Here is a 109,436-nt window from a genome sequence, read left to right as displayed (position 1 = left end):
TGGCCGGTCAGCGAGTTCGGGTCGGCCGCGATCTGTGCCGGCGTGCCCTGCGACATCACCTGGCCGCCGTGGGTGCCGGCGCCCGGGCCCATGTCCACGCACCAGTCGGCCGCGCGGATCATGTCCTCGTCATGCTCCACCACCAGCACGCTGTTGCCCAGGTCGCGCAGGTGCTTCAGGGTGCCGATCAGGCGCTCGTTGTCGCGCTGGTGCAGGCCGATGCTGGGCTCGTCGAGCACATACATCACGCCCGTCAGGCCCGAGCCGATCTGGCTGGCCAGGCGGATGCGCTGGGCCTCGCCGCCGCTCAGGGTGTCGGCGCTGCGGTCCAGGCTGAGGTAGTTCAGGCCCACATCGTTGAGGAAGGTGAGCCGCGAGCGGATCTCGCGCACCACCTTGTCGGCGATCTCGGCCTTGGCGCCTTCGAGTGTCAGGCGCTCGAACCAGGCCAGCGCCTCGGCCAGGGTCATGTGCTCCACCTCGTAGATGGGCTGGCCGCGCTCGGCCGCGGTGCCGGGCAGGAAGACGTTGCGCGCCTCGCGCCGCAGCCGGGCGCCGCCGCAGTGCTGGCAGGGCTTGGCGCTCTGGTAGCGGGCCAGGTCCTCGCGCACGGCCACCGAATCCGTCTCGCGGAAACGCCGCTCGAAGTTCGGGATCACGCCCTCGAACGGGTGCTCGCGCTTGACGCTGCGCTTCTTGCCGCCGCGGCCTTCGGCCTCGTAGGTGAAGGCAATCTCGTCCTCGCCGGAGCCGTAGAGCACCACCTGGCGGAAGGCCTCGGGCAGTTCCTCGAAGGGCAGCTCGACGTCCACGCCATAGTGCGCGGCCACGCTCTCCAGCATTGAGAAGGTGTAGGCGTTGCGCCGGTCCCAGCCCTTGATGGCGCCCGAGCCCAGCGACAGGCTGGGGAAGGCCACCACCCGTTCCGGGTCGAACAAGGTCTGCAGGCCCAGGCCGTCGCAGTGCGGGCAGGCGCCCACCGGCGAGTTGAAGGAGAACAGCCGCGGCTCCAGCTCCGACAGCGAGTAGCTGCAGATGGGGCAGGCGAACTTGGCCGAGAACAGGTGCTCACGCCCACCGTCCATCTCGTAGCCGATGGCCCGGCCGTCGGCGATGCGCAGCGCGGCCTCGAAGCTCTCGGCCAGGCGCTGCTTCATGCCCTCGCTGGTCTTCAGCCGGTCCACCACCACGTCGATGTCGTGCTTCTCGGCCTTCTTGAGCGGGGGCAGGTCCAGCGCCTCGACGATCACGCCGTCGACCCGGAAGCGCACATAGCCCTGGGCCTGCATGTCCTGGAACAGTTCGACGAACTCGCCCTTGCGGTCGCGCACCACCGGCGCGAGCACCATCAGCTTGGTGCCCTCGGGCAGGGCCAGCACCGCGTCCACCATCTGGCTGACGCTCTGGGCCTGCAGCGGCAGCTTGTGGTCCGGGCAGTAGGGCGTGCCGGCGCGGGCATAGAGCAGGCGCAGGTAGTCGTGGATCTCGGTCACCGTGCCCACGGTGGAGCGCGGGTTGTGGCTGGTGGCCTTTTGCTCGATGGAGATCGCGGGCGACAGGCCCTCGATCACGTCCACATCGGGCTTGTCCATCAGCTGCAGGAACTGGCGGGCGTAGGCCGAGAGGCTCTCCACATAACGGCGCTGGCCTTCGGCATAGAGCGTGTCGAAGGCCAGGCTGGACTTGCCCGACCCCGACAGGCCGGTGATCACCACCAGCGCATGCTTGGGCAGGTCCAGGTCGATGTTCTTGAGATTGTGGGTGCGGGCACCGCGCACCGAGATGCGGGTGGCGGCGGCCACCGGGGTGCGCACGGGCGGCAGCAAAGGGGTCGTGTTCGTGGAGTCGGACGACATGGGCGGTCCTGAGGCAACCCGCCATCATACTCAGCCAGGGGTGGCAACGCAGGCCACACCCCCCGGACACGCCCGGAGGGCGGACGGAACTGTCGCCTTGGCGATGAAAGTGAGCACCAACCTTCAGCGCGGGGTGTGAGCAGATGTTGCGATCCGCCCCACCCCTGTGTCATCCTGACGGCCCCCTGCCGCGTTTGACAGCCATGACCGGTTCCAACCAGAGAACCGGCGACCACTCCCACCGACCGCCATGCAGAAATCCGCTCAGCCGCCGAAATCCCCTGCCCGTCGCCAGGACAGCTTTGAACCGCTGGCCGACAAGGCCCACAAGTCCGAACCCTTCTGGATGGCCGCGCTGGGCAACGCCCGCAGCCACGCCCGCCTGCAGAAGGCCGACCAGAAGCGCTGAGGCGCCCCGGGGCATACTCGGGGCCTGAGCCCCGAGGTGTTCCCGTGAGCCTGCCCGACGTCCTTCCTCTCCAACCGGCGTACTACAACCCGCAGGCGCGCGTCTGCGCCGAATGCCGGGTGCGTCGCTTCGCGCTGTTTGGCGCACTGGACGAGGCCGCGCTGGAACGCATCCACGGCCACATCGCCGAGTTGCGGCTGGCCCCGGGCGAATCGCTCTACCGCATGCAGGAGGCCGGCCTGGCCGCCTACACCGTGCGCGCGGGCGTGGTCCGGCTGGAACGCACCAACGAGCGCGGCGAACGCCGCATCCTGCGCCTGGCCGGGCGCAGCGACACCATCGGCATGGAGGCCATGCTGGGTCAGAGCTACGCGGCCGACGCGGTGGCCTGCACCGAGGTGCAGGTCTGCTGCCTGCCGCGCAGCCTGCTCGACGAACTGGCCAACGACCAGCCCGCGCTGATGCGCGACATGATGAAGCGCTGGCAGCGCGCGCTCGACGATGCCGACGAGTGGCTGACCGAGCTGTGCACCGGCCCGGCCCGGCGCCGTGTGCTGCGCCTGCTGCTCAAGCTGAGCGAATTCGCCGAACACGACGGCGAGCCCGTCTGGCTGCCGGCCCGCCAGGAAATGAGCGCCATGCTGGACATGACGGTGGAAACCGCCAGCCGGCTGATCTCCCAGCTCAAGCGCGAGGGCGTGCTGACCGCCCACAGCCAGCGCAGCGCCACGCTGCACATGGACGCGCTGCTGCAGGCCCTGCGCGACAGCGCGCAGGACGAGGCCTGAGCCTTCAGCGGCCCACGCCGCCCCGCAGGGCCGCCAACCGCGCCAGCAACGCCACCGGCACCTCCTGCTCGGTGCGGGCCGCGCCCCGCAGAATGCAGCCGCGGTGGCCGTCCAGCGTCAGCAGGTCGCCCTCGGCCAGCACCACCTCGCCCTGGGGCGTGGCAAAGCGCAGCTGGCGCCGGGGCAGGTCGATGTGCAGCGTGCTGCAGCCCACCAGGCAGACCTTGCCCAGCTGGCGTGCCACCACCGCCGCATGCGAGGTGCGCGCGCCGCGCTCGGTCAGCAGGCCGGCAGCCTGCTCCAGCGCCACGATGTCGGAGGTCTCGGCGTCCTGGCGCACCAGCACCACCGCGGCGCCATCGGCGGCCAGCCGGTGTGCGGCCGCCTCGTCCAGCACCACCCGGCCCACCGCCACGCCGTGCGCGGCGCTCACGGCCTCGGCCAGTGGGGCGCTGCCATCGTCGCCCACCACCCGTGCCAGGGTCAGCGCGGCCTCGTCCAGGCCGTCGGTGCGGCGCAGCGCCTCGGCGGTGTCGATCACGCCTTCGTCGCACAGGTCCAGCGCGATGCGGGCCCGCGCCTGGGCGGTGCGCTTGCCGTCGCGCGTCTGCAGCAGCCAGAGCCGGCCGTTCTCGACCGTGAACTCGAAGTCCTGCATGTCCCCCAGCGCGCGCTCCACCTGCCGGGTGGCGCGGCACAGCGCATCCCACACCTGCGGCGCGACCGCCGCCAGCTGCTCATGGCCACGGGCGCTGCGCCGGCCGGAGACCACGTCCTCGCCCTGCGCGTTGAACAGAAAGTCCACCCAGGGCTGAGGTTCGCCGGTGCTGGGGTGGCGGGTGAAGCCCACGCCCGCGCCGGAGGTGCCGCCCGCGTTGCCGAACACCATGCGCTGTACCGTCACCGCGGTGCCCAGCGTGTCGGGCAGTTCCTTCAGGCGGCGGTAGTCCACGGCCTTGGGCGCCCGCCAGCTGGCCAGCACCGCGCCGATGGCGGCCTGCAGCTGGGCCTGCGGCTCCTGCGGAAACGGCTGCCCGGCCACGCGCCGCACGCTGCCCAGGTGGGTCTGGGTCAGGGTGCGCAGCTCGGCGAAGTCCAGGTCACGCTCGTCGCGACCGCCGGCCAGGGCCCGCAGATCGGCCTCGAACACGGCCGCCGGCACGCCCAGCACGATCTCGCCGTAACCAGCCACCAGGCGCCGGTAGGCGTCCCACACCAGGCGCGGGTTGCCGGTCAGGCGCAGCAGGCCGGGCACGGTGGCATCGCACAGGCCGATGTTGAGCAGCGTCTCCATCATGCCGGGCATGGACACCGGCGCGCCCGAGCGCACCGACAGCAGCAGCGGCCGGCGCGCATCGCCAAAGCGGGCGCCGCTGGCCTGCTCCAGCGCGGCCAGTGCCGGCTGCCAGACGGCGGGACCGGGCGGTTGGGCGGCCGCGCACCAGGCGGTGCCCAGCACGAAGGCCGGCGGCACCGGCAGGCCCAGCGCAGCCATGCGGGCCAGGTTGTAGGCCTTGAAGCCCAATTGTTCGGGGCCGGGCAGCGGGCTGGCCGGCGCGTCGCCGCAGCCGATCAGCCAGGGCGCGTGGGGGTCGAAGTTGGGCATGGTCAGACAGCGGGAAGGGTTCAGGCGGTGCCGGCGTCGAGCCGCAGGAAGACCCGCTCGCGCAGGCCATAGCCCAGCGAGAGCAGCGCGTCGCTGGCCAGCTCCAGCGCGGCGGCCAGCTCGTTGCCCAGCGTCATCGCCACCGGGTCGTGGTCGGCCCGGGCGGCCTGGGCCAGGGCCCGGCGCGCGCTGCGCAGCAGCTCGTCGGCGTGGCGTTCGGCCTGCAGCACCCGCCAGGAGGCGGCCAGGAACTCGTCGCGGTCGGCGGCCTCACTGCGCTCGCCCAGGGTGCGGGCCACGGCCAGCGCCTTGATGTGGTCCTGCACCGCCCCCAGCACGCACTCGGCCAGCGCCAGCAGGGCTTCGCGCACCGGGGCGTGGCCGCCGGGGGCCTGGTCGGCGCGCAGGCTCAGCACGAAGCAGGCCTCCTCCAACGCATCGGCCACGTCGTCGCTGCGCTCCAGAAGGCGCAGCAGCGGCTGCCACTGCGGGTAGCGCTCGGCCTGGCCGCGGGCGCGCATCACCAGGTGGTCGGCCTGGCGTTCCCAGGTCTTGGCTCGGGCCGCCAGGTGAGCGGCCGCCTCGGGGTCGCGGTCGTGCCCGTGGGCCAGCGCGTCGCGCAGGCCCTGGGCCATGGCATGACACAGACCGGCGTGCTCCTGCAGCGCGTCGAAACCGCCGTGGCGCCCCTGCAGGCGCTGCGTCAGCAGGGCCCGCACCTGGTCGGCCAGCAGCGCGGGGGGCTCGGCCTCGCGGCGGGCGCGGTCGGCCAGCGCCAGCGTCTCCACCAGGAAGGCGGCCGCGGCGTCCTCACCCATCACCTCGTCGAGCCGGTCGCCCAGCCGGAAGGCGCTGGGGCCCTGGGCCGCCATCGCGTTCCAGACCAGGCGCTCGCCGCCCAGCGAGAGCCAGGCCAGGTGGCCGACGCGCTGGCGCGCGGTGGCGTCGAGCACCGCCACCGCCGCGGCCTTGTCGACGAAAGGCAACAGGCGCTTGCGGGCGCGGTTCCAGTCGATCAGAAAGACGATGCGCTCACCAATGCCTTCGAGCTGCTGCTGCAGCGCCGCCTCGTCGGCCGGGCTGAAGCGGGCCGTGGCCACGTGGTAGGCCTCGCCCGCGTTCAGGCCGGCGGTCTGGCGGCTCTGCGTCGGCCCCCACTGCGCGCCCACCTCGGCCAGCAGGCGCTGGAAGAAGGCGCAGCGCTGGCGGTGCAGGTCGGAATAGGTCAGCGTGATCGTCGGCGCGCTGGCACCGGTGTCCACCTGCAGCACCAGCACATGGGCGTCGTTGGTGCCGATGTCGTTCTGGATCATCAGCCGGGGGCCCTCGCGGGTGGCGGCCGTGTCCAGGCCGGGGTGCTCGCCCTTCAGCGCCCGGGTGCGTTCCAGCCCGCGCATGAAGGCCTCGACCCGCGGCCGATCGCTGCCGTCGGCGGCCAGGTCCCAGGCATGGGCGCCGGCCACGTTGTCGCTGGCCAGGCGCGCGGCCAGGTGGTTGAGCGCCTTGTGCAGGTCCATCACCAGCCGGTGCAGGCTGCCGCCGGCCTCGGGCTGGCCGCTGGTCAGGTCGCGCAGCGTCTGCGCATCCAGCCGCGAGCCGTCCATGCCGCGCAGCCGGCCCTGCCAGCCGGTCACCCGCTCGACGAAGGCCGGGTCGGTGTCGGGCAGGGCCAGCAGCGGCCGGGCCATCACGCCCAGGTCTTCCAGCAGGTGGCCGGCCAGACGCGGCAGCTCCGGCAGCCGGATGGCGTCGCCCTCCAGCGCGGCGGTGGCCGGCAGATCGTGCAACCAGTCGGCCTCCTCGCGCACCCCGATGCCGGCGGCGGCGATCTCGCGCGCCAGATCCAGCGGGGCCTGGTGGGGCGCCTGCGCATGGGCGGCCGCGGCCTGCAGCACGCTCAGAAAGAGCTTCAGGCGGTCGTTGGCGGACAGCGCGGCGCGCAGGCGCGCCGGCTGCAGCAGCGAGGACCAGCCCGGCGCCGAGGCGCCCAGGCTGCTCACCGCATCGTCCTTGTTCATGGTGGGGCTCCAGCAGTTGGCCGCAGCGAGTCTTGGGGGCCGGCGTGACGCAGCCGTGACAAGAGGCCCTCCCGGAGGGCCTGCTGGGAGCAGCTTGACTTGCATCAATCCAATCCCGACCGCATGCGAAGCTGAGCACCTTGTTCACAAAGCGGTTTGCCGCAGTGCAGCAAACTACGGGTTTCCGGGCCCTGATCCGGCCGACCTTGACAAGGAGTGCCTTGATGGATGCGTCGTCCCCTGAAGTGCCGCCCACCCCCCGCACGCTGGAGGGCCTGCGCGGCCTGGTGCTGGGCGTGGCCAACGAGCACAGCATCGCCTGGGGCTGCGCCCGGGTGCTGGCCGAACGCGGCGCCCGGCTGGCCCTGACCTGCCTGAACGAAAAGGCCGAGGCCCACGTGGCGCCACTGGCCGCGCAGATCGGCGCGCCCCTGCTGCGCTGCGATGTGGAACAGCCCGGAGAACTGGCCGCTGCAGTCGACGCCGCCGCCGGCGCGCTCGGCGGGCTGGATTTCGGCATCCACTCGATCGCCTGGGCCCCCAAGGACGACCTGCATGGCCGGGTGGTGGACAGCACGGCCGAAGGCTTCAACCTGGCCATCCGGGTGTCCTGCCACTCCTTTGCCGAGATGGCCCATCTGATGGAGCCCCACCTGCCCGCGGGCGGGGCACTGGTGACGATGAGCTACATCGGCGCCGATGAAGCGGTGCCCAACTATGGCCTGATGGGGCCGGTGAAGGCGGCGCTGGAATCGCTGGTGCGCTACATGGCGGTGGAGCTGGGCCCGAAGAACGTGCGGGTGCACGCCGTCTCGCCCGGGCCGGTGCCGACGCGGGCCGCCTCGGGCCTGCTCGAATTCGACACCCTGATGGCGCACAGCGCGGAGTCGGCCCCATTGCGCCGGCTGGTCACGCTCGACGAGATCGGCCGCTGCGTCGCCTTCCTGGTCAGCCCCGACGCCACCGGCATGACCGGCCAGACCCTTTACGTGGACGCGGGCGGTCATGCGGTACGCTGACCCCTGCGTCGTTCCCTGTTTCCCTTCCTCAGCCGGAATTCCCCCATGAGCGAGAGTGATCTGATCGAGAACGTGACCTATGACGAGCTGCACATCGGCCAGAGCGCCACGCTGCAGCGCACGCTGACCAATGCCGACATCCAGGCCTTCGCACTGGTCTCGGGCGATGTGAACCCGGCCCATGTGGACCCGGCCTATGCAAACGGCACCCGCTTCCACGGCGTGATCGTCCACGGCATGTTCGCCGGCGCGCTGATCTCCACCGTGCTGGGCACCGAGTTCCCCGGCCCGGGCACCATCTACATGTCGCAGAGCCTGAAGTTCGAGCGCCCGGTGCGGGTGGGCGACACGCTGACGGTGAAGGTGACGGTGCGCAGCAAGGAAGACGCCCACCGCAACGTGGTGCTGGACTGCGAGGTGAGCAACCAGGCCGGCGAGCGCGTCGTCTCCGGTGAGGCCGGGGTGCGCGCCCCCCTGGAAAAGGTGGTGCGCCCGCGCGCCCACCTGCCCACGATGCACCTGTTCGAGCCCGAGGCGCGGCTGGACGCCTGGATCGCCAGCCTGACCGGCGCCCCACCGCTGCGCTGCGCGGTGGTCCACCCCTGCGACGACGGCTCGCTGCGCGGTGCGCTGGAGGCGGCCGAGCATGGCCTGATCGTGCCGGTGCTGGTGGGGCCGCGGGCCCGGCTGGCGGCGGTGGCCGAGGCCGGGGGCCTGTCGCTGGCCGGCATCGAGCTGGTGGACACCGCGCACAGCCATGCCAGCGCGGCCCAGGCGGTGGCCCTGGCCGCCGAGGGCAAGGTGGCCATGCTGATGAAGGGCAGCCTGCACACCGACGAGCTGATGGAGGCCGTGGTCAACGAACACCGGCTGCGCACCGAGCGCCGCATGTCGCATGTCTTCCGCTTCGAGGTGCCGGCCTATGCCAAGCCGCTGCTGGTGACCGATGCGGCGCTCAACATCACGCCCGACCTGACGGCCAAGGCCGACATCCTGCGCAATGTGATCGACCTGGCCCACGCGCTGGGCGTGCCCGCGCCCAAGGTGGCCCTGCTGTCGGCGGTGGAGACCGTGTCCCCGCGCATCCCGTCCACCGTTGACGCGGCCGCGCTGTGCAAGATGGCCGACCGCGGTCAGATCACCGGTGCGGTGCTGGATGGCCCGCTGGCCTTCGACAACGCCATCTCGGCCGACGCCGCCCGCATCAAGGGCATCGTCTCGCCGGTGGCCGGCCAGGCCGACATCCTGATGGTGCCCGACCTGGAGGCCGGCAACATGCTGGCCAAGCAGCTCGAGTACCTGGCGGGCGCCTCCAGCTGCGGCGTGGTGCTGGGCGCGCGGGTGCCCATCGCGCTGACCAGCCGGGCCGACACCCCGACCTCGCGCATGGCCTCGGCCGCGCTGGCCATGATGGCCGCCCGGAGCCAGACCGCATGAACGCGCCAGACCTGCTGGCCCTGCCGCCCGGCCTGAACCGCGTGCTGCGCGGGCATGCGGCGGTGCTGTCGGTCAACTCGGGCTCGTCCTCGCTGAAGTTCGGCGTCTATGCCGAGCACGGCCCGGCCGTGTGGTCCGGTGAGTTCCAGGGCCTGGAACCCGGCGGCCAGCCCCTGCTGTGCATCGCCGGCCACGAGCGGCTGCCTCTGCCGCCGCGCGAAGGCCTGGCCAGTTTCGACCTGGCCCTGGCCCTGCTGGTGCAGGCGCTGCAGACGGCGGGCATCCGCCTGAAGGGCGTGGCCCACCGCATCGTGCACGGCGGGCGGCGCTGCACCGCGCCCTGCCGGCTGGATGAACCGACCCTGGCCTACCTGGCCACGCTCAACGCCCTGGCGCCGCTGCACCAGCCGCACAACCTGGCCGGCGTGCGCGCGCTGCAGAAGGTGCTGCCCGACCTGCCGCAGGTCGGCTGCTTCGACACCGCCTTCCATGCCGGCATGCCGGTGGTGGAGCACCGCCTGCCGATCGACCGCGCGCTCTACGACCAGGGCATCCAGCGCTATGGCTTTCACGGCCTGTCCTACCAGTTCGTGATGGGTGAGCTGCAGCGCGCCAGCCGGCGGGCCAACGGCCGCGTGCTGATGGCCCACCTGGGCAATGGCGCCAGCCTGTGCGGCGCGCTGGACGGCCACTCGGTGGCCACCACGATGGGTTTCTCGGCCCTGGACGGGCTGATGATGGGCACCCGCAGCGGCAGCGTGGACCCGGGCGTGGTGCTGCACCTGTGGCGCCAGGGCCAGACGGTGGACCAGGTGGAGAACCTGCTCTACAAGCGCTCGGGCCTGAAGGGCGTGTCCGGCATCTCGGCCGACATGCGCACGCTGCGCGCCAGCCCCGCACCGGAGGCCGCCCAGGCCATTGCGCTGTTCACCCACCGCCTGCTGCGCGAGGCCGGCGCCCTGCTGGCCGTGCTGGGCGGGGTGGATGTGATCGCCTTCACCGGCGGCATCGGCGAGCACGACGCGCAGCTGCGCGAAGACCTGCTGACCCGCCTGACCTGGCTGGGCACCCGGCCCGACGCCGCCGCCAACCGGGCCGCCGTCGGCGACCGGGTGGCGGCCATCCATGCCGCCGGCAGCCCGGTGGAGGTGTGGGTGGTGCCCACCGACGAAGGCCGGGTTGCGGCCCGCGCCGCTTTTGCGCTGTTGCGTCAGGAGAAGTTCACATGACCCCTGCCCGTCCCCCTCTGCCCGGCCTGCCCGTCAATCTGGCGCTGCAAGGCGGTGGCGCCCACGGCGCCTTCACCTGGGGCGTGCTGGACGCCCTGCTGGCCGATGGCCGCATCCGCCCGGTGGCCATCAGCGGCACCAGCGCGGGGGCGATGAACGCCGTCGCGCTGGCCCAGGGCCTGCTGGACGGTGGCGCCGACAGCGCGCGCGAATCCCTGCACCGCCTGTGGAAGGCGGTGGCCGACAGCGTGCCGGCCCTGGTCGGCGCTCTGCCCACCCAGGGCCTGAACGGCAGCACCTCGGCCTGGCTGTCGATGGCGATGGACTGGACGCGCTACCTCGGCCCGGCCAACTTCAACCCGCTGGACCTGAACCCGCTGCGCAAGGTGGTCGAGGCGCAGTTCGACTTCGAACGCCTGCGCCGCGAACAGCCGCTGCGGCTGTTCATCGCCGCCACCGAGGCCAACACCGGCCGCATGCGCCTGTTCACCGAAGCCGAGCTGAGCGCCGACGTGCTGCTGGCCTCGGGCTGCCTGCCCACGCTGTTCCACCCGGTGGTGATCGACGGCGTGGCCTACTGGGATGGCGGCTACAGCGCCAACCCGGCCGTCTTCCCGCTGCTGGCCACCAGCCGGGCCTGTGACACGCTGCTGGTGTTGCTCAACCCCTTGCACCACGAACAGACCCCGCACACCGGCGCCGAGATCCAGGCCCGCCTGACCTCGATGAGCGTGCAGAGCTGCTTTGTGCGCGAGATGCAGCTGCTGGCGCAGGCCCAGGTGCGGGCGCAGCGGCGCTGGTGGCCGGGCGACCGGCTGGACCGGCAGCTGGCCCGCAGCCGCTTTCACCTGCTCGACGGCGGCGCTGCGCTGGGCGCGCTGGCCGTCGAGAGCAAGATGGTCGTGCAGCGTGACTTCCTGCTGACCCTGTTCGAGCAGGGCCGTCAACTGGCCACCGGCTGGCTGAAGCGCCACGGTGCCGCACTGGGCCAGCAGGCCACCGTGGACCTGGCCCGCGTCTTCACCACCTGCGGCGCGGATGCCCCCGTGCCCGTCCTGCCTGCCCCTGGGAGCCCCTCATGAAAGACACCGCTGCGCTGACCCCCGAGGAACACGCCCGCCGCACCGCGACCCAGTTCGACAGCCGGCTGCATGCCGCGCTGGCGCCGCTGACCAGCGGCCTGTCACCGGTCTCGCTGGCCCTGGCCGGCATGGACTGGGCCCTGCACCTGGCCACCCAGCCGGCCCAGATGGCCCGCCTGGCCACCGTCGCGCAGCAGAGCGCGCTGCACTGGTTCTCAGACACCCTGAACAGCCGGCCGGAGGACGAGGAGGACCCGCGCTTCCAACACCCCGACTGGAAGAAGTGGCCCTGGGCCCCGGTGGTGCACGCCTACCACGAGACCGAGGCCTGGTGGGACGACGCCACCCGGTTGCGCGGCATGAGCCCGCACCACCAGGACATGACCCACTTCTATGCCCGTCAGTGGCTGGACATGCTCTCGCCCAGCAACACCGGCCTGTGGGGCAACCCGGAGGTGCGTGAACGCACCCGGCTCACGCTGGGCACCAACCTGGTCAATGGCTGGATCAACGCGCTGGACAGCTGGCGCCAGCAGCACGGCCTGGCCCCGGTGCGGCCGGCCGAGCACGAATTCCGCCCGGGCCGCGACGTGGCCGTCACCCCGGGCCGGGTGGTGCACCGCAACCACCTGAGCGAGCTGCTGCAGTTCTCGCCCACCACCCCCACGGTGCAGCGCGAGCCCGTCTTCATCGTCCCCTCGTGGATCATGAAGTACTACATCCTGGACCTCTCGCCGCACAACTCCTTCGTCAAGTGGCTGACCGACCAGGGCCACACGGTGTTCATCCTGAGCTGGCGCAACCCCGATGAATCCGACGCGCTGCTGGGCATGGAGGATTACCTGCACGAGGGCGTGTTCGACAACCTCGCCGCCATCAAGGCCCTGGTCCCGGACTGCGAGGCCGTGCACGCCTGCGGCTACTGCCTGGGCGGCACCTTGCTGGCCATCGCCTCTGCGGCGCTGGCCCGGCCGGACCAGATCGAGCGCGCCGATCTGCTGCCCGCGCTCAAGACCATCTCGCTGCTGGCCGCCGAGACCGACTTCACCGAACCCGGCGAGATGGGCGTGATGATCGACGAGTCCCAGGTCACGCTGCTGGAGGACATGATGGCCGAGCGCGGCTTCCTGAGCGGCCCGCAGATGGGCGGCGCCTTCCAGTACCTGCACTCGCGCGAGCTGGTGTGGTCCCAGGCCCAGCGGGCGCTGTGGCTGGGCGAGAGCGATCAGCCCAACGACCTGATGGCCTGGAACGGCGACACCACCCGCATGCCCGCGGTGATGCACAGCGAGTACCTGCGGCGCTGCTACCTGCGCAACGAGCTGGCCGAGGGCCGCTTCCCGGTGGAAGGCCAGGCCGTCTCGCTGGCCGACATCCGGGTGCCGATGTTCGTCGTCGGCACCGAGAAGGACCATGTCTCGCCCTGGAAGTCGGTCTACAAGATCCACCGCCTGGCCGACACCGAGATCACCTTCGTGCTGACCAGCGGCGGCCACAACGCCGGCATCGTCAGCGAGCCCGGCCACCCGCACCGCCACTACGCCATGCTGACCCGCCCCGCCGACGGCCCCTGGCTGCCCTGCGACAGCTGGCAGGCCCAGGCGCAGCCTTTCGATGGCTCGTGGTGGACCGCCTGGCACCAGTGGCTGAGCGGGCACAGCAGCGGCGGCGTGCCGGGCCGCGTGCCGGTGGAAGATCCCAGCCTGGGCCCCGCCCCGGGCCACTACGTGCACCAACGCTACCTCGACTGACCCCGGCCCACCCGTTCCATGCCGTCTTCTTCCGCCCGCCCGCGGGGCGTGTTCGCGCGCTTTCTGCACCGCCAGCATGGCAGCCACCGTTTCCGCCGCCTGCCCTGGTGGGGCCACGCGGTGGGCGGCCCGGCCCACCGCCAGGCCGCGGCCCAGGTCGGTGGCTCACTGCGGGGCGCGGCGCGGCTGGCCCCCGAGGCCGCGCTGGCGCACTGGCACAGCAGCGCCGAGGGCCTGACCGAGGCCCAGGCCCACCGGGTGCGGCACCGTTGTGGCCCCAACCAGGTCGGCACCGAAGGCCCGCTGCCCTGGCCGCTGCACCTGTGGCAGGCCTACCGCAGCCCGTTCAGCCTGCTGCTGACGGCGCTGGCCATCGTCTCCTGGCTGACGCAGGACCTGCGCTCGGCCGTGGTGATCCTGGCCATGGTGACGCTGGCCACCGGCATGCGCTTCGTGCAGGAACGGCGCAGCAACCGCGCCGCCGACGCGCTGAAAGCCATGGTGAGCAGCCAGGCCACCGTGCTGCGGCCCGGCCACGGTCCGCAGGAACTGCCGATGGCCCAGCTGGTGCCGGGCGACGTGGTGACCCTGTCGGCCGGCGACATGGTGCCCGCCGACGCCCGCGTGCTGTCGGCCAAGGACCTGTTCATCAACCAGGCCGCGATGACCGGCGAGAGCCTGCCGGTGGAAAAGCACACCGACATCCATGCCGAGGTGAGCGACCCGCTGACGCTGGACAACCTGGTCTTCATGGGCACCAACGTGGTCTCCGGCTCGGCCACGGTGCTGGTGGTGGCCACCGGGCCGCACACCTTCTTCGGCGCGCTGGCCGGCCACGCCGCCAGCACCGAACGCCCGCCGACCCAGTTCGAGGCCGGCATCAACCAGGTCAGCCGCCTGCTGCTGCGCTGGATGGCGGTGATGGTGCCCGCGGTGCTGCTGTTCAACGGCTGGGGCCATGGCAACTGGCTGGAGGCCTTTCTGTTCGCGCTCTCGGTGGCCGTCGGGCTGACGCCCGAGATGCTGCCGATGATCGTCACCAGCACGCTGGCCAAGGGCGCGGTGGCCATGGCCAAGCGCCAGGTCATCGTCAAGCGGCTGGACGCGATCCAGAACCTGGGCGCCATGGACGTGCTGTGCACCGACAAGACCGGCACACTGACGCAGGACCACATCGCGCTGTCGCACGCCACCGACGCCCGGGGCCGGCCTGACGACGGGCCGCTGCGCTGGGCCTGGCTCAACAGCCAGCACCAGACCGGCCTGCACAGCCCGATGGACCGTGCCCTGCTGGCCCGCAGCGACCTGGGCAGCGATTGCGCTGGCTGGCGCAAGCTCGACGAGGTGCCGTTCGACTTCCAGCGCCGGCGCATGTCGGTGGTGCTGCAGCCGCCCGATGGCGGGGCGGCCCGGCTGATCTGCAAGGGCGCGGTGGAAGAGATGCTGGCCTGCTGCAGCGCCGTCACCGAGGACGGCGCCCCCCAACCCCTGACACCCGAACGGCTGGACACCATCCGCGCCGCCGCCGACCACCTGAACGGCGAAGGCCTGCGGGTGGTCGCCGTGGCCTGGCGCGAGGTGCCGGCCCAGGGGGCCTACCACGTGGCCGATGAAACCGGGCTGACGCTGGCCGGCTTCGTCGCCTTCCTCGATCCGCCCAAGGACAGCACCGCCCCCGCGCTGCAGGCCCTGGCCGCGCACGGCGTCACCGTCAAGGTGCTGACCGGCGACAGCGATGCGGTGACGCGCAAGGTCTGCGCCCAGGTCGGCCTGAACGTCACCGGGGTGCTGCTGGGGCCACAGGTGGCCGCGCTGGACGACACCGCGCTGCAGGCCGCCGTGCGCGAGGCCAATGTCTTCGCCAAGCTGGCGCCGCAGGACAAGGAGCGCATCGTCCACGCCCTGCGCGCGCAGGGCCATGTGGTGGGCTTCATGGGCGACGGCATCAACGATGCGCCGGCCCTGCACGCGGCCGACGTCGGCATTTCGGTCGACACCGGGGTGGACATCGCCAAGGAGGTGGCCGACATCATCCTGCTGGAGAAGAGCCTGCTGGTGCTGGATGCCGGTGTGCTGGAAGGCCGCAAGACCTTCGCCAACATGCTCAAGTACATCAAGATGGCGGCCAGCAGCAACTTCGGCAACGTGCTGTCGGTGCTGGTGGCCAGCCTGCTGCTGCCCTTCCTGCCGATGCTGCCGATGCACCTGCTGGTGCAGAACCTGCTCTACGACTTCAGCCAGGCGGCGGTGCCCTTCGACCGGGTGGATGCCGACCTGCTGACCCAACCGCAGCGCTGGAACCCGGACGAGCTGGGTCGCTTCATGCTGACCTTCGGGCCGATCAGCTCCATCTTCGACCTGGCCACCTTCGCGCTGATGTGGTGGGGCTACGGCGCCCAAAGCCCGGCGCAGCAGACGCTGTTCCAGAGCGGCTGGTTCGTCGAAAGCCTGCTGACCCAGACCCTGGTGGTGCACCTGATCCGCAGCCCGCGCCTGCCCTTCATCGGCAGCCGGGCCGCGCCGGCTCTGCTGACCACCACCGGCGCGCTGGCCCTGCTGGGCCTGTGGCTGCCGCAAGGGTCGCTGGGGCCCTGGCTGAAGCTGCAACCCTTGCCGGCCAGCTACTTCGCGGTGCTGCCGCTGCTGCTGCTGGGCTACATGGCGCTGGTGCAGTGGGCCAAGCGCGGGTGGGTGCGCCGGCACGGCTGGCAGTGAGCGCCGGGTTCAGCCCGGCAGCTCCTCCAGCACGCGCAGGATCTGGCGGCCGTAGGCCTCCAGCTTCTTGGCCCCCACGCCGCTGACCTGGCCCAGGTCGTCGAGCGAGGCCGGCGCCTGCTCAGCCATCTGGCGCAGCGTCGCATCGGTGAAGACGATGTAGGCCGGCAGGTTGTGCTCGCGCGCCACCTCGGCCCGCCAGGCCTTGAGGGCGTTGAAGCGGACCAGCCCGTCGGCGTCCAGCGTGGCCACGGCCTGCGGCAGGCTGCGCGCCGTTCCGGCGCCACCGCGGGTACGGCGGCCGCGCGGCGTCGGCGCCTTGGGTTCACGCAGCTCAATCTTCACCTCGCCGCGCAGCACCGCGCGGGCGCTCTCGGCCAGCGCCAGCGTGTTGTACTCGCCCTCGCTGCGCACATGGCCCAGCGCGATCAGCTGGCGGATCACGCCGCGCCACTGGGCCTCGCTGAGCTCGCGCCCGATGCCCCAGGTGGAGAGCGCCTCGTGGCCACGCTGGCGGGTCTTTTCGGTGGACTGGCCGCGCAGCACGTCGATCAGGTGGGCGGTGCCGAAGCCGAAGCCCGAATGCTGGTGGCAGCGGTAGATGCACGACAGCGCCATGCGCGCCGCCTCGGTCGCATCCCAGCGGGCCGGCGGCTCCAGGCAGTTGTCGCAGTTCATGCAGCGCCAGCCCTCGGGGCGCTCCTCGCCGAAGTACTGCAGCAGGCGCACGCGCCGGCAGTCCAGGCTCTCGCACAGCGCCAGCAGGGCGTCGAGCTTGCCGCGCTGCAGGCGCTTGAAGTCGTCCTCGGCGGTGCTCTCGTCGATCATGCGGCGCTGGTTCACCACATCGGCCAGGCCATAGCTCATCCAGGCCTGGGCCGGCTCGCCATCGCGCCCGGCGCGGCCGGTCTCCTGGTAATAGCCCTCGATGTTCTTGGGCAGGTCCAGGTGGGCCACAAAGCGCACATCGGGCTTGTCGATGCCCATGCCGAAGGCCACGGTGGCCACCATCACCAGCCCGTCCTCGCGCAGGAAGCGGTCCTGGTGGCGGCGGCGCACCTCGGCGTCCAGGCCGGCATGGTAGGGCAGCGCGGTCACGCCCTGCTCGCACAGCCAGTCGGCGGTGTCCTCCACCTTCTTGCGGCTCTGGCAGTAGACGATGCCGGCCTCGCCCGGGTGCTCGTCCTGCAGGAAACGCAGCAGCTGCTGGCGGGCGTTGTCCTTCTCGACGATGGTGTAGCGGATGTTGGGCCGGTCGAAGCTGCTGAGGTAGGTGCGCGCCTCCTGCAGCGCCAGCCGGCTGACCATGTCCTCGCGGGTCAGCGCGTCGGCGGTGGCGGTGAGCGCCACGCGCGGCACGCCGGGGTAGCGCTCGGCCAGCAGGCCCAGCTGCAGGTAGTCCTCGCGGAAGTCGTGGCCCCACTGGCTCACGCAGTGCGCCTCGTCGATCGCGAACAGGCTGAGCTTGCCGCGCTCGTAGAGCGAATCCAGCATGGCCAGGAAGCGTGGGTGGGTGATGCGCTCCGGCGCGGCGTAGAGCAGCACCAGCCGGCCCGAGAGCAGCTCGCGCTCGACGTGCTGCACGCCCTCCAGGTCCAGCGAGGAATTGAGGAAGGCCGCGTGCACCCCGGCTTCTTCCAGCGCGCCGACCTGGTCCTGCATCAGCGCGATCAGCGGGCTGACCACCACCGCCACGCCCTGGCCGGCCCGGTGGCGGGCGATGGCGGGGATCTGGTAGCACAGGCTCTTGCCGCCCCCGGTGGGCATCAGCACCAGCGCGTCGCCGCCGGCGATCACCTGCTCGACGATGGCGGCCTGGTGGCCCCGGAAGGCGGTGTAGCCAAAGACTTCCTGCAGGATGTCGAGAGGTTCGGTCGAGAGCGAGGCGGGCATCGCCCGAGATGGTACCCGCCCACGGGCTATGCTGGTCGGCCTTCCCTTGCCAGGAGCCCCCATGGACGCCGCCACCCTGCGCCAGCGCCTGATCCGTTCCATCGACGACACGCTGGCCAGTCCCCAGGCGCAGACGCTGTCGCGCCCGCCGCTGTACCAGTCGCTCTTTGCCGGTCTGTCCGACGGCACGGCCGCGCAGCAGCTGGGCTGCGCCGTGGACGTGGTGCCGCCCGGCCAGCAAAGCTGCCCCTACCACCTGCACCACGCGCAGGAGGAGATGTTCGTGATCCTCGCCGGCCAGGGCACGCTGCGCGTGGCCGGCGAGCGGCTGCCGGTGAAGGCCGGTGACGTGATCTTCATCCCTGCCGGGCCGGACTACCCGCACCAGCTGCTCAACACCTCGGACGCGCCGCTGAAGTACCTGTCCATCAGCACGCAGCAGAAGCCCGAACTGTGCGAGTACCCCGATTCCGGCAAGGTGATGGCCTGGGCCCCCGGCGTGAAGCTGCTGCAGCGCCCCGCCGACGCGCTGGACTACTGGGACGGCGAGCCCTGACGGGTGGCCACCGCCCCACCCGCCACGCACTGGCCCAAGCCAAGGTCGCAATGGGCCCCGGGGTCGGGCAGCACCTGGCAGATGGACATCCGCCCGGAGGCCGCCAGCGCCGCCTTTTCCTGCGCGGTGACCTGGGCGGCCAGCGCCTGCAGTTCCGCCTCGCGGTTCACCCGCGTGGACCAGACCAGGTAGCGGGACGGCCCGCCACAGGCCCGGGCCCCGACCGGCAGGGTGCGGCACTGGCTGTCCGCGGTGCAGCGGGGCGCGGCGGTCAGCGTCTGCAGTTGCGCCAGGGGCGACAGCGGCTCGGGCGTGGCCGTGGCGCAGGCTGACAGCCCCGCCAGCAGACCCAGGATCGGCCACCCGCGGGTGGCGAAGGACGGAAGGTGCGCGGTCAGCATGGCCAGGAGGGAACGCCGTGGGTGGGCCCCCACTGTAGCGATGTCCGCCTCAGCCGCCCAGCAGCTCGACGCCCCGCGCCAGCAGCGCGCCGCCCCCCACCAGCCAGACCCACAGCAGCGTGCCCAGGGCCAGCGGGCGCAGACCCGCCGCGCGCACCCCGGCCCAGCGGGTGGCCAGACCCAGCGCCGCCATGGCCATCGCCAGCATCACCGTGCCCGCCTGGCGGGCGACCGATTCCAGCGGTGCTGGCAGCCAGCCGGTGGAATGCAGCCCCACCATGGCCAGAAAACCCCAGGCGAACCAGGGCGTGTGGCCGCCCCGGCGGGCCGCGGCCGGACCGTCGTGCCGGGCCAGCCAGCGCGAGGACAGCAGCAGCAGGAAGGGCGCCAGCAGCATCACCCGCACCATCTTCTCGATCACCGCCACGCCGGCGACGTCGGCCCCCATGGACCGCCCGGCCGCCACCACCTGGGCCACCTCGTGCACCGTGGCGCCCAGGTACAGGCCCAGGCCGGTGCCGCCCTGGGGCAGCAGGGCCCAGTGGGCCGCCACGTCGCCCAGCACCGGGTAGAGGAAGACCGACAGCGTGCCGAACAGCACCACGGTGCTGACGGCCACCGTGGCCTCGCCGTTGCGGGCCCGCACCACCGGCTCGGTGGCGATGACCGCGGCGGCGCCACAGATGGCGCTGCCTGCACCGATCAGCAGCGCGGTGGGCCGGTCCAGCCCCAGCCAGCGCGGGCCAACCCAGGCCGCCAGCGCGAAGGTGCTGCTCAGCATCCCGACCGCCAGCAGCACACCGCTGAGACCGACATGGGCCAGGTCCTGCACCGTCAAGCCCAGGCCGAACAGCATCACACCGGCCCGCAGCAGCCGCTGACGCGACAGCGCGGCGCCCTGCTCAGCCGGCGCCAGCCAGGGCTGCGGCAGCCCGTTGCCCACCCCGATGCCCAGCAGCAGCGCCAGGGTCAGGGTGCCGATGCCGTGGTGCTCGAACACCGGCCAGTGCCCCACCCGCAGCGCGACGGCGGCCAGCCCCGCGCACAGCGCCAGCCCGGCGGCGTGCTGCAGCAGCCAGCGGCGGCCATGGTGCAGGCGCCCGGGCGACAGGGGCAGGACAACAGGGGTGGACGGCATGGACAGCTCCTGACAGAACAGCGATGCGCCAGTGTTCCGGCCCCGGATCAACCCGTCCAACAGATTGTTTTCGTTATATCAATCGACGCAATCGTTATAAAGTGCCGCGATGGACGTGCTGCACCTCACCCTGCGCCAGCTGCAGATCTTCGTGGCCGTGGCCCGCAGCGGCAGCACCACCGCCGCGGCCGAGACCATCGCCCTGTCCCAGTCGGCCACCAGCGCCGCGCTGCAGGAGCTGGAGCGCCTGCTGGCGCTGCGCCTGTTCGACCGGGTGGGCAAGCGCCTGCTGCTCAACGACAACGGCCGCGCCCTGCTGCCCCGGGCCGAGGCCCTGCTGGCCGGCGCGGCCGACGTGGAGCGGCTGGCCCGCGATGCCGACGCCCAGCGGGGCGCGCTGCGCATCGGCGCCAGCCTGACCGTGGCCGACCACGCCCTGCCGCCGCTGCTGGCCGCCTTCCTGGGCGAGCGCCCGCGCACCGCCCCGCACTGGGCCACCGAGGTCGCCGTGGGCAACACCGCGCAGATCTGCGCCCAGGTGGCGGCCTTTGAACTGGACATCGGCCTGATCGAAGGCCCCAGCCACGAACCCACCTTGGTGGCCCAGCCCTGGCTGGAGGACGAACTGGTGGTGGTCGGCACCCCGGCGGTGGCCGCCACCCAGGGCGCCAGCCTGGCCGCGCTGCGCGAGGCGGTGTGGCTGCTGCGCGAGGCAGGCTCGGGCACGCGCGAGGTGAGCGACCAGGCGCTGGCGCCGCTGATCGGCCCCTACCGGCGCCGCATCACGCTGGGCAGCAACGAGGCGCTGCGCCAGGCCGCGCTGGCCGGCCTGGGCCTGGCCTGCCTGTCGCGCCACGTGGTGGCCGACGCGCTGGCGCGCGGCCAGCTGCAGACGGTGGCGGCCCCGCTGCCGCGCATCAGCCGGCAGTGGCACTGGGTCTGCCCCGCCGGGCGGCTGCCCACCCCGGCCCTGGCGGCGCTGATCGCCCTGCTGCCCTCGGTCACTCCCGTCCAAACGGGGATGGCCGAGGGGGCCGATCGGCGATAATCTCGCCCCTTCAGCGACGGGATTTCGGGGCCTCTGCTGGCCCCGCCCCCGCCCGTCCCCACAGGAGAGCCCCACCTTGGCCAGCGTCAACAAAGTCATCATCATCGGCAACCTGGGCCGCGACCCGGAAGTGCGCTACACCCCCAGCGGCGCGGCCGTCTGCAACCTGCGCCTGGCCACCACCCGCAACTGGAAGAACCGCGAATCCGGTGAACGCCAGGAAGAAACCGAGTGGCACTCGGTGGTGCTGTACGACCGCCTGGCCGAGATCGCCGGTGAATACCTCAAGAAGGGCCGCCCGGTCTACATCGAAGGCCGCCTGAAGACCCGCAAGTGGCAGGACAAGGACGGCAACGACCGCTACACCACCGAGATCGTGGCTGAAACCATGCAACTGCTGGGTGGCCGCGACAGCATGGGGGGCGGTGGCGAATCCGGCGGCATGGATGAAGACATGGGCGGCGGCAGCGGCGGTGGCGGCAATTACAGCCGCCCGGCCGCCCGCCCGGCCGCCCCGCCACGGGCCCCGGCCCCGGCCCCTGCCCCGCGCCCGGCCCCGAAGTCGTCCACCGGCTTCGACGACATGGACGACGACATTCCGTTCTGAGCGTCCTGCGCCCCCTTTTGACGGCCGGCCCCCGGACTGTCCCAATTGCGGGACAGCCGTGGCCCCGCTCTCAGGGATCGGGCTGGCTTGATCCTGCGCAGGTGTTCCGCTCCAATCGGCGGCGAGACAACTGACGGCGGGGTTCCCACCCCGCGTCTGGACCGCAGAAAGGGGGCTCGCCATGAAGCCCGATGCCAGCCCCTATGTGGGCTTCCACAAGGACTTGCGTGGCGTGCGCAGCCTGTGGGAACGCTTCCATGCCGGCACGATCTCGCTCGACGAGCACCGGCCGCCCTACCACGCCTTGCTGCTGGACGAATGGCAGCGCTGCAGCGCGCTGGGTGTGGACGTCGCGATGACCCGCGGCCGGTTGCTCACCCCCGAGGAGTTCCGCCGCCGCCAGGAGGCTGAACTCCTGCTGCTGGACACCTCGGTGCCCATCGTGCAGGAGGTCAGCAACTTCCTGGTCGACGTGCCGGGCATCATGATCCTGGCCGAGCGCACCGGCACCGTGCTGCACATCACCGGCGACCCGGCGGTGCGCGAGCGTGCGGCCACGCGCTCGGGCATCGTCGAAGGCTCGCAATGGAACGAGCTGACCGCCGGCACCAATGGCGTGGGCACCGCGCTGGCCAAACGGCAGCCGGTGCATGTCCTGGCCGCGGAACACTTCTGCGAGGGCTGGCACACCTGGTCCTGCGCGGCCACCCCGATCTTCGATGCCGATGGCCAGACGGTGCTGGGCATCGTGGACTTCACCTCGATCGAGGCGGACTTCCGCGATCAGGCCCTGGGCCTGACCGTCTCGGTGGCCAACTCCATCCAGGCCCGCATGGCCCTGCACCGCGAGCTGGAGCGCCGGCTGCTGCTGACGGCCTTCAGCGATGCCACCCGCCAGTATCCCCATGACGACCTGCTCGCGCTGGATCCCACGGGACGGCCAGTGACCCACACCCCGACAGAGCGCTGTCGGCAGCTGGCGGCGCGCTGGCCATCGCCCACGCCGGAGGTGCAGGCCCAGGTGCGCGACACCCTGCCGGTGAATGCCCCCAGCACGGGGGCGCCGATCGGCAGCGTGGTGGTGCTGGCCAAGCCGGCGGGCTACCAGAAGGTGTTCCGCACGGACCCCACGCCGCTGCACACGGCGGCCCCGACCGAGGCGGGCCAGCCGGTCACCCGCTTCGGCGACTTCGTCTCCTGCGATCCGCAGACCCGGCGCATGTTGGAGGATCTGCAACGCATCGCGTCCGCGGACGTGAACCTGCTGATCATCGGCGAGACCGGCACCGGCAAGGAGCTGCTGGCCCGCCATGTGCACGCCTGCAGCCCGCGCCGCCAGCAACCCTACCTGGCCATCAACTGCGGCGCGATCAGCGAGCACCTGATGGAGAGCACCTTCTTCGGTTACGTGAAGGGCGCGTTCTCGGGTGCCGACCCACGCGGCCGGGCGGGCTACTTTGAAGCGGCGCAAGGCGGTACGCTGTTCCTGGACGAGGTGGGCGAGCTGCCGCCGGCCATGCAGGCCGCGCTGCTGCGCGTGCTGGAGGACGGCAGCTACCAGCGGGTGGGCGCCTGCGAGCCCTGCCGGGCCCACTGCCGCATCATCGCCGCCACCCACCGCAACCTGGAACAGCTGATCGCCGAAGGTCGCTTCCGCCGCGACCTCTACTACCGGCTGAAGGTGGCGCACCGCACCATCCGCCCGCTGCGCGAGCGGCCCGGTGATCTCGCGCTGCTGATCGCGCAGTTCACGGAGGCGATGCGTCGCAAGCATGGCCTGAGCTCGGTGCAGGTGACGCCCGAGGCGATGGCCGTGCTGCAGCGCCACGCCTGGCCCGGCAACGCGCGCGAAGTGCGCAACACCATCGAGGCCGCGGTGCTCTGCTCGAACGGCACCCTCGACGTCGATTGCCTGCCGCCCGAACTGCTGACACCCACGACCTCCGCCACCGCCCCCCTGCCGTCCACCGGCGAGGGCATGGCCTCGGTGCGCGACTACGAGCGCCAGCTCATCGTCGGCATGCTGCGCCAGCACCGCAACATCAGCCAGGTGGCTCAGGCCCTGGGCCTGTCCCGCTCCACGCTGTACCGCAAGTTCACCGAACTGGGCATCCAGCAGGCCGAGTTCCTCGGCACCGACAGCCCGACGCGGCCGACCTGAGTCCGGCACGGCCCGTCCCATGCGCGGGACAGGCTGTCCGGACAGCGCGCGCCACGGGCCGTGTCACCGGCCCGCCACGCCCTCCTTCTGTGCCGTTTTCGACCAGTGCCCCCGGGGAAAACCCCGCGGCCGGCCCTGGCCCGGGGCTTGCGCTGCATGGACCTGCCGGGGCCTGGCCACCGGCACGCACCATCCCCTCAGAGGACTTGAAGGAGACAGCCATGAACGCCATCAGCGACCTTCCCGTAACCCGCCTGGACGCCGCCGTGATCGGCGCCGGCGTGGCCGGCCTGTACCAACTGCACCGCCTGCGCGAGATGGGCCTGAACGTGCGCGCCTACGAGACCGGCTCCGGCGTCGGCGGCACCTGGTACTGGAACCGCTACCCCGGTGCACGCTTCGACTCGCAGGCCGAGATCTACCAGTACTGGTTCGACGAGGCCATGTACAAGGCCTGGCAGCCCAGCGAGCGTTTTCCGGCCCAGCCCGAGACGGAGCGCTGGCTCAACTGGGTGGCCGACCGCATGGACTTGAAGAAGGACATCCAGTTCGACACCCGCATCGACAGCGCCCATTTCAACGAAGCCACCCAGCGCTGGGACCTCACCACCCGCCAGGGTGAACGCATCGACGCGCAGTACCTGGTGTGCTGCATGGGCATGCTCTCGGCCCCGCTGACGGACCGCTTCCCCGGTCAATCCAGCTTCCAGGGCCAGATCGTCCACACCGCGCTGTGGCCCCGGGAAGGGGTGGACCTGAAGGGCCAGCGCGTGGCCGTCATCGGCACCGGCGCCACCGGCATCCAGGTGATCCAGACCATCAAGGGCGAGGTCGGCGAGATGACGGTCTTCGTGCGCACGCCGCAGTACATCATCCCGATGCGCAACCCCCAGTACAGCGCCGAGGACTGGGCCGGCTGGGGCGAGCGCTTCCATGAGCTGAAGCAGCGCGTGCGCAGCACCTTCGCCGGCTTCGACTACGACTTCGACGCGCCGCCCTGGGACACGCTGACGCCGGCCGAGCGCGAGGCCGTGCTGGAGCGGTTGTGGGACGACGGCTCGCTGTCGCTCTGGCTGTCCTCCTTCCCGGAGATGTTCTTCGACGAGGCCGTCAGCGAGGTGGTCTCCGAGTTCGTGCGCCGCAAGATGCGCGACCGCCTGCGGCACGACCCGGCGCTGTGCGAGCTGCTGATCCCGACCGACTACGGTTTCGGCACCCACCGCGTGCCGCTGGAGAACGGCTACCTCGAGGCCTATCTGCAGGACAACGTGCACACGGTCAACTGCCGCCAGACGCCGATCGAGCGCATCGTGCCCGAGGGCATCCAGACGGCCGATGGCACGGTCCATCCGTTCGACGTGATCATCATGGCCGTGGGCTTTGACGCTGGCTCCGGCGCGCTGACGCGGGTGGACATCCGCGGCCGCGGCGGGCGCTCGCTGAAGGAAGAGTGGCAGCAGGAGATCCGCACCGCGATGGGGATGCAGATCCACGGCTACCCCAACCTGTTCAGCACCGCCTCGCCGCTGGCCCCCACCGCCGCGCTGTGCAACATGACCACCTGCCTGCAGGCCCAGGTGGACTGGGTGACCGACTGCATCGCCTACGCCCGCGCGCAGGGCAAGCAGGTGATCGAAGCCACCCGGGAATTCGAGGATGCGTGGGTGGCCCACCACGACGAGACTGCCAACAAGACCCTCGTCGTGAAGACGGACTCCTGGTACATGGGCTCCAACGTCGAGGGCAAACCGCGCCGGCTGCTGTCCTACATCGGTGGCGTGGGCAACTACCACCGCCAGTGCGACGAACAGGCCGCCCAGGGCTACCCCGGCTTCGCGATGCAATGACCCCAAGGAGACCGTTCCCATGACCCACCACACTCTCCAGACCGCCCTGGACGGCCTGCTGCACCAGAGCGTGCACCGCCACGGCGGTGTGCCCGGCGTCGTCGCAATGGTGACCGACCGCCTGACCGAGATCTACGCCGGCGCCGCCGGTGTGCGCGAGTGGGGCCAGGAGGCCCCGATGACGCTGGACACGGTGTTCGCGATCTTCTCCACCACCAAGGCCATGACCGCGACGCTGGCCCTGCAGCTGATCGAGGAAGGCCGGCTGAACCTGGCCGACCCGGCCGGCGACTATGTGCCGGAGATCGACGCGCTGCAGGTGCTCGACGGCTTCGATGCCGACGGCCAGCCGCGGCTGCGCCCGCCCAAGCGCCGGATCACCATCAACGACCTGCTGCTGCACACCTCGGGCCTGTGCTACGAGTTCTTCAGCGAGGACGACCTGAGGTTCCGCACCGCGCGCGAGATCCCGACCATTGTCTCCAGCACCTTCGCGTCGATCCGCACCGTGCTGCTGCATGAGCCAGGCGCCGCCTGGACCTACGGCGTCAACCTCGACTGGCTGGGGCGCGTCATCGAGCAGCTGCGCGGCGCGCGCCTGGGCGAGGTGATGCGCCAGCGCCTGTTCGACCCGCTGGGCATGGTCGACATCGGCTTCCAGATGAGCCCGTCGATGAAGACCCGGCGCGCGGTGATCCACGACCGCGCGGCCAACGGGGCGCTCACCACGCTGCCCGATCTGGTGCTGCCCGACCCGCCGCCGATGGACATGGGCGGCCACGGCCTCTATGCCACCGTCGGCGAGTACATGAAGTTCATCCGCATGGTCCTCAACGGCGGCCTGGGCCCGCACGGCCGGGTGCTGAAGGCGGAAACCGTGGACGCGATGGCGGTGGACGGGCTGCGGACGCTGGGCCTGTCGGTGGGCGGCTGGACCACCTCCATCCCTCCCCTGTCCAACAGCGGCGACTTCTTCCCTGGCACCCCCAAGGGCTGGGGCTACAGCTTCCTGATCAACCGGGAGCGCACGCCCTCCGGCCGCACACCGGGCTCACTGATGTGGGCCGGGCTGGCCAACAGCTACTTCTGGATCGACCGCACGGCCGGCATTGGCGGCTACTGGGCCACGCAGATCCTGCCCTTCCAGGACGCGGTGTCCTACCCGGGCTTCGTGGAGTTCGAGACCACGGTCTACCACCACCGCTGAGGCGCGGCGGGGCGGCCCGGGCGGTGCGCCAGGGCCGCCTGCCTCCGCTCACTCGGCCGCGCCGAGCGTCAGGGCGATGCGGCCCACGCCCTCGATCGAGCCTTCCAGCACATCGCCCGCCACCACCGGGCCCACGCCTTCGGGCGTGCCGGTGTAGATCAGGTCGCCCGGCTGCAGGTGGTAGTACTGCGACAGGTGGGCGATGATGGCCGGCACGTGGTGGATCATCAGCGAGATGTCCGAGGACTGGCGGGTCTGGCCGTTCACCCGCAGCTCGATCGCAGCCCGGAACGGATGGCCGATCACACTGGCCGGGGCGATGGCCGACAGCACGGCGGCGTTCTCGAAGTCCTTGCCCAGGTCCCAGGGACGCTGCTTGTCCTTGGCGGCGTTCTGCAGGTCGCGCCGGGTCATGTCCAGGCCGCAGGCGTAGCCGTAGACATGCGCCAGGGCCTCGCCTTCCGGGATGCGAAAGCCCGCCACGCCGATGGCCACCACCAGCTCCATCTCATGGTGCAGGTTCTTCGTGCCCGGCGGGTAGGGCACGGTGCGGCCCGAGGCCACGTAGTCCTCGGAGGCCTTGTTGAAATAGAACGGCGCCTCGCGGTCGGCCACCGAGCCCATCTCTTTGGCATGGGCCTCGTAATTGCGGCCCACGCAGAAGATGCGGCGGATCGGAAAGCCTTCTTCCAGACCCTGGATGGGGGCCACGACCGGGGCGGGAGCGGGAAAGATCAGGGATGACATGCGTGCGTTGTCCAGCAGAGGTAAACCAAGTCGGGCGCCAAGCATAGCCCGCGGGCCGAGCCCTTGCTTCAGTCCGGGTCGGCGCCGTCCGGAGCCAGGGTCTTGAGCTTGCGGTAGAGCGTGCGCACGCTGATGCCCAGCGTGGCGGCCAGGGCCTCGCGGCTGCCCGGGTGGGCCTGCAGCGCGGCGCGCAGGGCCTGCGCCTCGGCGGCCCGCAGCGAGGCCGGGGGCCGCCCGCGGTCTGCCCCGCTGCCCACCGGGGCCGGGGCGCTGAGGGCCGGCAAGGGCGGCTGCGGGGCGGAGCGGCGCAGCAGGCCCACCGAGAGGGCGCGCGCCACCGTCGCCGCGGTGATGTGGTCGCCATCGCTGAGCAGCACCGCCCGCTCCAGCACATTGCGCAGCTCGCGCACATTGCCGGGAAAGGGGTGACGGGCCAGGGCCTGCACCGCGTCCCGGTCCAGCGTCATCGCCCGCCCCGGCGCCACCCGCTCCAGCAGCGCCGTGGCCAGCAGCGGGATGTCGCCCTGGCGCTCGCGCAGCGGTGGCAGCGCGATCGGGAAGGTGCTGAGCCGGTAGTACAGGTCCTCGCGAAAGCGGCCCTGCGCCACCAGGGCCGACAGATCGCGGTGGGTGGCCGAGACCAGCCGCACGTCGGCATGGCGCAGCTCGGTGCTGCCCACCCGGCGGTAGGTGCCGCTCTCCAGCAGGCGCAGCAGCTTGACCTGCATCGCCAGCGGAATGTCGCCCACCTCGTCCAGGAACAGGGTGCCGCCGCTGGCGGCCTCGATCAGGCCCGCCCGGGCCATGTGGGCGCCGGTGAAGGCGCCTTTCTCGTGGCCGAACAGCTCGCTCTCGAACAGGCTCTCGGTCAGGCTGGCGCAGTCCACCACCACCCAGGGCTTGCTGCCGCGCGGGCTGCCTTCGTGCACCGCCCGGGCCACCAGTTCCTTGCCGGTGCCCGATTCGCCCAGCAGCAGCACGCTGGCCTCCGAGGGCGCCACCCGCGCCACCAGCGCCAGCATCTCGCGGAAGGCGGACGAGGTGCCGATCAACCCCTGGCGGGCCGGCATGCCCCGCGCCAGCGGCAAAGGCTCCATCTTCTCGATGTAGAAGACGGGCTGCCCCTGCGCATCGCGCAGCGGCACCAGCTCGATGTTGACGTAGGCCTCGCCCTGCGGCGTGTGGTGCAGGTGCAGCACGCGCTCGCGCTGGCCGCTGCGGCGCGACTGCGCCAGCGGGCAGCTCTCGCCGGCCTGGTCGCAGGGCACGCTGAAGTGGTGGGAGACCTCGTAGCAGGTGCGCCCGATCACCGAGCCGCGCGGGCTGAACTGCGCGCGGTAGGCCGCGTTGGCCGCGACGATGCGGTACTGCCGGTCGAACAGGATGTGCGGCTCGGGCAGCCCTTCGATGAAGGACACCAGCTCGGGCAGCACCTCGTGGCGGACCGCCGGCTTCACGGGCAGGGAATCGGAACTCATCGAGGGCGCCAGGTGTGACAAGAACTGCCAAAGACTATGCCACGGATGGCAGATCCGCCAGGCACGGCAGCCCTCGGGACCAGAGGGGATTCGGCAAGCCCTTGTCAGAAGAGGATTTTTTGACCGCGCCGGCCTGGGCACACATCTTGATACCCGACAGGCCATGAACGATCGTCCCCTGCTGCGTCACCTCACCGTGCTGGTGCTGGTCAAGCTCGCCGTGCTGGCCGGGCTGTGGTGGGTGTTCTTTCGTCCCGCCCAGGTGCCTGTCAATCCCGACACGGCGGCTGCGCACGTCACCTCGGTGCCGTCGCCGGCTGCCCCTCAAGGAGTCCGCCCGTGATTTCGGATCAACTCGTCGACCTGTCCCGGCTGCAGTTTGCCGTGACAGCCCTCTACCACTTTCTCTTCGTGCCGCTCACGCTGGGCATGGTCTGGCTGCTCGTCATCATGGAGGTCGTCTACGTGATGACCGGCAAGGTGGTCTGGAAGGACATGACCCGCTTCTGGGGCAAGCTCTTCGGCATCAACTTTGCGCTGGGCGTGACCACCGGCATCACGATGGAGTTCCAGTTCGGCACCAACTGGGCCTACTACTCGCACTATGTGGGCGACATCTTTGGCGCCCCGCTGGCCATCGAAGGCCTGATGGCCTTCTTCCTGGAATCGACCTTCATCGGCCTGTTCTTCTTCGGCTGGGACCGCCTGTCCAAGACCCAGCACTTGCTGGTGACCGTGCTGATGGCGGTGGGCACCAACCTGTCGGCGCTGTGGATCCTGATCGCCAACGGCTGGATGCAGAACCCGGTCGGCGCCGAGTTCAGCTGGCAGACCATGCGCATGGAGATGACCGACTTCTGGTCGGTGGTCTTCAACCCGGACGCGCAGGCCAAGTTCGTGCACACCGTGTCGGCCGGCTATGTGACCGGCTCGATGTTCGTGCTGTCGATCAGCGCCTGGTACCTGCTCAAGGGCCGCGATGTGGAGTTCGCCAAGCGCAGCTTCCGCGTGGCCGCCGCCTTCGGCCTGGCCAGCGTCTGCTCGGTGATCGTGCTGGGTGATGAATCCGGCTACACCGTGGGCGAGGCCCAGCAGACCAAGATGGCCGCGATCGAAGCCATCTGGGAAACCGAACCCGCCCCGGCCAGCCTGAAGCTGGTGGCCGGCATCAACGAGGCCGAACAGAAGAACAACTGGGAAGTCTCGGTGCCCTGGGTGATGGGCCTGATCGGCACCCGCTCGGTGACCAAGACCATCCCCGGCATCCATGAGATCAAGGCCAAGAACCGCGAACGCATCGTCAACGGCATCCAGGCCGTGATCGCGTTGGAGACCCTGCGTGCCAACCACGACGATGTGGCGGCCCGCGTCACGCTGGACCGCTTCCAGGCCGATCTGGGCTTTGGCCTGCTGCTGAAGAAGTACACGACGGATGTGCGCCAGGCCACGCCGGCCATGATCGACCAGGCCGTCAACGACACCGTGCCGCGCGTCACCCCGATGTTCTGGGCCTTCCGCCTGATGGTGGGCTTCGGCTTCGCGATGCTGGTGCTGTTCGGCCTGGCCTTCTGGAGCACGCTCAAGGGCCAGTGCGGCAAGCAGCGCTGGCTGCTGCGCGCCGCGCTGTGGATGCTGCCGATCCCCTGGCTGTCGTGTGAGCTGGGCTGGTTCGTGGCCGAGTACGGCCGCCAACCCTGGACCATCTACGGCGTGCTGCCCACCCACCTGTCGGTGTCCACGCTGAGCGTGGCGAGCCTGTACGGCTCGCTGGCCGGTTTCGTGGGCTTCTACACCGTGCTGCTGGTGGTCGAGATGTACCTGATGGTCAAGTTCGCCCGCCTGGGCCCGGGCAGCCTGGGCACCGGCCGCTACCTGTCCGATTCCGCTCACGCGCACGCTTGAACAAGAAAGTCACACCATGTTGGACTACCCCACCCTCAAGATCATCTGGTGGCTGCTGGTTGGCGTGCTGCTGGTCGGCTTCGCCATCATGGACGGCCATGACATGGGCGTCGGCACGCTGCTGCCCTTCGTCGGCAAGAGCGACACCGAACGCCGCGTCGTGATCAACACCGTCGGCCCGCACTGGGACGGCAACCAGGTCTGGTTCATCACCGGCGGCGGCGCCATCTTCGCTGCCTGGCCGCTGGTCTACGCCACCGCCTTCAGCGGCTTCTACTGGGCCATGCTGGCGGTGCTCTGGGCGCTGTTCTTCCGCCCGGTCGGCTTCGACTACCGCAGCAAGATCGACAACCCGACCTGGCGCAAGACCTGGGACTGGGGCCTGTTCGTCGGCGGTGCCGTGCCACCGCTGATCTTCGGCGTGGCCTTCGGCAACCTGCTGCAGGGCGTGCCTTTCCACTTCGACAGCTACCTGATCTCCACCTACACCGGCAGCTTCTGGGCCCTGCTCAACCCCTTCGCCCTGCTGACCGGCGTGGTGAGCAGCGCGATGATCACGCTGCACGGTGCGGTCTACCTGGCCCACCGCACCGAAGGGGCGGTGCAGGCCCGCGCCCAGAACGCCGCCCTGGGCGCGGCGGTGGTGATGGTGCTGGGCTTCATCGGCGCGGGCTTCTGGCTGCACAGCGGCGCCATCCCCGGCTATGCGATCAGCTCGGCCATCGACCCGGCCGCCCTGCCCGACCCGCTGGCCAAGACCGTGGTGCGCAGCGCCGACGCCTGGTGGGCCAACTACGCCCGCTGGCCGGCGATGTGGCTGCTGCCGGTGCTGGGCATCGTCGGCGCCCTGGGCGCGGCGCTGCTGAGCCGGGCCGGCGCCACGCTGACCGCCTTCGTGGCCTCCGCGCTGGCGATCGCCGGCGTGATCGGCACCGCGGGTGGCGCGATGTTCCCGTTCGTGATGCCCTCCTCGACCGACCTGAACTCCAGCCTGACCGTCTGGGACAGCGTCTCCAGCCACCTGACGCTGGGCCTGATGCTGGGCGCCACGCTGATCTTCATGCCGATCATCGTTCTCTACACGGGCTGGGCCTACCACGTGATGCGCGGCAAGGTGACGGAGGCCCACATCCGGGCCAACGAGCACTCGGCCTACTGACCCCCGACGAAAGGAATACACCATGTGGTACTTCGCTTGGATCCTCGGCGTCGGCTTTGCCGTGCTGCTGGCTGTGATGAACGCGATGTGGGGCGAGCACGAAGAAGGTCGCGCCGCCGCCCGCAGCGGTGACGGAGACGCGGCGTGAGCGCCGAGCCCGCGCCGCAGCGGCCGGGCCTGCACGGCCCCAGCCTGCTGCTGGCCATCGTGCTGATGCTGGGGGGCACGCTCTACCCCCCGCTGATGACCGACGGCCAGGGCCGGGCCGACCACGGCCTGGCCATGCTGCTGCTGTGGGCCATGAGCGCCGGCTTCGTGCGCGGGGTGGGCTTCGTGCCCCGCTTCTGGTTGTGGCGCTGGCTGTTCTCGGGCTGGAGCAGCGCGCTGGCCTTGCTGGCTTTCGTCTTGCTCAAGGTTTTGCGCTGAACCGCCCCTCAGAATCCTCCGCGAGGATGAGGAGAGGAGACGCCCATGCTGTTTCGCACCCTGCTGGACGAGCAGTCCGGCACGGTCTGCTACCTGCTGACCGACCCCCAGGCCGCCGAGGCGTCGGTGATCGACCCGCGCCCGGCGGACGTGCCGGTGATCAAGGCCTTGCTGGCCGAACAGGGCGCCCGGCTGCGCTGGGTGCTGCGCACCCATGAGCACGACGCCCAGCGCAGCCCGGCCGAGCGCGCGGCCCTGGCCGAGCTGCAGGCCACCTGGGTGCAGCACCGGCCGCCCCCGCAACCCATCCTGCCGGTGGGTGACGACTACATCGAGGTCATCGCCACCCCCGGCCACACCCCGGACTGCCTGAGCTTTCGCTGGCGCGACCGGCTGTTCTGCGGCGACCTGCTGATCGTCGACGCCTGCCCGGACCAGCCCCGGCCGACCCGGCCACAGTCGCTGTGGGACAGCGTGACCCACGTGGTCTTTCGCCTGCCCGACGAAACCCTGCTGTTCTCCAGCTGCGTGCGCCGTGGCCGCCTGGTGGCCACGGTGGGCGAACAGCGCCGCTGGCATCCCTGGTTCGGCAACACCAGCCGGGACGCCTTCCTGACCCGGGTGGCCGGCCTGCCCGAGCGGCGGCCCGCCGGCGCCGTGGACTGATCTGGATCGAAATCCTCAATACCCATCTGGGTATATTGGCGACTTCCAACCCAGGAGTTTTCATGAGCACCTTCGACCATGTCGGCCTGATGCAGGACATCAACGCCCAGCTCGGCCCGTTCCGCAAGTCCCAGCCCGAAGCCATGCGCGGCTTCAGCGCGATGGCCCAGGGCGCGCTGGCCGATGGCGCCCTGAGCGCCAAACACAAGGAGCTGATCGCGCTGGCCATCGGCGTGACGCAGCGCTGCTCGGGCTGCATCGGCTTCCACGCCAAGGCCCTGGTGCGCCTGGGCGCCACCCGGGCCGAGGTGGAGGAGATGCTGGCCGTCTGCGTTTACATGGGCGGCGGGCCAGCCTTGATGTACGTGGCCGAGGCCTTGAAGGCCTGGGACGTGCTGAGCGCGCCCGAACCGGCCAGCTGCTGAGTCGGTTGGGGTGCCGCCGCCGAAGCCTCGGGCTGCCAGCCGCCACCCAGCACCAGGAACAACTGCGCCTGGTCATCGGCCAGGGCCGCGTCGCTGGCGGCCAGATCGGCCTCGGCGCTGGCCAGCGAGCGCTGCGCATCCAGCGCGGGCAGGTAGCCGGTGCGGCCACGCTGGTAGAGGCGACGCGCCTGCTCGGCCACCGTGGCCTCGTGTTGGCGCGCGGCCACCAGCGCGGCATGGCGGTCCAGCTCACGCGCATAGGCGTTCAGCGCGGTCTCGGTCTCGCGCAGTGCGGTCAGCACCGTGCCGTCGAAGCGGGCCAGCGCGGCCTGGGTGCTGGCCTCGGCCTGGGCGATGCGGGCCTGGGCCGCGCCGGTGTTGGGCAGGGTCCAGGAGATCAGCGGCCCCAGGCTCCAGCCCACACTGTCCGAGCCGAGAAAATCGGTGGCCGGGCTGGCACTGTGCACCGACAGGCCCAGCCGGATGTGCGGATACAGGTCGGCCGTGGCCACCCCGATGCGGGCGGTGGCGGAGGCCAGTTGCCGCTCGGCCTGGCGCACGTCGGGCCGGCGGCGCAGCAGGGCGGCGCCATCGCCCACCGGGATCACGCCCCGCACCTGCGGCGGCGTGTCGCAGTCGCCCACCCCGGCCGGCAGGGCCTGGGGCAGCGCGCCGGTGAGCGTGGCCAGCCGGTAGAGCGCGCTCTGGCGACGGGCCTGCAGCGGCGGCAGCGCCGCGCGCAGGCGTTCAAGCAGACCTTGCGCCCGTTCCACGTCGGTCACGCCGGCCCGGCCGGCGTCGTGCAGCCGCTGCGTCAGGCCGACGGCCTCGTCCTGCAGACGCACCGAGGTCTGCGCGCTGCGCAACTGCAGCCCCAGGGCGCAGGCCTCGGCATAGGCCCGCGTGGTGCCAGCGGCCACCTGCACGCGGGCCAGGTCGGTGGCGGCCTCGGCCGCCTCGCGGCTGGCCTGGGCGGCCTCGGCGGCCCGCTGCAACTGGCCGAACCAGTCCAGCGGCACGCCCACCTGCAGCCCCGCGTCCGTCAGCCACTGGGCCTTGGGGGTGACCCCCGGTTCCAGCAGGCTCAGGCCCGACTGGTGGCCCCAGGCCGGGCCGCCGGAGACCGACACCGACGGCCGGCGATCGCCCGCCACCTCGGCCTCCAGCGCCCGCTCGCGGGCCAGGTTGGCCACCGCCTGGCGCAGGTCGGTGTTGTGCGCCAGCGCCTGCTGGACCAGACCGTCCAGGCGCGGGTCGTCGTAGAGCCGCCACCAGGCGGCCGGCAGGGCTTCGGCGCTGTAGAGCGAAGGCGCCGCCTCGGCGAACGGGGCGCTGGCGCCCGGCTGCGCGGCCAGCGCCTGGGCCGGCACCTGGTAATCCGGGCCGACCGGGGCGTGGCTGCACGCGCTCAGCAACAACGCCACCGCCACGCCCGTGGCCCCGGTACCGAAAGACAAAGCACGCATCGCGGTCACTCCACCCGCCGGGCCGCCGGGGCCTGGGCCGTGTGGGTGCGGGGCGGCTCAGCAGCGCCCTCTTCCACCTGCACCGTCACCGTCTGCCCGGCCACCAGCCGGACGCCCGCCGGCCAGGGCGTGTCCAGGTGCACCCGCACCGGCACGCGCTGCGCCAGCCGCACCCAGTTGAAGCTGGGGTTCACCGCCGGCAGCAGGTTGGCGCTGGTGCCGCGGTCGTGGTCGGCGATGGCGGCCGCCACGCTCTCCACCGTGCCGTGCAGCGAGCTGCCGCCGCCCATCGGCGTCACCCGCACCGACTGGCCCAGGTGGATGCGGGGCAGCTTGGTCTCCTCGAAATAGCCTTCGACGTAGTAGGAATGGGCGTCCACCAGCGCCAGCGCCGGCCGCCCGGCGTTGACATAGCCCCCCACCCGGATGTCCAGGTTGGTCACCGTGCCGTCGGCCGGGGCGCGCACCTCGACGCGCTGCAGGTTCAAGCGGGCCGCGTCGATCGCCACCTTGGCCTGGTCGACTGCCAGCGCCGCCTCCTCGGCCCGGGTGCGGGCCTGTTCCTGCTGCTCTTGCGACACCAGGCTGCCCAGCCCGCTGTTGCGGTCGCGCTCGCGCTTGGCCTGGGCCAGCGTGACTTGGCGCGCGGCCAGCGTGGCCTCGGCCTCGCGCAGGGCCAGCGCGTAGTGGGCCCGGTCGACCTCGAACAGCACGTCGCCGGCCCGGACGGCCTGGTTGTCATGCACCGGCACGGCCGTCACCAGGCCGGACACGTCCGGCGCCATCTGGACCACATTGACCCGCACCCGGCCGTCGCGGGTCCAGGGCGCCAGTTCGTAGTGATCCCACAGCGCGCGGCAGGCCCACAGGGCGGCCGCCACCATCACGAGGGTCGTCGCCGGGCGCAGCAGTTGCCGGGCCCGTTCACGGGTGAACAAGGAGTTCAGGTTCATCGCCATCATCTCAGAGCAGAAGTTGAGCCGTCGCCCGGTGCAGGCCGTAGAGCAGCACCAGGTAGAGCGCCATGTCGAACAAGGCCGGGTGCCAGACCCAGCGGTAGAAGCCGGTGGTCGCCAGCAGACGGCGCACCGCCCAGTTCAACACCAGGGCCAGCAGGGCCAGGGCCATCAGCCAGGGCACGTACAAGCCCTCCAGGTCGAATTCACCGGTCATGCAGCAGGCTCCTCGGTAACAGCCCCCAGCGTCAGCGGGGCCTGGGGAAACAGGTTGCGGCGCAGGCCCACCAGGGCCGTCACCAACGCCGGCTGCGGCTCGGCGCTGGGTTTGAGGGCGCGCAGCAGGGCCCGGTCCAGCGCCCGGCGCAGCGCGTCGGGCCAAGCGGACGGACCGTGCCGGGACCACTGCCGAAAGCCCCGGGCGATGCCCACCAGCAAGGGCCGCGCCCCGGGCGCCCCCCCGGCCGCCCGCTGGGCCTGCAGCACCGCGATGTCGGCCCCCACGCGCAGCTCGCGCAGGGCGGCGCGGGCGGCGTCGTCCCGCTGCTGCGGCGCCGTCTGGGCAATGCGCGGGGCCAGCAGACCGATGCGGTCCAGGCTGCGCACCGTGCGCCCCTCGTCCGGCACGCCGTGGCGGGCACCGGCCTGCGCGGCCAGCTCGCGCCAGACGGCGCGGCGCAGCCGGCGGGCCACCACGTCGCTGCCCACCGTGCGCATCAGCTGGTTCACCAGCGCGGCCACCGCGATGCCCATTAACAACGACAGGTTGCTGTTGAAGAAGTAAGGAAAGTCCAGCGTGGCGATGTCGCCCAGCGCCAGCGAACCCGCCACCCCCATGATCATCGGGAAGGCCAGACCCGCCGTGGCCGGCCGCGCCGCCAGGCAGCCCAGGAGGAGGAAGGCTGGCGAACAGAACAGCACCAGGCTGCCGAAATCGTGCGCCAGCGGCAGCAGCACCAGCACGTACAACGCCGCAATGGGCATGGACCAGGCCGTCGCCTTGAGAGCCCCCGAGATGGCCGGCACCGGGTTGTCCATCACGGCAAAGAAGCTGCAGAAGATGGCCGCCATCATCGCGGCGACCGATCCCAGCGGCCAGGCGGTCTGGATCCACACCAGACTGCAGAACGAGATGGCCACCACCGCCGCGGCGGCCGACAGCAGGGCCAGGCCCGGGTCGCGGTGCAACACGCGCGTGCCCACCGTGGGCCGGCGCGCCGGGACGGGCCCGGCGCCGGTCAGGCCGGTGTCGATCTCCGCGCGCAGCGCGCCGCAGGCCTGCCAGCCCAGCAGCAGCTCACCCAGCCGGGTGGCCAGGCTGATGCGCAGCGCGCGCGACCAGTCCGGCAGCACCGGGTCCTGCCCCAGGCTGTCGAGCTGGCCCTGCAGCCAGGGCAGCGCCGCGGCCTGGTCCGGCGGCGGCAGCTTCAGCCAGTCGCCCAGCGCGTCCAGCACCGCCACCACGTCCGGCGCCAGCCGGCCTTCTGCCTCTTCCAGCGCCTGCAGCCGGTCCTCGGCGGCAGACAAGGCCGGGGTCAGCCCCGCCAGCCGGTCCTGCATCTCCTGCAAGGCCCCCTCGGTCCAACGCAGGTGGCCGGTGTCGAAAGGCACATGGGTCGAGAGGATGCGCAGCTGGGTGATGTCGGCGGCCAGACGCTGGCGATCCGCAGCCAGCGTGGCCCCCTCTGCATCGGCACGGTGGGCACGCGCCGCCAGGTCCGCCAGCCAGGTGCGGGCATGGCCCTGGCTGCGTTCCAGCAGGCCCAGCAGCGGCGTGCTCAGGCTGGTGGGCATCACCAGGCTGTGGACCAGCGTCGCGCAGAGGATGCCGATGCCGATCTCCTCGACCCGGGCCAGCGCGTTGTCGAACAGCTGCTCCGGCTGGTCCACCGAGGGGAAGCTCACCAGGGCCGCGGTGTAGCCCGCCAGCATGAACACATAGGAGCGCGGCGTGCGGTCCTGCAGCGAGATGTACAGGCAGCCGCCCACCCACAGGGCCAGGGCCAGGGTCAGCAACAGCGGCGCATTGGCCAGGTTGGGCACCAGCAGCACCGAGGCCGCCGCGCCCAGGAAGGTGCCGCCGAAGCGGTACACCGCCTTGGAACGCACCGCGCCGGCCAACGGGTTGGCCACCACGTAGGCGGTCATCATCGACCAGAAGGGACGCGGCAGGCCGGCCTTCAGTGCCACGTAGAGCGCCAGCATCGCCGCGGCATAGCATTTGAGCGAGTACAGCCACTCGCTGCGGGTGGGCCAGGTCATGGCCGTGTCAGCGGCGTGGCCTTGGGCAGTTCGGCCACGCCGGCCTCCAGCCGCAGCAGCACCCGCAGGCAGGCCTGCAGGTCCGCGTCGGACAGGCCCTGCAGCAGCTGCCGGCGCATCCCGTTGAGCGCCTGCTCCACCCGCGCCACCTGGTCCTGGCCCAGCGGGGTCAGGCTCAGCACCTTGGCGCGGCGGTCGTGCGGGTCTTCATGGCGCACCACCACGCCGGCCGCCACCAGCTGGTCGATCACCCGCACCAGCGAGGCCGGCTCCAGCCCGACCGCCTCGGCCAGCGCACTCAGCCGGGCGTTCTCCCCCATGCGACCGATCATCACCGCGGGCCAGGCCATCGCATGCGACAGGCCGAAGGTGTTGCTGACCTCGTCGGCCGCCGCCCGGTAGCTGCGGGCCACGCGCGTGAGCGTGGTGGTGAGGTGCATCAGCGCGGGGTCGTCGAGCATGGGGGCCAATCATTTAGTTGGCTAACTAATAGTTAGCTGACTCAATTATTAGCTCAGCCAAATACCTGGACAACGGCAGGGACATGCCGCTGTCGCGCCCGCACCACTCGTCCCCCGGTCAGTGGCCGGCGTCAGGCCCCAGCGCGGAGGTGAGGATCTCCAGCTCGTTGGTGATGTCGGACTGGCGCAGGCTGGCCCACCGGCGGCGCAGGTCGGCCGCCAGTTCGTCGAGATGGTCCTGGGCCCGCTGCATCTGTGCCAGGCGGGCGTGGTTCTCCTGCACCAGCGAGGTCTCCAGCGCGGCCCGCAGCTGCACCCGCACGGCCTGGTGCAGCACCGCGGCCAGCAGCACCGGCCGGGGCAGGCCCAGGCGCACCGGCCGGCTGGCGCCGGGCGTGCTCGCCCGCCCCTCCGCAGGCGGGGCCAGGGGGGCCGGGTCGTCGCCTGCGGCGTCGGTGCGGCCCCCCCAGGGCTGGGGCACGCCAGGCGCCGGCAGCAGACGCTGGCGGCGCAAACCCTCGGCCCCGGTGGACAGCAGCCAGACCTCCTGCCCCGCCCGGGCGGTGGCCGCATCGGTGGCCGCCGCCAGCCAGGCATCCAGCACCGGCTCGGCCTCGTCCAGCGTCGCGCAGCCGGGCAGCACGCGCAGGGCCGTCGCGTCCTGCCCGGCCCCGGCCTGCCAGGCGTCGGCCAGGCGGCGGCTGGCCAGCCAAACGGTCTGCCCCGGCCGGGCCGCCAGCGCCGCCACGGCGTCCGCCAGGTGGGCGTTGAAGGCACCGCAGAAACCGCGCTCGGCCCCGATCACCAGCCAGCAGCGTGCCGTCGCCGCAGCCATGCCGGCGTCCGCGTCTGCCCCTGCCAGCCGGGCCCAGGCGGCGTCCAGTGTCTGCTGGGCCTCGGCCAGCGCGGGCTGCGAGCGCTGCAAGCGCTGCAGCTCGGCCATCGCCAGGTTCTTCATGGCCTGGACGATCTGGCGCAGGTCGGCCAGCAGCGTGGCCCGCTCGCGCAGCTGCAGTTGGGCACTCATGCCGGTTCAGCCCCCCAGCGCCGCCTGCACCGCGGCCACCCAGTCGGCCCGGGGAGCGTCCAGTGCCGGGGCACTGGCGGCCATCACGGTCAGCGCGTCCAGCGCCCGCTGCAGGGCCTCGCCCTGCAAGCCCTCCAGCCGCCCTTCGTTGAGGGCCACCAGCCAGGCCATCGTGACGGCGGCCGAGCGGGTCGCCAGCCGGCCCTGGCGGAACAGGGCCTGCAGCAGGTGACCGCGCGCCACGCGGGCCTGCATGCCCTCGTCCAACCGGGTGCCGAAGCGGGTGAACAGCTCCAGCTCCAGGAACTGCAGGTAGTCCAGCCGCAGGCGCTTGCACTCGTGGGCGATGGCCGGGTGCTGGGCCTTGCCGCCGATGCGCGAGACCGAGGTGCCCACGTCGATGGCCGGGAACATGCCGGCGGCGGTCAGCTTGGTGCTGAGGTAGACCTGGCCGTCGGTGATGGAGATCAGGTTGGTCGGGATGTAGCTGGCCACCTCGCCCAGCTGGGTCGGCACGAGGGGCAGGGCCGTCATGCTGCCGCCGCCCAGCGCGGCGCTGAGCTGGGTGGAGCGCTCCAGCAGGCGCGAGTGCAGGTAGAAGATGTCGCCGGGATAGGCCTCGCGCCCGGGCGGGCGACGCAGCAGCAGCGAAAGTTCGCGGTAGGCCTGGGCGTGCTTGCCCAGGTCGTCGTAGACGATCAGCGTGTCATGGCCCGCGTGCATCCAGTGCTCGGCCACGGCACAGCCGGCAAAGGGGGCCAGGTACTGCAGGCCGGGCAGCGTGCCCGCCTCGGCCACCACCACGGTGGTGTGGGCCAGCGCATCGTGCGCGGCCAGCACGCGCAGGGTTTCGGCCACCTCGGCGCGGCGCTGGCCGATCAGCACCAGCACGCAGCGCACGCCCTGGTCGCGCTGGTGGATCACCGCGTCCAGCGCCAGCGCGCTCTTGCCGGTGCCGTCGTCGCCGATCAGCAGCTCGCGCTGGCCGCGGCCAATGGGCAGCAGCGTGTCAATCACCGTGTTGCCGGTGTAGAGCGGGCGGCTGACCGGATCGCGCTGGATGATGGCCGGCGAGCGTCCCTCCAGCGCCTGCTGGGCATCGGTCTGCGGCGCCGGCAGGCCGTCCAGCGGGCGGCCCAGCGGGTCGACCACCCGGCCCAGCAGCGCGTCACCGCAGCCGATGGCCAGGCCCTGGCCGCAGCGGCGCATGCGCTGCCCGGCGCCCAGGCTCTCGGTCTGGTCGAGCAAGATGCAGCCGGCCAGCGTCTCGTCGAGCTGGAAGACCCAGGCGCGGCTGCCATCGGCCGAGCGCAGCACCTCGCCCACCGGCACCGAGGGCAGGCCCTCGACCCAGGCGATGCCATCGGCCACCCCCAGGATGGTGCCGACCTCCTCGACCGAGAGACCGACTTGCGGCGCGATCGCGAGCGGCGGGACGCCCATCTCAGGCCCCCCCGTTCACCGCCGGTGCCGGCAAGGCGACCGCCGGGTCCAGCGTCTGGAAGGCATCCACACCGCGGCGCAGGCTGGCCTCCAGCTGGTGGCCGGGCAGGTGCACGCTCAGGCCGGCCAGCAGCGTCGGGTCCTGGGTCCAGCGCAGGGTCAGGCCGTCGCCCAGCACGGCCTGCAGGCCGGCGGCCACCCGGGCCTGCAGGGCCTCGGACACGGGAAAGGCGGTGAACAGCCCCACCGGCTCGGTGGCCGAGGCCCCGGCCAGCGCGCGCAGCTGGGGCCGCAGCGCCTCGGCCTGGCCCGCCAGATCGGTCAGGAACAGCTCGATCAGCGCCGCCTCGACCGCCGGGTTGGCCAGGCGCGTCAGGTAATCGGCCACGAAGCCGGCCGCGCGGGCCTGCAGCTGGCGGTCGACCTGTTCCTGGCGGGCCGCGGCCTCGCGCTGCAGCCGGGCCTGGGCCTTCTCGCGCTCGTCGTGCAGCTCGGTGTCCAGTGCCGCCAGACGCTGGCTGCGCAGCGTGGCGATCTCCTGCGCCAGGGCCTGGCGGGCGCTCTCACGCTGGGCCGCCTGGCCGGCCTCCCGGACGGCCAGGGCCTGGGCGCGGGCATCCAGCCCCTGCTGCTGGGTGACCAGGGCGTCGCGCTGCTGCTGTTCGGCCTGGGTGCGGGCCGCCAGCGCGGCCTGCACCGGGCGGAACAGGAAGCGGCGCAGCAACCACAGCAGCACTGCGAAGTTCAGGATCTCCAGCGCGAAGGTGGTGGCATCAAGGTTCATGAGGGCTCCCGTCGGCGGCGGCCGGCGCTCACTTCAGCAGGTATTCGAGCAGCGGGTTGCGGAACAAGATGATCAGCGCCACCACCAGGCAGTAGATGGCCAGCGACTCGATCATCGCCAGGCCGATGAACAGGGTGCGGCTGATCTCCTTCTCGGCCTCGGGCTGGCGGGCCAGCGCGTCCAGCGCGGCCGAGATGGCCTTGCCCATGGCCAGCGCGGGGAAGAACACGCCCAGGGCGATGGCCAGCGCGGCCACCACGGTCGAGACAATGGCGAACAGGTGCAGATCGGTCATGGCGACTCCGAAGCAGAAGAGGAAGACGAGGGGGAAGCAGCGGCAGGCGATGGTCGGCCCGCGGGCGGTTGCCCATCCGGCAGGCTGACCTCCAGCGCGGAGCCGACGTAGATCAGCGCCAGCATGCCGAAGATATAGGCCTGCACCAGGGCTTCGATGACGTGCAGCACCAGCAGCGGCACCGGCACCAGGAGGCCGGCGACCAGCAGCACCAGCAGCGCGGCCATCTCCAGGCTCATCATGTTGCCGAACAGGCGGATGGCCAGGGCCAGGGTGCGGGTGATCTCGCTGATCACCGTGAAGGGCAGCAGGATGGGGCTGGGCTGCACATAGTGGCGCAGGTAGGCCCGCCAGCCGGCAGCCCGCAGGCCGTAGAGGTGGACGGCGAAGAAGACGATCACCGCCAGCGCCGCGGTGACCGACAGGTCGCGCGTGGGCGAAGTGAGCCCGGGCACCAGGCCCAGCAGGTTGGACACGCCGATGAACAGCCAGAGGCTGCCGATGAAGGGCAGCACCCGGTCCACATGCACCGGGGCCACCACCTCGGCCACCGCGTCGTGCATCAGCTGCCAGGCCACCTCCAGCCCGATGGCCGGGGGCCGGCCCTGGCGCGGGCCCCAGAACCAGGCCACGGCGGTCAGGCCGAGCGTGACCACGAAGGACAGGCACAGCGTCTCGCTCAGCGCGAGCCCGCCCAGGTGCAGCGAGAAACCTTCATCCATGTTCAGCGCCCATGTGTGCGGAAGAACCAGATCACGTTGCCGATGCCCACCGCCAGGCCCAGCAGGATCATGTTGACCGTCCAGCGCACGGTGTAGCCGGCCGACAGGCTGTCCAGCCAGCGGCCCAGGTAGGCGCCGCCCACCAGCGGCACGCACAACAGCAGCCCGGCCGTGCCGCCGGTCACCAGCAGGCCCAGAAAGCCCGCCTTGCGCGCCCGGGCCAGCCGGCCGAGCTGGCGCTCGGCGTTCTGGCGCATCGGCGCGTCGCCCGCCGCCGGCGGGGTCGGCGGCCAATCCGAAGGTTCGCTCATGCCCTTCCTCCCGGCGCCGTCTGGGCCAGTTGCTGCAGGCGGCGCATCAAGGCCATGTCCAGCTGCAGGTGCTCGTCACGGGTGCTCAGGCGCAGGCGCTGGTCGCCGGCCAGCAGGGCGTCCAGCCGGGCCAGCAGGGTGTCGGGCGCGGCATCCACCAGGAAGCGGCTGCTGACGATGCGCACCGTCTGCGCCCCGCCCTCGCGGCCACTGACCAGCAGGCCGCCCGCGCAAGCGCCAAAGCGCCAGTCGGCGTCGGCCGCGCGCCGGTAGCGGAACAGGCCGGGCTCGAGCACGGTCATCAGCGGCTCGTGGTGCGGCCAGAGCGCGAACGCGCCGCGGGCGTCCTCGGCCACCAGCCGGGTCACGCCGTCCAGGCGGGTGACCTGCTGCGCATCGAGCAGGCAGACGCTGAAGCCGGTGTCGTCCATGGGTCCACGCCCCCGTTGTCGCTCAGCCCGCCGGGGCCGGCATGGCCCCCTGCATGTAACAGGCGTCTTCGGTCACGCTGTCGTAGGCGCCGTCCAGAAAGCGCTCGCAATCGGCCAGCGTGGTGTCCAACGGCACCGTGACGCCGGGCATGCCGGTGTGGTCGGCCACCACCTGGAAGGGCTGGGTCAGGTAGCGCTGCAGGCGCCGGGCCCGGCGCACGATGCGCTGGTCCTCGGGCGAAAGCTCCTCCAGACCCAGCATGGCGATGATGTCCTCCAGCGCCTTGTAGCGCGCCAGGTGCTCACGCACCGCGCCGGCCACCCGGTGGTGGCGCTCACCGACGATGTGCACGTCCAGCATGCGGCTGTTCGACGCCAGTGGGTCCACCGCCGGGTAGATGCCGCGGGCGGCCTGCTCGCGCGCGAGCACGACGATCGAATCCAGGTGGGCCTGGATGGCGGCGATCGAGGGGTCGCTCATGTCGTCGGCCGGCACGTAGACCGCCTGCACCGAGGTGATCGCTCCTTGCCGGGTGGACAGGATGCGCTCCTCCAGGCTGGCGACTTCGGTCAGCAGGGTCGGCTGGTAGCCCACGCTGGACGGCATGCGGCCCAGCAGGCCGGAGATCTCGGAGCCGGCCTGGACGAAGCGAAACAGGTTGTCCATCAGGAACAGCACCTCGCCGTGGCCAGCATCGCGCAGGGCCTCGGCACAGGCCAGGGCGGTGAAGCCGGTGTAGTAACGCACGCCGGGGGTCTCGTCCATCTGGCCGAAGACCATCACGGTGCGCTGCATCACGCCGGCATCGCTCATCTCGTGCCAAAGCTCATGGCCCTCTCGGATGCGCTCGCCCACGCCGGCAAACACCGAGGCGCCCTGGTAGAGCGTGCTGACCGCGTGCATGAACTCCATCATCAGCACCGTCTTGCCCACGCCAGCGCCACCGAACAGCCCGGTCTTGCCGCCGCGCACGAAGGGGCACAGCAGGTCGATCACCTTGATGCCGGTGGGCAGAATCTGCTGGCCGGGCAAGGTGTCGGACAAGAGGGGCGGCGGGGTCATCACCGGGCGGTTGAGGGCCAGGTCCAGCGGCGGCCCGCCATCGAGCGGCCGGCCCTGCACGTCCAGCAGGCGGCCCAGGCAGGCCTCGCCGGCCGGCACGGTCAACGGGGCGCCGGTGTCATGCGCCGGCAGACCACGGGCCAGGCCCTCGGTGCTCTCCAGCGCAATGGTGCGCACCACGCACTCGGAGACATGCTGCACCACCACCAGCGTGACGCGGAGCGTGCCCACCGGCACGGTCAGCACATGGCCCAGTTGGGGCAGCGGACGCCCCCGGACAGCCACCACGGGCCCATGCACTGCCACGACCTGGTGCGCCGCCACCAGCCCCGAGGGAGAGGGAAAGCCTTCAGTCATCCGCATCCATGGAGTGAGGGGTCTGTCTGACGCACTGCAGCATACCCCGCTTTTCATTTGCATCAAGACAATGCCATGCCGCGCTCGCCAAACGGGGCTGGGAATCGGATCATGGCGAAATCCCCAGCTTGATGCAGGTTCCCTGCCTCTGCTAGGATACCCACATGGGTATCAAGACATTTCACCTCCTGGGAGGCCGGCCCGTGCTGTGGACGGCGTTGTGGCTGGGCTGCACCGCGGCCGTGGCGGGCACGGTGCCGACCGTGACGGTGGGGAATGTCCCGACCAGCGCCGGCTTCGAGCTTGATGGCACGGTGGAGGCCCTGCGGCAGGCCACCGTGGCGGCCCAGGTGAGCGGCAACGTGACCGCACTGGCCGTCAAGGCGGGCGACAAGGTCCGTGCCGGCCAGTTGCTGGCCCGCATCGACGCCCGCGACACCAGCGCCGGCCTGCTGCAGAGCAATGCCGCGCTCGCCCAGGCCCAGGCCCAGCTGGAAAACGCCCGGCTCAACGCCGACCGTCAGCGCGAATTGCGCCGGCAGGGCTTTGTCAGCCAATCGGTGGTGGACCAGGCCGACACCACGCTGAAGGCCGCTCAGGCGAGCGTCGACCAGGCCCGCGGCGCCCGCAGCCAGGCGGCGCTGGCCCGCGGCTTTGCCGACGTGGTGGCCCCGTTTGATGGCGTGGTGCAGTCCACGCTGGTGGACACCGGCGACCTGGCCTCGGCCGGCCGCAGCCTGCTGACGATGTATGCCCCGGGCGCGCTGCGCGCGGTGGTGCAGGTGCCGTCCACCCGGGCGGCGCTGGCCCGCGCCGCCAGCCACCCGCAGGTGCGGCTGCCCGATGGGCAATGGGTGACGCCGGTGCGCCGCACCGAGCTGCCCGCCACCGACCCGGTGGCGCAGACGATCGAATGGCGCCTGGACCTGCCAACCGGCACCGCGCTGACGCCGGGCCAGAGCCTGCGCGTGCGCTTCGATGCGCCGGCCGCAGCGGTGGCCAACGCGCCGGCCGCCCTGAGCGTGCCCGCCAGCGCCGTGCTGCGCCGCGGCGAGCTGGAAGCCGTCTACGTGGTCAGCCAGGGCCAGTTCGTGCTGCGCTCGGTGCGCCTGGGCACGCCGACGGCCGGCCTGCAGGTGCCGGTGCTGGCCGGCCTGAAGACGGGCGACCAGGTGGCGGTGGATGCGGTGCAGGCCGGTCTGGCCGGCGCCACCCCGGCCAAGCGCTGAGCGGACGGGAGCAACGATGAGCGATCTGCACGCCCCCGCTGGCGAAGCGCGCCCGCTGGGCATCTCCGGCCGCCTGGCCCGCACCTTCCAGGACAACGCGATCACCCCGCTGCTGGCCCTGGTGGCCCTGCTGCTGGGCCTGTTCGCGGTGTTGGTCACCCCACGCGAGGAAGAGCCCCAGATCAACGTCACCATGGCCAATGTGCTGATCCCCTTCCCGGGGGCCAGCAGCGCCGACGTGCAGAGCATGGTCGCGCGCCCGGCCGAACAGGTGCTGTCGCAGATCGCCGACATCGACCACACCTTCTCCGTCTCCCAGCCAGGCATGGCGGTGCTGACGGTGCAGTTCAAGGTGGGCGTGCCGCGCACCGAGGCGCTGGTGCGCCTCTATGACGTGCTGCATGCCAACTCCGACTGGCTGCCCAGCGGCCTGGGCGCCCAGTCGCCGATCGTCAAGCCCAAGGGCATCGACGATGTGCCGGTGCTGGGCGTGACGCTGTGGGCCCAGGACGGCCGCAGCGGCACCGAGCTGGAGCGCGTGGCCCACACGCTGGAGACCGAACTCAAGCGCGTGCCGGGCAGCCGCGAGGTGCAGACCATCGGGGGGCCGGGCCGCGTCGTGACCGTGGCGCTGGACCCGTCCCGCCTGCGCGAGCGCGGCGTCGACGTGATGTCGCTGAAGTCCAGCCTGGCCGCCGCCAACCAGGGCATGCCGGCTGGCGCGGTGATGCAGCCGCAGGGCGGCCAGCTGCTGTCGGTGGAAACCGGCGAATTCCTGCGCAACGCCGACGAGGTCGGCGACATCGTGGTCGGCGTGCACGACGGCAAGCCGGTCTACCTGCGCGAAGTGGCCCAGGTCAGCCCGGCCTCGGCCCAGCCCAGCCACCTGGTCTGGTACAGCCCGGGCAGCGCACCGCAGTCACCCGAGGAATCGGCCTCCGCACCGGCCGGCCAGGTCTATCCGGCGGTGACGATCACCGTCACCAAGAAGCCCGGCCAGAACGCGGTGGACGTGGCCCGCGCCGCCCGCGCCCGGGTGGACGAGCTGCGCAACAGCGTGATCCCGGAAGGCGTGCAGGTCAGCATCAGCCGCGACTACGGCGAAACCGCCGCCGAGAAGGCCAACAAGCTGATCCAGAAGCTGGCCTTCGCCACCGGCTCGGTCATCCTGCTGGTGGGCATCGCGCTGGGCCGGCGTGAGGCCATCATCGTCGGCTCGGCGGTGATCCTGACCCTGACGGTGACGCTGTTCGCCTCCTGGGCCTGGGGCTTCACCCTCAACCGAGTGTCGCTGTTCGCGCTGATCTTCTCGATCGGCATCCTGGTGGACGACGCGATCGTGGTGGTCGAGAACATCCACCGCCACCAGATGCTGGAGCCGGGCAAACCGCTGCGCGAGATCATCCCGGTCGCCGTCGATGAGGTGGGCGGCCCCACCATCCTGGCCACGATGACCGTGATCGGCGCGCTGCTGCCGATGGCCTTTGTGACCGGCCTGATGGGCCCGTACATGAGCCCGATCCCGATCAACTCCAGCCTGGGCATGGCGCTGTCGCTGGCCATCGCCTTCACGGTCACGCCCTGGCTGGCCCTGAAGCTGATGAAGTCCCACGGCGCGGCGGGCGACGGTCATGCACCGGCCACCGGCGCAGCCGGCGTGGGCGCCAGGCTGGGCAATTTCTTCGCGGCCCTGCTGGCCCCGCTGCTGGCCAGCGCCAAGAAGCGCTGGCTGCTGCTGGGCGGCATCCTGGTCGCGCTGCTGCTGTCGGTGGGCATGACGCTGGTCGAGTGGGTGGTGCTGAAGATGCTGCCCTTTGACAACAAGTCGGAGTTCCAGGTCATCGTCAACATGCCGGCCGGCACGCCGCTGGAGGACACCGCCGCCACGCTGCAGGACCTGGGCGCCTTCCTGGCCCGCCAGCCCGAGGTGCGCGACCTGCAGGGTTATGCCGGCACCGCCAGCCCGATCACCTTCAACGGCCTGGTGCGCCAGTACTACATGCGCTCCGAGGCCGACCAGGGCGACCTGCAGGTGAACCTGGTGGACAAGCACCACCGCTCGGAAAAGAGCCACGCCATCGCGCAGCGCCTGCGCCCCGACCTGGAGAAGATCGCCGTCGCCCACGGCGCGCGCATCCAGGTGGTGGAAGTGCCGCCCGGCCCGCCGGTGATGAGCCCGCTGGTGGCCGAGGTCTACGGCCCCGACGAGGCCGGCCGCCAGGCCCTGGCCGGCAAGATCGCGCAGGCCTTCCACGCCACGCCCGACATCGTCGCGATCGACACCACCCTCAAGGAGAACGCCCCGCGTGCCTTCCTGCGGGTGAACCATCAGCGCGCCGAATCGGCCGGCATCGCCGTCAGCACCATCGCGCAGACGGTGCAGGCCGCCCTCTCGGGCGCCGACGCCGCCTGGTTGCACACCGGCCACGACAAGTACCCGGTGCCGGTGCGGCTGCAGCTGCCGCGCGACAGCCAGATCGGCCTGGACGCGCTGCTGGCCCTGCCGCTGAAGGCCGCCAACGGCCAGTTGGTGCCGCTGTCGGAGCTGGTGCGGGTGGAACAGGGCGTGATCGACAAGCCGCTCTACACCAAGGACCTGCACCAAGTCAGCTACGTCTTCGGCGACATGGCCGGCCAGCTCGATTCGCCGCTGTACGGCCTGTTCGCGATCCGTCCGCACCTGAAGGACGCCCTGCCGGCCGGCCACGGCACGCTGGGCGAGTACTGGATCCACCAGCCCTCCGACCCCTTCACGCAGTACGCGATCAAGTGGGACGGCGAGTGGCAAATCACCTACGAGACCTTCCGCGACATGGGCGCGGCCTATGCGGTGGGCCTGATCCTGATCTATCTGCTGGTGGTGGCACAGTTCAAGAGCTACGGCACGCCGCTGATCATCATGGCGCCCATTCCGCTGACCCTCATCGGCGTGATGCCCGGCCACGCGCTGCTGGGCGCGCAGTTCACCGCCACCAGCATGATCGGCATGATCGCGCTGGCCGGCATCATCGTGCGCAACTCCATCCTGCTGGTGGACTTCATCGAGCTGCAGCTGGCGCACGGCGTGCCCTTCCGCACCGCGGTGATCGAATCCGCCCGCGTGCGGGCCCAGCCGATCGCGCTGACCGCGCTGGCCGCCATGATCGGTGCCCTGTTCATCCTGGACGACCCGATCTTCAATGGTCTGGCCATCTCGCTGATCTTCGGCATCCTCGTCTCCACCCTGCTCACGCTGGTGGTGATCCCCGTCCTCTACTACGCGATGCTGCGGCACCGCCACGAAGAGGCTTGACCGCCGTCGACAGAGCGGCACTAGGAGACAACGACCATGGCCCACATCGTCATCCTCGGCGCCGGCATCGGCGGCATGCCCTGCGCGTACGAACTGCGCGAAATGCTCCCCAAGGAGCACAAGATCACCGTGGTCAGCGCGGTGGACTACTTCCAGTTCGTGCCCTCCAACCCCTGGATCGCGGTGGGCTGGCGCCAGCGCGACGAGATCGTGCTGAAGGTCGGCCCGCTGCTGGAGAAGAAGGGCATCGGCTTCATCCCCTCGGCGGTGACAGCCATCGATGCCCCGGGCAACCAGGTCACGCTGGCCGACGGCCAGGTGCTGGTCTATGACTACCTGGTCATCACCACCGGCCCCAAGCTGGCCTTTGACGAGGTGCCCGGCGCCGGCCCGGCTGCCCATGGCGGTGGCGGCCACACCCACTCGGTGTGCTCGGTGGACCATGCCGAGGCCTTCTGGGCCGATTACCAGGAATTCCTGAAGAACCCGGTCGGCCCGATCATCGTCGGTGCCATGCCCGGCGCCAGCTGCTTCGGCCCGGCCTACGAGTTCGCCTTCATCGTCGACGCCGACCTGCGCAAGCGCAAGCTGCGCCACAAGGTGCCGATGCACTACGTGACCAGCGAGCCCTACATCGGCCACCTGGGCCTGGGCGGCGTGGGCGACAGCAAGTCCATGCTGGAAAGCGAGCTGCGCAACCACGACATCAAGTGGATCACCAACGCCAAGACCACCAAGGTCGAGGCCGGCAAGCTGTTCACCACCCAGCTCGACGAGCACGGCAATGTGGTCAAGGAGCATGAGCTGCCCTTCAAGCTGGCCATGATGCTGCCGGCCTTCAAGGGCGTCGACCCGGTCGCTGCGGTGCCCCATCTGTGCAACCCGCGCGGCTTTGTGCTGATCGACGAGTTCCAGCGCAGCAAGGCCTACAAGAACATCTTCTCGGCCGGCGTGTGCGTGGCCATCCCACCGGTGGAAGTGACCCCGGTGCCCACCGGCGCGCCCAAGACGGGCTACATGATCGAGACCATGACCTCGGCCATCGCCCACAACATCGCCGACGAGCTGGCCGGCAAGCCCGCCACCGCCCAGGGCACCTGGAACGCCATCTGCCTGGCCGACATGGGCGACACCGGCGCCGCCTTCGTGGCGCTGCCGCAGATCCCGCCGCGCAACGTCAACTGGTTCAAGAAGGGCAAGTGGGTGCACCTGGCCAAGGTCGCCTTCGAAAAATACTTCCTCTCGAAGATGAAATCCGGCAACTCCGAACCCATCTACGAGAAGTACGTGCTGAAGGCCCTGGGCATCGTGCGCCTGACCGACCGCTGATCCACCCACCGTTTCCTCATGTCCACAGGGAGTTCCTCCATGACCGTCACCCGCCTGCTGCGCATCATTCCCGGCCTGTTCATCCTGCTGTCCCTGGCCCTGGGCGTGGAGGGCAGCCCCCTCTTCGTCAGCAAGTGGTGGCTGGCCTTCACCGCCTTCGTCGGCCTGAACCTGCTGCAGTTCGGTTTCACCAACGTCTGCCCGATGGCCTTCTTCCTGAAGAAGCTGGGCGTGCCGGAAGGCGAGGGCGGCAGCTGCTGCCGCTGAGGGCCTCGACGGGAAATCTCCCTCCAGTCAGAAAAACCTGAAGGAAGACAGGACAATGGCAGCTTCCCCAACGAAACCCGCTCCCGACGGGGAGCCCTGTGCCATGTCGATGTTGACCGACGATAAGACCCGCACCGACCTGCTCAACCGCCTCAAGAGGGCGGAAGGGCAGTTGCGCGGCATCCAGCGCATGATCGAGGAAGGCCAGCCCTGCCAGGACGTGGCCAGCCAGATGGCCGCCGTGCGCAAGGCCCTGGACAGCACCTATGTGCGCATGACCGTGTGCTACATGGAACAGGAGCTGGGCGCCCATGTGGGCACCACGCCCAAGGGCCGCAAGCAGCTCACCGAAGTCCTGGGCGAGGTGCAGACCCTGCTCGGCAAGGTCCGCTGACCACCCGCCCCCCGGAGATCGCGATGAGCCAAGACCTTGTCACCGTCCACCTGACCCAGGCCCAGGACTACCAGTTCGATGTGGCGTTCGGCGCCGGCATCCCGGCGCTGCGCTGCGACGAGCCGCCGCCGCTGGGCCAGAACCAGGGCCCGTCGCCCATGCACCTGCTGGCCGCGGCAGTGGGCAACTGCCTGTCCGACTCGCTGCTGTTCGCGCTGCGCAAGTTCAAGCAGCAGCCCGAGCCGCTGCGCACCGAGGTGCAGGCCGAGGTGGGCCGCAACGCCGAGAACCGCCTGCGCGTGCTGCGCATGCGCGCCACGCTGACGCTGGGCGTGCCGGCGGCCTCGCTGGAGCACCTGGACCGGGTGCTGGCCAGCTTCGAGCAGTACTGCACCGTCACCCAGAGCGTTGCCCAGGGCTTCCCCGTGGAAGTCCAGGTGGTCGACGCCACCGGAGCCCGATTGAAATGACCTCTCCCGAACCCCTGTTGATCGATGTCCGCTCACCGGGCGAATATGCCGGTGGCTACCTGGATGGCGCCGTGAACCTGCCGCTGGACCAGCTGCAGGCCGGCATCGGCCGGGTCGCTCCCGACCTGGCCGCCCCCCTCGTGCTGTACTGCGCCTCCGGGGCCCGTTCCGGCATGGCCTGCATGCTGCTGCAGCAGATGGGCTACCGCCAGGTCAGCAACGGCGGCGGCATCGGCGTGCTGGCCATGACCAGCGGCCGCCCGGTGCGGCGCGGCTGAACGCCGGTCCAGAGTCTCCTGTTCTGCTCGGGCTTCAGCAAACCCTAAGGGTTGCCCCCTAGGGTGGTGCCGGGCCCCGCCGCGCCCTCGCTGGGGTGTGGGCCTGGGGTGAATCGCCACGGTCCCCGGCCGGCGCGGCCCCTCCTGCAGCGAGGATCAGGGAGACTCCATGAAAAAACCATTCCCGCGGCGCATCCACGCGCTCGTGCTCGGCGCCCTGTGGGCGGCGGCCCAGATCGGCCACGCCGCCACGGCCCCCCGTGAACCGATCCAGCCCGTTCCCCCGGCCAAGGCGGCCAACCCCGCCCTGGTGGCCCTGGGGCAGAAGCTGTTCTTCGACCCCCGGCTGTCGCGCTCGGGCGCGATTTCCTGCAATTCCTGCCACAACCTGAGCATGGGCGGCAGCGACAACCTGCGCAGCTCCATCGGCCACGGTTGGCAGCAGGGGCCGATCAACTCGCCGACGGTGCTGAACGCCCGCTACAACCTGGCCCAGTTCTGGGATGGCCGCGCCAGCGATCTGAAGGCGCAGGCCGGCGGCCCCATCGCCAACCCGGGCGAGATGGCGTCCACCCATGCGCTGGCGGTGGAGGTGCTGGGGTCCATCCCGGGCTACCGGCGTGAGTTCCGCCAGGTGTTCCAGCGGGATGCGATCACGATCGACGAGGTGACCCAGGCCCTGGCCGCCTTCGAGGAGACCCTGGTCACCCCGAACGCCCGCTTCGACCGCTGGCTGCAGGGCGACGCCAAGGCCCTCAACGCCAATGAGCTGGCCGGCTACCAGCTGTTCAAGAGCAGCGGCTGCACCGCCTGCCACAACGGCGTGGCGGTGGGTGGCGGCCTGTTCCAGAAGATGGGCCTGGTCAAGCCCTTCGAGACGCGCAACCCCGCCCAGGGCCGCTACGGCGTGACGCACCAGGAAGGCGACCGCATGGTGTTCAAGGTGCCCACGCTGCGCAATGTGGAGCTGACCTATCCCTACTTCCACGATGGCAGCGCCGCGACGCTGACCCAGGCCGTGGACGTGATGGGGCGGGTGCAGCTGGGCCGCCAGTTCACGTCCGATGAGAACGCCCAGCTCGTGGCCTTCCTGAAGACGCTGACCGGCACCCAACCGACGCTGGCCCTGCCGGTGCTGCCGCCGTCGACCGACGCCACCCCGGCGCCGCATCCGTTCGACTGAACGGGACCGGCCGGGGGCGCGCGCTCAGTCGATCGCGCCCGGCCGGTCGAACTGCCAAAGCACCCAGACCAGGCCCAGGCTGGCCGGCGGCATCAGCCACGGGTTGACGATGCCCGCCACCAGCGGGGCCACCATCAGGAAGCTGCGCAGCCCCCAGCCGTACAGGTAACCGGCCCGGGTCAAATAATCGGTGGCCAGCGGCACCAGGGCCTCACGCTGCGGCGTGGCCGCGGGCATGGACAGCGCAAAGCCGGCGTGGTTGTAGTAGCGCATTGACAGCGCCGAACACACGAACGAACCGAACAGCACCCCCATCAGCGCCAGCCCCAGCACCTCCAGCGGTGTGATGGCGCTGGCCCGCAGGCTGTGCAGGCCAGCCGCCAGCTGCGAGCCGGCCAGGCTGACAGCGCCCATCATGCACAGGGCGGCGGTGGAGGCCGAGATCGTCGCCGACATCAGCGAGTTGCGCAGCGTCTGCACCGCCACGATCTCGAAGCCCGGTTTTTCGGCCAGCGCGCGCACCCAGTCGGCGCGCATGCGCGCATGGGCCGCCCGGGCAACCCGGTGGGGCGTGCGCCGCCCCCGCACCAGCACCTGCAGCTCATAGGCCAGCACGATCAGGCTGCCCAGCACCAGGCCGGCCCAGGTGCTCCAGAGGTCCGTGCCGCTCACGGGCGCAGGCCGATGTAGCGGGTCACCCGGGCCAGCCCCTGGTGGCCCGGCCCTTCGTCCAGCACGGCCGAGACCTCCTCGCCCAGCTGTTCCGTCAGCAGGCCATCGAAGTCGTGGCGCAGGTCGGCCAGCGTCATCAGCATGTCCGGGTCCTTCGGGCCCCCGCTGTGGTGGCGCAGCTGCTCGGGGTGAAAGCCCTCCAGCAGCAGGCGGCCGCCCGGCTTGAGCGCCTGCGCCAGACGGCGGTGCAGGTCGGTGCGCCAGGCCGAGGGCAGGTGCACATAGACCAGCACCACCGCGTCGAAGGCCGCCTGCGGCGGCACCCAGGTGCTCAGGTCGGCCTGCTGGCTGGACCAACGGTCCGCCACACCCTGCTCACGGGCCAGCGCCTGCCCCTTGGCCAGGCCGACGGCCGAGCTGTCCACCGCCAGCACCGTGTGGCCCTGCAGGGCCAGCCAGACGCTGTTGCGCCCCTCGCCATCGCCCGGCAGCAGCACCTGGCCCGGCACCCAGGCCGCCGCCTGGTGCTTCAGAAAGGCATTGGGCTGCAGGCCATACTTGAAGCCCGGCTCGGCGAAACGTTCATCCCAGAATTGACTCATTGCAGAAACGGTTGTTGGCGTCGGGCTAATATACCCATCACCGTATATTCACGAGGGAGCAGACCACGATGACCACACGGGCCCAGATTGAATCCTTCCACGATCCGGTGACCGGCACTTTCAGCCATCTGGTGCTGGACCCGGCCACGCGCCGCTGCGCGCTGGTCGATACGGTACTCGATTACGACCCGGCGGCGGGCCGCACCCGCAGCACCAGCGCGGAGAAGCTGCTCGCCCGGGTGCAGGCGCTGGGCGCCCAGGTGGACTGGCTGCTGGAGACCCATGTGCATGCCGACCACCTCTCGGCCGCCGCCTGGCTACAGGACCGCGTGGGGGGCCGCATCGCGGTGGGCGAGCACATCGTCACCGTGCAGCAGACCTTTGGCCGGCTGTTCAACGCCGAGCCCGGCTTCGTGCCCGATGGCCGCGCCTTCGACCACCGCTTCGCCGATGGCGAGGTGTTCCACATCGGCGAGCTGCGCCTGCGCGCCCTGCACACCCCCGGCCACACCCCCGCCTGCATGACCTACCTGCTGGAGGACGACGCCACGCCCGCGGCCTTCGTCGGCGACACGCTGTTCAGGCCGGACTACGGCAGCGCCCGCTGCGACTTCCCGGGCGGTGACGCCGCGCTGCTGTACCGCTCGGTGCGCAAGCTGCTCGCGCTGCCGCCGCAGACCCGGCTGTACTTCTGCCACGACTACCCCGCCGCCGGCCAGGCGCCGCAGATCACCGCCACCGTGGCCGAGGAGCGGGCGGCCAACATCCACCTGCATGACGGCGTGGAGGAGGCCGAATTCGTCGCGATGCGCCGCCAGCGCGACGCCACGCTGGCCATGCCCACGCTGCTGCTGCCCTCGGTGCAGGTCAACATGCGCGCCGGCCACCTGCCGCCTGCCGAAGACAATGGCACGCGCTACCTGAAGATCCCCCTCAACCAGCTCTGATTCGACCCACCCCATGGCGTCCTCCCCCACTCCGCTCAAGCACCTGGCCCCCGGCTGGTTCTCCCTTCCGATGGGCCTGGCCGGCCTGTCGCTGGCCTGGTGGCGGGCCGGCCCGCTGATGGGTGACACGGCCACCGGCATCGCGCTGGTCTGCGGCGGGGTGGCCGCCCTCGCGTTCCTGGCCCTGCTGGCCGCCAGCCTGCTGCGCTGGCAGCGCTACCCGCAAGCCTGGGCCGACGATCTGAAGCACCCGGTGCGCCACACCTTCGTCGCCACGCTGCCGGTCGCCACGCTGCTGCTGGCCACCCTGGGCGTGAGCTTCTTCGGCCCGCACCCCCTCGTGCGGGCGCTGTGGTGGCTGGGCTCGCTGGGGCAGTTCGGCGTCACGCTGTGGGTGCTGGCCCGCTGGTGGCGGCCCAAGGAACAAGGCGGCCTGAACTGGGCCAGCATCACGCCGGCGCTGCTGATCCCGGTGGTCGGCAATGTGGTGGCGCCGTTGGGCGGCGTGGCCCTGGGCCAGGGCGACTGGGCCATGGCCCAGTTCGGCATCGGCCTGCTGTTCTGGCCGGTGGTGCTGGCCCTGCTGGCCGCCCGCATGCTGGTGCAGGGCAGCTTTCCGGAACGCCTGCTGCCCACCGCCTTCATCCTGATCGCGCCGCCCGCGGTCAGCGGCCATGCGGTGCTGCAACTGGGCGCGCCCGACAGCCTGGGCTGGCTGTTCTGGGGCATGGCGCTGTTCGCCTTCGCCTGGGCCGCCACGCTGGCGCGGCGGCTGCAACCGCTGGGCTTCTCGCTGACGCACTGGGCCCTGTCCTTCCCGCTGGCCTCGCTGGCCAGCCTGACGCTGCGCCTGGCCCAGCCCGGCGGCCTGCTGGCGGTGCTGGGGCCGGTGCTGCTGGCCCTGGCCTCGCTGATCATCCTGGGGCTGCTGATGGCCACCTGGCGCGGGCTGCGCGACGGCAGTCTGCTGGCCCCGGAGCCGGTGGCCCAGATCATCCCCGCCGGCCCTTGAACCGACCGGCGGTGGCACACTGACCGCCATGTCCACCGCCGCGTCCCCTGCTTCCCCGTCCCTGCTGCTGGCCTGTCTGTGCGCCGCCTGGTGCCCCACCTGCGTGGGCTACCAGAGCACCTTCAACGCCCTGGCGCGCCAACACCCCGAGGCCCGGCTGGTCTGGATCGACATCGAAGACCATGCCGACGCGCTGGAAGACGGCGACGAGGCCATCCCCGACATCGAGAACTTCCCGACCCTGCTGCTGCTGCGCGACGGGCAGCCGGTGTTCCACGGCACGGTGCTGCCGCACGCCCAGGTGGCCGAGCGCCTGCTGCAGCAGGCGGACGCATTGCGCCCCATCACCGCGCCCACCGTGCAGGCCCTGGCCCGGGCGGTGGCGGCGCTGGCGCGGGACGACGCGCTGCGCGCGGGCTGAGCCCCCGCGCGCTTCCCCGCTTATGCAGCCGGCAGGGCTGCATGCGCGAAAGCCTTCGTTGACCCCCGGCCCCGGGACCCCGGACCATCGGTGTGACCGATGCCCAAGGAGCCCCCGATGCGGCCTGCCCCGACGCCCCTGCCCACGGCCACACTGGCCCTCGCCCTGGACCCCACCACCGAGGCCGGCCCCTGGCTGCAGGCCCATCCCGACCTGCTGCTCTCGCTGGGCCGGCAGCTGCGGGTGGCCGGCTACCAGCTGGACCCAGCCCGCCTGGCGGCCGAGCTGCTGACGCGCGGCCAGGCCGGCGCCACCGATGCCTGCGGTCAGCGCGTTGCGGTGCGCATGCGCCTGGCGCTGCAGTTCGACGTCCGCCAGGCGGCCTGAGCGCCGACGCCCGGGGCAAGAGCGGCATGTTCAGACAGCGCATAAGGAAGCGCGATTTGATTCGTTCCGCGTTGCAGGCGCGCTTCCTAGCATGGCTTCCATCGCATTCCACCCGCTGCAAAGGAACCTCATGCCGTCCCGCCGTACCGCCCTGTCCCGCCTGAGCCAGCTGGCCCTGGCCACCGCGCTGGCCGCCACCGGCCTGCCCAGCTTCGCCAAGGACGTCACGCTGCTGAACGTCTCCTACGACCCGACGCGCGAGCTCTACCAGGACTACAACAAGGCCTTCGCCGCGCACTGGAAGGCCAAGACCGGCGACACGGTGACGGTCAAGCAGTCGCACGGCGGCTCGGGCAAGCAGGCCCGCTCGGTGATCGACGGGCTGGAGGCCGACGTGGTGACGCTGGCCCTGGGCTACGACATCGACGAGCTGCACAGCGTGGCCAAGCTGATCCCGGCCGACTGGCAGAAGCGCCTGCCGCACAACAGCTCGCCCTACACCTCGACCATCGTGTTCCTGGTGCGCAAGGGCAACCCCAAGGGCATCAAGGACTGGGATGACTTGGTCAAGCCGGGCATCAGCATCATCACCCCCAACCCCAAGACCTCCGGCGGCGCCCGCTGGAACTACCTGGCAGCCTGGGGCTACGCGCTGAAGAAGCCGGGCGGCAGCGAGGCCAAGGCCCAGGCCTTCGTCTCGGCCCTCTACAAGAACGTGCCGGTGCTGGATTCGGGCGCCCGTGGCGCCACCACCACCTTCGTCGAGCGCGGCATCGGCGATGTGCTGATCGCCTGGGAGAACGAGGCCTTCCTGGCGGTCAAGGAGCTGGGCCCGGACAAGTTCCAGATCGTCGTGCCCTCGGTCAGCATCCTGGCCGAGCCGCCGGTGGCGGTGGTGGACAAGGTGGTCGACAAGCGCGGCACCCGCGCGGTGGCCCAGGCTTATCTGGAATACCTGTACTCGCCGGAAGGCCAGAAGATCGCGGGCGAGAACTACTACCGGCCGATCGACCCCAAGGTGGGGGCCCAGTTCGACAAGCTGTTCCCGAAGCTGAAGCTGTTCACGATCAACGACACCTTCGGCGGCTGGGCCAAGGCGCAGGCCACCCACTTCAAGGATGGCGGCGTGTTCGACCAGATCTACGCCAAGCACTGACCCGCGCTCAGCGCGGCAGCACCGCCTCGATGTCCGCCGCCAGGCCCGCAGGCTTGTCCAGCGGCGCGTAGCGGTGCACCACGCGACCGGCGGGATCGACCAGGAACTTGGTGAAGTTCCACTTGATGCCCTCGGTGCCCAACAGCCCGGGGGCTTCGCGCTTGAGCCAGCGGTAGAGCGGATGGGCGTTGGCTCCGTTCACCTCGGTCTTGGCGAACAGCGGGAAGCTGACCGCGTAGCGCAGGCTGCAGAACTGGCGGATGGCCTCGGCATCGCCGGGCTCCTGGTGGCCGAACTGGTCACAGGGAAAGCCCAGCACCGAGAAGCCACGCGCCTGGTAGCGGCGCTGCAGCGCCTCCAACCCCTCGTACTGCGGGGTGAAGCCGCAGCGGCTGGCCACGTTGACCACCAGCAGGGCCTGACCGGCGAAGTCGCGCAGCGCCCGGGGCTGGCCGTCCAGCGTCGTCAGCGCGATCTCGGGCAGGCCGCTCACGCCAGGGCCTCCAGCGTGGCGCGGGCCTGTTGCACCGCCGGCCGGGCCCGCATGCGCTCGCGGTGTTCCAGCAGCCAGGGGAAGGCCGCCGTGTCCACGCCATCGCCTTCCAGCCATTCACCGATCGTGTAGAGGTAGGGATCGGCCACCGTGTACTGTTCGCCGAAGACCCAGGGGCCCTGCCACCAGTCGCGGCCGATCAGCGCGAAGGCCTCGCGCATGTTCGCGCCGACCTTGGCCTTCATCGCCTCCCAGCTGGCCGGGTCGTCCGACCAGCGGACCCCGCGGTGCTTGTGGGCATGGGCCACATGCACCGTGCTGGCCAGGTAGCTGTTGAAAGCCTGCACCCGGGCCCAGGCGAAGGCGTCGTCCACCGGCCCCAGCCGGGCAGCCGGACAGGATTGGGCCACGAAGGCCAGCAGAGCCGGGGTCTCGACCAGCGTGCCCTGCGAGGTGACCAAGGCCGGCACGCGGCCCAGCGGGTTCAGGGCCAGGTACTCGGGGGTGTGCTGCTGCCCCCCGGCCAGGTTGAGCTTGATGAGCCGCAGCGGCACCGCCGCCTCGCACAACGCAATGTGCACCGCCTGCGCGCAGGTGCCGGGGGCCAGGTAAAGGGTCCAGGGAGTGTCGGTGTCCATCGCAGCCAGCCTGTCACACAGGGGTCAGTGGAAAGGCTGCCATTGTGCGTTGGCGGCCCATATGACGCTTTGGCATATCGATGAGCGTTTTGAGTTGTTCCTCGATCCAGCCCGGCTGCCTAACATGACTTCACGCATTTTCTTCCGCGCGAACCGCATGAGCGCCACGCGCCCGCTGCCATGACCACTTGCCAACCCTCGCTCGGTGCCGCCGACGCCGCTGTGGCGCCGCCCCAGGCCCGCTCGCGCGGGCCGGCCGCCGGACCGCTGTCACGCCTGCTGCTGCGCCAGCGCAGCGTGCTGCCCGGCTTCGACCTGTCATTGGGCCTGACCCTGCTGTACCTGGGCCTGATCGTGCTGGTGCCGCTGAGCGCGGTCTTCCTGAAGACCTTCACGCTGAGCTGGCCCGACTTCTGGGCCGCGGTCGCCTCGCCGCGGGTGCTGGCGTCCTACCGGCTGACCTTCGGCGCCTCGCTGGCCGCGGCCCTGCTCAATGCCGGCGCCGGCCTGCTGGTGGCCTGGGTGCTGGTGCGTTATGACTTTCCCCTCAAGCGCATCGTCGATGCGCTGGTGGACCTGCCGTTCGCCCTGCCCACCGCGGTCGCTGGCATTGCCCTCACGGCCTTGTACGCCCCGAATGGCTGGATCGGCCAGGCGCTGCCGTTCCAGGTGGCCTTCACGCCGCTGGGCGTGTTCGTGGCGCTGACCTTCATCGGCCTGCCGTTTGTCGTGCGCACGGTGCAGCCGGTGCTGGAGGATCTGTCGCAGGAGCTGGAAGAGGCCGCCGCCACACTGGGCGCCAGCCGCGGCCAGACCTTCTGGCATGTGATCCTGCCGACCCTGGCGCCGGCCCTGCTGACTGGCTTCGCGCTGGCCTTTGCCCGGGCCCTGGGCGAGTACGGCTCGGTGATCTTCATCGCCGGCAACATGCCGATGGTCTCCGAGATCACCCCGCTGCTGATCATCACCAAGCTGGAACAGTACGACTACGCCGGCGCCACCGCGATCGCGGTGGTGATGCTGGTGATCGCCTTCGTGCTGCTGCTGCTGATCAACCTGATCCAGGCCTGGGCGCGCCAGCGCCAGGGCCGCTGAACGGAGCCCTGCCCGATGTCCTCTGCTGCCTCCACCGCGCAGCCGGCCCGTTCGGCCCTGCAGGCCACGGCCGAACCCGGCTGGGTGCGCTGGTCACTGATTGCCGGCGCGTTGCTGTTCCTGTCCTTCTTCCTGTTCGTGCCGCTGCTGGCGGTGTTCGTCGAGGCCTTCAAGAAGGGCTGGGACGTCTACCTGGCCGCGATCGTCGAACCCGATGCGGTGGCCGCCATCGAGCTCACGCTGATCGCCGCCGCCATCTCGGTGCCGCTGAACCTGGTGTTCGGGGTCTGCGCCGCCTGGGCCGTCGCCAAGTTCGACTTCCGCGGCAAGAACCTGCTGCTGACGCTGATCGACCTGCCCTTCTCGGTCAGCCCGGTGATCGCCGGTCTGATGTACGTGCTGGTGTTCGGGCTGCAGGGCTGGTTTGGCGAGTGGCTGCGTGACCATGATCTGAAGATCATCTTCGCGGTGCCGGGCATCGTGCTGGCCACGGTGTTCGTGACCTTCCCTTTTATCGCCCGCGAGCTGATCCCGCTGATGCAGGCCCAGGGCAGCGAACAGGAAGAGGCGGCCCGCGTGCTGGGCGCCAACGGCTGGCAGATCTTCTGGAAGGTCACGCTGCCCAATGTGAAGTGGGCCCTGCTGTACGGCGTGATCCTGTGCAATGCCCGCGCCATGGGCGAGTTCGGCGCCGTCTCGGTCGTCTCCGGCCACATCCGCGGCAGCACCAACACCTTGCCGCTGCACATCGAGATTCTCTACAACGAATACCAGTTCGCCGCCGCCTTCGCGGTGGCCTCGCTGCTGGCCGGCCTGGCGCTGGTGACGCTGGTCATCAAGTACGGCGTCGAGCAGCGCATGAAGCATCAACTGGCCGCCCATTCCACGGCCGCCTGAGGACCCCCCCATGAGCATCGAAGTCCGCCAACTGGTCAAGCGCTTTGGCAACCTCACCGTCTGCGACCACCTCAACCTGGACATCCCGTCCGGCGAACTGGTGGCCCTGCTGGGCCCCTCGGGCTCGGGCAAGACCACGCTGCTGCGCATGATCGCCGGGCTGGAACAGCCCGACGAGGGCAGCGTGCTGTTCCACGGCGAGGACGCCACCGGCGTCTCGGTGCGCGAACGCAACGTCGGCTTCGTGTTCCAGCACTACGCGCTGTTCGGCCACATGAAGGTGGCCGACAACATCGCCTTCGGGCTGCGGGTGCGCCCGCGCGCCACCCGCCCCAGCGAGGCCCAGATCCGCGAGAAGGTCCGGGAACTGCTGCACCTGGTGCAGCTCGACACCCTGGCCGACCGCTTCCCGCACCAGCTCTCCGGCGGCCAGCGCCAGCGCGTGGCCCTGGCCCGAGCGCTGGCGGTGGAACCCAAGGTGCTGCTGCTGGACGAGCCCTTTGGCGCGCTGGACGCCAAGGTGCGCAAGGAGCTGCGCCGCTGGCTGCGCCGCCTGCACGACGAAATGCATGTGACCAGCGTCTTCGTGACCCACGACCAGGAAGAGGCCATGGAGGTGGCTGACCGCATCGTGGTGATGAACCAGGGCCGCATCGAGCAGGAGGGCTCGCCCGACGAGGTCTACGACCGGCCGGCCACGCCCTTCGTGCTGAAGTTCCTGGGCGACGTGAACCTGTTCCACCGCCGCACCGAGGCCGGCGAGGCCGTCAGCTATGTGCGCCCGCATGAGCTGGACATCGTCACCACGCCGCAGAGCGACACCTGGTCCGTCACGCTGGCGCAGACCCTCACCGTGGGCCCCAACACCCGCATCGAGTTCCTGCGCGAGGACGACGGCAGCCTGGTGGATGTGGAGCTTTCACGCGAGGCCTGGCGCACGCTGCAGCGCGACCTGAGCCTGACGCAGGGCAGCCGCGTGCACCTGAAGCCGCGCCGCGTGACCGAGTTCGACCCGCTCACACCGTGAGCCTGTGAACACGGTCCCGCGCTGCAGTCGCATATGCGGGACCCGGCTGTGCTCAGGCGCAAAGCTTCGTTCGCAGGCCGCCCCGCGCTGCCCAGAATCGTTCCCATCGTGATCGATTCGCCGAGGAGCACGTCATGAATTTCCAGCAACTTCGCTCGGTGCGGGAGACCGCCCGCCAGGGCTTCAACCTGACCACGGTGGCCCAGGTGCTGCACACCTCGCAGCCCGGCGTGAGCCGGCAGATCCGCGAACTGGAGGAGGAGCTGGGCCTGACCCTGTTCACTCGCCTGGGCAAGCGCCTGACCGGTCTGACGGCTCCGGGCGAGCGGATGCTGCCCATCGTCGAGCGCATGCTCGCCCATGCCGAGGCCCTGCGCCGCGCCGGCCGGGACCACGTCAAGGCCATGTCCGGCCAGCTCACTCTGGCAGCCACCCACTCGCAGGCCCGTTATGCCCTGCCCGGCGCGGTGATGGCCTTTCGGGCCCAGCACCCGCACGTCACGCTGCGGCTGCAGCAGGGCTCGCCCGAGCAGATCGCCCGCCTGCTGCGCGACCGCGAGGCCGACATCGGCATTGCCACCGAGGCCCTGGCGCGCCACCCCGACCTGGTCACGCTGGCCTGCTACACCTGGACCCACCTGGTGCTGGTCCCGGCCGGGCATGCGCTGGCCGACGGCCGGCCGCTCACGCTGCAGCGGCTGGCCGAGTTCCCGTTGATCACCTACGAGGCGGGCTACACCGGGCGTGGCCACATCGACCAGGCCTTTTCCCAGGCCGACGTGACGCCGCAGATGGCCATCGAGGCCACCGATGCCGACGTCATCAAGACCTACGTGGGCCTGGGCCTGGGGGTGGGCATCGTGGCCGCGATCGCCTACCAGCCCGAGCGCGACACCGGCCTGGTGGCGCTCGACGCCCGGCACCTGTTCCCGTCCAACGTGACCCGCCTGGCCGTGCGCCGGGGCGAGCCGCTGCGCGACGTGGTCTATGAATTCATCCGGGCCTTTGCCCCGCCGCTGACCCGCGACGTGGTGCAGGCCGAGCTGGAACGGGCCGGTCAGCCCCAGGACGCGACGGCCCTCACCGAGGAGTCTTTGGCATGAGCACGCTGTTGGACGAGGCCCCAGCCGCACGGACCGATCCCCTGGAGACCCTGGTCGCGCAACTGCGCGAGGTGCGCCTGGCCTGGCGCGAAGCCCAGGGCCGCACGCGCGAACCCGCGGCCCGGGAGCTGCCGTCGCCCGACACCCTGGCCCATGTGCTGGAGGACCTGGGCGGCGTGCTGTTCCCGATGCGGCTGGGCCCGCCCGAGCTGCGGTCCGCGACGGAGGACCGCTATGTGCGCCAGACGCTGGGCCAGACGCTGCTGTTCCTGGAGGGGCTGGTGCGGCTGGAACTGCAGCACGACGCCCGGGTGCGGGGGCAGGAACTGAGTGAGGGCCCCGGCATTGCCGAACAGGCCCACCAGACGGTGCAGGCCTTTGCGGCCACGCTGCCCACGGTGCGGGCCGAACTCGATGCCGACCTGGCGGCCTCGTTCGCGCATGAGCCCGATGCCCGCAGCCAGGACGAACTGCTGCTGTGGCACCGCGGCCTGCGGGCCCTGCGGATCCACCGCCTGGCCCACCGCTGGCATCAGGCCGGCCTGCCGCTGCTGGCCCGCATGGCGGCCGACCGGGCGCACCGCCAGACCGGGATCGACATCCACCCGGGCGCGCGCATCGGCGCCGGCTGCGCGCTGCGTCGCGCCACCGGGCTGGTGATTCCGGACGGCGCGGTGGTGCCGGCGGGCACGCTGATCGACGGCCAGCACGCCCTCGGCGGCTGAGGCCGCCGAGGGCCTCAGGCGGCCGCGTCCAGCGCTTCCGCCTGACGCTCCGCCTGAGCCTCGGCCCGCCGGGCCAGCAGACTGCGGGCCGCCTGCTGGGCGTGCAGCCGCAGCTCGGGGATGGCGATGGCCTCCCAGTGCTGGGCCTTGAGCATGGGCCCCACGTAATAGAGGTCTTCCACCGCCACGCCGCAGCAGTCCAGCGGCCGGTGCTCGGCATCGACCAGCAGGCCCAGGTCCAGCGCATCGGCACTGAGCAGACCCTGGTCCCGTAACGAGGCCAGCAGCGGGTCCTGGGCATCGCGCAGGCGGCCGGAGGGCCCGGTGCAGTTGACGACCGCGGCCACCGAGAGCGTCTGGGCCGGTCGACCATCCCGCGGCTGCAGTGTGACCTGCCACTGGCCGGGTTCACCGGGCACGGGCTGCACCCCGGCCAGGCGACCGGTCCAGGCGGTCAGCCGCCCCGCCGCGCGGTCCGCCTCCAACCGCTGCCACAGCGCCGGCGCCATGCGGTGGCGGTGGCTGTCCCACCAGGGCTGCAGATGGCGCAGGAACTGCCGCCGGTCGCGCAGCGACAGGCGCTGCCACAGCCGCGGCGTGCCAGCCCGCAGGCTGGCCATCACGTCGCGCCAGTCCAGGCCCTCGGCCTCGGCGTCGCGCACCCAGGCCCGCACCGCAGCCAAGGCGCTGCGCGGGTGCAGGGCCGCGCCCAGGTGGGCCACCGGCTGCAACCCCGGGCGGGGCCGGGCTTCGGCCACACGGTGGGGCTGCGGCAGACAGCCGCGCCGTGACACCAGGTGGATGGGACCCCGATGGCCCCGGTCGCGCAGCTCGATCACCAGGTCCACCGCCGTCAACCCACTGCCCACCAACAGCACGCCCGCGTCGACCGGGGGCCGCCAGTCGTCCGGGCGGCGCCAGGGATCAGGCCAGAGGCCGGGCGCCTCCCAGTCGCCCCCCGGCCCCAGGGACGGGGCCCGCGGCGGCAGGTGGCCGGTGGCCAGCAGCACCTGGGCGGCCCGCCCCACCCGGCCATCGGTCGTTTCCAGCCGCCAGCCCTGGTGGGCGCGCTGCAGCGCGTGCAGACCGGGCAGGCCCGTCTGCACCCGCAACCCCCGCGTGCGCGCGGCCGCCAGGCCCTGGGCCCACATCGCGCCGAGGTAGTCGGCCATCCAGCGGCGCGGCACGAAGTCGGCCGCCCCCCCGGGCCGCCCCTCGGCCACCAGCCAGCGCGCGAAGCCGCCTTCGTCGACCGGGTCCCACCCCAAGCGGCCGGACGGCACGTTGAGCAGGTGGCTGTCGCAGCCGGTGCCATAGGCCAGCCCGCGCCCCGGCTGGGCCTCCTGTCCGAGCACGCACAGCGTGGCACCTGCGGGCAGTTCCCGCATCAGCTGCAGCGCGGTCGCCACGCCGCTGAACCCAGTTCCCACGATCGCGATCGCGTCTTCGGCACCCCATTGCATCGGCAAGCTCCTGTGATCCATGCGGCCCGCGCACGGGACGCCCGGGCCTGCCCAGCATGCTGGCGGGATTCAGCGGGCTTGAGAACGCAGGACGCGGCATAAGCTCAGATCACCACGTCATAAGGCCGGCCCGAGGCGGGGCCGTCGATTGATGTGTGTCAATATTGTGACGATCCGTATCCTCAGCCTTGCCGATGGCGTCGGCAGCCCCTGTACAGTGCCGGCTGGTAGCGCGTCAACGAGGATGCCGCTGCTGTCCGTCCTCCATGTGCGCCCAGATTTCGCTGCTTTCCGTGTGCCCGTCGCCACCCTCTCCCCAGGTCACCCAGGCCCCCCAGCCTGACAGTGCCCATGTGGGCCGCGGCCTGAGCGACACCATCGACGAATGGAGTCCGGAGGCCGAGGCCTTGCTGGGCTACACCGCCGACGAGGTGCTGGGACGGCCAGTGCAGATGCTGCTGCCCGAACACCGGCAGCATGAATACGCCTGGATCAGCCGCCAGCTGGAGCAGGGCGAGGCGGTCTACGACCTCCACACCCAGCGGCGGCACAAGGCCGGCCACCTGCTGCCGGTCAGCCTGACAGTGGTGGCCCGCCGCGACCGTCACGGGAAACTGGTGGGGGCGGAGAAGCAGCTGCGCGAATGCGCCGGCGAGGCCGAGCTGGTCCGCCAGATGACCCAGGAGGCGTCCAACTTCGCCCACCTGTTCGCCCGCACGCCGATGCCGCTGTGCATCACCCGGCTGACCGATGGCACTGTGCTGGCGGTCAACCCCAGCTTCCGCGAATTCACCGGCCAGCCCGAGGCGGCACTGGTCGGCCACCGCACGGTGGAGATCGGCCTCTGGCGCGACGATGCCGAACGCACGGCGCTGCTGAGCCGCCTGCACCGCCAGGGCCGGGTGCAGAACACCCCGCTGACGGTGACGCTGGCCGATGGCAGCCTGCGCGACCTGCTGGTGAACATCGAACCGATGGACATCGGCGGGCAGCCCTGCCTGTACGTGCTGCTCAACGACATCACGACGCTGCGCGATGCCGAGCGGCGCCTGCAGCGCCGCGACCGGGAGTTCGCCGAGCTGGTCGACAGCGCGAGCGACGCGATCATCAGCATCGACCACCAGCAGCGCATCTGCCTGTTCAACCGCGCAGCCGAGGCGATGTTCCAGGTGCCGGCCGAGGAGGCCATCGGCCAGCCGCTGGACCGCTTTCTGCCGGGTGAGTGGCGCAGCCGCCATGCCGCGCTGGTGCGCCAGTTCGTTGATGGTGGCGCCACCGCCCGGCGCATGGGCAGCGGCCGCGTGGTGCATGGCTGCCGTGCTGACGGCACGGTGTTCCCGATCGAAGCGTCCATCTCGCGCGTGGGCCAGGGCGAGAGCCTGCGGCTCACCGTGGTGGCGCGGGATGTGTCGCAGGCGCGGGCGGCCGAGCAGGACCACCTGGCCCGCATCGCCGCCGAAACCGCCAACGAGGCCAAGACCGCCTTCCTCTCGCGCATGAGCCACGAGCTGCGCACACCGCTCAACGCGGTGCTGGGCTTCACCCAGCTGCTGCTGTCGGGCCGGGAGGACCCGCTCTCGGGCGGACAGCGGCGCCAGGTCGCGCTGGTGCAGCAAGCGGGTTGGCACCTGCTGGCCCTGATCAACGACGTGCTGGACCTGTCCCGCATCGAAGGGGGCCAGCTGCGGGTCGAGGCCACCGAGGTCGACCCGGGCCGCTGCCTGCAGGAGGCCCTGGCCATGGCCGCACCGCAGGCCCAGGCCCGGCACATCACGCTGAAGAGCCCGCCGCCCGACACCACCCTGCCGATCGTGCATGCCGACCCGCTGCGCTTGCGGCAGGTGCTGCTCAACCTGCTGAGCAACGCGATCAAGTACAACCACCCCGGCGGCTGTGTCGAGGTCGAGGCCTGGGCCGACGCGCCAGGTGACCGGCTGTGCCTGCGCGTGACCGACACCGGCATGGGCATGTCACCCGAGCAACTGGCCCACCTCTACGAACCCTTCAACCGGCTGGGCCGCGAGTTCTCGCACGAGGAAGGCACAGGCATCGGCCTGGTGCTCTCACGCGAGCTGATGCGGCTGATGGGCGGCCAGTTGCGGCTGCGCAGCCACATGGGCGAGGGCACCCAGGTGGACCTGTGCCTGCCCACCGTCACCGAGGCGCCCCGTCCCGCCCCGCCGGCACCACCTCCCGCCCCCGATGCCGCCGCCGGCAGCCCGCCCGATGCCGACTGGGGCGGCCGCGTGCTCTACATCGAAGACAACCCGGTCAACCAGCTGCTGATGCAGCAGCTGCTGGCGCGCTGCCCCACCGTGGAGCTGCGCTGCGTCGAGACCGGTGAGGAAGGCCAGCAAGCCGTAGCCCAGTGGCAACCCGACCTGGTGCTGCTGGACATGCAGCTGCCCGACATGAGCGGGCTGGAATGGCTGCAACGCGAGGCTGGCCCGGTGGGCGACGGTCGCCTGCGCGTGATCGCCGTGTCGGCCAGCGCGATGACCGGCGACGTGGCCGCGGCCCGCGCCGCCGGGGCCATGGACTACTGGACCAAGCCCCTGCGCCTGGACCAGGTGGTGCACGACCTGGCCCGCTGGCTGGGGCCGCGCCCGGCCGCGGACGCGCAGCCGCCGGCCGATCCGGCCTGAGGCGCCCGCGTCACAGCGGCGCGGAGGGCGTTCCCACCGGCGCAGCCTGGGCCTGGCGCACCACGTCAGGCAACAGGTGGGGCGCGAAGATCTGGATGAAGTCGTAGGCATAGCTGCGCAGCAGGGCCCCCCGCCGCACCGCCACGGTCGTCGTGTTGACAGGAAACAGCTGGCGCGCATCCACCGCGCGCAAGGTGGTGTCGCGCTCCTCATCGAAGGCAATGGCCGCGATGATGCCCACCCCCATCCCCAGCTCCACATAGGTCTTGATCACGTCGGCGTCCATGGCCGACAGCACCACCTGGGGCTTCAGCCCGGCCCGGGCGAAGGCGTCGTCGATGCTGCCCCGGCCGGTCACACCGGTGTCGTAGGTGATGACGGGATGCTCGGCCAGCCGCTGCAGCGAGATCGGCCCGATCAGCAGCGGATGCCCCGGCGGCACGATGACCACGTGGGTCCAGCGGTAGCAGGGCAAGGCCACCAGCTCGGGCTGGTCCTCCAGCGTGTGGGTGGCGATGCCGATGTCGGCCACGCCTTCCCGCAGCATGCGGGCGATCTGCGCCGCCGAGCCCTGGTGCATCTGCAGCTGCACATTGGGATGGGTGGCACAGAAGTCATGCACCGCGTCGGGCAGTGCATAGCGGGCCTGCGAGTGGGTGGCGGCAATGCTGAGCGTACCCACTTCGCCGTGGCGGAAGTCCTCGCCCGCGCGGTGCAGGTTCTCGGCATCCAGCAACAGGCGCTCCACCCAGGGCAGCACGCGCTCGCCGGCGGGCGTCAAGCCGGTCAGCCGCTTGCCCGAGCGCACGAAGATCTCCACCCCCAGCTCGTCCTCCAGCTCGCGGATCTGCCGGCTGATGCCCGGCTGCGAGGTGTGCAGGGCCTCGGCCACATCGGTCAGGTTGAAGCCCCGTCGCACGGCTTCGCGCACGGAGCGCAATTGCTGGAAATTCATGGTGAGGACGCGAACCGCAGAACGGCCACAGGTGGTTCTTCGTTTTCTGCATTATCAAAACCGCCGTGCCGCCGTCCAAGCACTGAAAACGCGCTAGCTTCTGCCTGGAAGACATAAGGCGCCCCGCCCGTCGGGCTGGTAACACTCGCATCCAAGTGTTGCCGCAGCAGGGGAATCCCCCCCGTTTGGGGACGAGAAAGGAAGGCGACTCCGGGACACTCAAGGGTTCCGGCCAGCTGGCCGATGCGATGCCCCTCCGATGTCCTTGCCTGCCGCCGCCCTCTCCTCCCTGGCCGATGCCACCGCCGCCGGTCTGAATGCCGCCCTCAGCGCCTTCACCTGGCTGGAAGAGACCGAGCGCCTGATCACGCTGCGCACCGCGCTGCCGGCGCTGAACCTGGTGGCCACGCGGCTGGTGATGCGTGAGGCCGAGGGGCAGGGCTTCGAGCTGATCCTCGACGCCGTCTCCACCTCGGCCTACCTGCCGCTCAAGCGCCTGATCGGCGAGCAGATGACCGTGGGCCTGCGCCAGGCCGATGGCACCTATGCCCCCTGGCACGGCTATGTGACCGAGGCGGCTCAGCTGGGCAGCGACGGCGGCCTGGCCCGCTACCGCCTGGTGATGGCGCCCTGGCTGGCCGTGCTGCAGCTGCGCCGCGACAGCTTCGTCTTCCAGGACAAGACGGTCCCCCAGATCCTGGACGACATCTTTGCCGACTATCCCCAAGCCCAGTGGCGCTGGGAGTTGGCCGACGCTTCGGCCCTGCGCACCCGCTCCCTGTGCATCCAGTACCGCGAGAGCGACTGGGCTTTTGTGCAGCGCCTGCTGGCCAGCGAGGGCCTGAGCTGGCACATCGAACACCTGGGCGACGAAGACGCCGCCACCGCGGACGAGCAGGGCAAGGCCCGGCACGTGATGGTCATCACCGACGCCGGGGCCGAGCGGGCCGACCTGGGCCCCATCCGCTTTGCCAGCCTGCACCCCACCGCGGTGGTGGCCGGGTTGGAAGACCCGATCACCGGCTTTGCCGCCCAACGCAGCCTGCCACCCAACGCCGTGGCCCTGGGCAGCTGGAACTACCGCAGCCTGGCCGGGGCCAGCGCCGAGCTGGCCAGCGCGCTGGACCTGGGCGAGGTGCCCTGGCTGGAACAGTACGACGGCAGCGGGGCGTATCGCTTTGCGGACACCCAGGCCGCCGAGCGCGCCGCCCGCCTGGCCCTGGGCGCCCTGGAACTGCAGGCCAAGCGCTTTGCCGGCCAGGGCGGGGCCCGGGTGCTGCGTGCGGGCGCGCAGTTCCAGCTGATCGACCATCCGCTGTACGGCGCCAACACCACCGCCCCGAGCTATGCGGCGGCCCTCACCGCCAGCCACCCGCGGCCCGACAACGCCTTCACCGTGCTGGCGGTGGAACACCATGTGGCCAACAACCTGGGCGACCAGGCCGCCGAGCTGCTCAAGCAGACGGCCCTGGCCAAGGGCGGCTACCGCAACCAGTTCCAGGCCGTGCCAGCCGCCGCCCCGGTGCTGCCCCAGCCCCAGCGTGCGCCCACCGCACCCTATCTTCTCACCGCCCGGGTGGTGGGCCTGCAGGACGAAGCCCTGACCACCGAGCGCGACCACCGCGTCAAGGTGCAATTCCACTTCCAGCGCGGCGCCAGCCCCAACCCGGGCGGCCTGCCGCATGCCTACAGTGCCGACGAGACTGGCAACGCCCCGGGCAACGACCAGAGCGGCACCTGGGTGCGGGTGGCCACCCCAGCCGCCGGTGCCAACTGGGGCGCCGTCTGGGCGCCGCGCATCGGCTCGGAAGTGGTGGCGCAGTTCATCGAAGGCGACATCGACCGCCCCATCATCGCCGGCGGCCTGCCCAACGGCGACCAGCCCCCGCCCTTTGCGGCGGGCGTGGATGCCGGGGTCAACCACCCCGGCGTGCTGGCCGGCCTGCACAGCCGCACGCTGGATGGGCAGCACACGCAGCAATGGGTGGTGGACGACGCCCCCGGCCAGCTGCGCACCCGGCTGGCCACCACGCACACCGGCAGCGAGCTGAGCCTGGGCCACCTGATCAACCAGAGCCCGACCAGCGCCCAGCGCGGGGCCTGGCGCGGCAGCGGCTTCGAGGCCAACACCCAGGGCTGGGCCAGCCTGCGCGCCGGCCAGGGCCTGCTGGTGAGCACCCAGGCGCGCAGCGGCACCTACGGCTCGGCCCAGGGCACGCAGATGGACGCGGCCGAGGCCCTGGCCCAGTTGCAATCGGCCACCGAGCTGGGCCAGCGCCTGTCACAAGCCGCCCAGGCCATCGGCGCCCAGGCCCTCTCCAGCACCGAAGAGGGCCAGGACCTCAGCAAGCTGCACCAGGCTCTGGACCCGAGCCAGGACGGGCGCCACCCGGACCAGGTCAACGGGCAGGATGCCAAGATCCCCGCCAATGGCCGGGACCCCAGCCAGGGTGAGCCTGTCCCCGCCTTCGCCCAGCCCGCCGTGGTGCTGGACAGCGCCGCCGCCCAGCTGCTGGCCACCCCGGCCAGCGTGCAGCAGTTCAGCGGCCAGCGCCTGAGCCAGATCGTGCAGCAGGACCTGCAAACCACGGCTGCCCACACCGCCTCCATCGCCGCCGGGCAGACCGCCAGCCTCTACGCCCACCAGGGCGGGCTGCAGGTCAAGGCGGCCAATGGCCCGGTGTCCCTGCGGGCCCACACCGATGAGTTGAAGCTGCGGGCCGACCAGAGTGTCACGATCACCAGCGTCAACGACGAGATCCGCATCAGCGCCCACAGCAAGATCGAACTCATCGCCGGCCAGTCGGGCATCACCCTGGAAGGCGGCAACATCACCGTCACCACCCCGGGCAGCTTCGCGGTCAAGGGGGCCACGCATGGGTTCTTGGGCGGGGGGAGTCAGGCGGCGAGCTTGCCGGCGTTGCCCCGAGGAGAGGCCGAGGTTCCCCCTGGGGCACTGGTCATTCAGCATCAGTACCACGATGACGAAGGGGTACAACAAGCCCGCTTCACCGCCGTGATGGGCGATGGCAGTCAACGCAACGGCGTGACGGATGCGAGCGGACAAATTCGGATCGACAACGCCCCACCCGGTTCGGTGCAGATCATGTTCGAGCCGGATGGTCGGGCCTGGGAGCAACTGAACGCCCAGGACAACCCAGATCACATCTCAGGCAACCCCAGCAGCTCAGACATCGATCGGTTGATCGACCGCCAAACCGGGGCTGCGGCATGAGCACCGAATCCAAAAGCATTGCGTTGGACGTGATGGACTGGATGTGGGGAACCGTCCAGGGGGCCTTCAATGACAAGATGAACCTCAGCCAGATCATCACCGATGCGGTCATCGGGATGATTCCGGTCGTTGGGGATGTGACCGCTGCGCGGGACCTCATTGCCATCAGTCTCGGATTGGCTGGCGACGAAAAGAAGCGCGAAGACAAAATGCAGTGGATGCTGCTGGTGATCTTTGTCTTTGCGTTGATTCCGGTCTTCGGAGGCGTGGTCAAGGGCGTGGGCCGCCTGGCCCTCAACGTCACCGAAGATGCAGCCAAGAACGCCAAGGTGCTTCAGGACGTCATCGCATTTCTAAACCGCGTAGGCCATGGCAATGCTGTGCAATGGCTCAAAGGGTTGAATGTGATGGCCTACGAGTCCAAGGTGATGGCGTCGTTCAACAGCTTGATGGACACGCTGATCCAGACCCCCCAGAGGATCAAAGCCAAGCTGGGCGGCGTGCTGTCCAAGTCATTGCTCGCGAAGCTGGATGGCTGGACGAAGGGCTTCCAGGCGGTGAAGGACAAGGGCGTCAAGATGATCCCCGAAGGCCTCAAGGAACTGAATGCCAAGCTGTTGCGACTGCAGCAGTTGGTGTACCGGGGCGAATGGCACCACGTGATGCCAGGCGCGCGCAACGTCACGCGTGAGGCCGAAGGCCGGCTCATCGAGCAAAGCGAAGTCGCCGCTGAACGCTCGGCGCATGGGGGGTGGCGGCAGAATGTGGCGAAGGCGACCGGCAAGGCCGAAGACGAAGCCGCCATTGCCAAGGTCTACCAGCCCAAGGACGGCTGGCCGGACTTGATGCATTCGACCGGACCCACGGCGCTTGAGGAGGACGTTTACACAGGCATCGCTGCGTTCTCCGGCCCCATCAAGGCAGCCGAGGCAACGGGCGGTGAATACCTGCTTCGCATCCACACGTCGGTGGCAAAGACGAAAACCGGGCCCTGGTGGGTGCGGCTGCCTCCCGGCGTGAACGACAAGAGTTGGCGCGAATTCATGCAAGGTGGCACGCAGTGGCGCGAGGTGCTGGCCGTGCTGGACGAATTCAGCACGAACGGCGCATACAGCATCGTCAGGGTCAAGCCCGGTCATTCACTGAACGTCTGGGAAGGTCGGGCCGCCGAGCAGTTCGGCATGACCAACCCTGGGCAATACCTGCCCGGCGGACGGAGCCAGATCTTCATCGCCGCTTGGGAACAGAAGTTCGCTGAGTCTGTTGAATGGGTGGCCGATTCGCTGGCGACCGGCTGGAAGGACCTGGACGGTGTGGGCTATGCGGCCGGCAACGTCAAGGCTGCGGGCGCTGCGCGTCTGCAACGGCTGGAGCAATATGAAGACCAAAGCAAGCGGCCAGCCGCTGCAGGAGCGCACTGATGGGTTTACTGCCTTCATTGTTCGGCGGCAAAGCGCCGCTGCGGCCGAATGGGCACGCGCCGTTCTCGCAACCCAGCGACCGTGACCGTCGGGCGCTGTTCTGGTGGCTCAAGCGCAATACCTCCGTCACGGCCATCGAGCACAACGCAAACCTCTGGACGGCGTTTGCGAAGGAGTGGGAGAAGTGGCTGCGCAGCCAAGACGATCCGCCCGAAGAGGACGTCACAAGCTACAAATACATCGTCAACGATCAGTTGAACTACGAGCGGGGCTTGCAGAGCCTGCGACGAGGCGATCGCAGTGTCTGGCTTCGGAGATCGTCAGAGGGCTGGCTGGGCAAGATCAACACCGGCCTGATTCAACGGCGCCTTGAATTGACGCCGGCTGAAGAACACATCCAACACTTGGCATCGTATGGTGTGCCCTTGTCGCTGCTGCGCGCGTACTACGCCGCGCACGATGCAGCGATGGCCGTGGGGCACGAAATCGCGTATTCGGCCTTAGATCGACCTCGGCGCGCCGGCGCTCGCCCATTGCTGGCGTATCTCCCGTTCGACACGTCACTCCCCGAACCCCGCTGGGACATCAGTTTCAAGCCCGGCGCGAGTGCCCCCAAAGACGGAATCTACGAACAAGTCGACGCACAGGGAAACATCGTCGGAGGCATGGCGTATTTCGTCAAAAGCGAGAAGGCTGAAGGTGAAACCGGCCTTGAATTCGGTCCGCAAAGCTGGGATGTAACGCAGAAGGCGACTTCCGACTTCCTCTGGCGCCTGCTCTGGGAAGACACCCGCTACAAGGACGGCAAGATTCCCGACGAAGAGCGGCACTATCAAACGCCGAGCGAATCGGTGGCTATCGAGCATGCGGTACGCGACGGCGCCAAGGTCGCGCCGCAGAACCTGCGCTGCGAAGCCAACCATCCCTGCCCCAAGACTGGCTTCTGGTTCACCCCTGCCCGCGCCGGCAGCCGCCAGCGCTTCGAGGCAGGGCAGGTGATGCCCGAAGTCGGCGGCGACTACGGCGCCACGATCTGGCAGTGGGACGACGAGCAAGGTTGAGCTTGCTTCACCCGTGGGCAGGCGGGCCGCGCCACGCGCTTCACGGGTTCAGGGTGGCCTGTTCTGGCCACCGCATCAGCGCCTGCCCCATCCGCACCCGCGTCCCCACCTCGATGCCCTCGGCCAACGCAAAGCCCCGGGGCGCGAACACGATGATGGTGGAGCCGTGCTGGAACCAGCCCAGGTCCTGGCCCCTGCTCACATGCGCATCGCAAGGCAGTTCGTCCGGCCCGCGGTAGCGGGTGTGCAGCAGCAGGTCCATGAACTTCAGGCGCAGGCTGGCCACCAGCACCGCCGCCACCGGCACCAGGGCCAGCAGGTGGCCGCCGCGGTCCAGTCTCAGGTGGATGGCCGCGCGCTCGTTCTTGCAGAACAGGCGCTCCACCCGCTTGAGCGCGATGGGGTTGACGTTCCAGGTGTCGCCCGCGATGTGGGTCACATGCTGCACCGTGCCGTCGGCCGGCGCGTGGAAGTGGTGGTACATCGCTGACGTCAACCGCAGCGTGACGAACACGCCGTCGCGGTAGGGCGCCGCGCGCTCGGCATGGCCGAACAGATCGGCCACCGTGTACGGAAAGCCCTTGGCCTGCCAGACCTGGCCGTCCTGCACCGCGCCGCAGGCGCCCACGATGGCGTCGCAGGGGCTGGCCAGCACGGCCGGGTCCGCATCCACCGTGCGGGCGCCGTCCTTGAGCTCCCGCACAAAGCAGTCGTGCAGGCTCTCGAAGCGCTGCTGCTTCGCTTCGCTCAGGTCCAGCTCGGTGAACAGCCGCCACACGCCGATGGACAGGCGCGCCAGCAGCGGGCTGCGGATCTGGCTGAACCAGCCCATGGCATGGGTGGCCGCCAGACGGGGGATGCGGTTGGTCAGCAGGAAGTTCAGATCTTCTTGTTGCAGCAGGCGGTCACGCCAGGTACGCAGCACTTTCATGGGGATGTCAACAGCAGCGGGTACAGATACGCCTTTGGGAGCAGTCTCCCAGGACGATGTGACAAATGAACGAGACCCTGACCCTGAGCGCCGTGGCTGCGGCCGCCCTGCTGACCCTCGCACCGAAGGCGGTTCGCCGCCTGCAGCTGTCGATGGCCAAGCACCCCTCGCTGACCGGCCACTCGCGCATGGCGCAGCGGGTGGCCCGGCTGCTGCCCGGCTATGCCTATGACGCCGAGCAGTTCTTCGGCTGCGACGGCGCCCCCGCTGAGGTGCAGGCCCAGCGCCGCCAGGGCTTCGCCGCCCTGGCCCAGCGGCTGGGCGAGCAGCATGCCCGCTCCATCGCCTGGACGGACGCGCTGCGCCCGGGCCTGTCGGACCTGCAGTTCACCAGCCAGTACCGCGTGCCTTTCCAGTTCAGCCCCTACCTGCGCCAGCACCTCAAGCTGGGCAATGTGGGCGTGGCCACGCAGGGCATCACGCTGACCGACCTGGACGGCCAGGTCTACGACGACCTCACCGGCTCCTACGGCGTCAACCTCTTCGGCCATGACGTCTACAAGCGCCTGATCGCCCAGGGCAGCGCCCAGGTGGCGGACTACGGCCCGGTGCTGGGCACCCTGCACCCCTGCGTGGCCGGCAATGTGGAGAAGCTCCAGCGCCTGTCGGGCCTGGACGAGGTGAGCTTCCACATGTCCGGCACCGAGGCGGTGATGCAGGCCGTGCGTCTGGCCCGCTACCACACCAAGAAGCGCCACCTGGTGCGCTTCTGCGGCGCGTACCACGGCTGGTGGGAGGACGTGCAGCCCGGCCCCGGCAACCCCCTGCCCCCGCGCGAGACCTACACCCTGCGCGACCACGATGACCGCAGCATCGAGGTGCTGCGCACCCGCAACGACATCGCCTGCGTGCTGATCAACCCGCTGCAGGCCCTGCACCCGAACAAGGCCGCGCCGGGCGACTCGTCCCTGGTGGACAGCTCGCGCCGCGCCCACTACGACCGCGCCGCCACCACCGCCTGGCTGAAGAAGGTGCGCGAGGTGTGCACCGAACGCGGCATCGTGCTGATCTTCGACGAGGTCTTCATGGGCTTCCGCCTGGGCCGCGGCGGCGCGCAGGAATACTTCGGCGTGCAGGCCGACATGGTCACCTACGGCAAGACCCTGGGCGGCGGCCTGCCGGTGGGCGTGGTCTGCGGCCGCCGTGAGCTGATGCGCCGCTTCAACGACGCCCACCCGGCCGACATCTGCTTCGCCCGCGGCACCTTCAATTCGCACCCCTATGTGATGGCGTCGATGGCGGCCTTCCTGGACTATCTCGACACGCCGGAAGCGACCGAGATGTACGCCCGCTTCGACACGCTGCAGGACCAGCGCGCCGAGCAGCTCAACCACCGGCTGGAAGTGGCCGGCCTGCCGGTGCGGGTGGCCAACATGACCAGCGTCTGGACCGTCACCTACACCCAACCGTCGCGCTACAACTGGATGCTGCAGTTCTACCTGCGCGACCAGGGCCTGCTGCTGAGCTGGGTGGGCACCGGCCGACTGATCTTCAGCCTGGCCACCACCGACGAGGACTTCGAGCGCATCGCCAGCCGCTTCGTCGCCGCCTGCCAGGCCATGCAGGCCGATGGCTGGTGGTGGCAGGCCCCGGGCCAGAGCGACAAGGGCATCCGCCGCGGCATTCTGCGGGAAGTTCTCGCGCACTGGCGCAAGCGCTGATCCACCTGGGCCCGGAACAGGGCCCCGCAAGCACAAAGGCCCGCCGGCTTGCGCCGACGGGCCTTCCTCAAGGAACAGCCACCGAGATCAGGTCAGCGAGACATCCTCGGCCTCGTGATCATGGTGGTGCTCGGCCACATGCGCCATCGGGTCCAGGCGTTGGCCGCGCAGCAGGTAGAACGGCGACTTCCAGTACAGCATCACGTCGTGCACCGGGTCGGTCAGGATCTTGCTCATCCAGCACAGGCCGGCCAGGACGCCCTGCAGGAAGAACAGGTGCACGGTGCGGAACAGCAGGCCGCCCACGCCCAGTGCCAGCCAGAAGATGCCCACGTCGTGCCAGTAGCCCGACACCAGGCCACCGGTCTCGCCGGCCGGCTCGATCAGACCGAACAGGCTGGGCGAGAGGGCCAGCAGCAGCGGCACCGCCACCCAGATGCCCATCAGCACCACCTTGCGGCGCAGGTTGTAGCCCACCTTGACGTCCTCCTTGTACTGGAAACTGACGTCGTTGACGCGGTCATAGCCACGCGGCTCGAAGAAGAAGTGGCCGGCCTGGCGGCTCACCATCGACACGCCCCAGCCCAGCAGGCCGGCAGCCGCCGGGTCGATGAACAGCAGGGCATAGGCCACCAGGAAGCTGAGCGCGCTCAGCAGGTGCAGGGACTGGTTGATGCGGCACTGGTGATAAAAGCGATGGTCATCCCAACGCTGCTCCTGCAGCAGCTTCATGAACTCGTTCACCGGGTCGGCTCCAAGAAAAATGAGTGACCGGAGCATGACGAGGCTTCATGAAGCTGCCGTGACGATCCCCTGTCGTGTGGCGGGTCTGCACCGTCATCGGATTGTTGCGAAGCCTGCTCACCATCGGCGCATGGACACCTCCGCAGCCGCCGACATCCTCGTGGACGACTACCCCGCCCAGCGGCGCTCGCTGCGCATCGCGGTGGTCACCGAGACCTACCCCCCCGAAGTCAATGGCGTGGCGCGCACCATCGCCAGCGTCGTGGAGGGGCTGCGAGCCCACAACCACGATCTGCAGCTGATCCGCCCGGGCCAGACGAAGGGTGAACGCGCGATCGACGGCGAGAGCTTCCACGAGGTGCTGATGCGCGGCCTGCCCATCCCGCGCTACCCGCAGCTGCGCATGGGGCTGACCTCCAAGCGCACCCTGGTCAAGCTCTGGTCCACCCAGCGGCCCGACATCGTGCACATCGCCACCGAAGGGCCGATGGGCTGGTGCGCGCTGCAGGCCGCCGTGCACCTGAAGATTCCGCTGTGCTCGGACTTCCGCACCAACTTCCATGCCTACAGCAAGCACTACGGCGTGGGCTGGCTGCACAAGCCCATCATGGCCTACCTGCGCAAGTTCCATAACCTGACGCAGTGCACGATGACGCCCGACGAAGGCCTGCGCCGCCAGCTGGCCGACTACGGCTTCCGCAACGTGATGGTGGTCTCGCGCGGGGTGGACACGGTGCTGTTCAATCCACTGCGCCGCAGCGCTGCGCTGCGCGAGCAGTGGGGCGTGGCGCCGAACGACCTGGTCGTGCTGCACGTGGGCCGCATGGCCGCCGAGAAGAACCTGGGCACGCTGGTCGAGGCCTACGAGGCGATGCGCCAGGCCCAGCCCCGCGCCCGTCTGGTGCTGGTGGGCGACGGCCCGGCCCGCAAGGAGATCCAGCAGCGCCTGCCCGAGGCCATCTTCGCCGGCATGCGCCATGGCGAAGATCTGGCGGCCCACTACGCCAGCGCCGACCTGCTGCTCTTCCCCAGCCTGACCGAGACCTTCGGCAACGTCACGCCCGAGGCCATGGCCAGCGGCCTGCCGGTGCTGGCCTTCGACTACGCGGCCGCCGGCCAGCTGGTGCGGCCACAGCACTCGGGCATGCTGGCCCCGTTCGGCAACATGGCCGCCTTCCAGCGCATGGCGGTGGACCTGGCGCGCGACCCCGAAGGCCTGCGGGTGATGGGCCAGAACGCCCGTCTCACCGCCGAGACCCTGGGCTGGGAACGCATCATCGACCAGATCGAACGCCTCTACGCCGACCTGATCGCCGGCCGGCCGGTCGCCGCCGCGCCCCAACGGGCTCCGGCCGCCTCACCGCTGGCCCGCGCCTGAGGCCAGGGCGCGCCGGCGCGCCCCGCGGCGCACCATCAGCGCCACCATGAAGACGGCGATCAGGCCGCCAAAGCCCATCATCAGGGGCACCAGCGGCAGCGCCAGCGCATGCAGACCGGCGTAGACGGCCAGCATGCCCAGCACGCTCAGGTTCTCGTTGAAGCCCTGCACCGCGATCGAACGGCCCGCCGTCAGCAGCTGGTGGCCGCGGTGCTGCAGCAGCGCGTTCATCGGCACCACCAGGATGCCGCCCACCGCGCCGGTCAGCACCAGCAGCGGCAGGGCCGGACCCAGCGTGCTCAGGGGCGCCACCGCCGCGATCAGGCCGCCCAGCGCAATGCCCGCCGGCAGCACCCGCATGGCCCGCCGCAAGGGCACAAAGCGCCCCGCCCCGGCCGCCCCAGCCACCACGCCCAGCGCCACCACCGCCTGCAGGTAGGCGGCCTGGTCCAACCCCAGGCCCACCCGCTCGGTGGCCCAGCGCAACACCGCGAACTGCAGCACCGCGCCGACGCCCCAGAACAGCGTCGTGACGGACAGGGACAGGCCGCCGGCCGCATCCCGCCACAGCCGCCGGTGCGCGCGCCAGAAGTCGCGTGACAGCGCCAGCGGGTGCCAGGCGGCCTGGGGGTAGCGCGCGCCGCTGTCGGGCACGCCCCACTGCAGCAACGCCGCCAGCCCATACAGCGCCAGCAGCCCCACCAGCGAGACATTCAACCCCAGCGCCTGCATCGGCGCCGACACCAGCCCGCCGCCCACCACCGTGCCCAGCAGGGCCGCGCAGACGATCGAAACCTCGATCCAGCCGTTCGCGGCCACCAGCCGCTGCGGCGGCACCAGCTCGGTCACCAGGCCGTACTTGGCCGGCGCATAACCCGCCGCGCCCAGGCCCACCACCGCATAGGCCAGCACCGGGTGCAGCGGCAGCAGCATGCCGCCCAGGCCCAGCATCTTCAGCCCGTTCATCCAGGCCATCAGCCGGGCCTTGGGCACGGCATCGGCCAGCGGCCCCACCACCGGCGCCAGCAGCACATAGGACAGCGTGAAGGAGAACTTCAGCAGCGGCGCCCACCAGCCGGGCAGGCCCTGTTGCTGCAACAGCGCGATGGCCACGATGAGCAGCGCGTTGTCGGCCAGCGCCGACGTGAACTGCGCCGCGATCAGAAGGAGGAAACCCCGTGGCATGCCGCTGCCTGCACCCCTGGGCCGCGGCCCGAGAACCTGAAGCCCCACAGTAGAGCCGCCCCGCGTGCCAGCGTGATGACAGCCGCGCGACACCCCCGAGGGACGGATGGCACGCCGGCGCGCCACTGCTAGAGTGCCCGCCATGTCTCGCCCGCGCCTCCGGTCCCTCCTGCCCTGGCTGGCCGGGGCCGGTCTGGTGCTCGGCCTGGGGCTGCGCAGCAGCAGCGGTCCGGCGCCCGCGCCGCACGCCGGCCTGGCCGCGCTGCCGCCGCGCCTGCTGTGGGCCTGGGAACGGCCCGAGGACCTGCGCGGCCTGCCGCCCGGCACCGGCGTGGCCTGGCTGGCCACCTCGGTGCGCCTGCGCGGCGAGGGCGTCGAGCTGCACCCCCGCGCCCAGCCGCTGCAGGTGTCGCCGGGCACGGTGCTGCTGCCGGTGCTGCATGTGGACGCCGACCCGCGCGACCTCCCCGCCCTCAACGCCGTGCAGCAGGATGCCATCGTCGCCGCCGCGCTGCGCCTGGTGCACGGGCAGCAGCCGCCCGCGCTGCAGCTGGATTTCGAGGTGCGCCGCTCGCAGCGGCCCTTCCTGGCCGAGGTGGTGCGCGCGCTGCGCGCGCGCCTGCCGCCCCGCGTGGCCCTGTCGATGACGGCGCTGGCCTCCTGGTGCGCCGGCGACGCCTGGCTGGACGGCCTGCCCGCCGACGAGATCGTGCCGATGGCCTTTCGCATGGACCGCGACGACCATGCGCTGCGCGCGCTGCTGGCGCGCGACGGCCGCTTTCCCCGCCCGCGCTGCCAGCAGGCCGCCGGCACCGCCACCGACGAACCCGCGGTGGTGGGCCTGCGCGTGGCGCGGCGCTACCACTTCTCCCCCCAGCCCTGGACCCGCGACCAATGGACCGCCCTGCCGCCCGCCTCACCCTGACCGCCCTTGGCCTGGCCCTGGCCAGCCTGTTCACGCTGCCCGCCCAGGCCAGCGGCGGTGACGGCTACGAGGAAAACAGCTTCGCCCCCGAACACCATGTGCCCACCCGCGATCTGGTCGGCTACGCCGCCGGCCGGCTGGGCGTGCTGCCCGGCAGCTACTGGCGGGTCTTTCTGGCCCTGGCCTGGCGCGCCGGCAACGGTCACCCGCTGAGCGCGGACGAAACCGCGGCGCTGCGGCTGGACCAGTGGCGCGTCGGCCCCACCGGGACGGACTGGACGGCCCGCCACGACGATGCGCAGAACGGGGTGGCCGGCTGGCTGGCTGCGCGCGAGCAGGCCGGTGGCCGCCCGGTGAAGATCGAGGTCGAGCGCGCCACGCCGGACTACAGCTTCTTCCTCAACTGCCCGGTCGATGCTTTCAACCGCGCCCGCCAGACCCTGGCCGAACGCCAGCGCCAAAGTGCGAGCACCCCGCCATGGACCGCCCGCTGGCTGGCCCAGCAGGACGCGGTGTTCGCCAACTGCTCGCCCGAGGGCCTGCGCTTTGGTGACGTGAGCCAGCCGCCCGCCGTGCTGCCGCCGGCCGTGCCGGCCGATGCGCCGGCCTGGCTGCGCGCCGACCACGCCTACCAGACCGCCGCCGCGCTGTTCTACGCCGGCCAGTACGAGGCCGCACGGCAGCGCTTCCTGGCCATCGCACTGGACGGCAGCTCGCCCTGGCAGCCGCTGGGCGCCTACCTGGCCGCCCGCTGCCTGCTGCGCCAGGCCACGCTGGCCACCGGCCCGGACCGCCAGCCCGAGCGCAGCGCCCGCACCCGCCAGTGGCTGGAAACGGCCCGGCAGGAGCTGCAGGCCCAGGCGCCGCACGACGCCCCGGCCGGTGCGCTGCTGACCTGGGTGGACGCCCGGCTGCGGCCGGCCGAACGCGCCGGTGAACTCGGCCGCACGCTGGACCACGCGCCGCTGGATGCGGCGGCCGTGCGCGCGCTGAGCGACTACCTGGTGCTGCTCGACGGCCTGGAACAAAGCCCCGGCCTGATGCAGGCGGCCGACCCGATGACGCGCTGGATCGGCGCGATGCAGGCCGGCGACGACACGGCCCTGGCCGCCGCCATGGCCCTGGCCCGGCGCGAAGGCAGCCACGCCCCCGCCGGCAGCGCCCTGGCCACGCTGTGGCTGGCCCCGTTGCTGAGCCACGCCCAGCCGGCCGGCGCGGCCCCGGCGGCCCGTCAGCTCAGCCCGGTCGAACGCCGCGCCGCCGAGGCCGTGCCGCCCAGCGCCCCGCTGTACCTGCACCTGCGCTACCACCTGCTGCGGCTGCAGAGCCAGGCCGGCCAGGCCGCCGCGGCCGATGCCGAGGTCAGCCGCCTGCTGGCCCACCCGCCGCAGCCGATGGACCGCGCCACCCGCAACCGCTGGCTGGCCCTGAAGCTGGTGACGGCGCCCACGCTGGAGGGCTTCCTGGCCGCCGCGCCGCGCCAGCTGGCCGAACCCGAGGCCGGCACCCCGATCGCCCGCGCCGATGCCGCCAGCGCCCCGGCTTCTTCCGCCGCCGCCGCCACGCCCCCGGACACCGGGCTGGCCGAGGACTTCCCGCGCCGGCTCTACCGCGCCCTGCCGCTGTCGGTGCTCAAGACCCTGCCCGGCCGGGCCGACCTGCCGCCCGCACTGAAGACCGAGCTGATCGAGGCCGTCTGGACCCGCGCCGTGCTGCTGGGCGACTGGGCCACCGCCGACACCTGGGCGCCCACGCTGGCCCAGGGCCACGCCACCACCGCCGCGCTCTACACCCGCTTCGTGCAGGCCCGCACGCCCGAGGCCAAGCGCCTGGCCGCCACCGTCATCTTCGTCAACACGCCGGAGCTGCACCCACACCGCATCAACCCGCAGGGCAACCCGACCGAATGGGGCTGCGCCGGCTGGGGCAACGGCGAGCAGGACCCGCTCAACGCCGTGCTGCCGGCCTTCCTCAGCCCGGCCCAACAGGCCGAGGCCCGGCGCGAGCAGGCCGTGCTGGACGCCCTGCCCAACCGCAACGCCTACCTGGCGCCCACGCTGCTGGCCTGGGCCCAGGGCAAGCCGGCCGACCCGGAGGCCCCCAAGGCGCTGCATTTCTTCGTCGCCAGCACCCGCAACGAATGCCGGCCCCCGCTGCCGGTCAACGGCCAGCCGCTGCCCGAGCCCACCTACTCGCGCGAGGCCTTCCGCACCCTGCACCGGCTCTGGCCGGACAGCGGCTGGGCGCGCAGCACCAAGTACTACTACGGCGGCCGCTGAGGGCCGCTCCCTGGCCGGTTCAGCGCGCTGCCGGCGCCATCGCCACCGGAACCCCCTCGGCCTGCGGCCAGGGGGCCGGCGCGCGCGCCGGCGCCTGTTCCAGCAGGCCGGCCACCAGGTCGGCCACCTCGAACACCGCCTGGTTGTGCACCCGACGCACCCGCGCCTGGGCCGCCGGCAGGTCGGCCAGCAGCCGCGCCACGCCGCCGGCGATGGCCCTGACCGAGGGCACCACCTCGCCCAGCCCCAGCTCGCGCACCCACTGGGCGTTGTAGCGCTCCTGCGGCATGGTCCAGCGGTTCTCGAAGGTGATGACCGGCAGGCCCATCTGCACCGCCTCGCTGAGCGAGCCCGGCCCCGGCTTGCCGACGAAGAAGTCGGCCAGCTGCATGTAGTGCACCACGTCGGCGGTGAAGCCCAGCACCGCCCGCGCGGCGCCGCCGTCCGGCTGCGGCAGCGCGCGCAGGCGCTCGGCCAGTGCCGCGTTGTGGCCGCAGACCAGGATCAGCTGCACCTGCGGCAGGCTGCGGGCAATGCGCAGCATCTGCATCGAGCCCTGGCCGCCGAACATCACCAGCCCGGTGGGGCGGCCCGGCTGCAGGCCCAGGGCGCGCAGCGCCTCGGCCCGCGCCACCTCGGCCAGCGGCGTCACCGCGTGGAAGGCCGGGCGCAGGATCATGCCCGAGACGCGGTGCACGTTGTGCGGTGCCACGCCCTGGGCCAGCGCCTGCTGCACCGCGCGCTCGGTGCCGCAGACGATGTGCTGGTCCTGCCCCGGCTCGATCCAGAAGTGCGGTGGGTGGTCGGCCAGGTCGGTCAGCACCGTGGCGCAGGGCGTGCCCGGCCGCGCGGCCTGCACCGACTCGTACAGGGCGCGGTTGAAGTTCGGGATCAGCGAGACCACCGCGTCGGGCCGGGTCTCGGCCCAGTGGGCCTGCAGCGTGCGCAGCAGCCAGGGGTGGGCCAGGCGCAGCGTGGCCTGCAGCAGCTTGAGCTCCTGCGCCAGGCCCAGGGTCCAGCCACGCGCCAGCCGGCGGTTGTAGACGTCCTCGGGCGCCATGCCGGTCAGGCGGCGGAAGCGGTCCTGCGCGTCCAGCACCTCCATCAGGTTGACCAGCCGCACCCGCAGCGGCCGCCCGGCCCGCTGGGGCAGCACGGCCTGCAGGGCCTGGGCGGCAGCACGGTGGCCGCCGCCGGCATTGAAATACACCAGGTCGAGCGTCGGGATCATCCGGCCGAGGTTGCGGGCCGGGCATGACGCGCTTGTGACGCCCGCTTGACCTGACGGCAGGGGTCAGGTGGAAGCTGGGTGTCTTGACACCGCTCGGCAAGACCATGACCGCCCCCGACCCCCTCCCCAACCTGCCCCCGCACGACGACGACGCCCGCTGGCTGGCCGCCTTCCTGGCCGCCGAGCTGCCGGCCAGCGCCTTCGACCACGCCGGCCACCTGCGCGCCGCCGGCCTGCTGCTGAGCCAGCATCCGCTCGCCGAGGCCCGGCCGCTGTACCTGGCCAGCCTGCGCCGGCTGGCCACCCGGCTGGGCGTGCCCGCCAAGGTGAACGCCACCGTCACCGAGGCCCTGCTGCTGCTGATGGCGGCCGCCGGCGCCGGCACCCCCGGCGAACCCTGGGAGCGCTGCCTGCAGCGCGAACCGGCCCTGCGCAGCGATGCCTGGGGCCTGTTGACGCGCCACTACTCGCCCGACCGGCTGCGTTCGGACGCCGCGCGCCAGCACTTCGTGGCGCCCGACCGGCTACCCTTGCCACCATGTCCCGTCCCCCCGCCTCCCCGCCCTTGACCCTGGGCCGGCTGGCGCGGGCCAGCGGCCTGGCGCGCAGCTCGGTGCTGCACTACGAGGCGCTGGGCCTGCTGCCCGCCGCCGGCCGCAGCGCCGCCGGCTACCGCCTCTATGGGCCGGCCCAGGTGCAGCGACTGCAGCAGATCCGGCGGCTGCGGGACGCCGGCCTGCCCCTGGCGGCGATCGCGGCCCTGCTGGCGGCCCCGCCGGCGCCGGACCAGCCCACGCCGCCGCGCCCGGCCCATGCGCTGCTGCAGGACCGGCTGCTGGAGCTGGCCCAGGAGATGACCCGCTTGCGCCACCAGCAGCGCCTGCTGGCCCGCCTGCTGACCGACCCCGCCCTCGGCCAGGTGCCGGCCTGCCAGAGCAAGACCGACTGGGTGGCCCTGCTGCAGCGCGCCGGTTTCAGCCCGCCCGACATGCAGCTCTGGCATGCCGAGTTCGAGCAGCAGGACCCCGACGGCCATGCGCGCTTCCTGCGCGCGCTGGGCCTGCCGGCGGCGCAGGCCCGCGCCATCCGGGCCCAGGCGCGCCGCCCCCCACCGCGAGGGACGGCCCCGCGTTGACAGCGCCGCCCGGCCGTGCACACTGGGGGTCTGTCCCATCCCCGCTCGGATCAGGAGGCCTCCATGTTCGACCACATTGGTTTCGGTGCCAGCGACCTGCCCGCCAGCCGGTCCTTCTTCCTGCAGGCCCTGGCCCCGCTCGGGGTGGGGGTGGTGATGGAGGGCGACTACGGCGTCGGCCTGGGGCTGCCGGGCAAGCCCTCGCTGTGGCTGCACCAGGATGACGTGCCGCCCACCCCCATCCATCTGGCCTTCACCGCGGCCGACCGCCCCACGGTGGACGCCTTCTACCGGGCGGCCCTGGCCGCCGGCGGGCAGGACAACGGCCCGCCGGGCCTGCGCCCGCACTACCACCCGAACTATTACGCCGCCTTCGTCATCGGCCCGGACGGGCACAACGTCGAGGCGGTCTGTCACCAACCGTAAACCGGCGCGGCGGGTGGCATCCATCCTGCTTGCGTGGGGGCGTCGTCCTCACGCTGTCTTGCCATGCCCACCCTTGCCCTGCCGTTTCCCCTGTGGTCCCGCCTGGGTGGGCTGTCGCTGCTGTGGGCCCTGGGCCTGATGCCCGCGGCCCACGCCCAGGACGCGGTGCAGACCAACCCCGGCGAGCGCGCCTGCAAGACCGAGGTCTCCAAGTTCGAGGAGACCATCGGCTTTCTGCGCAACGCCCAGGGCACCGAGGCCGCGGCCAAGCTCAAGGAAGAGCTGCTGCCGGCCCAGACGGAGCACGAGATCCTGATGACCCAGGGCTACTGCGGGCTGGTCAAGCACCTCAAGCGCAAGCACCTGCTCTGAGCGCCGTCTGGCGCCACCCGGCCGTTCAGAATGGATAGGGCCCGGGCCAGTCGCCCGTCACCGCGCCCAGCGTGACCAGGCCTTCGCCCGCGGTCCAGCGGTGCAGCAGGTAACCCGGCGGCTCCAGGTTGAACATCGCCGGCTGCCCCGGCCGCAGGTCCAGCGCGATCTGGTGACCGGTGGCCGGCGCCACGATCACCGGCACCCCGGCCAGTTGGCCGTGGATGTGGCGGTGCAGGTGGCCGCACAGCAGCGCCTGCACCTGCTGGTGGCGCGCCAGCAGGCCGGCCAGCGCCTCGCGCCCTTCCGCCAGGGCCATGCCGTCCATCTCTTCCAGCCCGGTGCGCAGCGGCGGGTGGTGCAGCGCCAGCAGCGTGGGGCGCTGCGGGGCCTGGGCCAGCGTGTCGGCCAGCCAGGCCAGGCGGTCGCGGCACAGCGCGCCGCCCGGGGCGCCGGGGATGACGGTGTCCAGCCCGATCAGGCGCAGCGTGCCGGCCGGGTCGGGCAGGTCCGTCACCCACTGGGCAAAGGGTTGCCCGGCCGCCCAGGGCTGCTCGGGGAAGGCCTCGCGCAGCGCGGCCCGCGCGTCGTGGTTGCCCGGCAGCAGCCGCCACGGCGGGCGCAAGGGCGCCAGCAGCGCGCGCAGCCGGGCGTATTCGGCGGGGTCGCCGCCGTCCACCAGATCGCCGGTCAGCAGCACCAGGTCGGGCGCCGGGTCCAGCGCCTGCACGCTGGCCACCGCCTGCCGCAGCAGCGCGGCGGTGTCCACCCGGCCGCTGGCCAGCGTGCCGGGGCGGGTGATGTGGCAGTCGCTCAGCTGGGCGATCAGCATGGCATCAGCACCTCGTTGACCCACTCGGCAAAGCCCAGCCCGCCGGGTGCCTGGGTGATGTGGGCCGGCGCCACCGGCAGGGACGGCAGGTGGGCCCGGATGTTGGCCACACCGACGCTGCGCGGGAAGGTCTCGAACATCTGGGCATCGTTCTGCGAGTCGCCCACGAAGGCCACGTAGCCCGGCTGCTCGCCCGGCGTCCAGCCGTGGTGGCGGCGCAGCCAGGCCAGCGAGGCGGCCCTCTTGCTGAAGTCGCCCAGCCAGAGGTTGATGTGGATGGAGCTGGCCGTGGCCTGCACGCCCAGCGCGCGGGCATCGATGACCGCCTGGCGCACCGTGTCGGCCGGCACCGGCGGCACCTCCTGCGCATGGTCCAGCGCCAGGTCGCAGCGGCGGTAGGCGTTGTCCAGCGCCAGGCCCAGGCCGACGTAGGTGCGCAGCAGCGTGTCGGCCACCTTCTGCAGCCAGGCCTGGTGGCGCCGGCGGGTGCCTTCGTCCTGCCAGTCGCGGTAGCGCAGGTGGCGGCCTTCACGCTCGATGGTGAAGGCGCCGTTCTCGCCGATCACCGCGGCCACCGGCCAGGTGCGGGCGATCTGGTCGCACCAGCCGGCGCAGGCGCCGGTGACGGGCACCAGCGCCACGCCGGCCGCGGCCAGACGCTCCATCGCCACCAGGGTGGCCGACGGCAGCCGCCCCTCCCAGGTCAGGGTGTCGTCGACGTCGGTCAGCACGACGCGGGGCAGCGGGTGATCGGGGTGCAGGTTCGGGCGCACGGAGGTCATTTCAAGCCAGCATGCATGAAGGATTGCATGAACTGGCGCTGGAACACCAGAAAACCTCCCAGCAACGGGGCCACCGACAACAGCGTGCCGGCCGACAGCACGCCCCAGTCCACCCCGGTCTCGGGCGCAGCAAAGAGCGCCATGCCCACCGTCAGCGGCCGGCTGGCCACGGTGTTGGTGGCCACCAGCGGCCAGAGGAAGTTGTTCCAGTGGTAGGCCACCGAGACCAGCGCATAGGCCAGGTAGGTCGGCCGCGCCAGCGGCACGTAGACGCGCCAGAGGATGGCCAGGCGGCCCAGGCCCTCGATGCGGGCCGCGTCCTCCAGCTCCTGCGGCACGGTCATGAAGCTCTGGCGCAGCAGGAAGATGCCGAAGGCGCTGGCCACGTAGGGCAGGGCCACACCCAGCCAGCGGTCCACCAGGCCCAGGCGGGCGATGGCGGCGTAGTTCTCGGCGATCAGCACCTCGGGCATCACCATCAGCTGCAGCAGCACCAGCGCGAACACCAGCCCGCGCCCGGCAAAGGGCAGCCGCGCCAGCGCATAGGCCGCCAGCGTGCAGACCGTGAGCTGCAGCGCCAGCAGCAGGCTGACGATGGCCGCGGTGTTGAGCAGGTAGCGGCCAAACGGCGCCACCTGCCAGGCGGCGCGGAAGTTGTCCAGGCCCCAGGGGCCGGCCAGGTCGAACTGCAGCGCGCCGGCACCGGGCCGGAAGGCGGCCCAGACCAGCAGCAGCAGCGGCAGGATCCAGAGCGCGCCCAGGAGCCAGCCCAGGCCGCGCGCGGGGGCGGACAGCGGCGCAACAGCGGTGGAAGAAGCCATGTCAGCGGTAATGGATGCGACGCGAGAGCAGGAACTGCACGGCCGAGACCCCGCCCAGCAGGGCCAGCAGCAGCAGCGTCAGCGCGGCGGCCTGGTTCAGGTCCTGGAACTTGAAGGCGATCTCGTAGAGCTCGTAGAGCAGCAGCATGCTGGCGTTGTTGGGGCCGCCGTGGGTCAGCACGAACAGGTGGTCCACCAGCTTGAAGGCGTTGATCAGCGCGTTGACGCCGACGAACAGCGTGGTGGGCGCCAGCAGCGGCAGCGTGACGCGGCGCAGCCGGGTCCAGGCGGAGGGCGCCTCCAGCCGGGCCGCGTCCATCAGCTCGGGCGGCAGCGACTGCAGCGCCGCCAGGTAGAAGACCATGAAGAAGCCGGCCTCCTTCCAGACGGTGACCACCATCAGCGCCCACAGCACCGTGCTGTCCTGCCCCAGCCAGTTGGGCCCGTGCAGCCCGGCCCAGGCCAGCGCCCGGTTGAGCAGGCCGATGTCGGGCGCGTAGAAGATCAGCCACAGGTTAGCCGCCGCCACCATGGGCAGCACGGTGGGCGTGAAGAAGGCCAGGCGCAGCAGGCCGCGGCCGGCGAAGCGGCCCTGCACCCACAGCGCCATCGCCAGCGCCAGGCCCACCGACAGCGGCACGGTGACCGCCGCGTAGAGCGCGTTGTTGGCCAGCGCGCGGCGGAACACCGGGTCCTCGATCAGGTAGCGGAACTGGTCCAGCCCGGTGAAGGCCGGGGCCAGGCCCGGCGCCTCGGTGTGCAGCGCGGTCCAGACACTGGCCAGCGTGGGGCCGTAGGTGAAGCCGGCCAGCAGCAGCAGCGCCGGTGCCAGCAGGGCCCAGGCCAGGCCCGCCGGGCGCCGCGCGGAGAACGCGGAGAAGGTCGGCTGCATCGTCCGGGCCCCCGTGGCCTCAGCGCTGGTAGGGCCGCAGCACGCGGTCGGCCTGGGCCTGGGCGGCGTCCAGCGCCGGCTTGGCCGCCTGCTGGCCGGTGATGACGGACTGGATCGCGTCGTCCAGCAGCTTGCGCACGCGGCCAGCCTGGTGGGTGGACAGCTCGGCGGTGGCCACCTTGAGCTGGTCACGCGCCACCAGCGCCTGCGGCACCTTGGCGGCATAGGTCTTCAGCGTGGCGGTGTCGTAGCTGGCCGGGCTGACGCCCACATAGCCGGTGGCCACGCTCCATTCGGCCGAACGCTCCGGCGCGGTCAGGAACTTGACCAGCCGGTAGGCGGCCTGCTGCTCGGCCTCCGTGCCGCTCTTGAACAGGTAGAAGTTGCCGCCGCCGGTGGGCGAGCCGGGCTCGGTGTGGGCGGGCAGCGGGGCCACGCCGACGTCGAACTTGGCCTCCTTCATCACCGCGGTCAGGTTGCCGGTGGAGTGCCACATGATGGCCGTCTTGCCCTCGACGAAGTTCTGGCGCAGCGTGCCCCATTCGATCAGGCCCTTCGGGCTCAGGCCGTCGGCCGACAGCGCGGCCCAGTAGTTCAGCGCCTCGACCGACTTGGGGCTGTTGAAGAAGGTCTTGGTGCCGGCCGGGTTCATCAGCGGCTGGCTGTTCTGCTTGGTCAGCGCGCCGAACATCCAGTAGGCGTAGCCGGTGGAGGGGATCATCACGCCCCAGCGGTTCGTCGTGGCGCCGTCCTTCTGCACCAGCTTGGCGGCGTCGGCGCGCAGCTCGGCCCAGGTGCGCGGCGGCTTCTCCGGGTCCAGCCCGGCGGCGCGGAAGGCGTCCTTGTTGTAGTACATGACGATGGTCGAGCGCTGGAACGGGATGCCCCAGGTCTTGCCCTCAACACGGCCGTTTTCCATCAGCGCCGGGTAGAAGCTCTTGAGCCAGGCGCGGTCTTCCGGCGTCTTGGCGAAGTCGTCGAAGGGGCGGATCACGCCCTGGTCCTTGAGCTCATGCAGGTCGATCGAGAACAGCACCGAGGTCTGCACCTGGGTGCCAGCCTTCAGCGCGGCCAGGGCCTTGGTGCGGGCGTCGTCGTAGTTGCCGGCGTAGATGGCCTCGACCTTGACGTCGGGGTTGCGCTTCTCGAACTCGCCCACCAGCTTGTCCACCACCTGGGTGAGCGGGCCGCCCACCGAGATCGGGTAGTACATGGTGACGTGGGTCGGCTCGGCGGCGGCCACGCCCAGCGTGGTCATCGCGCCCAGCGCCAGGGCCAGGCATCGGGTCTGGAAGGACATCGCAAACTCCTTGGGTTCAGTCGGTGAGACCGGGGACATCGGTCGGGAGGGACGGGAAGTGACGGGTGTGCTCGGCGGCCCAGCCCAGGCGCACGCTCTGGCCCACCGGCCAGGTCTGGCGGCCGGGGTGGCGCACCTTCAGCGTCTGGCCGTGCAGGCGCACGGTCAGCAGGCTGTCGGCGCCGTGGTACTCGGCCGCCTCGACGACGGCCTGCCAGGGGCCCTGGCCCAGCTGCACGTGTTCGGGGCGGATGCCGCAGCAGCCTGGCTCGCCCGGCAGTTCGATCAGGTTCATCGGCGGCTGGCCGATGAAGCGCGCCACCACCGGGCTGGCCGGCTGCTCGTACAGCTCGGCGGGCGTGCCCACCTGGGCGATGCGGCCCTGGTGCAGCAGCACGATGCGGTCGGCCATGCTCATGGCCTCGACCTGGTCGTGGGTCACGTAGACCAGCGTCAGGCCCAGGGTCTGCTGCAGGCGGCGCAGCTCCACCCGCATCTCGGCGCGCAGCTGCGCGTCCAGGTTGCTGAGCGGCTCGTCCATCAGGCACAGCGGGTGCTGGGACACCACGGCCCGCGCCAGCGCCACCCGCTGCCGCTGGCCGCCGGAGAGCTGGCCGGGCTTGCGCGACAGCAGGGCCGACAGGCCCAGCATCTGCACCGCCTGGTCGAGCCGGCGGGCCTGCTCGGCGCGCGGCACGCGGCGGGCCTGCAGGCCGAACAGGATGTTCTGCGCCACGCTCAGGTGCGGGAACAGCGCGTAGGACTGGAACACCAGGCTGAGCTGGCGTTGCGCCGGCTCCAGTTCGGTCACGTCGCGCCCGCCGATCCAGATGTGGCCGGCGCTGGGCCGGTCCAGCCCGGCGATCAGGCGCAGCAGCGTGGTCTTGCCGCAGCCGGAGGCGCCCAGCAGCGCGACGAATTCGCCGCGCGCCACCGCCAGGTCGATGCCACGCAGCACGGCCTGGCCGTCAAAGCGCTGCTCGATGCCGTCGAGTCGCAGGTCGCTCATGGTTGCTGGGCCTCGCCACAGCGGTGAAAGGCCACCCCGGCGCGGGCGCACAGCGTCTGCAGCGCCTCGGGGGCCTCCTCGTCGGTGAACACATGGTCCAGCTCGGCCAGCGTGGCCACGCGGCAGGGCGCGGCACGCCGGTACTTGCTGCCGTCGACCAGCAGCAGCTGGCTCTGGCTGTGCGCCAGCAGCACGCGGCTGAGCTCGGCCTCCTCGGGCTGGAACTCACACAGCACGCCGTCGGCGGTGATGCCGCCGGCCCCCAGCACCGCCAGGTGGGCCTCGAAGCGCTGCAGGAACTCCAGCGTGGCAAAGCCCATCAGGTCGCGGTCGGCCGGGCGCAGCCGGCCCCCGGCCAGCCAGGTCTCCACCGCCGGCTTGTCGGCCAGCGCCAGCGCGGCGTCCAGGTTGTTGGTCACCACGCGCAGCGGTTTGTCCGGTGGCAGCGCGCGGGCGAATGCGGCCACCGTGGTGCCGTAGCCCAGGAAGACGGTGGCCTCGTCCTGCAGCAGCCCCACCGCGGCCTGGGCGATGCGGCGCTTGCGCTCGCTGTGCGCGCTGCTGCGCTGGGCAAAGCTGCGGTTGTGCTGGGCCGCCAGCAGCGCCAGCCCGCCGTGCTGACGCCGGGCCAGGCCCTGCTCGCACAGCCCATGGATGTCGCGCCGGATGGTCTGCGGGCTGACCTGGAAGCGCTCGGCCAGCTGCTCGGTGCCCAGTTGGTGGGACGCGTGCAGCCAGCTCAGGATGTCACGTTGACGGGGGCTGAGGTTCATTCGCTCGTCGTTCACTTTCAAATGAAAGTGTCGACAGCGGGCGTGTCAGCGGCATGACAGGGTCGTGGACCTGGGCCAGCAGGTCCGCCAGCCGCATGGGCCGGGCAAACCAGTAGCCCTGCGCGCCGCGGATGTGGGTGTGGCGGCGCAGATAGGCCAGTTCCTCGGCCGTCTCCACCCCCTCGGCCACCACGGCGATGCCCAGCGCGCCGCACAGCGACTCGATCGCGCGCAGGATGCTCTGGCTGCGCGGCCGCTGGTGCACCTGGCAGATGAAGGCGCGGTCGATCTTGACCTCGTCGGCGATCTCGTCGCTGAGCATGGCCAGCGAGGAATAGCCGGTGCCGAAGTCGTCGATCGACACCCGCAGGCCCCGCGCGCGCAGCAGCGGCAGCACCCGGCGCTGGAAGCGCTCGGCCGCCACCAGCGCGTCCTCGGTCAGCTCCAGCATCAGGCCGCGGGCCTGGTCGGGCGTGATGTCGCGCGTCAGCCCATCCATGAAGGCCACGTCGCTGGCCTGCCGGGCCGCGATGTTGAGGCTCACCGTCACCGCCTCGCCAAAGCGGGCCCGCAGCTGCGGCAGCGCCTGCAGCACGTCGTCACGCACGAGGGCGGTGATCTGGTCCAGCAACCCCAGCTCGACCGCCAGGTCGATGAACTCCGCCGGCAGGGTCAGCGTGCCATCGGGCTGCACCCCGCGCACCAGGGCCTCGAAGCCGACCAGGCGGCCGCCGTCCAGCTCCACCTTGGGCTGGTACAGGGCGATGAAGCGGCGGTCGCGCAGCGCGGCGCGCAGGCGCTGCTCCATCGCCATGCGCGCGGTCAGGGCCTCGCCCATCGCGGCGGTGAAGTACTGCGCACTGCCCTTGCGGTCCAGCTTGGCGCGGTACATCGCGTTGTCGGCCGAGCGGCGCAGCGCCTCGTAGCTGCGGCCGTGCAGCGGGTAGATGCAGACCCCGACCGAGGCCGAGGTCAGCACCTCCAGCCCCTCGATGTGGAAAGGTTGCTTGAGGCTGTCCACCACCTGCTCGATCTGCGCCGGCAGCGCCTCCAGGCCGGGCAGCGGGTCGATCAGCAGCAGGAACTCGTCGCCGCTGATGCGGGCCAGCGTGTCGCTGGGGCGGATCTGGCCGCACACCCGCTGGGCCGCCGCGCGCAGCAGCGCGTCGCCCACCGCATGGCTGTAGAAGTCGTTGACCTGCTTGAAGTTGTCCAGGTCGATGAAGGCCAGCGCCACCGGCGCGTCATCGGGACGGCCCTCCAGCGCGCGGGCCACGATGGCCTGCATCCGCACCCGGTTGGGCAGGCCGGTCAGCTCGTCGTAATAGGCCCGCTGCGCCAGCTCCCGCTCGTAGTGCTTGCGCTCGGAGATGTCGTTGAGCAGCGTGAGCCGCATCGCCTCGTCAAAGACCTGCACCGGCTTGCTGGTGATCAGCAGGGTGCGGCCACCATCGAGCTGCACCTCGCGCTCCAGCACGTCGGCCCGGCGGCGGCGCCCGGTCGGGCCGGGGCCAGGCTCCAGCAGGCGGCGCGCGGCCTCGTCCAGCGGCTCGCCCGGCCGCAGCGGCAGCATCTGGTCGGCCACGGCGTTGCTCAGCAGCAGCTGCTGCCGGCCGTTCTGCACCACCAGCCCGACCGGCAGGTTGCCGACGATGTGGTGCAGCAGTTCGGCGTTGCGCTGGGCCTGCTGCTCGCTGTGGCGCAGGCGCTCGGCCAGCTCGTGCAGCTCGCGGCTGCGCACCGCCGACTGGTGGGCGAAACGGGTGGCCAGCGCATGCGACACCAGCAGCGCAAAGCGCCGGCCCAGCTCCACCTGGTCGCGGCTGAAGCCGAGCTCGCCGGGGCCACGGCGCAGGGCCAGGATGCCGCGGTGCTCGCGCACCCGCACCGGCAGGTACAGCCAGGACGGCGTGGCCTGGCCGGCCGCCAGATCCGCCGCGGTGGGCACGGTGGCCACCGCCCGGCCGGCCAGCACCTTGCGCAGCAGGGGCGTCAACGGCCACTGGCAGCCCACCTCGGTCTCGGGCTCGGCCACGGTGCAGGACAGGGTGTCGGCCTCGGCCTCGCGGCCCTGGCTCAGCATCAGCGCCTGCGAGAAGGTGAACACCCGCCGCAGCGAGGCGAACACCCGCGGGAAGGGGTCGGCCTCGGCGTCCAGGGTCAGCAGGGATTCGAGCGCATCGAGCAGCTTCTGCGTCTGCACGCTGGCGGCCTTGAGCCCCTCGTGGTGGCGCTGCAGGCTCTGCAGCATGTCGCGCAGGGCCTCGGTGCTCTGCAGGTCGGGCTCGTGGTCGGTCATCGGGGCACCTCCGGCGCGCCCAGCACCACGGCGGCGATCATCAGGTTGCCGTGCACATTGCGGTTGAGCAGCCAGCCCTGCTCGCCAAAGGTGAAGCAGCCCAGAAAGGGCACCGGCCCCAGGCGCTGACGCACCGACTGCATCACCGCGTCCAGCTCATCGCCCACCGCCAGGCGGCAGCCGCCGCAGTAGACGATCAGCGCGCCGGCCGCATGCTGGCCCGCCGGCAGCGAGGCGCGCGCCTGCGCCGCGACACGGCCGGCGCGGGCGATCAGGCGCGCGCGGTCGCCGCGCATCGCGTGCAGCCGGTCGCCCACCCGCAGGTCGCAGAAGGTGCGCAGGCTGCCCGCCGGCGTGACCGCCGAGGGGTGCACCAGCAGGTAGTGCGACAGGCCATGCGTCTGCCCCACCTTCACCGCCAGGGGCTGCAGCGCGGTCTCGGCCAGAACGGCGCCGCCGCCGAGCTGGGCGTCAAGGGCGCCGTCCAGCCAGCCGTTGTAGACGGCGGCAGCCGGGCGGCCGTCGATGGTGAGCAACTCGCGGCCCTGCATGGGTGGCCCCCCCGGCTGGCCGGCGCGGCGTCCAGCCGTGCCGCCCACGCCGGTCACCACCCCCGTCGGGCCACTGGGCTCGTAGCCGCCCTGGAACACCACCCGCACTGCGCCAGCCGGGTAGAGCACCGCCACCGACAGGCCGTTGGGCAGCGGGCCTTCCGGCCCCAGCTGGCGCCAGTGGCCGGCCACCGCGTCATCGGCCGCGCTGCCGCCCATGATCGGGCAGCGGTCACCCACCACCCGGCGCAGGCCGGTCAGCACCGCCTCCTCGCTGCCGGGCGCCTGGTAGACCCAGACCATCGCGGGCAGCTCGCCCTCGCAGCCGGCGCGGGCCACGGCCTGCAGCAACAGGGCCGTGGCACGGGCCTCGGGGTCGGGGCCCAGCGGCCCGGCCGCCACGCCGAAGTTGCCTTCGGGGTCGTCCACCGCCATCAGGCCGATCCCCCGGGGGCCGCTCAGGCCATCCTGGGTCATCACCCCACCGGCCGAGGTGCCGCCCACCACCGGGACCTGCGGCCAGCGCTCGGCCAGCAGGCGGTGCAGCAGCGCGTCGTCCACCCCCTCGCCATAGAAGGCGAAGATCAACTGCGGGGCGTCTGCGGCGGCACGCTGCTGCGCCAACCGGGCCACGGCCGTGGCCGGCTCGGCGGCGGAAACGACGTGGGTTTTCATGGTGTTGTTGTGTGAAACCCGGCCTCCCCGGCCGGTGCTCAGCCGGACTTCATGGCGCCGGCCTCCCCCGGTTTTCGGCGCTCCACCGGCAGCCGCCCCAGGCTCGGGCCGCCCGCCAGCAGGGCCAGGAACACGTCGCGCGGCAGGCCCTTGCCGCCGGTGGTCCAGACCAGCGGCATCACCGGCTCGGGCCGCCAGGCGGCCACCGTGGCCGCGCAGGGGCCGGCCATCATCTCGTGCGCCACGAAGCCGGCCGCCGCCGAGGGCTCCAGCTTCAGGCCGTGCTCGTTCCATTGGTAGCGCAGCATGCGCAGCAGGTCGCCGTCGGCCACCGTGACCACCGCGTCCACCAGCGGGGCCACCAGGCCGGCCACCCTCGCCGAGGCGCGCGGCACCGCCAGGCCATCGGCCACGGTCTGGTTGTTCAGGCCGATGTCGTAGACGCTCAGCGTGTCATCCCCGCTGGCCAGGCGCAGCAGGAAGCAGGGCGAGGCCACCGGCTCGACGAACACGCACTGCACCGCGTCGCCGAACAGGCACTTGAGCCCGAAGGCCACGCCGCCCGGCGCACCACCGACGCCACAGGGCAGGTAGACCCGCAGCGGGCGCTCCGGCGTGGGCACGAGGCCCTGGGCCGTCAGCTGCGGCGCCAGATCCCAGGCCGCCGCGGCATAGCCGAAGAACAGCAGCAGCGAGGCCTCGTCGTCGATGAAATAGGCCTGCGGGTCGTCGCGGGCGATGGCGCGCGCCGCAGCCACCGCCTGGGCATAGTCGCCGGCGTGTTCCACCACGGTGGCCCCCACCGCGCGCAGCCGGTCCTTCTTCCAGGCCTTGGCGTCGCGCGACATGTGCACGTCCACCCCCAGGCCCAGCGCCCGGGCCATCACGCCCACGCTGTAGCCCAGGTTGCCGGTGCTGCCCACCAGCACCCGGTGCTGCGCGAACAGGGCGCGGGCCGGCGCGTCGGCCAGCACCGCGGTGTCACCGCCCTCGGTCAGCAGGCCGGCCGCCAGCGCCAGCTGCTCGGCATGACAGAGCACCTCGTAGACGCCACCGCGGGCCTTGATGCAGGCGGTGATGGGCAGGGCGTGGTCGGCCTTGACCCACAGCGCCCGGCCGTGGTCGTCGCCCTGGCGCAGCAGCGGGGAGTCGATGCGCCCGCCCGGCCCCACGCTGCCGGGAAAGCAGCGCGCCAGCAGAGGCCCGAAGCGCTGCCAGCGGGCCACGGCGGCCTCGACATCGGCACGGCCGTAAGGGCAGGCCGCCAGGGCCTGGGCGGCCGGCAGGCGGTGCGGGTTGGGCCAGAAGAAAGGCTGGCCGGCCCGCAGGGGGGCAGGCAGGGTGACGAGCGGGTCGGCAGCGGGCATGCGCGTGCGGCTCCGGAGGACTGCAATGGCCCGAGCTTACCCCCGGATACAGGCAGGGTCTCTCCCCTGCGTCAGGCCTTGGGCGCGACCGCCGCGTCGGTGTGGCGCTGCCGCTGTTGCAGCACCTCCCCCAGCCGGGTCTCGATCCAGTCGGCCAGATGGCGCACCCGCTCGGCCGCCTCCTGGCCCAGCGGCGTCAGGCTGTATTCCACATGCGGCGGCACCACATCGAAGGCCTGGCGCCGCACCAGCCCATCGCCCTCCAGCCATTGCAGCGTCTGCGCCAGCATGCGCTCGCTCACCCCGCCCACGGCGCGGCGCAGCTCGGCAAAGCGGTGGGTGCGCGTTTCCAGCACCAGCAGCACCAGCACGCCCCAGCGGCTGGTGACGTGCTTGAGCACCTCGCGCGAGGGGCAGTCCACCGCCAGCAGGTTGCCGCGGCGCACGGCTTCGGACAGCGGGAGCCGGGTACTTCCCTTCATGTGCGTACTTCCGAAAAGTAAGTGTCCATCGTACAGTGCTTTCACACCTTCTGAGGAGTCTGACCATGACCACCATCGCCATCACCGGCGCCACCGGCCAACTGGGCCGCCTGGTGCTGCAGAGCCTGAAGACCCGTGCCCCCGGCGCCACCGTGATCGCTCTGGCCCGCACCCCGGCCAAGGCGGCCGACCTGGGCGTGACCGTGCGCCCCGCCGACTACACCCAGGACGCCCCCACCCTGGCGGCCGCCCTGGCCGGCGTGGACACGCTGCTGCTGATCTCCAGCAGCGAGATCGGCCAGCGCGAGGCCCAGCACCGCCACGTCATCGACGCGGCCAAGCTGGCCGGTGTGAAGCACTTGGTCTACACCAGCCTGCTGCATGCCGAACGCTCGCCGCTGTCACTGGCGCCCGAGCACCTGGCCACCGAGGCGATGATCCGCGCCAGCGGCATCCCGGCCACCGTGCTGCGCAACGGCTGGTACGCCGAGAACTACAGCGCCGGCTTCCCGGCCGCGGTGGCCCACGGCGCGCTGCTGGGCAGCGCGGGCGAAGGCCGTCTGGCCCTGGCCCCCCGTGCCGACTACGCCGAAGCCGCCGCCACCGTGCTGGCCGACCCCGCCGCCCATGCCGGCCAGGTCTACGAACTGGCCGGCGACACCGCGCCGACCCTGGCCGAGCTGGCCGCCGAAATCAGCCGCCAGGCCGGCAAGCCGGTGCCCTACAAGAACCTGCCGGCCGACGAGTACACCGCCGTGCTGCGCAGCGCCGGCCTGCCCGAAGGGTGGGCGGTGGCCCTGCCGCAGTTCGACCTGGGTGCGGCCCAGGGCGCGCTGTTCGACGACGGCCATCAGCTCTCGACGCTGATCGGCCGGCCCACCACGCCGCCCGCCGCCTACGTGGCCGCGGCGCTGAAGGCGGCCTGACGCCGCCGCGACGAGCTCAGGCCTTGGGCCCGTCGATCACCTCGGCCGCGGCGCGGAAGCCCTCCACCGCCGCCGGCACGCCGCAGTAGATGCTGGCGTGCAGCAGCACCTCCTGGATCTCCTGCAGGGTGGCGCCGTTGTTGAGCGCGCCGCGCACATGGCCTTTCAGCTCATGCGACTTGCCCAGCGCGGTCAGCATGGCGACGGTGATGAGGCTGCGGGTCTTCAGGTCCAGGCCTTCGCGCTGCCAGGTGTCGCCCCAGGCGTTGCGGGTGATGTATTCCTGCAGCGGCGCGGTGAACTCGGTCAGGCCGCTGAAGGCCTTCTCGACGAAAGCCTCGCCCATCACCTGCTTGCGCATGGCCAGGCCGTTGTCGAAATCCTTGTTGGGGGCGGTGGTCATCGTGAGACTCCTGGCGGGTTGGTGGTGCAATCGTCCGGGATTCTAGAAACAGCCCGTGTCCGGGCCTGACCTCGAGGAGACCGCCATGGCCGAACGCACCATCACCCTGCACCGCGTGCTCAAGGCACCGCCCGAGCGGGTCTACCGCGCCTTCCTGGACCCGGAGGCGATGTGCAAGTGGCTGCCGCCCAAGGGCTTCGTGGCCCAGGTGCAGGAGATGGACGCCCGCGAGGGCGGGCGCTACCGCATGTCCTTCCGCAACTTCGGCAACGGCCAGACGCACGCCTTCGGCGGCACCTACCTGCGCCTGGTGCCCGACGAGACGATCCGCTACAGCGACCATTTCGACGACCCCAATCTGACGGGCGAGATGATCACCACGGTGACGCTGCGCACCGTGTCCTGTGGCACCGACCTGACCGTCACGCAGGAAGGCATCCCCGCGCTGGTCCCGCTGGAGATGTGCCACCTGGGTTGGCAGGAATCGCTGGACCAGCTGGCGGCGTTGGTGAAGCCCACCCTGCCCGCCGAAAACTTCTGAGCCCTGGGCCCAACCCGGTTGACGCGGCGGGCCGGACTCTGGCATCACTCCCGCATGCGCGCCAGCCCGGCGCCGGGAGCATGACCATGGCCCTCAAACACGCCTGCCACGACGAAGTCATCGACCTGTACGCCGGTGTGGACCAGCCCAACGCCGAGCGCAGCACCAGCCTGCTGCGCACGCCGCACCTGCAACTGATCCGCCTGGTGCTGAAAGCCGGCACCACCTTGCGTGAGCACCAGGTGCGCGGCGAGATCACCGTGCAATGCCTGCGCGGCGAGGCCGAAGTCTCCACCCCCGACAGCGACTGCCCGCTGCGCCCCGGCCAACTGGTGGCCGTGCCCGCCGGCGAGCCGCATGCGGTGACGGCCCACACCGACTGCCTGCTGCTGCTGACGGTGCTGCACCGGGGACCGGAGCCGGACCAGGCGGCGCCCGCCATCCCGATCTGAATTTGTTAGGCTGCCGGCTGACCATGACCGTCTCCACCCGTTTTCGCTGCCCGGCCTGTGGCTTCACGGTGTTCAACCGCCGGCTGGCACATTGCGAGGCCTGCCAGGCCCCGCTGCCCGAGAGCCTGCGCTTTGACGCGGCGACCCTGGCCCGCCTGGAACGGGACGCCGCCGAGATCGACCGCCAGCGGGCCGAGCTGGCCCGCGAGGCCGAAGCCCAGGAGGCCCAGCGGCAGCGCCGCCGGGGTGACGGGGGCTGACAGCGCGGAGCGCGCAGTTCCCGTTCAGCCCACCGGAAGATCCGCCAGGAAACCCGCCACAGCGTCCAGCACCTGCTGCGGGTGCTGGCGGTGCGGCACATGGCCGCAGCCGGGCAGCAGGGCCAGCGTGGCGGGGCCGCCGGCCAGCGCCATGAAGCGCTGGGGCTGGGCGGGTGAGCCGTATTCATCCTGCTCGCCGTGCAGCACCAGCAGCGGGCAGCGCAAGCCGGGCAGCAGGGCGTCCAGGTTCCAGTCGGCAAAGTCTTTGGACAGCCAGGTGTCCACCCAGGCGCGCAGCACCCAAGGTGCCTTGTCGCCGTGGTGCGCCGCCAGCCGGGCCATGGCGGGCGAGGCGCCGTCCGGCCCTGCGGCGGCGAACTGCGCTTCGGCCGCGCGGATGCCGGCCAGCGTCAGCGGCTCCACAAAGGCCTGGGCCGATTCGAGCACCAGGGCCTCGCAGTCGTCCGGCCAGGCGTGGGCGCAGCCCAGGGCCATGCCGCCGCCCACGCTGTGGCCCAGGGCCACGAAGCGGCCGATGCCCAGCTGCGCGCGCAGCGCCGCAAAGCCCTCGCGGGCCTCGTCCTGCACAAAGCTCAGCGCCAGGGCGCCGGGGTGCGGGTCCGAGCGGCCAAAGCCCAGCCGGTCGTAGGCGATCACCTCGCGCCCGGTGGCGCGCGCCAGCCGGGCGGGGAAATCCCGCCAGACCGAGACGCTGCCCAGCGATTCGTGCAGCAGCACGATGGGGCTGCGGGCCTCGCCCTCGGCCTGCGGCGGCGTCCAGCGGCGGGCGAACAGCCGGCCCTGCGGCGTGGGGATCCAGTGGTCGTGGGTGGGAATGGGCGGCAGCGTCATGCCCCGATGCTAGGCGCTGTGGCCGCGCCCCGCCCCGGGCTGCGCAGCAGGCTGATGCCCGCCGCCGCCAGCGCCAGCACGGCCGATGCCGCCAGGCCCCAGCGGGCCGCGGGCCCGGCCGGCAGGACGTGGAAGAGCAGGCCCATCATCAGGCTGCCCAGCGTCTGGCCGGTGAGGCGGGCGGTGCCCTGGGCGCCCCCGGCCGCGCCGCTGCGTTCGGGCGGGGCGTTGAGCAGCATGTTGCGGTTGTTGGGCGTCTGGAAGAAGCCGAAACCCGCGCCAGCCAGCGCGGTGAACACGCTCACGCCCAGCCAGGGGTGGCCCTGCAGCGGCACCGCCGCGCACAGGGCCAGGCCCAGGGCCAGCACCGCACCGCCGCCCGCGCACAGCCAGGCGGTGGGCAGCCGGTCCGACAGGCGGCCGGCCAGCGGGGCGGCCAGCATCACCGCCAGCGGCCAGGGCGTCATCAGCAGGCCGGTGGCCAGGGTGCTCTGGCCCAGGCCGTGCAGCAGGTAGAAGGGCGTGGCCACGGTGGCGCCCATCTGCCCCGTGAAGCAGCAGACCGAGGCCAGGATGGAGATGCGAAACGGGTGGCTGCGCAGCAGATCCAGCGGAATGAGCGGCGCGGCGCGCGGCAGCTCGCGCCGCACCAGGCCCACGCCGCACACCGCCGCCAGCGCCAGCAGCGCGGCGCCCTGGGCGGGCTGGTCCATCAGCCGGTCGGTGCCCAGCACGAAGGCGGCGAACAGCCCGGCGTTCAGGGCGATGCTGCCCACATCCAGCGGCCGGTGCGAGCCCGCCACCCGCGGCAGCCCGGCGCAGGCCGCCAGCACCAGCGCGCCGATGGGCAGGTTGATGGCGAACAGCCAGGGCCAGTTGGCCACCGACAGCAGCGCCGCCCCCGCCGCCGGGCCGGCGGCCGACGCGGCGGCCACCGTCAGCGCGTTCCAGGCGATGGCCTGGCCCAGCAGCCGGCGCGGGTAGGTGAAGCGCAGCAGCGCCAGCCCCACCGGCATGACGGCCCCGCTGCCCAGGCCCTGCAGGCAGCGCCCGGCCACCAGCCAGGGCAGCGAAGGTGCCGCCGCGCACAAGGCCGAGGCCGCGATGAACAACAGCAGCCCGCCGGTGAACACCCGGTGGTAGCCCACCCGTTCACCCAGGGCCGCGGCCGGCAGCAGGCACATCACCACCGCCAGCTGGTAGGCCGTGGCCACCCACACCGCCTGGGCCGGCGTGGCCTGCAGGGCTTGGGCGATGGCGGGCAGCGCCACGTTGGCGATGGTCATGTCCAGCACCACCAGCACGATGCCGCCCAGCAGCGCGGCCATGGCCACCCAGCGTCGCGGCGTGGGCAGGCCATCGGCCACGGCCGGGGCGGCAGAGGGAGCGGGCGGCAGGGCGGGCGAGGCCGCGGCAACAGGTGAGGACATGGTGGCAAGGCTCAGCAGCAGAGGTCGGCAACAAGGCACCGCCAGCTTAGGCAGGCGCCGCCCGCCTGCCCAGCGCGTGGCGTGCAGGTCATTCATGCGCGTCACGCCAGGGTTCAAACCCACCCCCGGCGCGCCACGCCATGCTAGCTTTGCGCCCATGCCCATGGCCCCCGACCTGAACCTGCTGCCCGCGCTGGATGCGCTGCTCTCCGAAGCCAGCGTGACCCGCGCCGCCGAGCGCCTGCAGCTGAGCGAATCGGCCATGAGCCGCACCCTGGCCCGCCTGCGCGCCGCCACCGGCGACCCGCTGCTGGTGCGCGCCGGCCGCGCCATGGTGCTCACCCCGCACGCCCTGGCCCTGCGCGAACAGGTGCAGGCCCTGGCCCGCGACGCCAGCGCCGTGCTGCAGCCCGCGGGCGAGGACTGGAACCTGGCCACGCTGGAACGCACCTTCACCCTGCGCGCCAACGACGGCTTCATCGAAGCCTTCGCCCCCGCCCTGGTGGCCCGCGCCGCCCGCGAGGCACCCGGCGTGCGCCTGCGCTTTGCGCCCAAGCCCGACAAGGACGTGCGCCCCCTGCGCGAAGGCCTGATCGACCTGGACCTGGGCGTGCTGGGCCCTGCCACCGGGCCCGAGGTGCGGGTGCAGGCCATCTACCGCGACCACTTCGTGGGTGCCGTGCGACCGGGCCACCCGCTGCTGCAAAACGGCCCCCTCACCCCCGAGCGCTACGCCGCCTGCGGCCACATCGTGGCCTCGCGCCGGGGCCATGGCGCCGGGCCGGTGGACGACGCCCTGGCCGAACGCGGCCTGCGCCGCACCGTGGCGACCATGGTGCCCAGCTTCCGGGCCGCGCTGTCCATTGCCGCAGAGACGGACCTGGTGGCCCTGGTGCCCGCATCCTTCTTCACCCGGCAAGAGGCCCTGGTGGCCTTTGCCCTGCCGGTGAGCACCGAGCCCATCGTCATCTCCCAGATGTGGCACCCCCGGCTGGAGCGAGACCCGGGCCACCGCTGGCTGCGCGGCCTGGTGCTGGCGGTGTGCCGGGAAGCGCTGCCCCCCTCGAACTGCTGATGGCGTGAGCGCTGGCGTCATGCACGATGGCGGACAGCGCCCACGCCCGTGGGCCCCAGCCCGGGAGCAGCACCATGGCAACAGCCACCACGCAGCAGGCCTCTTCCAAACACAGCCCCAAGACCTTGGCCGACCTGGGCGATGCCTGGCTGGCCTGGCAGATTGCGCTGCTGAAAGGAAACCGCTGGCCCCTGTCGGGCGACGTCACCCAATGGATCAGGACCTGGGGCGAGATCGTCGGGCAGGTGGGGCTGGTCAACTACAACATCGTGGGGACCAAGGACCCCATGGCCGAGAAGCGCATTGGCAGCGAATACAGCTATGGCCGCCAATTGGGGCGGATCCTGGACGTGCTTGTGCCGGTCGTGAAGGCCCATGAAGCGGACTTCCAAGCTGACTCGAGCAAAGAGAAGGCGCTGAAGGACTTTGACGAGATGGTCGAGGACATCGCCAAGCTCAAAGCCAAGCGGTACACCGCGGATGAGGTGGTGGCCATGGTGAAGAAGTGGAAAGACGACGGAGACTTCGAGGCCAACATCCAGAAGCTGCGTGAAGCACTGGACGAAATGGACGGAGACTGAGCGCCTCACCCGCAACATCAAACCCATGCAGATCCGCCCCATCCTGCCCGAGGAAATCGAACCGGCCCGCCTGCTCCTGGCTGCCAATGGCTGGGGGCCGCGTGTGGAGGACCCCGCTGTCTTCCGCGAGCTGGTGGATCGCTCGCAAGTGGCCCTGGTGGCGGTTGAGCAAGCACGGGTCATCGGCTTCCTCAGAGCCATCAGCGATGGGCTGTTCAATGGCTACATCTCGATGGTCGTGGTGGACGGCGAACACCGTGGCCGCGGCATCGGCTCGGCCCTGGTGCAGACGGCGATGGGTGACAACGAGCGCATGACCTGGGTGCTGCGCGCCGGCCGCACGGGCGTGTCGGCCTTCTACGAGAAGCTGGGGTTCAAGACGTCCGAGGTCGCCATGGAGCGGCCCGGAAAGCGCCGGTAGGTCCGGCGCGCTGCAAGGCGCTCACGGCTCTGCCAGAAGCGGCAGCCGCTGGGCCCACGCTCAGTTCCCCACCGATGGCCAGCACCGGCATGGGCAGGCTCCACCGAGTTGCAGGTTGGACGCTGCAAGCGAGAGGTGGCTGAGCATGGATGATCAAACCTGTTCACACAGGCCGAGCCTGCCACCATGACCACGCGCTGGCCAGCGCCATGGTCAGAAAGCCCGCAGCGGCCAGGAAGTGATGCGGGCTGCACCACGCCAATGCCAGGAGCAAAGCCAGCAAGGTGGCGAACACGGCAAAGGCGCTGCCGACAAGCCGCCAGACGCGTCCTCGTCGAGGCAGCGAAACAGCCACCCCCACCGCCAACAGCGCCACGAAGGAGCCGCCGATGGCGCTCATCATTGGGATGCCAATGGAATCAGCTTCGGGCGGATAGATGCCCTCATCCAGATTGGCGGACAGCACATGCCACAGCAAGCCGTTGGCCAACAGAAGCGAGGCCAGCATGGCCCCGAACGCGCGCAAACCTTGCATGATTGGCGTCACCTCATCTTGCCGGGCCGGATACATACCAGCGCCCGAATCTTGCCGATGGCAAGCTGCCTCGCACTGTAACGGGCCGGCCCACTTTCATCCGCATTGACCAACGTCCTCTTCATCTGCAGCCGCAACCAGTGGCGCAGCCCCACCGCCGAGGCGGTGTTTGCCGACGCGCCGGGCGTGGAATGCCTGTCGGCCGGCCTGAACCATGACGCCGAAAACCCGCTGACGGCGGAACTGGTGGATTGGGCCGACCTGATCTTCGTGATGGAGCGCGACCACCAGGCACGGCTGAAGGCGCGCTTTCGCCCGCAGTTGACCGGCAAGACGGTGGTGTGCCTGGGCATTCCAGACCGCTACCGCTACATGGACCCGGCGCTGGTGGCGCTGCTGCGCGCCAGGGTGACGCGGCATTTGTCGAAGGGCTGACGAAGCTGCGGCCGTTGGCCGCATTCACCCATCGTCCGGCGCTGCCAAAAGGAGACCCTGACAGCCCCTGGGTGATTCATCCTCCCGAGGGAGGATGCGCCCCCTCGTTTGCAATTCGATACACGCGCAAACTCAGCCCGATGGAAATCTAGGCATGACAACATAAGAAAACTCTTCGACCACCCATCGCCGCTGCCGCCGCATGAAAACCATGTCATGTTCGACCAGGATCTTGATGATGAGATGAGACTGATCACGGAGAAAGCCAAATGCACTGATCGTGAGTCACTCGAACACATCTATGAACCAAGCAGATTTCTTCGCAGGCAAGGTGGAGTCTAGCCTTTGAGGCAAGCTGACATACAGCATCCGCTTGCACAGACTGAGACGTTGAACTTCAGAAAGCCACACCGGCCATAGCAGGAAGATAAAATGAAGAAGATATTTCTAGTAGCAGTTTCCATCGCACTATCTGCAGTGGCATATTTTTCATATTCAAAGTATGAGCAGAGGCAGTTCATGGAAGCTCTTTTGCCGCACGTCAAAAACGTATCTTTACGAGTTGCAAACTCCGCGCGGTATGAGACAGAGGCAGATACAAAAATAACTTTCAAAGAGCTCTTCGAGAAGCTTGAGCTAGATATCTCAGAGGTCGACAAGCATCTTATTGAAGTTCAAACAATTTCGTCCCCCAAGACCGCCCCCGTATCCGATCCCGTAGTTACTTATTTAAAGGCCAGCCAGGAATACCTTCGCGCCATGCTTCAAAAGTATCGAAAGACTTTAGCATTTAGCAGCGCAAACGATTTTGCAGAGAAGTCTCTTGACGATCTCAGAACATCATCGGGCTATGGTTTCGACTTCGCCAAACGAAGCGCAGACCAAGCCATAAAGGAGCTTGGCAAAGCTGAAGAGGAGTTGAGTGCCGCCGTACCTGAGTTGCGCGCAACGACTGAAAAATTGAAGGCTGCTCGCGCAACCTTAGCCGCGACGTTCCCCGCTGACGCACTCATTCCGGTCGAGCAACTTGACGCAGTGATTGGAAAAAACTCTGCGAAACCGGGGGTTGCTGCTAGTGCTACCCATTAACGCTCGCCCTCGGAAGGCATGCCCTGTATGAGTAATACTATCGAAGACCGGGCTACGTCAGTGGGCACATAATCGCCACCAGATGCAAAGTTCAGATGGCGCGACAAAATGCCGTAGTGTGCTCGACGGCGTGAGTTATCCGGCACCTATGCTGAGCATGGAGGCCGGAGTGGGACTCATAGCCGGTTCGCAGCATACTTAATCCGCTTGAGTCGAGGCACGCGCCACCCAGCCGCGAAACGCCAAGCCGATATAGAAGGTGCTGATTTCGTTGAAACCAGCCTCTCGCATGAGCGCTTCGTCTTCTTTGGGCGAAAGGATCGGCAGTTGTTGACCGATCAACTCTGCCGATGTTCTCGCCTGATTCCGATCCACTCCTGACGAGATGGCGAACTCCGCGCACCTGGACAACCACAACTCACGCTCCTCAGGATTGTGAGGGATGCTGTAGTGCATTGCGACGAAGACGCCTCCGGGCTTCAGCCGCGAATGAATTTCACGCAATGTTCTGAGCCGGTCAGCTTCGGTGGTGAAGTGCAGCGTCAGAAGACAGGACGCTGCATCGAACGGCCCCATGGGCGCCGCTTCGACGTAGCCATTGTGCAGTTGAACTCGGGAAGCCAGGGGCCCGAGAGAGGTTCTCGCCAAATCCAGGGCGTTCTCAAATCCGAAGTGCAACACCTTGCCCCTCCGGTAAGGTGTGAAGATGAAGATGAGATACAGGCAGCTGCAAGCTGAAGACCGCGTGACGCTGGCGGCGCTGCGCCAGCAGGGCTACAG

At 71.0% G+C, this 109,436-nt stretch carries 107 protein-coding genes (1 of these 107 running past the window's edge); 60 read left to right on the top strand and 47 right to left on the bottom strand.

Annotation, left to right across the window (positions count from 1 at the left end):
- Window positions 1–1,856, bottom strand: the 5' portion of a protein-coding gene (uvrA, locus tag KGA65_RS01400) for an excinuclease ABC subunit UvrA (RefSeq protein ID WP_225861353.1). The gene continues 1,090 nt to the left of window position 1, outside the view; 1,856 of the gene's 2,946 nt are visible here — the first part of the coding sequence; it begins with the start codon at window positions 1,854–1,856; its stop codon lies beyond the left edge, outside the window.
- Window positions 1,857–2,106: 250 nt separating this feature from the next.
- Here uvrA and KGA65_RS01395 point away from each other — a divergent pair, with 250 nt between their 5' ends.
- Together KGA65_RS01395 and KGA65_RS01390 are read left to right on the top strand one after the other, a co-directional pair.
- Window positions 2,107–2,265: a hypothetical protein gene (locus KGA65_RS01395; RefSeq protein ID WP_225861352.1), complete on the top strand. Its 159-nt coding sequence runs from the start codon at window positions 2,107–2,109 to the stop codon at window positions 2,263–2,265.
- A gap of 44 nt (window positions 2,266–2,309) precedes the next feature.
- On the top strand, window positions 2,310–3,053 hold the full coding sequence (locus KGA65_RS01390; RefSeq protein WP_225861351.1) for a Crp/Fnr family transcriptional regulator: 744 nt from the start codon (window positions 2,310–2,312) through the stop codon (window positions 3,051–3,053).
- 4 nt (window positions 3,054–3,057) lie between these two features.
- On the opposite strand, the gene KGA65_RS01385 is transcribed toward KGA65_RS01390, so the two are convergent.
- Together KGA65_RS01385 and KGA65_RS01380 are read right to left on the bottom strand one after the other, a co-directional pair.
- A complete protein-coding gene (locus KGA65_RS01385) occupies window positions 3,058–4,659 on the bottom strand; it encodes a PEP/pyruvate-binding domain-containing protein (RefSeq protein WP_225861350.1) in 1,602 nt (533 codons plus the stop codon).
- 20 nt (window positions 4,660–4,679) lie between these two features.
- Window positions 4,680–6,677, bottom strand: a complete 1,998-nt coding sequence (locus KGA65_RS01380; protein ID WP_225861349.1) for a phosphate transport regulator — start codon at window positions 6,675–6,677, stop codon at window positions 4,680–4,682.
- 224 nt (window positions 6,678–6,901) lie between these two features.
- Here KGA65_RS01380 and fabI point away from each other — a divergent pair, with 224 nt between their 5' ends.
- The 6 genes from fabI to mgtA are packed head-to-tail and all read left to right on the top strand — an operon-like array spanning window position 6,902 to window position 15,910.
- The gene (gene fabI, locus KGA65_RS01375; RefSeq protein ID WP_225861348.1) at window positions 6,902–7,696 is read left to right on the top strand and encodes an enoyl-ACP reductase FabI; all 795 of its coding nucleotides are present in this window, start codon (window positions 6,902–6,904) and stop codon (window positions 7,694–7,696) included.
- Between the two features lie 45 nt (window positions 7,697–7,741).
- Complete coding sequence (locus KGA65_RS01370; RefSeq protein ID WP_225861347.1) at window positions 7,742–9,133, top strand: bifunctional enoyl-CoA hydratase/phosphate acetyltransferase; 1,392 nt, start codon at window positions 7,742–7,744, stop codon at window positions 9,131–9,133.
- Window positions 9,130–10,362 (top strand): acetate/propionate family kinase, encoded by a 1,233-nt coding sequence (locus tag KGA65_RS01365; protein WP_225861346.1) that lies wholly within the window; start codon window positions 9,130–9,132, stop codon window positions 10,360–10,362. Before KGA65_RS01370 ends, KGA65_RS01365 begins: the two co-directional genes overlap by 4 nt.
- On the top strand, window positions 10,359–11,444 hold the full coding sequence (locus KGA65_RS01360) for a patatin-like phospholipase family protein (protein ID WP_225861345.1): 1,086 nt from the start codon (window positions 10,359–10,361) through the stop codon (window positions 11,442–11,444). Before KGA65_RS01365 ends, KGA65_RS01360 begins: the two co-directional genes overlap by 4 nt.
- Complete coding sequence (locus KGA65_RS01355) at window positions 11,441–13,195, top strand: PHA/PHB synthase family protein (RefSeq protein WP_225861344.1); 1,755 nt, start codon at window positions 11,441–11,443, stop codon at window positions 13,193–13,195. Before KGA65_RS01360 ends, KGA65_RS01355 begins: the two co-directional genes overlap by 4 nt.
- A gap of 18 nt (window positions 13,196–13,213) precedes the next feature.
- A complete protein-coding gene (gene mgtA, locus KGA65_RS01350) occupies window positions 13,214–15,910 on the top strand; it encodes a magnesium-translocating P-type ATPase (RefSeq protein ID WP_225861343.1) in 2,697 nt (898 codons plus the stop codon).
- Window positions 15,911–15,919: 9 nt separating this feature from the next.
- On the opposite strand, the gene recQ is transcribed toward mgtA, so the two are convergent.
- Window positions 15,920–17,803 carry a DNA helicase RecQ gene (gene recQ, locus KGA65_RS01345; RefSeq protein ID WP_225861342.1) on the bottom strand — a complete coding sequence of 628 codons (1,884 nt, stop codon included), beginning with the start codon at window positions 17,801–17,803 and terminating at the stop codon, window positions 15,920–15,922.
- Between the two features lie 61 nt (window positions 17,804–17,864).
- On the opposite strand from recQ, the gene KGA65_RS01340 reads away from it, so the two are divergent.
- Window positions 17,865–18,359 carry a cupin domain-containing protein gene (locus KGA65_RS01340; RefSeq protein WP_225861341.1) on the top strand — a complete coding sequence of 165 codons (495 nt, stop codon included), beginning with the start codon at window positions 17,865–17,867 and terminating at the stop codon, window positions 18,357–18,359.
- Here the strand turns inward: KGA65_RS01340 and KGA65_RS01335 are convergent.
- Entirely contained in the window at window positions 18,338–18,760 is a 423-nt protein-coding gene (locus tag KGA65_RS01335; RefSeq protein ID WP_225861340.1) for a hypothetical protein, read from the bottom strand. The two genes, KGA65_RS01340 and KGA65_RS01335, sit on opposite strands and share 22 nt — an antisense overlap.
- 49 nt (window positions 18,761–18,809) lie before the next feature.
- The gene (locus tag KGA65_RS01330) at window positions 18,810–19,898 is read right to left on the bottom strand and encodes a YeiH family protein (protein WP_225861339.1); all 1,089 of its coding nucleotides are present in this window, start codon (window positions 19,896–19,898) and stop codon (window positions 18,810–18,812) included.
- A 109-nt stretch (window positions 19,899–20,007) separates the two neighbouring features.
- Here KGA65_RS01330 and KGA65_RS01325 point away from each other — a divergent pair, with 109 nt between their 5' ends.
- The 5 genes from KGA65_RS01325 (at window position 20,008) to KGA65_RS01305 (ending at window position 26,768) form a co-directional block, all read left to right on the top strand.
- Window positions 20,008–20,946, top strand: coding sequence for a LysR substrate-binding domain-containing protein (locus KGA65_RS01325; protein WP_225861338.1), 939 nt, complete (start codon window positions 20,008–20,010; stop codon window positions 20,944–20,946).
- A 76-nt stretch (window positions 20,947–21,022) separates the two neighbouring features.
- The gene (gene ssb / locus KGA65_RS01320) at window positions 21,023–21,553 is read left to right on the top strand and encodes a single-stranded DNA-binding protein (protein ID WP_225861337.1); all 531 of its coding nucleotides are present in this window, start codon (window positions 21,023–21,025) and stop codon (window positions 21,551–21,553) included.
- A gap of 181 nt (window positions 21,554–21,734) precedes the next feature.
- The gene (locus tag KGA65_RS01315) at window positions 21,735–23,714 is read left to right on the top strand and encodes a sigma-54-dependent Fis family transcriptional regulator (protein ID WP_225861336.1); all 1,980 of its coding nucleotides are present in this window, start codon (window positions 21,735–21,737) and stop codon (window positions 23,712–23,714) included.
- Window positions 23,715–23,935: 221 nt separating this feature from the next.
- Window positions 23,936–25,561, top strand: coding sequence for a flavin-containing monooxygenase (locus KGA65_RS01310; RefSeq protein WP_225861335.1), 1,626 nt, complete (start codon window positions 23,936–23,938; stop codon window positions 25,559–25,561).
- 19 nt (window positions 25,562–25,580) lie between these two features.
- A complete protein-coding gene (locus KGA65_RS01305; protein WP_225861334.1) occupies window positions 25,581–26,768 on the top strand; it encodes a serine hydrolase domain-containing protein in 1,188 nt (395 codons plus the stop codon).
- Window positions 26,769–26,816: 48 nt separating this feature from the next.
- Here the strand turns inward: KGA65_RS01305 and KGA65_RS01300 are convergent, their stop codons facing one another.
- Both KGA65_RS01300 and KGA65_RS01295 read right to left on the bottom strand, forming a co-directional pair.
- On the bottom strand, window positions 26,817–27,515 hold the full coding sequence (locus KGA65_RS01300) for a fumarylacetoacetate hydrolase family protein (protein ID WP_225861333.1): 699 nt from the start codon (window positions 27,513–27,515) through the stop codon (window positions 26,817–26,819).
- Window positions 27,516–27,583: 68 nt separating this feature from the next.
- Window positions 27,584–28,993 carry a sigma-54 interaction domain-containing protein gene (locus KGA65_RS01295; RefSeq protein ID WP_225861332.1) on the bottom strand — a complete coding sequence of 470 codons (1,410 nt, stop codon included), beginning with the start codon at window positions 28,991–28,993 and terminating at the stop codon, window positions 27,584–27,586.
- Between the two features lie 163 nt (window positions 28,994–29,156).
- On the opposite strand from KGA65_RS01295, the gene cydP reads away from it, so the two are divergent.
- The 7 genes from cydP (at window position 29,157) to KGA65_RS01260 (ending at window position 33,571) form a co-directional block, all read left to right on the top strand.
- On the top strand, window positions 29,157–29,336 hold the full coding sequence (gene cydP / locus KGA65_RS01290; protein WP_225861331.1) for a cytochrome oxidase putative small subunit CydP: 180 nt from the start codon (window positions 29,157–29,159) through the stop codon (window positions 29,334–29,336).
- Window positions 29,333–30,895: a cytochrome ubiquinol oxidase subunit I gene (locus KGA65_RS01285; protein WP_225861330.1), complete on the top strand. Its 1,563-nt coding sequence runs from the start codon at window positions 29,333–29,335 to the stop codon at window positions 30,893–30,895. Before cydP ends, KGA65_RS01285 begins: the two co-directional genes overlap by 4 nt.
- Window positions 30,896–30,911: 16 nt before the next feature.
- Complete coding sequence (cydB, locus tag KGA65_RS01280; protein ID WP_225861329.1) at window positions 30,912–32,054, top strand: cytochrome d ubiquinol oxidase subunit II; 1,143 nt, start codon at window positions 30,912–30,914, stop codon at window positions 32,052–32,054.
- 22 nt (window positions 32,055–32,076) lie between these two features.
- Complete coding sequence (gene cydX, locus KGA65_RS01275; protein WP_225861328.1) at window positions 32,077–32,202, top strand: cytochrome bd-I oxidase subunit CydX; 126 nt, start codon at window positions 32,077–32,079, stop codon at window positions 32,200–32,202.
- Window positions 32,199–32,480, top strand: coding sequence for a cyd operon YbgE family protein (locus KGA65_RS01270; RefSeq protein WP_225861327.1), 282 nt, complete (start codon window positions 32,199–32,201; stop codon window positions 32,478–32,480). The genes cydX and KGA65_RS01270 overlap by 4 nt, the downstream gene beginning before the upstream one ends.
- A gap of 45 nt (window positions 32,481–32,525) precedes the next feature.
- Window positions 32,526–33,146: an MBL fold metallo-hydrolase gene (locus KGA65_RS01265; protein ID WP_225861326.1), complete on the top strand. Its 621-nt coding sequence runs from the start codon at window positions 32,526–32,528 to the stop codon at window positions 33,144–33,146.
- A 62-nt stretch (window positions 33,147–33,208) separates the two neighbouring features.
- Window positions 33,209–33,571 (top strand): carboxymuconolactone decarboxylase family protein, encoded by a 363-nt coding sequence (locus KGA65_RS01260; protein ID WP_225861325.1) that lies wholly within the window; start codon window positions 33,209–33,211, stop codon window positions 33,569–33,571.
- Here the strand turns inward: KGA65_RS01260 and KGA65_RS01255 are convergent.
- From KGA65_RS01255 to atpD, 13 genes are all read right to left on the bottom strand, one after another.
- The gene (locus KGA65_RS01255; RefSeq protein ID WP_225861324.1) at window positions 33,481–35,037 is read right to left on the bottom strand and encodes an efflux transporter outer membrane subunit; all 1,557 of its coding nucleotides are present in this window, start codon (window positions 35,035–35,037) and stop codon (window positions 33,481–33,483) included. The two genes, KGA65_RS01260 and KGA65_RS01255, sit on opposite strands and share 91 nt — an antisense overlap.
- 5 nt (window positions 35,038–35,042) lie before the next feature.
- Window positions 35,043–35,990: an efflux RND transporter periplasmic adaptor subunit gene (locus tag KGA65_RS01250; protein WP_225861323.1), complete on the bottom strand. Its 948-nt coding sequence runs from the start codon at window positions 35,988–35,990 to the stop codon at window positions 35,043–35,045.
- A 10-nt stretch (window positions 35,991–36,000) separates the two neighbouring features.
- Window positions 36,001–36,210 carry a DUF1656 domain-containing protein gene (locus tag KGA65_RS01245; protein WP_225861322.1) on the bottom strand — a complete coding sequence of 70 codons (210 nt, stop codon included), beginning with the start codon at window positions 36,208–36,210 and terminating at the stop codon, window positions 36,001–36,003.
- Entirely contained in the window at window positions 36,207–38,255 is a 2,049-nt protein-coding gene (locus KGA65_RS01240) for an FUSC family protein (RefSeq protein WP_225861321.1), read from the bottom strand. The genes KGA65_RS01245 and KGA65_RS01240 overlap by 4 nt, the downstream gene beginning before the upstream one ends.
- Window positions 38,252–38,716: a MarR family winged helix-turn-helix transcriptional regulator gene (locus KGA65_RS01235; RefSeq protein WP_225861320.1), complete on the bottom strand. Its 465-nt coding sequence runs from the start codon at window positions 38,714–38,716 to the stop codon at window positions 38,252–38,254. Before KGA65_RS01235 ends, KGA65_RS01240 begins: the two co-directional genes overlap by 4 nt.
- 118 nt (window positions 38,717–38,834) lie before the next feature.
- Window positions 38,835–39,743: a F0F1 ATP synthase subunit gamma gene (locus tag KGA65_RS01230; protein WP_225861319.1), complete on the bottom strand. Its 909-nt coding sequence runs from the start codon at window positions 39,741–39,743 to the stop codon at window positions 38,835–38,837.
- A 6-nt stretch (window positions 39,744–39,749) separates the two neighbouring features.
- Window positions 39,750–41,186 carry a F0F1 ATP synthase subunit alpha gene (locus KGA65_RS01225; protein WP_225861318.1) on the bottom strand — a complete coding sequence of 479 codons (1,437 nt, stop codon included), beginning with the start codon at window positions 41,184–41,186 and terminating at the stop codon, window positions 39,750–39,752.
- 1 nt (window position 41,187) lies between these two features.
- Window positions 41,188–41,970 carry a hypothetical protein gene (locus KGA65_RS01220; RefSeq protein WP_225861684.1) on the bottom strand — a complete coding sequence of 261 codons (783 nt, stop codon included), beginning with the start codon at window positions 41,968–41,970 and terminating at the stop codon, window positions 41,188–41,190.
- A 28-nt stretch (window positions 41,971–41,998) separates the two neighbouring features.
- Window positions 41,999–42,265, bottom strand: coding sequence for a F0F1 ATP synthase subunit C (locus KGA65_RS01215; RefSeq protein WP_225861317.1), 267 nt, complete (start codon window positions 42,263–42,265; stop codon window positions 41,999–42,001).
- The gene (locus KGA65_RS01210) at window positions 42,262–42,987 is read right to left on the bottom strand and encodes a F0F1 ATP synthase subunit A (protein ID WP_225861316.1); all 726 of its coding nucleotides are present in this window, start codon (window positions 42,985–42,987) and stop codon (window positions 42,262–42,264) included. Before KGA65_RS01210 ends, KGA65_RS01215 begins: the two co-directional genes overlap by 4 nt.
- A 2-nt stretch (window positions 42,988–42,989) precedes the next feature.
- On the bottom strand, window positions 42,990–43,298 hold the full coding sequence (locus tag KGA65_RS01205) for an AtpZ/AtpI family protein (protein WP_225861315.1): 309 nt from the start codon (window positions 43,296–43,298) through the stop codon (window positions 42,990–42,992).
- On the bottom strand, window positions 43,295–43,729 hold the full coding sequence (locus tag KGA65_RS01200) for an ATP synthase subunit epsilon domain-containing protein (protein WP_225861314.1): 435 nt from the start codon (window positions 43,727–43,729) through the stop codon (window positions 43,295–43,297). Before KGA65_RS01200 ends, KGA65_RS01205 begins: the two co-directional genes overlap by 4 nt.
- Before the next feature lie 22 nt (window positions 43,730–43,751).
- Complete coding sequence (gene atpD, locus KGA65_RS01195; RefSeq protein ID WP_225861313.1) at window positions 43,752–45,149, bottom strand: F0F1 ATP synthase subunit beta; 1,398 nt, start codon at window positions 45,147–45,149, stop codon at window positions 43,752–43,754.
- 164 nt (window positions 45,150–45,313) lie between these two features.
- On the opposite strand from atpD, the gene KGA65_RS01190 reads away from it, so the two are divergent.
- The 8 genes from KGA65_RS01190 (at window position 45,314) to KGA65_RS01155 (ending at window position 53,591) form a co-directional block, all read left to right on the top strand.
- Window positions 45,314–46,378, top strand: coding sequence for an efflux RND transporter periplasmic adaptor subunit (locus tag KGA65_RS01190; RefSeq protein ID WP_225861312.1), 1,065 nt, complete (start codon window positions 45,314–45,316; stop codon window positions 46,376–46,378).
- Window positions 46,379–46,394: 16 nt separating this feature from the next.
- Window positions 46,395–49,670 carry an efflux RND transporter permease subunit gene (locus tag KGA65_RS01185; protein WP_225861311.1) on the top strand — a complete coding sequence of 1,092 codons (3,276 nt, stop codon included), beginning with the start codon at window positions 46,395–46,397 and terminating at the stop codon, window positions 49,668–49,670.
- 36 nt (window positions 49,671–49,706) lie between these two features.
- Window positions 49,707–50,999 carry an NAD(P)/FAD-dependent oxidoreductase gene (locus KGA65_RS01180; protein ID WP_225861310.1) on the top strand — a complete coding sequence of 431 codons (1,293 nt, stop codon included), beginning with the start codon at window positions 49,707–49,709 and terminating at the stop codon, window positions 50,997–50,999.
- 39 nt (window positions 51,000–51,038) lie between these two features.
- Window positions 51,039–51,266 (top strand): YgaP family membrane protein, encoded by a 228-nt coding sequence (locus KGA65_RS01175; protein ID WP_225861309.1) that lies wholly within the window; start codon window positions 51,039–51,041, stop codon window positions 51,264–51,266.
- Between the two features lie 109 nt (window positions 51,267–51,375).
- The gene (locus KGA65_RS01170) at window positions 51,376–51,660 is read left to right on the top strand and encodes a metal-sensing transcriptional repressor (protein WP_375142595.1); all 285 of its coding nucleotides are present in this window, start codon (window positions 51,376–51,378) and stop codon (window positions 51,658–51,660) included.
- Between the two features lie 23 nt (window positions 51,661–51,683).
- Window positions 51,684–52,130 (top strand): OsmC family protein, encoded by a 447-nt coding sequence (locus tag KGA65_RS01165; RefSeq protein ID WP_225861307.1) that lies wholly within the window; start codon window positions 51,684–51,686, stop codon window positions 52,128–52,130.
- Entirely contained in the window at window positions 52,127–52,408 is a 282-nt protein-coding gene (locus tag KGA65_RS01160; protein ID WP_225861306.1) for a rhodanese-like domain-containing protein, read from the top strand. Before KGA65_RS01165 ends, KGA65_RS01160 begins: the two co-directional genes overlap by 4 nt.
- Before the next feature lie 169 nt (window positions 52,409–52,577).
- Window positions 52,578–53,591 carry a cytochrome-c peroxidase gene (locus KGA65_RS01155; RefSeq protein WP_225861305.1) on the top strand — a complete coding sequence of 338 codons (1,014 nt, stop codon included), beginning with the start codon at window positions 52,578–52,580 and terminating at the stop codon, window positions 53,589–53,591.
- Window positions 53,592–53,615: 24 nt separating this feature from the next.
- Here KGA65_RS01155 and KGA65_RS01150 read toward each other — a convergent pair whose 3' ends face one another.
- The gene (locus tag KGA65_RS01150) at window positions 53,616–54,263 is read right to left on the bottom strand and encodes a DUF599 domain-containing protein (protein ID WP_225861304.1); all 648 of its coding nucleotides are present in this window, start codon (window positions 54,261–54,263) and stop codon (window positions 53,616–53,618) included.
- Window positions 54,260–54,865 carry an SAM-dependent methyltransferase gene (locus tag KGA65_RS01145; RefSeq protein WP_225861303.1) on the bottom strand — a complete coding sequence of 202 codons (606 nt, stop codon included), beginning with the start codon at window positions 54,863–54,865 and terminating at the stop codon, window positions 54,260–54,262. The genes KGA65_RS01150 and KGA65_RS01145 overlap by 4 nt, the downstream gene beginning before the upstream one ends.
- A 68-nt stretch (window positions 54,866–54,933) precedes the next feature.
- On the opposite strand from KGA65_RS01145, the gene KGA65_RS01140 reads away from it, so the two are divergent.
- From KGA65_RS01140 to KGA65_RS01120, 5 genes are all read left to right on the top strand, one after another.
- Window positions 54,934–55,812 carry an MBL fold metallo-hydrolase gene (locus KGA65_RS01140; protein WP_225861302.1) on the top strand — a complete coding sequence of 293 codons (879 nt, stop codon included), beginning with the start codon at window positions 54,934–54,936 and terminating at the stop codon, window positions 55,810–55,812.
- A 13-nt stretch (window positions 55,813–55,825) separates the two neighbouring features.
- Entirely contained in the window at window positions 55,826–56,824 is a 999-nt protein-coding gene (locus KGA65_RS01135; RefSeq protein ID WP_225861301.1) for an SLAC1 anion channel family protein, read from the top strand.
- Between the two features lie 28 nt (window positions 56,825–56,852).
- The gene (locus tag KGA65_RS01130) at window positions 56,853–57,245 is read left to right on the top strand and encodes a thioredoxin family protein (RefSeq protein ID WP_225861300.1); all 393 of its coding nucleotides are present in this window, start codon (window positions 56,853–56,855) and stop codon (window positions 57,243–57,245) included.
- A 117-nt stretch (window positions 57,246–57,362) separates the two neighbouring features.
- Complete coding sequence (locus tag KGA65_RS01125; RefSeq protein ID WP_225861299.1) at window positions 57,363–57,632, top strand: hypothetical protein; 270 nt, start codon at window positions 57,363–57,365, stop codon at window positions 57,630–57,632.
- 130 nt (window positions 57,633–57,762) lie between these two features.
- Window positions 57,763–58,788 carry a sulfate ABC transporter substrate-binding protein gene (locus KGA65_RS01120; protein ID WP_225861298.1) on the top strand — a complete coding sequence of 342 codons (1,026 nt, stop codon included), beginning with the start codon at window positions 57,763–57,765 and terminating at the stop codon, window positions 58,786–58,788.
- 7 nt (window positions 58,789–58,795) lie between these two features.
- Here KGA65_RS01120 and KGA65_RS01115 read toward each other — a convergent pair whose 3' ends face one another.
- Window positions 58,796–59,281, bottom strand: a complete 486-nt coding sequence (locus tag KGA65_RS01115; RefSeq protein ID WP_375142594.1) for a glutathione peroxidase — start codon at window positions 59,279–59,281, stop codon at window positions 58,796–58,798.
- Window positions 59,278–59,919 carry a glutathione S-transferase family protein gene (locus KGA65_RS01110; RefSeq protein ID WP_225861297.1) on the bottom strand — a complete coding sequence of 214 codons (642 nt, stop codon included), beginning with the start codon at window positions 59,917–59,919 and terminating at the stop codon, window positions 59,278–59,280. The genes KGA65_RS01115 and KGA65_RS01110 overlap by 4 nt, the downstream gene beginning before the upstream one ends.
- Before the next feature lie 180 nt (window positions 59,920–60,099).
- Here KGA65_RS01110 and cysT point away from each other — a divergent pair, with 180 nt between their 5' ends.
- From cysT to KGA65_RS01085, 5 genes are all read left to right on the top strand, one after another.
- A complete protein-coding gene (cysT, locus tag KGA65_RS01105; RefSeq protein WP_225861296.1) occupies window positions 60,100–61,014 on the top strand; it encodes a sulfate ABC transporter permease subunit CysT in 915 nt (304 codons plus the stop codon).
- A 15-nt stretch (window positions 61,015–61,029) separates the two neighbouring features.
- Window positions 61,030–61,911 (top strand): sulfate ABC transporter permease subunit CysW, encoded by an 882-nt coding sequence (gene cysW, locus KGA65_RS01100; protein ID WP_225861295.1) that lies wholly within the window; start codon window positions 61,030–61,032, stop codon window positions 61,909–61,911.
- 10 nt (window positions 61,912–61,921) lie between these two features.
- On the top strand, window positions 61,922–62,938 hold the full coding sequence (locus KGA65_RS01095) for a sulfate/molybdate ABC transporter ATP-binding protein (RefSeq protein ID WP_225861294.1): 1,017 nt from the start codon (window positions 61,922–61,924) through the stop codon (window positions 62,936–62,938).
- Between the two features lie 134 nt (window positions 62,939–63,072).
- On the top strand, window positions 63,073–64,041 hold the full coding sequence (locus KGA65_RS01090) for a CysB family HTH-type transcriptional regulator (RefSeq protein WP_225861293.1): 969 nt from the start codon (window positions 63,073–63,075) through the stop codon (window positions 64,039–64,041).
- Window positions 64,038–64,766: a serine O-acetyltransferase gene (locus KGA65_RS01085; RefSeq protein WP_225861292.1), complete on the top strand. Its 729-nt coding sequence runs from the start codon at window positions 64,038–64,040 to the stop codon at window positions 64,764–64,766. Before KGA65_RS01090 ends, KGA65_RS01085 begins: the two co-directional genes overlap by 4 nt.
- Before the next feature lie 14 nt (window positions 64,767–64,780).
- On the opposite strand, the gene KGA65_RS01080 is transcribed toward KGA65_RS01085, so the two are convergent.
- Window positions 64,781–66,229: an FAD/NAD(P)-binding protein gene (locus tag KGA65_RS01080; protein WP_225861291.1), complete on the bottom strand. Its 1,449-nt coding sequence runs from the start codon at window positions 66,227–66,229 to the stop codon at window positions 64,781–64,783.
- Between the two features lie 266 nt (window positions 66,230–66,495).
- Here KGA65_RS01080 and KGA65_RS01075 point away from each other — a divergent pair, with 266 nt between their 5' ends.
- Complete coding sequence (locus tag KGA65_RS01075) at window positions 66,496–68,874, top strand: PAS domain S-box protein (RefSeq protein WP_225861290.1); 2,379 nt, start codon at window positions 66,496–66,498, stop codon at window positions 68,872–68,874.
- Window positions 68,875–68,884: 10 nt separating this feature from the next.
- Here the strand turns inward: KGA65_RS01075 and KGA65_RS01070 are convergent, their stop codons facing one another.
- The gene (locus KGA65_RS01070; protein ID WP_225861289.1) at window positions 68,885–69,829 is read right to left on the bottom strand and encodes a CysB family HTH-type transcriptional regulator; all 945 of its coding nucleotides are present in this window, start codon (window positions 69,827–69,829) and stop codon (window positions 68,885–68,887) included.
- Between the two features lie 259 nt (window positions 69,830–70,088).
- Here KGA65_RS01070 and KGA65_RS01065 point away from each other — a divergent pair, with 259 nt between their 5' ends.
- The 3 genes from KGA65_RS01065 to KGA65_RS01055 are packed head-to-tail and all read left to right on the top strand — an operon-like array spanning window position 70,089 to window position 75,546.
- Window positions 70,089–73,064, top strand: a complete 2,976-nt coding sequence (locus KGA65_RS01065) for a type VI secretion system Vgr family protein (protein ID WP_225861288.1) — start codon at window positions 70,089–70,091, stop codon at window positions 73,062–73,064.
- The gene (locus KGA65_RS01060; RefSeq protein WP_225861287.1) at window positions 73,061–74,485 is read left to right on the top strand and encodes a hypothetical protein; all 1,425 of its coding nucleotides are present in this window, start codon (window positions 73,061–73,063) and stop codon (window positions 74,483–74,485) included. Before KGA65_RS01065 ends, KGA65_RS01060 begins: the two co-directional genes overlap by 4 nt.
- Window positions 74,485–75,546, top strand: a complete 1,062-nt coding sequence (locus tag KGA65_RS01055) for an Imm71 family immunity protein (RefSeq protein WP_225861286.1) — start codon at window positions 74,485–74,487, stop codon at window positions 75,544–75,546. Before KGA65_RS01060 ends, KGA65_RS01055 begins: the two co-directional genes overlap by 1 nt.
- A 40-nt stretch (window positions 75,547–75,586) precedes the next feature.
- Here the strand turns inward: KGA65_RS01055 and asd are convergent, their stop codons facing one another.
- A complete protein-coding gene (gene asd / locus KGA65_RS01050; protein WP_225861285.1) occupies window positions 75,587–76,477 on the bottom strand; it encodes an archaetidylserine decarboxylase in 891 nt (296 codons plus the stop codon).
- A gap of 65 nt (window positions 76,478–76,542) precedes the next feature.
- On the opposite strand from asd, the gene KGA65_RS01045 reads away from it, so the two are divergent.
- Entirely contained in the window at window positions 76,543–78,198 is a 1,656-nt protein-coding gene (locus tag KGA65_RS01045; RefSeq protein ID WP_225861284.1) for an aminotransferase class III-fold pyridoxal phosphate-dependent enzyme, read from the top strand.
- An 87-nt stretch (window positions 78,199–78,285) separates the two neighbouring features.
- On the opposite strand, the gene KGA65_RS01040 is transcribed toward KGA65_RS01045, so the two are convergent.
- A complete protein-coding gene (locus KGA65_RS01040) occupies window positions 78,286–78,942 on the bottom strand; it encodes a hypothetical protein (RefSeq protein WP_225861283.1) in 657 nt (218 codons plus the stop codon).
- 130 nt (window positions 78,943–79,072) lie between these two features.
- Between KGA65_RS01040 and KGA65_RS01035 the strand changes: the two genes are divergently transcribed.
- Window positions 79,073–80,320, top strand: a complete 1,248-nt coding sequence (locus KGA65_RS01035; RefSeq protein ID WP_225861282.1) for a glycosyltransferase family 4 protein — start codon at window positions 79,073–79,075, stop codon at window positions 80,318–80,320.
- On the opposite strand, the gene lplT is transcribed toward KGA65_RS01035, so the two are convergent.
- A complete protein-coding gene (gene lplT / locus KGA65_RS01030) occupies window positions 80,300–81,505 on the bottom strand; it encodes a lysophospholipid transporter LplT (protein WP_225861281.1) in 1,206 nt (401 codons plus the stop codon). The genes KGA65_RS01035 and lplT overlap by 21 nt on opposite strands.
- A 142-nt stretch (window positions 81,506–81,647) precedes the next feature.
- Here lplT and KGA65_RS01025 point away from each other — a divergent pair, with 142 nt between their 5' ends.
- Together KGA65_RS01025 and KGA65_RS01020 are read left to right on the top strand one after the other, a co-directional pair.
- Window positions 81,648–82,430, top strand: a complete 783-nt coding sequence (locus KGA65_RS01025; RefSeq protein WP_225861280.1) for a hypothetical protein — start codon at window positions 81,648–81,650, stop codon at window positions 82,428–82,430.
- Window positions 82,400–84,709, top strand: a complete 2,310-nt coding sequence (locus KGA65_RS01020) for a hypothetical protein (RefSeq protein WP_225861279.1) — start codon at window positions 82,400–82,402, stop codon at window positions 84,707–84,709. The genes KGA65_RS01025 and KGA65_RS01020 overlap by 31 nt, the downstream gene beginning before the upstream one ends.
- Window positions 84,710–84,728: 19 nt before the next feature.
- Here KGA65_RS01020 and KGA65_RS01015 read toward each other — a convergent pair whose 3' ends face one another.
- Complete coding sequence (locus tag KGA65_RS01015) at window positions 84,729–85,940, bottom strand: MGDG synthase family glycosyltransferase (RefSeq protein WP_255650394.1); 1,212 nt, start codon at window positions 85,938–85,940, stop codon at window positions 84,729–84,731.
- A gap of 104 nt (window positions 85,941–86,044) precedes the next feature.
- On the opposite strand from KGA65_RS01015, the gene KGA65_RS01010 reads away from it, so the two are divergent.
- From KGA65_RS01010 to KGA65_RS00995, 4 genes are all read left to right on the top strand, one after another.
- The gene (locus KGA65_RS01010; protein WP_225861278.1) at window positions 86,045–86,509 is read left to right on the top strand and encodes a hypothetical protein; all 465 of its coding nucleotides are present in this window, start codon (window positions 86,045–86,047) and stop codon (window positions 86,507–86,509) included.
- The gene (locus KGA65_RS01005; protein ID WP_225861277.1) at window positions 86,479–87,075 is read left to right on the top strand and encodes a MerR family transcriptional regulator; all 597 of its coding nucleotides are present in this window, start codon (window positions 86,479–86,481) and stop codon (window positions 87,073–87,075) included. Before KGA65_RS01010 ends, KGA65_RS01005 begins: the two co-directional genes overlap by 31 nt.
- Window positions 87,076–87,138: 63 nt before the next feature.
- Complete coding sequence (locus tag KGA65_RS01000; RefSeq protein WP_225861276.1) at window positions 87,139–87,501, top strand: VOC family protein; 363 nt, start codon at window positions 87,139–87,141, stop codon at window positions 87,499–87,501.
- Between the two features lie 63 nt (window positions 87,502–87,564).
- Entirely contained in the window at window positions 87,565–87,873 is a 309-nt protein-coding gene (locus KGA65_RS00995; RefSeq protein WP_225861275.1) for a hypothetical protein, read from the top strand.
- A 25-nt stretch (window positions 87,874–87,898) separates the two neighbouring features.
- Here the strand turns inward: KGA65_RS00995 and KGA65_RS00990 are convergent, their stop codons facing one another.
- From KGA65_RS00990 to KGA65_RS00940, 11 genes are all read right to left on the bottom strand, one after another.
- Window positions 87,899–88,705 carry a phosphodiesterase gene (locus tag KGA65_RS00990; protein WP_225861274.1) on the bottom strand — a complete coding sequence of 269 codons (807 nt, stop codon included), beginning with the start codon at window positions 88,703–88,705 and terminating at the stop codon, window positions 87,899–87,901.
- Window positions 88,699–89,487: an HAD family hydrolase gene (locus tag KGA65_RS00985; protein ID WP_225861273.1), complete on the bottom strand. Its 789-nt coding sequence runs from the start codon at window positions 89,485–89,487 to the stop codon at window positions 88,699–88,701. The genes KGA65_RS00990 and KGA65_RS00985 overlap by 7 nt, the downstream gene beginning before the upstream one ends.
- Window positions 89,484–90,308: a carbohydrate ABC transporter permease gene (locus tag KGA65_RS00980; RefSeq protein ID WP_225861272.1), complete on the bottom strand. Its 825-nt coding sequence runs from the start codon at window positions 90,306–90,308 to the stop codon at window positions 89,484–89,486. Before KGA65_RS00980 ends, KGA65_RS00985 begins: the two co-directional genes overlap by 4 nt.
- Before the next feature lies 1 nt (window position 90,309).
- A complete protein-coding gene (locus KGA65_RS00975; protein WP_225861271.1) occupies window positions 90,310–91,200 on the bottom strand; it encodes a carbohydrate ABC transporter permease in 891 nt (296 codons plus the stop codon).
- A gap of 19 nt (window positions 91,201–91,219) precedes the next feature.
- Window positions 91,220–92,500: an ABC transporter substrate-binding protein gene (locus tag KGA65_RS00970; RefSeq protein ID WP_225861270.1), complete on the bottom strand. Its 1,281-nt coding sequence runs from the start codon at window positions 92,498–92,500 to the stop codon at window positions 91,220–91,222.
- Between the two features lie 16 nt (window positions 92,501–92,516).
- Window positions 92,517–93,509 (bottom strand): ABC transporter ATP-binding protein, encoded by a 993-nt coding sequence (locus KGA65_RS00965; RefSeq protein WP_225861269.1) that lies wholly within the window; start codon window positions 93,507–93,509, stop codon window positions 92,517–92,519.
- Window positions 93,506–94,282 (bottom strand): DeoR/GlpR family DNA-binding transcription regulator, encoded by a 777-nt coding sequence (locus tag KGA65_RS00960; protein WP_225861268.1) that lies wholly within the window; start codon window positions 94,280–94,282, stop codon window positions 93,506–93,508. The genes KGA65_RS00965 and KGA65_RS00960 overlap by 4 nt, the downstream gene beginning before the upstream one ends.
- Window positions 94,257–96,581 carry a putative bifunctional diguanylate cyclase/phosphodiesterase gene (locus tag KGA65_RS00955; protein WP_225861267.1) on the bottom strand — a complete coding sequence of 775 codons (2,325 nt, stop codon included), beginning with the start codon at window positions 96,579–96,581 and terminating at the stop codon, window positions 94,257–94,259. Before KGA65_RS00955 ends, KGA65_RS00960 begins: the two co-directional genes overlap by 26 nt.
- Window positions 96,578–97,807, bottom strand: a complete 1,230-nt coding sequence (locus tag KGA65_RS00950; protein WP_225861266.1) for an FIST signal transduction protein — start codon at window positions 97,805–97,807, stop codon at window positions 96,578–96,580. The genes KGA65_RS00955 and KGA65_RS00950 overlap by 4 nt, the downstream gene beginning before the upstream one ends.
- Before the next feature lie 38 nt (window positions 97,808–97,845).
- The gene (gene dsdA / locus KGA65_RS00945) at window positions 97,846–99,174 is read right to left on the bottom strand and encodes a D-serine ammonia-lyase (RefSeq protein ID WP_225861265.1); all 1,329 of its coding nucleotides are present in this window, start codon (window positions 99,172–99,174) and stop codon (window positions 97,846–97,848) included.
- A gap of 71 nt (window positions 99,175–99,245) precedes the next feature.
- Window positions 99,246–99,656, bottom strand: a complete 411-nt coding sequence (locus KGA65_RS00940) for a winged helix-turn-helix transcriptional regulator (protein WP_225861264.1) — start codon at window positions 99,654–99,656, stop codon at window positions 99,246–99,248.
- A 65-nt stretch (window positions 99,657–99,721) separates the two neighbouring features.
- Between KGA65_RS00940 and KGA65_RS00935 the strand changes: the two genes are divergently transcribed.
- A complete protein-coding gene (locus tag KGA65_RS00935) occupies window positions 99,722–100,582 on the top strand; it encodes an SDR family oxidoreductase (protein ID WP_225861263.1) in 861 nt (286 codons plus the stop codon).
- Window positions 100,583–100,598: 16 nt separating this feature from the next.
- Here the strand turns inward: KGA65_RS00935 and KGA65_RS00930 are convergent, their stop codons facing one another.
- Window positions 100,599–100,985: a carboxymuconolactone decarboxylase family protein gene (locus KGA65_RS00930; RefSeq protein WP_225861262.1), complete on the bottom strand. Its 387-nt coding sequence runs from the start codon at window positions 100,983–100,985 to the stop codon at window positions 100,599–100,601.
- 85 nt (window positions 100,986–101,070) lie between these two features.
- Here KGA65_RS00930 and KGA65_RS00925 point away from each other — a divergent pair, with 85 nt between their 5' ends.
- The 3 genes from KGA65_RS00925 (at window position 101,071) to KGA65_RS00915 (ending at window position 102,238) form a co-directional block, all read left to right on the top strand.
- Window positions 101,071–101,526: an SRPBCC family protein gene (locus tag KGA65_RS00925; RefSeq protein WP_225861261.1), complete on the top strand. Its 456-nt coding sequence runs from the start codon at window positions 101,071–101,073 to the stop codon at window positions 101,524–101,526.
- Between the two features lie 86 nt (window positions 101,527–101,612).
- Entirely contained in the window at window positions 101,613–101,978 is a 366-nt protein-coding gene (locus tag KGA65_RS00920; RefSeq protein ID WP_225861260.1) for a cupin domain-containing protein, read from the top strand.
- 23 nt (window positions 101,979–102,001) lie between these two features.
- A complete protein-coding gene (locus KGA65_RS00915; RefSeq protein ID WP_225861259.1) occupies window positions 102,002–102,238 on the top strand; it encodes a class III extradiol ring-cleavage dioxygenase family protein in 237 nt (78 codons plus the stop codon).
- Between the two features lie 24 nt (window positions 102,239–102,262).
- Here the strand turns inward: KGA65_RS00915 and KGA65_RS00910 are convergent, their stop codons facing one another.
- Window positions 102,263–103,090, bottom strand: coding sequence for an alpha/beta fold hydrolase (locus KGA65_RS00910; protein WP_225861258.1), 828 nt, complete (start codon window positions 103,088–103,090; stop codon window positions 102,263–102,265).
- Window positions 103,087–104,520 carry an MFS transporter gene (locus tag KGA65_RS00905; protein ID WP_225861257.1) on the bottom strand — a complete coding sequence of 478 codons (1,434 nt, stop codon included), beginning with the start codon at window positions 104,518–104,520 and terminating at the stop codon, window positions 103,087–103,089. Before KGA65_RS00905 ends, KGA65_RS00910 begins: the two co-directional genes overlap by 4 nt.
- A 157-nt stretch (window positions 104,521–104,677) precedes the next feature.
- Between KGA65_RS00905 and KGA65_RS00900 the strand changes: the two genes are divergently transcribed.
- The 3 genes from KGA65_RS00900 to KGA65_RS00890 all read left to right on the top strand — a co-directional run bounded on the left by KGA65_RS00900 (window position 104,678) and on the right by KGA65_RS00890 (window position 106,597).
- Window positions 104,678–105,595, top strand: coding sequence for a LysR family transcriptional regulator (locus tag KGA65_RS00900; RefSeq protein ID WP_225861256.1), 918 nt, complete (start codon window positions 104,678–104,680; stop codon window positions 105,593–105,595).
- Window positions 105,596–105,669: 74 nt separating this feature from the next.
- On the top strand, window positions 105,670–106,176 hold the full coding sequence (locus KGA65_RS00895; protein WP_225861255.1) for a hypothetical protein: 507 nt from the start codon (window positions 105,670–105,672) through the stop codon (window positions 106,174–106,176).
- A gap of 25 nt (window positions 106,177–106,201) precedes the next feature.
- The gene (locus KGA65_RS00890; RefSeq protein WP_225861254.1) at window positions 106,202–106,597 is read left to right on the top strand and encodes a GNAT family N-acetyltransferase; all 396 of its coding nucleotides are present in this window, start codon (window positions 106,202–106,204) and stop codon (window positions 106,595–106,597) included.
- A gap of 163 nt (window positions 106,598–106,760) precedes the next feature.
- On the opposite strand, the gene KGA65_RS00885 is transcribed toward KGA65_RS00890, so the two are convergent.
- A complete protein-coding gene (locus KGA65_RS00885; protein ID WP_225861253.1) occupies window positions 106,761–107,132 on the bottom strand; it encodes a hypothetical protein in 372 nt (123 codons plus the stop codon).
- 105 nt (window positions 107,133–107,237) lie between these two features.
- Between KGA65_RS00885 and KGA65_RS00880 the strand changes: the two genes are divergently transcribed.
- Window positions 107,238–107,567, top strand: a complete 330-nt coding sequence (locus KGA65_RS00880; protein ID WP_225861252.1) for a low molecular weight protein tyrosine phosphatase family protein — start codon at window positions 107,238–107,240, stop codon at window positions 107,565–107,567.
- A gap of 432 nt (window positions 107,568–107,999) precedes the next feature.
- A complete protein-coding gene (locus KGA65_RS00875; RefSeq protein WP_225861251.1) occupies window positions 108,000–108,656 on the top strand; it encodes a hypothetical protein in 657 nt (218 codons plus the stop codon).
- 198 nt (window positions 108,657–108,854) lie between these two features.
- Here the strand turns inward: KGA65_RS00875 and KGA65_RS00870 are convergent, their stop codons facing one another.
- Window positions 108,855–109,337 carry a class I SAM-dependent methyltransferase gene (locus tag KGA65_RS00870; protein ID WP_225861250.1) on the bottom strand — a complete coding sequence of 161 codons (483 nt, stop codon included), beginning with the start codon at window positions 109,335–109,337 and terminating at the stop codon, window positions 108,855–108,857.
- Window positions 109,338–109,436 lie beyond the last annotated feature (99 nt).

The organism is Ideonella benzenivorans, from assembly GCF_020387415.1.
GTDB lineage: Bacteria > Pseudomonadota > Gammaproteobacteria > Burkholderiales > Burkholderiaceae_C > Ideonella > Ideonella benzenivorans.
The sequence above is the reverse complement of the archived record's forward strand: the minus strand, read 5'-3'. Positions and strand labels throughout refer to the sequence as shown.

What these genes read in the sequence shown, in the direction of transcription:
- KGA65_RS01080 (WP_225861291.1), bottom strand. Translation starts at nt 66,229, where the DNA reads ATGCAATGGGGTGCCGAAGACGCGATCGCGATCGTGGGAACTGGGTTC.
- KGA65_RS01060 (WP_225861287.1), top strand. Translation starts at nt 73,061, where the DNA reads ATGAGCACCGAATCCAAAAGCATTGCGTTGGACGTGATGGACTGGATG.
- KGA65_RS01245 (WP_225861322.1), bottom strand. Translation starts at nt 36,210, where the DNA reads ATGACCGGTGAATTCGACCTGGAGGGCTTGTACGTGCCCTGGCTGATG.
- KGA65_RS00875 (WP_225861251.1), top strand. Translation starts at nt 108,000, where the DNA reads ATGAAGAAGATATTTCTAGTAGCAGTTTCCATCGCACTATCTGCAGTG.
- KGA65_RS01130 (WP_225861300.1), top strand. Translation starts at nt 56,853, where the DNA reads ATGTCCACCGCCGCGTCCCCTGCTTCCCCGTCCCTGCTGCTGGCCTGT.
- KGA65_RS00985 (WP_225861273.1), bottom strand. Translation starts at nt 89,487, where the DNA reads ATGACCTCCGTGCGCCCGAACCTGCACCCCGATCACCCGCTGCCCCGC.
- KGA65_RS01160 (WP_225861306.1), top strand. Translation starts at nt 52,127, where the DNA reads ATGACCTCTCCCGAACCCCTGTTGATCGATGTCCGCTCACCGGGCGAA.
- KGA65_RS01085 (WP_225861292.1), top strand. Translation starts at nt 64,038, where the DNA reads ATGAGCACGCTGTTGGACGAGGCCCCAGCCGCACGGACCGATCCCCTG.
- KGA65_RS00935 (WP_225861263.1), top strand. Translation starts at nt 99,722, where the DNA reads ATGACCACCATCGCCATCACCGGCGCCACCGGCCAACTGGGCCGCCTG.
- KGA65_RS00900 (WP_225861256.1), top strand. Translation starts at nt 104,678, where the DNA reads ATGCCCATGGCCCCCGACCTGAACCTGCTGCCCGCGCTGGATGCGCTG.
- cydX (WP_225861328.1), top strand. Translation starts at nt 32,077, where the DNA reads ATGTGGTACTTCGCTTGGATCCTCGGCGTCGGCTTTGCCGTGCTGCTG.
- lplT (WP_225861281.1), bottom strand. Translation starts at nt 81,505, where the DNA reads ATGCCACGGGGTTTCCTCCTTCTGATCGCGGCGCAGTTCACGTCGGCG.
- KGA65_RS00995 (WP_225861275.1), top strand. Translation starts at nt 87,565, where the DNA reads ATGCCCACCCTTGCCCTGCCGTTTCCCCTGTGGTCCCGCCTGGGTGGG.
- KGA65_RS01240 (WP_225861321.1), bottom strand. Translation starts at nt 38,255, where the DNA reads ATGACCTGGCCCACCCGCAGCGAGTGGCTGTACTCGCTCAAATGCTAT.
- atpD (WP_225861313.1), bottom strand. Translation starts at nt 45,149, where the DNA reads ATGACTGAAGGCTTTCCCTCTCCCTCGGGGCTGGTGGCGGCGCACCAG.
- KGA65_RS01095 (WP_225861294.1), top strand. Translation starts at nt 61,922, where the DNA reads ATGAGCATCGAAGTCCGCCAACTGGTCAAGCGCTTTGGCAACCTCACC.
- KGA65_RS01180 (WP_225861310.1), top strand. Translation starts at nt 49,707, where the DNA reads ATGGCCCACATCGTCATCCTCGGCGCCGGCATCGGCGGCATGCCCTGC.
- KGA65_RS01315 (WP_225861336.1), top strand. Translation starts at nt 21,735, where the DNA reads ATGAAGCCCGATGCCAGCCCCTATGTGGGCTTCCACAAGGACTTGCGT.
- cysT (WP_225861296.1), top strand. Translation starts at nt 60,100, where the DNA reads ATGACCACTTGCCAACCCTCGCTCGGTGCCGCCGACGCCGCTGTGGCG.
- KGA65_RS00965 (WP_225861269.1), bottom strand. Translation starts at nt 93,509, where the DNA reads ATGAGCGACCTGCGACTCGACGGCATCGAGCAGCGCTTTGACGGCCAG.
- KGA65_RS00960 (WP_225861268.1), bottom strand. Translation starts at nt 94,282, where the DNA reads ATGAACCTCAGCCCCCGTCAACGTGACATCCTGAGCTGGCTGCACGCG.
- KGA65_RS00930 (WP_225861262.1), bottom strand. Translation starts at nt 100,985, where the DNA reads ATGACCACCGCCCCCAACAAGGATTTCGACAACGGCCTGGCCATGCGC.
- mgtA (WP_225861343.1), top strand. Translation starts at nt 13,214, where the DNA reads ATGCCGTCTTCTTCCGCCCGCCCGCGGGGCGTGTTCGCGCGCTTTCTG.
- KGA65_RS01360 (WP_225861345.1), top strand. Translation starts at nt 10,359, where the DNA reads ATGACCCCTGCCCGTCCCCCTCTGCCCGGCCTGCCCGTCAATCTGGCG.
- KGA65_RS01165 (WP_225861307.1), top strand. Translation starts at nt 51,684, where the DNA reads ATGAGCCAAGACCTTGTCACCGTCCACCTGACCCAGGCCCAGGACTAC.
- dsdA (WP_225861265.1), bottom strand. Translation starts at nt 99,174, where the DNA reads ATGCCCGCTGCCGACCCGCTCGTCACCCTGCCTGCCCCCCTGCGGGCC.
- KGA65_RS01215 (WP_225861317.1), bottom strand. Translation starts at nt 42,265, where the DNA reads ATGACCGATCTGCACCTGTTCGCCATTGTCTCGACCGTGGTGGCCGCG.
- KGA65_RS01055 (WP_225861286.1), top strand. Translation starts at nt 74,485, where the DNA reads ATGGGTTTACTGCCTTCATTGTTCGGCGGCAAAGCGCCGCTGCGGCCG.
- KGA65_RS01250 (WP_225861323.1), bottom strand. Translation starts at nt 35,990, where the DNA reads ATGAACCTGAACTCCTTGTTCACCCGTGAACGGGCCCGGCAACTGCTG.
- KGA65_RS01045 (WP_225861284.1), top strand. Translation starts at nt 76,543, where the DNA reads ATGAACGAGACCCTGACCCTGAGCGCCGTGGCTGCGGCCGCCCTGCTG.
- KGA65_RS01335 (WP_225861340.1), bottom strand. Translation starts at nt 18,760, where the DNA reads ATGCTGACCGCGCACCTTCCGTCCTTCGCCACCCGCGGGTGGCCGATC.
- KGA65_RS01035 (WP_225861282.1), top strand. Translation starts at nt 79,073, where the DNA reads ATGGACACCTCCGCAGCCGCCGACATCCTCGTGGACGACTACCCCGCC.
- KGA65_RS01020 (WP_225861279.1), top strand. Translation starts at nt 82,400, where the DNA reads ATGGACCGCCCTGCCGCCCGCCTCACCCTGACCGCCCTTGGCCTGGCC.
- KGA65_RS01175 (WP_225861309.1), top strand. Translation starts at nt 51,039, where the DNA reads ATGACCGTCACCCGCCTGCTGCGCATCATTCCCGGCCTGTTCATCCTG.
- fabI (WP_225861348.1), top strand. Translation starts at nt 6,902, where the DNA reads ATGGATGCGTCGTCCCCTGAAGTGCCGCCCACCCCCCGCACGCTGGAG.
- KGA65_RS01235 (WP_225861320.1), bottom strand. Translation starts at nt 38,716, where the DNA reads ATGCTCGACGACCCCGCGCTGATGCACCTCACCACCACGCTCACGCGC.
- KGA65_RS01170 (WP_375142595.1), top strand. Translation starts at nt 51,376, where the DNA reads ATGTTGACCGACGATAAGACCCGCACCGACCTGCTCAACCGCCTCAAG.
- KGA65_RS01110 (WP_225861297.1), bottom strand. Translation starts at nt 59,919, where the DNA reads ATGGACACCGACACTCCCTGGACCCTTTACCTGGCCCCCGGCACCTGC.
- KGA65_RS01135 (WP_225861301.1), top strand. Translation starts at nt 55,826, where the DNA reads ATGGCGTCCTCCCCCACTCCGCTCAAGCACCTGGCCCCCGGCTGGTTC.
- KGA65_RS01015 (WP_255650394.1), bottom strand. Translation starts at nt 85,940, where the DNA reads ATGATCCCGACGCTCGACCTGGTGTATTTCAATGCCGGCGGCGGCCAC.
- KGA65_RS00915 (WP_225861259.1), top strand. Translation starts at nt 102,002, where the DNA reads ATGACCGTCTCCACCCGTTTTCGCTGCCCGGCCTGTGGCTTCACGGTG.
- KGA65_RS01190 (WP_225861312.1), top strand. Translation starts at nt 45,314, where the DNA reads ATGGGTATCAAGACATTTCACCTCCTGGGAGGCCGGCCCGTGCTGTGG.
- KGA65_RS01155 (WP_225861305.1), top strand. Translation starts at nt 52,578, where the DNA reads ATGAAAAAACCATTCCCGCGGCGCATCCACGCGCTCGTGCTCGGCGCC.
- asd (WP_225861285.1), bottom strand. Translation starts at nt 76,477, where the DNA reads ATGAAAGTGCTGCGTACCTGGCGTGACCGCCTGCTGCAACAAGAAGAT.
- KGA65_RS01200 (WP_225861314.1), bottom strand. Translation starts at nt 43,729, where the DNA reads ATGGACGACACCGGCTTCAGCGTCTGCCTGCTCGATGCGCAGCAGGTC.
- KGA65_RS01340 (WP_225861341.1), top strand. Translation starts at nt 17,865, where the DNA reads ATGGACGCCGCCACCCTGCGCCAGCGCCTGATCCGTTCCATCGACGAC.
- KGA65_RS01070 (WP_225861289.1), bottom strand. Translation starts at nt 69,829, where the DNA reads ATGAATTTCCAGCAATTGCGCTCCGTGCGCGAAGCCGTGCGACGGGGC.
- KGA65_RS01065 (WP_225861288.1), top strand. Translation starts at nt 70,089, where the DNA reads ATGTCCTTGCCTGCCGCCGCCCTCTCCTCCCTGGCCGATGCCACCGCC.
- KGA65_RS00940 (WP_225861264.1), bottom strand. Translation starts at nt 99,656, where the DNA reads ATGAAGGGAAGTACCCGGCTCCCGCTGTCCGAAGCCGTGCGCCGCGGC.
- KGA65_RS01185 (WP_225861311.1), top strand. Translation starts at nt 46,395, where the DNA reads ATGAGCGATCTGCACGCCCCCGCTGGCGAAGCGCGCCCGCTGGGCATC.
- cysW (WP_225861295.1), top strand. Translation starts at nt 61,030, where the DNA reads ATGTCCTCTGCTGCCTCCACCGCGCAGCCGGCCCGTTCGGCCCTGCAG.
- KGA65_RS01385 (WP_225861350.1), bottom strand. Translation starts at nt 4,659, where the DNA reads ATGCCCAACTTCGACCCCCACGCGCCCTGGCTGATCGGCTGCGGCGAC.
- KGA65_RS01205 (WP_225861315.1), bottom strand. Translation starts at nt 43,298, where the DNA reads ATGAGCGAACCTTCGGATTGGCCGCCGACCCCGCCGGCGGCGGGCGAC.
- KGA65_RS01380 (WP_225861349.1), bottom strand. Translation starts at nt 6,677, where the DNA reads ATGAACAAGGACGATGCGGTGAGCAGCCTGGGCGCCTCGGCGCCGGGC.
- KGA65_RS01260 (WP_225861325.1), top strand. Translation starts at nt 33,209, where the DNA reads ATGAGCACCTTCGACCATGTCGGCCTGATGCAGGACATCAACGCCCAG.
- KGA65_RS01125 (WP_225861299.1), top strand. Translation starts at nt 57,363, where the DNA reads ATGCGGCCTGCCCCGACGCCCCTGCCCACGGCCACACTGGCCCTCGCC.
- KGA65_RS01000 (WP_225861276.1), top strand. Translation starts at nt 87,139, where the DNA reads ATGTTCGACCACATTGGTTTCGGTGCCAGCGACCTGCCCGCCAGCCGG.
- KGA65_RS00925 (WP_225861261.1), top strand. Translation starts at nt 101,071, where the DNA reads ATGGCCGAACGCACCATCACCCTGCACCGCGTGCTCAAGGCACCGCCC.
- KGA65_RS01265 (WP_225861326.1), top strand. Translation starts at nt 32,526, where the DNA reads ATGCTGTTTCGCACCCTGCTGGACGAGCAGTCCGGCACGGTCTGCTAC.
- KGA65_RS01310 (WP_225861335.1), top strand. Translation starts at nt 23,936, where the DNA reads ATGAACGCCATCAGCGACCTTCCCGTAACCCGCCTGGACGCCGCCGTG.
- KGA65_RS00885 (WP_225861253.1), bottom strand. Translation starts at nt 107,132, where the DNA reads ATGCAAGGTTTGCGCGCGTTCGGGGCCATGCTGGCCTCGCTTCTGTTG.
- KGA65_RS00890 (WP_225861254.1), top strand. Translation starts at nt 106,202, where the DNA reads ATGCAGATCCGCCCCATCCTGCCCGAGGAAATCGAACCGGCCCGCCTG.
- KGA65_RS00970 (WP_225861270.1), bottom strand. Translation starts at nt 92,500, where the DNA reads ATGTCCTTCCAGACCCGATGCCTGGCCCTGGCGCTGGGCGCGATGACC.
- KGA65_RS00905 (WP_225861257.1), bottom strand. Translation starts at nt 104,520, where the DNA reads ATGTCCTCACCTGTTGCCGCGGCCTCGCCCGCCCTGCCGCCCGCTCCC.
- KGA65_RS01120 (WP_225861298.1), top strand. Translation starts at nt 57,763, where the DNA reads ATGCCGTCCCGCCGTACCGCCCTGTCCCGCCTGAGCCAGCTGGCCCTG.
- KGA65_RS00975 (WP_225861271.1), bottom strand. Translation starts at nt 91,200, where the DNA reads ATGCAGCCGACCTTCTCCGCGTTCTCCGCGCGGCGCCCGGCGGGCCTG.
- KGA65_RS00990 (WP_225861274.1), bottom strand. Translation starts at nt 88,705, where the DNA reads ATGCTGATCGCCCAGCTGAGCGACTGCCACATCACCCGCCCCGGCACG.
- KGA65_RS00955 (WP_225861267.1), bottom strand. Translation starts at nt 96,581, where the DNA reads ATGACCGACCACGAGCCCGACCTGCAGAGCACCGAGGCCCTGCGCGAC.
- KGA65_RS01210 (WP_225861316.1), bottom strand. Translation starts at nt 42,987, where the DNA reads ATGGATGAAGGTTTCTCGCTGCACCTGGGCGGGCTCGCGCTGAGCGAG.
- KGA65_RS01025 (WP_225861280.1), top strand. Translation starts at nt 81,648, where the DNA reads ATGTCTCGCCCGCGCCTCCGGTCCCTCCTGCCCTGGCTGGCCGGGGCC.
- KGA65_RS01395 (WP_225861352.1), top strand. Translation starts at nt 2,107, where the DNA reads ATGCAGAAATCCGCTCAGCCGCCGAAATCCCCTGCCCGTCGCCAGGAC.
- KGA65_RS01005 (WP_225861277.1), top strand. Translation starts at nt 86,479, where the DNA reads ATGTCCCGTCCCCCCGCCTCCCCGCCCTTGACCCTGGGCCGGCTGGCG.
- KGA65_RS01365 (WP_225861346.1), top strand. Translation starts at nt 9,130, where the DNA reads ATGAACGCGCCAGACCTGCTGGCCCTGCCGCCCGGCCTGAACCGCGTG.
- KGA65_RS01145 (WP_225861303.1), bottom strand. Translation starts at nt 54,865, where the DNA reads ATGAGTCAATTCTGGGATGAACGTTTCGCCGAGCCGGGCTTCAAGTAT.
- KGA65_RS00910 (WP_225861258.1), bottom strand. Translation starts at nt 103,090, where the DNA reads ATGACGCTGCCGCCCATTCCCACCCACGACCACTGGATCCCCACGCCG.
- cydB (WP_225861329.1), top strand. Translation starts at nt 30,912, where the DNA reads ATGTTGGACTACCCCACCCTCAAGATCATCTGGTGGCTGCTGGTTGGC.
- KGA65_RS00920 (WP_225861260.1), top strand. Translation starts at nt 101,613, where the DNA reads ATGGCCCTCAAACACGCCTGCCACGACGAAGTCATCGACCTGTACGCC.
- KGA65_RS01255 (WP_225861324.1), bottom strand. Translation starts at nt 35,037, where the DNA reads ATGCGTGCTTTGTCTTTCGGTACCGGGGCCACGGGCGTGGCGGTGGCG.
- KGA65_RS01305 (WP_225861334.1), top strand. Translation starts at nt 25,581, where the DNA reads ATGACCCACCACACTCTCCAGACCGCCCTGGACGGCCTGCTGCACCAG.
- recQ (WP_225861342.1), bottom strand. Translation starts at nt 17,803, where the DNA reads ATGCCCGCCTCGCTCTCGACCGAACCTCTCGACATCCTGCAGGAAGTC.
- KGA65_RS01090 (WP_225861293.1), top strand. Translation starts at nt 63,073, where the DNA reads ATGAATTTCCAGCAACTTCGCTCGGTGCGGGAGACCGCCCGCCAGGGC.
- KGA65_RS01225 (WP_225861318.1), bottom strand. Translation starts at nt 41,186, where the DNA reads ATGGGCGTCCCGCCGCTCGCGATCGCGCCGCAAGTCGGTCTCTCGGTC.
- cydP (WP_225861331.1), top strand. Translation starts at nt 29,157, where the DNA reads ATGAACGATCGTCCCCTGCTGCGTCACCTCACCGTGCTGGTGCTGGTC.
- KGA65_RS01220 (WP_225861684.1), bottom strand. Translation starts at nt 41,970, where the DNA reads ATGAACCTTGATGCCACCACCTTCGCGCTGGAGATCCTGAACTTCGCA.
- KGA65_RS01230 (WP_225861319.1), bottom strand. Translation starts at nt 39,743, where the DNA reads ATGAGTGCCCAACTGCAGCTGCGCGAGCGGGCCACGCTGCTGGCCGAC.
- KGA65_RS00895 (WP_225861255.1), top strand. Translation starts at nt 105,670, where the DNA reads ATGGCAACAGCCACCACGCAGCAGGCCTCTTCCAAACACAGCCCCAAG.
- KGA65_RS01325 (WP_225861338.1), top strand. Translation starts at nt 20,008, where the DNA reads ATGGACGTGCTGCACCTCACCCTGCGCCAGCTGCAGATCTTCGTGGCC.
- KGA65_RS01330 (WP_225861339.1), bottom strand. Translation starts at nt 19,898, where the DNA reads ATGCCGTCCACCCCTGTTGTCCTGCCCCTGTCGCCCGGGCGCCTGCAC.
- KGA65_RS01355 (WP_225861344.1), top strand. Translation starts at nt 11,441, where the DNA reads ATGAAAGACACCGCTGCGCTGACCCCCGAGGAACACGCCCGCCGCACC.
- KGA65_RS01370 (WP_225861347.1), top strand. Translation starts at nt 7,742, where the DNA reads ATGAGCGAGAGTGATCTGATCGAGAACGTGACCTATGACGAGCTGCAC.
- KGA65_RS00980 (WP_225861272.1), bottom strand. Translation starts at nt 90,308, where the DNA reads ATGGCTTCTTCCACCGCTGTTGCGCCGCTGTCCGCCCCCGCGCGCGGC.
- KGA65_RS01300 (WP_225861333.1), bottom strand. Translation starts at nt 27,515, where the DNA reads ATGTCATCCCTGATCTTTCCCGCTCCCGCCCCGGTCGTGGCCCCCATC.
- KGA65_RS01010 (WP_225861278.1), top strand. Translation starts at nt 86,045, where the DNA reads ATGACCGCCCCCGACCCCCTCCCCAACCTGCCCCCGCACGACGACGAC.
- KGA65_RS01295 (WP_225861332.1), bottom strand. Translation starts at nt 28,993, where the DNA reads ATGAGTTCCGATTCCCTGCCCGTGAAGCCGGCGGTCCGCCACGAGGTG.
- KGA65_RS01075 (WP_225861290.1), top strand. Translation starts at nt 66,496, where the DNA reads ATGTGCGCCCAGATTTCGCTGCTTTCCGTGTGCCCGTCGCCACCCTCT.
- KGA65_RS00950 (WP_225861266.1), bottom strand. Translation starts at nt 97,807, where the DNA reads ATGAAAACCCACGTCGTTTCCGCCGCCGAGCCGGCCACGGCCGTGGCC.
- KGA65_RS01140 (WP_225861302.1), top strand. Translation starts at nt 54,934, where the DNA reads ATGACCACACGGGCCCAGATTGAATCCTTCCACGATCCGGTGACCGGC.